Origin of the sequence: Silvimonas amylolytica (assembly GCF_014645555.1) — a bacterium.
GTDB lineage: Bacteria > Pseudomonadota > Gammaproteobacteria > Burkholderiales > Chitinibacteraceae > Silvimonas > Silvimonas amylolytica.
The window spans coordinates 339,090-427,098 of record NZ_BMLY01000002.1 but is presented as its reverse complement, the minus strand read 5'-3'; the positions used below and the strand labels follow the sequence as shown (position 1 = coordinate 427,098).

Here is an 88,009-nt window from a genome sequence, read left to right as displayed (position 1 = left end):
TTCTTTTGCTTCGCCAGCCTCGGCGGCCCCAAAGAAAGTAACCAAAGAAAAGGCGACCCTACGACAGCGCCCCTTCGGGGTTCCCTGCGCTTCTCGCAAGGCGCGGCTGGCTTCGGGAGTCCGGCCTGCGGCCTCCCCCTACCGCCGAAACCCCGCGCCTTACTGCGATGCTCGGCACTGCCGGAGGGCCTCACGTCAAACCCAACTGCAACCCCGCAAACCGTCTGTTTGCGAGACCCCCCAAGCCTCTCCTACTGTTGCTGTTGCTGTTGCTGTTGCCGTTGCTGTTGCCGTTGTTTTTGACTTTCTCCCCCGTTAAAGCCAAGCGCCGAGGAAGTGGAGGGAGACCCCAGGCTCCCGACCGACTGAGGGAAGCCCGGAGGGCCGCCAGGCTGGGGTCGCCTTTCTTTGCCTACTTTCTTTGGCGAAGCAAAGAAAGTAGGGTGCTCCCGCCACCGCGGGTATCAAATGCCTTTTAAAACCGCGCCGAAGGCGCTAACAGCGGTTAGTTAAAGAAGCACCGCGATCACAAGCCATCGCTGGCCCCCTTCCGCGCCGCATGCAACATATGCAACGTAATCTTCCTCACCTCAGACTTGCTCTCATCGATATGCGCCTTGAGCATCCGCTGCGCTTCATCCGCGCGACGCTGCAAGATCGCGCGCAGGATGGCGCCATGCTCGTGATAGGTCGTATCCACCCGGTACGGTTTGGTGAAATCCAGCCGGCGGATGGGGCGGATTTTTTCGGTCACGTCGCGGTGAATCCGCGCCATCTCCCGGTTACCCGTGGCCGCCACCAGCGTGGAGTGGAACAACTCATCAAAACCGGAGACGATCTTGCCGTCAGTCAAGCGCTCGCCCACTGGCACCAGCCACAGACTTTTCAGCTCGACCAGTTCGGCGTTGGTGTCCAGGTCCACGTGCTCACACAAACGGCGAGCGGCAGCGAGTTCCAGAATCACCCGCACGTCGTACAGGTCTTCGAAGTAGGCGAAATCAAACGGTCGCACCTGCCAGCCATTACGAAACTGCACCTCGACAAAGTGCTCGTTCTGCAAGCGGTACAGCGCCTCACGGACTGGCGTACGGCTGACATTCAGGCGTTCGGCCACTTCGCTTTCGGTGAAGCGATCACCGGGCAGCAGGCGGAATTCCATGATGTCCGCCTTGATGCTGGCGTAGATGCCATTGGCCAGATTGTCTTTGGAGCCACGCCGTTTGCCGGGCGCGGCATCCTCGTTAGCTAAAGACGCGACCGGTTCGGGTTTCATGCATGTGGCTCCAGCACCAGCAAGCGCTCACCCGGCGTAACCGCTTTGCCCGGCATGGCGCGGATCGAGCGCACGGTGCCGGATACCGGGGCGTTGACCGCCAGCTCCATCTTCATGGCTTCGACCACAATCAGCGGCGAGCCGGCGTCCACTTTCTGGCCCACTTCCACCAGCACTTTCCAGATGCTGCCGCACAGGTCAGCGCTGATGATGTGGTGTCCATCGTCCACGGCGTCTTCGGCCTCTTCCTCGACCACAACGGCGTGGTGATGCGCGCTGTCATCGGCGGCCCACAACGCCACTTCGGCATCGAACGCCACTTTCTGGCGGGCCTGGAAGTCGGCAATGCTGGCGCTGTTGTCCGCAAGGAATTGCTCGTAGGCGGCGAAGTCGAACACTTCTTCTTCGATCCGCACACCGGCGCGGCCATGACGGAAATCTTCGCGCAGCACGTCCAGTTCAGCTTCAGACACCGGGTAGAAACGCACCTGGTCAAAGAAGCGCAGCAGCCATGGCTCGCCCGGCGCAAACACGGCGTTCTTGAGGAACTTGTTCCAGATCGGCAGCGTGCGACCCACCAGTTGGTAGCCACCGGGCGAATCCATGCCGTAGATGCACATGTACACGCCGCCAATACCCACCGTGCCTTCAGCGGTGAACGTGCGGGCCGGGTTGTACTTACTGGTCATGAGCCGATGGCGTGGGTCGACCGGTACGGCGCACGGCGCGCCCAGATACACGTCCCCCAGCCCCATCACCATGTAGCTGGCGTCAAAAATGATGTCGCTGACTTGCTCGCGGCTTTCCAGGCCATTGATGCGCTGGATAAAGTCGACGTTGTTGGGCAACCACGGCGCCTGATGGCGTACGGTTTCCTGATAGCGTTGTACGGCGCCCAGCGTGGCGGAGTCTTCAAACGCCAGCGGCATGTAGACCACGCGCGTCGGCAGCTTGAGGGTCGAGACATCCGGCAGTTCAGCATCGGCCGCCAGCAAGGTGGCCAGCAGGCGTTGCTGGCTGATCTCGTAACCGTTGAAGCGGATTTGCAGCGAGCGCACGCCCGGCGAGAGTTCCAGAATGCCCGGCACGTTCAACTGCTTGAGCTTTTGCATCATCAGATAGATGCGCAGGCGCAGTTTCAGATCGAGCACATTGGGGCCGTACTCCATCAGGATGTACGTATCGCCAGCCTGGCGGTAAGTCACGGCCGGCCGCACGCCGTTTTCTGGCAGCTCGGCCAGGATGGCGGGTGACGAGGTGGCGGGCAGTTCCACATCGGCCACGTTGGCGACGGGCACCAAAGAGAGTGCCGCCAGTTGTGCGTCTTGTGCGCGCTCCAGCGCCACGGCCTCTTTGTAGCTGATGCACTTGAAGCGGATCTTGTCGCCCGGTTTCACCTGACCGACCTTCCACAACTCGGCTTTGGCGATGGTGGCCGGACAAACAAAGCCGCCCAGGCTGGGGCCGTCACGGGTCAGAATCACCGGTGAATCGCCCGTGAAATTGATGCTGCCAATGGCGTATTCGCAATCGTGGATGTTGGACGGATGCAGCCCGGCCTCACCACCATCGCTCCGGGCCCAGGTCGGTTTGGGGCCGATCAGCCGCACACCGAGGCGGTTGGAGTTGTAATGCACTTCCCAATCACTGGCGAAGAACGCCTCAATGGCTTCGGGCTGGAAGAAATCCGGTGCGCCGTGCGGGCCATAGAGCACGCCAATTTCCCAGTTCGTGCCGTATTCCGGCACCAATGCAACCGGTGCGGCGGCAGGTTCGGTGACTGGTGCAGGCGTGGTGCACGCAGGCAGATCAGGCTGGCTGACCGGCAGCATATCGGCTGCACGCAGGGTGCGGCCGGCGTGGCCGCCAAACTGGCCCAGCGCAAAGGCAGAGCGGCTACCCAGGTAAACCGGTACATCAATTCCGTTGCGGATAGCCACATAGGTGCGGCAACCGCTGGTAGCGCGGCCTACCGCCAGAACCTGACCCGCCTTGATAGACAGCGGCTGGTTCATGGCCACGCTTTGGCCATCGAGCGTCACCGGGCACACCGCGCCAGTCAGGGCGATGGTGGCATCGGTATGGAATTTGAGCGTCGGGCCTTGCAGCGTGCATTCCAGTGCAGCGGCAGACACGTCATTACCGACAATGCGATTGGCGAGGCGGAAGGCGTAATCATCCATCGGGCCGGATGGCGGCACGCCGATGTCCCAGTAGCCAACGCGACCTGGATAATCCTGCACGCTGGTGTAGGTGCCCGGTTCAAGAACCTCGACCACCGACGGTTGATAGACAAAGCTATCGAGAAAACGCGTCGAAACCTGGCCCGCCTCAAATGCGGCACTGGCAATGATCTGGCGCAGATAATCCAGGTTGGTGGCAATGCCATGCAGTGCGGTGTTATCCAGTGCGGTTTGCAGGTTGGCCAGCGCCTCGGCACGGTTTTCGCCGCGCACAATCAGCTTGGCCAGCAGCGGGTCGTAGAACGAGGGCACCTCGGTACCGGTGCTGACCCAACCATCCACCCGCAGCGGCACAATGGCGCTGTCCGGGTAGCTGACATTGGTCAGCACGCCCGGCGAAGGCTGGAACTGCTTGACCGGGTCTTCCGCGTACAAGCGCACTTCAATCGCCGCACCTTGCGGAGCGCGCACCATGGCGGCTTCGTCCAGCGCATCGCCAGCGGCCACGCGCAGCATGCATTCGACCAGATCCAGCCCGGTGACGGATTCAGTGACCGGGTGCTCGACTTGCAAGCGGGTGTTCACTTCCAGGAAGTAGAACTCATCACGCTTGCTGTCGTAGACATATTCCACCGTGCCGGCGGAGCGATAATTCACCGATTCGCCCAGGCGCTGGGCAGATGCCAACAGCGCGGCGCGGGTGGCGGCCGGCAGATTGGGCGCCGGGGTTTCTTCAATCACTTTCTGGTTACGGCGCTGGATGGAACAGTCGCGTTCCCCCAAAGCAAACACCTTGCCGTTGCCGTCACCAAAAATCTGCACTTCGATGTGACGAGCCTGGTCGACAAAGCGTTCGATAAACGAGCCACCATCGCGGAAAAACTGTTCGCCCAGCCGTTGCACACGCTCGAAAGCCGAGGCCAGTTGCTGCGCGTCGTCACAACGGGTCAGACCAATACCACCGCCACCTGCCGTGCTTTTGAGCATGACCGGGTAGCCGATCTTTTCGGCCTCTGCGAGCGCATGGTCGGCAGAATCCAGCAAGCCGCTGCCCGGTGTGGTCGGTACGCCAGCGGCGGCAGCCAGTTCACGCGCACGGTGTTTGAGGCCGAATTCTTCCATCTGCAAGGCAGTCGGGCCGACAAACACAATGTCATTGGCCGCGCAGGCCGCGCCAAATTCGGCGCTTTCTGACAAAAAGCCGTATCCGGGGAACACCGCCTCAGCGCCGGTTTCTTTACAGGCGTCGATGATCTTTTCAATGCACAGATAACTGTCTGCCGGCTTGTCACCGCCCAGCGCAATGGCCACATCAGCTTCAGTCACGTGCGCGCTGTTGCGGTCGGCGTCGGAATACACCGCAACGCTTTTCACACCCAGGCGCTTGAGGGTACGAATCGCTCTGCACGCGATCTCGCCGCGATTGGCAATCAAAACGGTCTTGAACATGGCGAATCCTCAAGCTTGAGCGGTTTGCAGGCTGGCGATATACGCGCGCCAGCCGCCGAAATGGGTGATGTCCGTGGCATCGCTAATGGCCCACGGTTCGCAGATAAAACCTTTCACGCTGCGGCCATCTGCGGTTTCCAGCGTGCCAATACCCAGCGGCGCGGGGATGAGCGCCACAAAGCTGCCGAAGGCGGCCATGGGCACATCCCACAGTTCGATCTCGATGGACGAACCGGCCTCGCCCTTCACGAGGCCCGGCTTGGGCGGCGTCGTGTTGGCCAGGGCATAGAGGTGGTATTTGGGTGCGGTGTGGGTGCGCTCGACCAGGATGGCATTGCGCTCTTGCAACTGCACGTTGAGCGGCATACCGGTGAGGTGTGCGCCAACCACCGCCACGCGCACGTGATGTGCAGCAGGGGCGGCCGGCGCGACGGCGGGTAGCGCCGGCAAGCTGCGGCCAGTCGCACCCATGGGCAGCGGGTGGCTTTGCTGCCAGGTGCGGCCAAAGGCAGCCAGTTTGTCGTCTTGCCAGGCCGGCGCCAGCAGGGTGATGCCAAAAGGCAGGCCATCGTTACGGAACCCGGCAGGCAGAGAGAGCGCGCACAGGTCAGAGAAATTGGCGAAGTTGGTGTACGTACCGAAGCGCGAGTTGAGCGTGATCGGGTCGTCCAGCATGTCGTCAATCGTGTAGATACTGGGGGAGGTCGGCACGACCAGCGCGTCGTAACCCGCCATGGTCTGATTGATGATGCGCGACAACTCAGCGCGACGATACTCGGCACGGAAGCTATCGACGGCGCTGTACTGCGCTGCGCCCTGCATGATCCCGCGCACGACCGGGTTGATCTCGTACGGCTTGCTGGTCAGGAGGTTCTGCGCGGCAAATACGCGCTCCGCCACGAATGCCCCTTGGTACAAGAGTTCAGCCAGTTCCAGGAAGGGCGCAAAATCCACCGGTTCGACTTCAACGCCCGCTTCTTTCAGTTGCGCCAATGCAGTGGTAAAGAGACGCGCCGACTCATGATCGCCGAACCATTGCAGTTGATCCGGCATGCAAAAACGCGGCTTGGCGTTCATGAGTGGCGAAGTGACTTGCGGCTCTCGCGAGTACGGATCAGCCGCATCGAAACCGCCAGCCAGATGCGCGACAGCCTGCGCGTCATCCACCGTGAGCGCAAACACCGAGACGCAATCGAGCGTGCGGCAAGCGGGCACGACGCCGGTATTGCTCAACCAGCCCTTGGTAGGCTTGAGCCCGACGATATTGTTGAACCCGGCCGGGATGCGCCCCGAACCGGCGGTATCCGTCCCGAAAGCGAACGGCACGAGGCCGCGCGCAACCACAGATGCCGAGCCCGAACTGGAACCGCCGCTGACATAGCGTTCATCAAAGGTATTGGATACCGGGCCGTAGGGAGAGCGCGTGCCGTTCAGACCGGTCGCGAATTGATCCAGGTTGGTTTTGCCGATCAGTACCGCGCCGGCATCAAGCATGCGCTGCACGACGGTGGCATTGGCCGCAGGCTCATAACCGAACGCCGGACATGCGGCGGTGGTTTCCCAGCCGGCAGCGTCGATATTGTCTTTGGCGGCAAACGGTATGCCAAACAACGGGAAGCGCGAAAGATCGCCACCTGCGGCATCGAGCCGCGCGTTCAGGGCAGCGAGCTGCTGCGCAATTTGCGAACGCGTGGCGCGGGAAATCCAGGCATTGTCATCTGCTGGCAATTGCGCCAGCACATGTTCAATCGCATCGGCTGGCTGCATGCCATTGATGTAAGCACTGCGCCACTCCGGTAAGGTCCAGCCCGCTTGCGGAACGATCTTTGCACCCATGTTTGTATCCCGTCTTGTATACATCGCATTGAGATGGGTACAGCAAGGGGTGTGCCAGACAATCTAAATGTTTGTTTTTATGTGGTTTGTTGGTTTTATTGCGGGGAGTTGTGCGGCGAAGACGAAGGTGAGCCGCACCAGATGTTTACAGTGGGGGCAGGTTTTGCACCGCAATAATGCAAGGTGCATAAAAGGGAATGACAGAGGGGCCAATCTGGCCTCGTGCTTTCACAAGGACCACCCCGATCCCACCTCAAGGCAACACGTTTGGCTCCGGCAACGTATGCCCGTTCTCCGCCAGCGCCTCATGCACCATCCGCAAAAAAGCCACGGCCGCTGGTGTCGGGTCCAGACTCCACACCGCCCACACCCGCCGCTGCGGGCCATCTGATACGGGCACCATCTTCAGCCGATCGCACGTGTAGCCTTCAAACCGGGGCACGAGGCCGATCGCCAGGCCGCGCCGGACAATGCGTTCCAGCAAATCAATATGGCTGACCTCAAAACTGACCCGGTGCTCAATCCCGGCGCGGGCAAAAGCCTGTTCGGTCTGCCGCCGCGCGCCGCTGTTGGCGTAAAAATCAACGAGGCGTGATCCCACCAGGTCCAGCAGCGAGATCTGGTCGCGCTGCGCCAGCGGGTGTGCCTGCGGAATGATGGCGATCAGTTCTTCATCTGCAATGGTTTGCTTGCTGACCCCCTCTACCGGCTCGCCCGGCCAAAGCCCGACCAGCGCCACATCGGTGCGTTCGGCGCGGACATCCACCAGCAGGTTCTCGCTCATGCCCTGATAAAAACGGATGTCCACATGCGGGTAGCGCTCATGAAACCGCGCCAGCACATCCACCAGATCAGCATGGTTGAAGGTGGAGATCGTCCCGACCGTGAGCGTGCCGCGCACAGTACCCGCAGCAGCCGCAACTTCATCGCGGATGCGTGACTCGGCCCCCAGCATCTGGCGCGCCACGGGCAAGAAAGCCTGGCCGGCGACGGTCAGTTTGACGTTGCGGCTACTGCGCTCAAACAGTTTGGCCCCCAGTTCGTCTTCGAGTTTGGCGATCTGATGACTCAGCGCGGACTGCACCGTGTGGCAACGCTCGGCAGCGCGGGTAAAGCTGTGTTCCTCCGCCACCGCAACGGCGAATTCAATCTGGCGCAGGTTCATGCTATGTATCTCGAAACAAGATTGATTTGATGAAAAGTATACATTTGTGTGATGCATGACGTCGTCAGATACTTCGCAGCACAAACGGATCACAAGGAGATACCCATGGACGGCTCTGCACATCGTCTCAGCCCCGCGCAAGTGGCGCTGATGTCGTTCTCCACCGGCCTCGTGGTGGCCAGCAACTACTACGCCCAACCCTTGCTGCACACGCTGGCCGGCGAATTTGGCCTGACCGCTGCGGGCGCGGGCATCATCATTACTGTGGCGCAACTGAGTTACGCAGTGGGCTTGCTGCTATTGGTGCCACTGGGCGACTTGCTCGAACGCCGGAGCATGATCGTCGGCATGACACTCTTGTGCGCAGTTGGCCTATTGATCACGGCCGCCGCGCCGAGCCTTGCACTGGTGTTGCTGGGTACGGCCATTGCCGCATTGTTCGCAGTGGTATCGCAAGTACTGGTGCCACTGGGTGCCACGCTGGCTGCGCCGGAACAGCGCGGCAAGGTCGTCGGTACCTTGATGAGCGGCTTGCTGCTGGGCATTTTGCTGGCGCGGACCGTCGCCGGTGGGTTATCCAGCCTGGGCGACTGGCGCACGGTGTACTGGGTGGCCGCCGGGGTGATGATTGTCACCGCCATCGCGCTGGCCCGCGTACTGCCACATCATCACGAACACGCTGGTCTGCCGTATCACAAGTTGCTGGCATCGGTATTCACCTTGTTTGCCCATGAACCCGTGTTGCGGCTGCGGGCAGTGCTGGGTGCGATCGCGTTTGCTATTTTCAGCGTGCTCTGGACGTCCATGGCGTTCTTGTTGGCCACCGATCCATATCATTTCAGTGATGGCACCATCGGCCTGTTTGGCCTCGTGGGGGCTGCCGGTGCGCTGGCTGCCAATATGGCCGGACGCATGGCGGACAAGGGCAAAACAGACACCACCACCTGGCTGGGCCTGATTCTGCTGCTCCTGTCCTGGGTGCCGATTGCCCTGGCCAAAGAATCGATCATCGCACTGTTGATCGGCATTCTGGTGCTGGACCTGGCCGTACAGGGGGTGCACGTCACCAATCAGAATGTGATCTACAAACTGTTCCCGCATGCCCGGAATCGCGTTACGGCCGGGTATATGACAAGCTACTTTATTGGCGGGTCTGCCGGTTCGATGTTATCCGCGACAGCGTATGCGCACTGGGGCTGGAATGGGGTGTCGGCGGTCGGGGCGCTGTTGAGCCTGGGTGGGTTGCTGGCGTGGGTGTTGTGGCGACAGGTTGGCCAGGTGCCGGCAGGGGCGGCTACAGCGCGCGGCTAAGCGATGCATGATGCGCAATCAAACAAAAAGGCAGGTCATCCCTGCCTTTTTGTTTTGGTACGTCGCCAGACTCAAACGCTGCGGCCATCAAACTCTTTCACCGGCACGGCAGCCAGATCAATCCCCTCAATACAGCGGATATTGACGACCGCCATCGGATTGCCCTGCTTGTCGTTCGCTTCGCCATACACATGGATTCCGCACTTTGGGCAGAACCGGTGCTTGATACGATGCGCGTTAAAGGTATACGTGCTGGCGTTCTCTTCGGGCGTAGTCAGTTTGAAACTGGCCTTCGGGACAAACCACATCAGGATGCCTTTGCGCTGACAGATCGAGCAATTGCACGATATGGCGCCTTCAATGGTCCCTTCGGCTTCAAACGCGACATGGCCACAGTGACAACTTCCACGGTATTGCATCACGCACCTCCCAAAGAAAAACGGGCGCTGTGATCAGCGCCCGTTTATTTGATTACGCAGCCTGGCCGCGTTTTTTCAACTCGTTTTCGGCGACGCCGACCAGCGTCGCGAGAGCAATACCCTCAGCGGCCAGTTTCACACCATCCAGTGCCGGGAACGTCGGGGCAATACGGATGTTGGTGTCTTTCGGGTCGTTACCGTTCGGGAAGGTGTTACCCGCCGGCACCATGGCAACACCGGCTTCTTCTGCCAGTTGCACCACGCGCTTGGCGCAGCCTTCACGCACGTCAAAGCTAATGAAGTAACCGCCGTCCGGGTTGGTCCAGGTGGCCACGCCACGACCGTTCAGTTCCTGCGCCAGCACGTCCAGCACCGCGTTCATTTTCGGGACGATCAGGGCGCGGTGTTTTTCCATCAGCGCTTGCAGGCCGGCGAAGTCTTTCAGGAACTTCACGTGGCGCAGCTGGTTGATCTTGTCCGGACCAATCGAGCGGAAGCCCATGTTTTTGGTCATCCAGGCCACGTTGGCCGGGGAGGCAGCAAACAGCGCCAGACCCGCACCCGCCAGGGTGATCTTGGAGGTGGATGCAAACACAAAGGCGCGATCCGCATTACCGGCAGCCGCGCAGGCTTCCAGAATGTTGGCGATCTCGTGCTTCTTGTCGGTCAGATGGTGAACGGCGTAGGCGTTGTCCCAGAAAATGCGGAAGTCGGCAGCGGCAGTTTTCATCTTCGCCAGGCGTTCTACCACTTCGTCGGAGTACACATCGCCAGTCGGGTTGGCGTACTTGGGCACGCACCACATGCCCTTGATCGACGCATCTTCGGCAACCAGCTTTTCCACCACATCCATATCCGGACCGGTCCCGGTCAGCGGCACGGCGATCATCTTGATGCCGTATTGGGCACAGATGGCAAAGTGACGGTCGTAACCGGGAGCCGGGCACAGGAATGTAACGGGTTCGGTCGACCAGCCAGCCTTGCTGCCCGGCACGCCCTTGAGCAGCGCGTACACGATGCTGTCGTGCATCAGCGCCAGCGAGGAGTTCTCTGCCACGACCACTTGTGCGGCCGGTGCGCCCAGCATGGGGGCGAACAGTTCACGCGCTTGCGGCAGGCCGTTCACGCCGCCACCGTAGTTACGCAGATCGCCACCACCACGGGCTTCGGCCTCATCGACAGCAGCCAGGAGGCCGTTGGAGAGATCCAGTTGATCTGCGGACGGTTTGCCGCGGGTAGAGTCGAGCTTGAGGCCACGAGCTTTGAACGCCTGATAGCGCTCATTCGCGGCGGTATAAAAGCGTTGCAGGTCGTCGTTGCTCAGGCTTGCCAGGTCGCCTGCCGGCAGGGCGCTGTTTACTTCTTGCATTGCATCCTCGCTAATCGGGTGTCTGTGTCGAACAGCCCGACATCTTGCGCCATCTGCGCCGAAGTGGCTAGGGCAGACTGTCGTTTGCAATGACTTTTTTAGCGGACAACACACACCGGCACGGTGACCCATGCCGGTCTTGCACCCGGATCAGCGCGCACCGCGGCGTTCGACCTGCAGGCACGCCGAAGCCGGTACGTCAGCCTTGCGCTGGCGGAAGGCAAACAGCGCCAGCAACGCAGCCAGACTGCCCATCAACCACACGGCCGGCCAGCCCGATACCGCATTCAATACCGGGATCACCATCGGTGTCACAAAGAAGGCCACGAACACCGCAGCGTTACCCATACCCAGCGCGGTACCAGCCCGGTGGGCGCCCGCTTGCGTCGCCAGTTCGGTATAGGCCACCCCATGCCAGGCCGAGACGCACAAACCCGCCAGGATCAGCGCTGGAATCATCGCCAGGCGCAAAGCCGGGGCCAGCGGCGCAATCAACATCTGCGCCAGCACCACAGCTGCCAATATGGCAAACGCCAGCACGCTCAGCGAAGCGCAAGCGGCAATGTAGCGCTGACGATTGCGGTGGCGATCGGTCCAGTAGCCGCTCCACACCCGCAACGCGCCGCCACCCAGCTGGATGCTGACGAGGCTCACCGCCGCCACGACGGCACCAAAGTGGCCAAAGTCATGCAAGAACACGGGGGTAAACGTCAGCACCGCCACCTGGGGCACGCACAACAAGCCAATGGCCAGCGTCATGCGTTGCAGCACCGGGTCTTGCACCGGCGGGATGCCCGATCCGGCCACCTGATTGACGATCTGACCGTGATGCGGCGGTTCATGCAGCCAGCGCCAGGCCAGCACGCCGTTCACCATGCAGAACAGCGCCAACGCACCATATACGGTGCCAAAACCACCCCAGCGGGCCAGTGGCGGCAGAACCAGGGCACCCAATGCGCCACCGACCGGGACGGCGGTCTGCCGGATGCTCATGGCCAGGCCGCGCTCTTTGTCGGTGAACCACGCCATGATGGCGCGGCCGCTGGAGCCATTGACACTGCCACCCAGCAAGCCGACCAGCAGCAGCCCTGGCATCAAGGCCGACATCGTCGGCACATAGCCACCGGATGGCGACACGCGCAGCATCATGAACAGCAACCAGGCGGCAATGCTGAAGAGGCCCAGCAACAAAACGCGGCGATCACCCCAGCGGTCGGTCAGCATGCCCCAGGGCAGTTCGCTGACCGCCACCCCAAGACCCATCATGCCCAGTACCAGCCCTAGCTGGTGGGTATCCAGATGGTAATCGGCGCGCAAGAGCACGGCAGTGGCCGGGATGCCGGCAAACGTGGCGGAGAACGCTGCATTGGCAGCAACGCCCAGACCAAGGATTTTCCAGCGGTGATTGGGAGGTAGCGAGTGAGGATCAAGGTGCGGCGTAGACATGACGCGCTCCATTCAATAGGAAGATAAGAAGACGGGCCCATCGTCGCACTGGCTTGCCATAACAAACAGATATGGTTCAATATTTCAGTGATGAGTATTTGAAATGGTATTACCGATGAATACACTGGATCTGGATGCCGTGCAGGCCTTTGTCCTGGTGGCAGACATGCAAAGCTTTACCCGCGCGGCTGAGGCGCTGGACACCACGCAGTCTGCCGTCAGCCTGAAACTGAAGCGGCTGGAGACCCATCTGGACCGCCGCCTGCTGGAGCGCACTCCGCGCCAGGTGCGGTTGTCGATGGAAGGTCAGGCCTTTCTCACCGCCGCGCGGGAACTGCTTGCCGCGCACGACCGCGCATGGTCGGTTCTACACGCGCCGCCGCGCCGCTTGCGGGTAGGCTTCAGCGGGCATATTGCTGGCGCCTCCCTGCCCGCCTTGCTGGCACGCGTCGCGGCACATGATCCGGCGCTGGTCATTGAAGTGCGGGTCGCAACCTCTGCTGAAGTACTGGCTTGTTACGACGCAGGCCAGCTTGATGCTGCCTACGTGCTGCATCACACCGATCGCCAGTTTGAACGGCAAGATGGCGAGGTGCTGTTTGAAGATGACATGGACTGGTTTGGCCTGCCCGAAACCAGCTGGGCGCCCGATGAGCCCTTGCGGCTGGCCATGCTGGCCCCGCCCTGCGGTCTGCGCACCAATGTGATTGAAGCGCTGGACCAGGCCGGCATCAGTTGGCTGGAAGTGTTCGTGGGTGACGGGGTCAGCGCGCTCTCTGCCGCAGTGACGGCCGGCCTGGCAGTGGGTGCAATGGGGCGTCGCGCTGCGCCCTCCGGCCTTGTTTGCGTGCGGGACAAACTGAACCTGCCCGCACTGCAGCCGACCAATGTGGTGCTTTACCGCAGCGTCCATGATGAGCGTTCACGCAGCGCTCTGCGGGTCATGAGTGCGACCTTGCGCGCGTTCTGATCGCTCTCCCGCATAAAAAAAGCCAACCTCCAAAAGGTTGGCTTTTTCACTGGTCCGGGACACTCGCGCTCAGTTCACCGTCACGCTGGCAAAGTCCTGGCGGCCAAACGGGCTGACTTTATAGCCAGAGACATTGGCACGGGTCAGCGCATAGGCGGTCGGGTAGGCCAGCGGTACCCACAGGGCCTGATCAAAAATCACCTTCTGTGCACTGCGATAGAGCTTGGTACGCTGAGCAACGTCACTCACCTTTTTGCCATCCGCAATCAGCTTGTCCAGTTGCGGGTCGCAATAACGGGCAAAGTTGGTACCCGACTGCACGGCCGCGCAACTAAATTGCGGCGTGAAGAAGTTGTCCGGATCACCATTGTCGCCAGCCCAACCCATGAACAAGAGATCGTGCTCACCAGCCTTGCCGCGCTTGATCAACTCGCCCCATTCAATGGTCTTGATGGTGGCCTTGATGCCCACCTTGGCCAGATCAGATTGCAGCAGTTCTGCACCCGCTTTCGGATTGGGGTTAAGCACGCTGCCGGTCGCGCGCGTCCAGATCGTGGTCTCGAAACCATTGGGAAACCCGGCCTTCTTCAACAGTTCTTTGGCCTTGGCCGGGTCGTAGTTGTAATCGCCCAGGTCTTTGTCAAAGCTCCAGGTGTTGGGCGGGAACGGCCGGCTGGCATCTTGCGCAGTGCCGTCAAATACGGTTTTCAAATACGTTTTGGCATCAAATGCGTAATTGATGGCCTGGCGCACCAGTGCGTTATCCAGTGGCTTGTGCTGGCTGTTGATGGCGACAAACGCGGTCATGAAGGCGGCGTTATCCACCACCTTGAGATTCTTGTCGGCCTTGGCCGATTGCACATCCAGCGGCTTGGGTGCCAAAGCAATCTGGCACTCGCCCGCCTTCAGCCGTTGCAAGCGCACCGTTGCATCCGGCGTGATGGCAAAGATCAGCTTTTCCGCCTTGGGCTTGCCGCCAAACCAGTTCGGGTTGGCGTCGTAACGGATCACGGCGTCCTTCTGGTAGCTCTTGAGCACAAACGGCCCGCTGCCGATGGGCCTGATGTTGAAATCCCCCGCCTTGGCCACGCCCAGTTTGTTGGCGTATTCCGCCGAATAAATCGAGGCCCAACCCATCGTCAATGTAGGCAAGAAAGTAGCGTCCGGGTAGTTGAGTTCAAACTGGACGGTGTGGTCATCGACCTTCTTGACCGCTTTGACCAGCTTGTTCAACTGCAGTGATTGCACGCTGGGGTAACCGCTGGGTGAGGTCTTGAACCAAGGATGCTGCGGGTTGAACACGCGCTCAAACGAGAACACCACGTCATCAGCATTGAGCGGCCGGGTCGGCTTGAACCAGTCTGCTGCGCCAAACTGGACATCGCTGCGCAGTTTGAATGTCCAGGTCAGACCATCTTCACTGGCCGTCCACGACTGCGCCACCGACGGCACCACCTTGCCGGCCTGAGCATCGTATTCGACCAGCCGGCTGAACAAGACATCTGCCGAGGCGTTGGTGGTGACCAGCGCGTTGTACTGCACCACATCAAACCCGTCCGGGTTGGCATCGGTACATACGGCAAGCGGTTTGGCCCATGCCAGCGCCGGCACGGCGGTCACAATGGCTGCGAGCATCCTCAGATTCATGTTTTTCTCCTGCGGGATATTCTGGTTTTTTACACGACGGCGCGGGGGGATTGCGCCGGTGGCAACGTTGTCAGCTTAACTGCTGACACGGCCCGATGCCAAAGAACGGTTGGTTTGGCGGTTAGGGGATTTTGGTGTGCGTGAGATGGACTGGAAGGCACTGCGCAGGTTTGACGACAATGTATTTGCCCGCCTCACTACGGGATACCGGCATTCGCCGGAATAACGAGGTCGTGGGACGCAATCACCAGCGAGTCTGCACCCCTCGCCGCATGCCGCAACACATCACGACCATGGCCAAACCCAAACTGTTATCCCATTTCCTTCACCACCACTTGCAAACTCCCCTTATCACTAGAGAGCCACATCTCGCCATCCTGAATCGTGCATTGCAACTGCATGGTCCGCTCAATCAACCCGGCCAGACCCGACATGATCTCCGGGCTTACCGACACCACATGCAGGTTATCAAACCGGCGAATCTCAGACTGGTTCTTGCCAAACCAGATGTCTGCCGCGCTGCCACCGTAGGCGTAAATCCACGCCTCATTGGCACGCTGGGCGGCGCGCTTGATGCGTTTTTCGTCTGGCAGACCCAGATCAATCCACAGTTCGATCTCTTCCGTGAGCGAGCGTTGCCACAGCGAGGGGTCTTCTTCATCGCTGATGCCGCGACCAAATTCCAGTGTCTCGCTGGCATGACGGGCAAAGGCAACAAGACGCAGCATCATGCGCTCGTCAGTTTCTGACGGATGCTGGGCGATGGTCAGCGCGTGCGTGGCGTAATAGCCGCGATCCATATCTGCAATGGAGAGTTCGGCTTTGAAAATGGTGGATTTGAGCGCCACGGCACAGGCCTGAATAAGTGAAAGACGCGGCAGTGTACCCAATCACCCGCCCGCGCTCCACCGGCCTGACCTGTACAATGATGGTTTGTGCCACCGCTTTGCCTGGAACCCTTATGCCCGCCCGCCGTATATCCCCTTCTGTTGCACCTGTTGTTGCCGTGATTGGCGGGGGGCCGGCTGGTTTGATGGCGGCAGAAGTACTGTCTGCTGGCGGTGCAAAGGTCACCGTGTTTGATGCCATGCCTTCTATCGGCCGCAAATTCTTGCTGGCTGGCGTGGGTGGCATGAACATCACCCACTCCGAGCCGATCGGTCCGTTTCTGGGGCGCTATGGCAATCGGGCAGAGACACTGACGCCACTGGTCAATGCGTTCACACCAGACCAGCTACGCAACTGGATTCACGATCTGGGCATCGAAACGTTTGTCGGAACCTCCGGCCGCGTTTTCCCCAAAGAGATGAAAGCAGCCCCGCTGCTGCGGGCCTGGTTGCACCGGCTGAAAAACGCAGGGGTCAGCGTGGAGGTCCGCCATCGCTGGCTGGGCTGGGGTGATGCGCCCGGTACATTGCGCCTGGCCACGCCCACGGGCGAGACGACCTTCAAGGCCGATGCAGTGGTCCTGGCACTGGGTGGTGGCAGCTGGTCGCGACTGGGTTCAGATGGCGCGTGGGTGCCGCTGCTGGCTGAAAAAGGCGTAGACATCGCCCCGCTGCAACCCAGCAACTGCGGCTTTGATCTGCCATGGACGGACTTCTTTGCCGAGAAACACGCTGGCGCGCCGCTCAAGTCGGTCGCGGTGTCGTATACCGATGCGCGCGGCGCCACCATTGTGAAACCGGGCGAGTTTGTCGTAACCCGCACTGGTGTGGAGGGCAGCCTGATCTATGCCTTCTCGGCAGCGATTCGTGATCGCATCACCGCCCAGGGCAGCGCGACCATCTATGTCGACCTGTTACCCGGCCGCAGCCTTGAACGCGTGCTGACCGAAGTCGCCATCCCGCGGGGTTCACGCTCTATGGCCAGCCATTTGCAAAGCAAACTGGGCCTGACGGGTGTCAAAGCCGGACTGCTAAGGGAGGTCCTCTCCAAAGAAGAAATGGCCGACCCGACCCGCCTGGCGCGCACCATCAAGGCATTGCCGCTCAAACTGATTAGACCGCGACCGCTGGATGAAGCCATCAGCAGCGCTGGTGGTGTGCGTTTTGATGCGCTGGACGCCAATTTAATGCTGCGCGCCCTACCCGGCGTGTTCTGCGCCGGTGAAATGCTGGACTGGGAAGCCCCCACTGGTGGTTATCTGTTGACCGCCTGCTTTGCCAGCGGCCGCGCGGCGGGTGAAGGGGTCTTGCATTGGCTGGAAGCTGGCCGCACCTGAGAGGCATCGTTTTTCTCTCGCCGGTGCCCCCATGTCTGATCACGCCCCTATTGAAGTCGACCTCGCCAAATCCTACCGGCTGCTGAACCACGGCCCTACCGTGCTGGTCAGCAGTGCGCACGGTGGTCGCCAGAACGTGATGGCTGCTGCCTGGTCCATGCCGCTGGACTTCGCCCCGCCCAAGATGCTGGTCATCATCGACAAATCCACGCTGACACGAGAACTGATTGAAGCATCGGGCGAGTTCGTCCTGAACGTGCCCAGTCGCGCACTGGCGCAGGCCACCCTGGCGGCCGGCTCCAGCTCTGGTCGTGATGGTGACAAATTCTCAACCACCGGGCTGAAGCATTTCCCCGCCACCAAAGTCGGTGCCCCTTTGGTAGAAGGCTGCCTGGCATGGCTTGAGTGCAAAGTGATCCCGGAGCCGCACAACCAGCAGACTTTCGACATGTTCATCGGCGAAGTCGTGGCCGCGCATGCCGACCCGCGTGTCTTCCAGGACGGTCACTGGCAGTTTGATGATGAGCCACTGAATCGCTCCATTCACTACATTGCGGGCGGAACGTTCTTTGCCACGGGTGAGGCGTTTGAGGTGCAAAAGAAGTAAGTGCAATGCGCACCCGGTTGCTGCATCGTTCAGGGTGACGGTGCAGCTACCAGCCCCTTCACCCCAGTCTCACTGATCTCGGCATCGGCAGCATCTGCCGTCAGCCACTCCGCCACAAAATCCACCAGCCTGAACGAGGCATCCTTGCGCGTGGCACGCACGGCGCATTCCCAGACCACCAGCACACGCCATCCCAGCGCTTTAAGCTCAGCATACTCTCGCCGGTCTCGCGCCCGGTTGCTGTTGATCTTGCCCATCCAGAACTCGGTCCGGGTCTGCGGGACCTTGAAATAACGACAGTCATGGCCATGCCAGAAACAGCCATGAACAAGAATCACCGCGTGATAACGCGGTAAGACCAGATCAGGCTTGCCCGGCAAACCCGGCACGTGGATGCGATAACGGAAACCCCGCGCAAACAGTGCCTTGCGCAGAGTGATTTCTGGCGACGTGTTCTTGCCACGAATGCCCGACATCATGCGGCTACGGGTGGCGGCATCGACGACGTCGGTCATGGCAGATCAGCCTTTTACCGGCTCCGGCACAATCCATGGCTTGATCATGCGGGCTACTTCGCGGAACACCGGGACGACGACCGAGTTGCCAAATTGTTTGTAGGCGCGGGTGTCGGAAACCGGAATACGGAAATCATCCGGATAGCCCATCAAGCGCGCACATTCCCGCGGGGTAAGCCGACGCGGGTTCAGGCCAGGACCGCGGTTGACCAGAATCTCCGAGCCATCCTTGTAATAGCGGGCCGATAGCGTCCGCGAAACGCTGTTGGCATCGACCAGCCCGAAGCCAAAGCCATTGCCCTTGGCGCGATGTTTCTCTGCGTAGTTCTGCAAATATGCCCACAGCTTGTCGGTCAGGATGTACTTGGGGTTGACCTCGCCTTTGGCGTGATCAAAGAACTTGTCACCATCGTGCTCCAGCACCGGTTCTTTGCCATCAGTGCGATGCAGCACCTGCGCCATGCGGGTGGGCAGCTTGTGGTCAGGCCGTTGCAGCAGATCCCAGCTGAAGTCGGTGGGCTCGCGGAAACCGACAATCACCACGCGTTCGCGGTGTTGCGGTACCCAATGCTGGCCATCAATGACCCGGTAATGGACCTCATAACCCAGTTCTTCTCGCAGGGTATGAAGAATCACGGCGAAGGTACGGCCCTGATCGTGCGAGTGCAGGTTCTTGACGTTTTCCAGTACAAACGCGCGTGGACGATGCGCCGCGATGATCCGGGCGACATCAAAGAACAACGTGCCCTGGGTGGCATCGGCAAAACCGTGGGCGCGACCCAGCGCATTCTTTTTGGAGACACCAGCAATGGAGAACGGCTGGCACGGAAAACCGGCCAGCAAGACATCATGCGCCGGAATATCAGCCTCAGCGACCTGGGTGATGTCCCCGGCAATGCGTTGCCCGTCCGGGTTGTTGGCGTGGTAAGTCTTTTGCGCGTAGGTATCCCACTCGCTGGTGAACACACATTGCCCACCTTCAGTTTCAAATGCCCGGCGAATACCACCGATGCCGGCAAAGAGGTCGATGAAGGTAAAGTCGGCCGGTTGGGTACGGGCGGGCACCGAGGGCTGCAGCAATTGTTGCAGCGCCTGGGCGACATAGGCGCGCGGTTCAGACTGGCCATTGATCCAGCGGGCAATGGTGGCCGGATTGACGTCCAGATACCGGGCGAGTTCGGCGCGGGAATAGCTGTTCAGGGTTGCTTCAAGCAAGGAGCGGACAAGGTCGGCCGGTGCATTCATAAAGTCAGGTGGGCGGTTTGAGGTGAGTCACTGGGAATTTTTGTTGCATTATGCGGGCTAACTGTCCCATTCACCACTCTACCCCACGCCCGGCTTAACGTTTGTGCGGTTTTTTACGGACGTAGACGGTTTTATCAACCGTCGCGACGAGCTTGTCGGCTTGATCCCGGATCTGGACCTTGAACTCGGCCAGATGCTTTTCGCCCTCTTCAGTCGCAGCCCGGATGGCCGTGATCTGGGCATCATCCAGCGTAAAAACAGCAGTGACGGTGCCGTAGCCGGGGCTGATAAAGTCGATTTCAGCGCGGCGATCCCAGACGTAGTAATCCGGCCCCAGAATCTGCATAAGCATGGCCATATACCAGGGGTCGGTCATGGCATACAGGCTGCCGCCAAAGTGCGAGCGCATGATGTTGAGGTTGATCTTGTACGAACGCAGCTGGATAACAATACGTTTGAAATCCGGCGCGACATGTTTGACGCGGATACCGGCAAACAACAAGGGAGGCCAGACATTGATCAACCAGCGCCAGAACATGATCTTCATGGCAGAACGACACCGTGGAAATAAAGCAGGCAAGACTGCCTGCGCAATCAACTTGCGGTCAATGCGCAAAGCCCTGCAGGGCGTGTTTGAAACATGAGCCTGCAAGGCTGCTGCCAGGTTTACAGAGTCTCTAGAAGCCCACGGCGTGCCGCACACTGTAGATCAGCACACCCACCGCGCCGCCCACCAGCGTGCCGTTGACCCGGATAAACTGCAGGTCCACGCCAACGTTGAGTTCCAGCCGGGCGACCAGCACGCGGTTATCCCAGGCTTTGAACTGGTCTGCGATGAAGCGCCCGATCTCGCTGCGATAACGAATGATGGAGCGCGCAGCAAAATCCCGTATTTGCTGGTTCAGCCACTCTGCAAACGCCTGGTCTTCATGCAGCCGCAGCCCCAGTTGTTTGATGGCGGCCCCCACACGGCTACGAATCTGCGAGTTCTCACTGGTCAGATCGCTCTGCAGGCCGTCGAGCACGGTACGCCAGAGTCCATCCAGTTTGTCGTGCAACAACGGCGAGGCGATCAGCATGTCGCGCCAGCTATCTACTTTGCTACGCAGCGCCGGATCCTTGCCCAGATCGGCAGCGAGTTGCCGCAACTGATCATCAAACGCGTGGCGCAACATGTGATCAGGCTGTACCAGCGCGTGATCCAGTTCCAGCATGGCCGCAGTGACAAGCTTGCGCGCCAGGTAACGGCCGCCCGCTTCATCCAGCGCCACCCAACGCAACACGTCGAATTCTTTGGCCAGTAACCCGGAGAGCCAGCTCTGGGTTTTGGGGTCTTCCAGTTTGGTCAGCAATACGCGCAGCACGCCATCCAGTACTTGCTGGTGACGGCCGTCTTCCCGCAGGACCTGAATCAGAGTGGCAGCGCTGCCGGCAAAGTCCGCGTTACTCATGGCCTTGAGCACCAGATCACGCGCGATATTGGCAAAGCGCGGGTCATCCAGCGTGCCCAGCACAAAGTTAAGGAAGTGCGCGGCCTGTTCGGTCAACTCTCGCTTGGCCCCTGGCCGAGCCAGCCAGATCGATAAACGCCGCGCCGGGTCGAACGCGTCAATACGGGCCAGGAGCTGCTCTGGCTGCAAGAAGTGCGTTTCGATGAAGGTACCCAGATTGTCTGCAATCCGGTTTTTGTTACGCGGGATAATGGCGGTATGCGGGATTGGCACGCCCATGGGGTAGCGGAACAATGCGACCACCGCAAACCAGTCCGCCAGAGCGCCGATCATGGCGGCTTCAGAAAACGCAGCTACGTAGCCAAATGCCGGGTGGATGTGCTCAAACCGCAAGGTGATGAGATACATCACCGTGACCAGGATGAGTAGCGAGGTCGCAAACGTGCGGGCGCGACGCAAGCGAGCTACCTTCGCGGGGTCAGCCTGAAGAATGGATTCGACGGAAGAGGGACCTGGAAGCATGCGTCTGTCGGGGCCGGCCTTCCCATTGGGCAAGCCAGGCAGATTTTGTTCTGTCCTGGCCACTATAGCTCGAAGCAGCGCGCTTTACCCGCCCAGGTGATCTGGTCCGGCTGGGGTTATGGTTTCCGGACTTCCTCGGAGAACGCCTGTATACGCACCGCTGCCAACCCGATCATCAGGCCCATCAGGCAGGAGTAGAACGCAATATTGGCCTGGTGCGCCATGGTGACCTGGCTAAACCCACAGATCAACGAGGCCATCACCGCGCCGCAGCCCGCCTTGCCCAGATAGGGCGCAATCTCATCGCGACCACAGGTTTTGCGCAATACACGCCAGAAGAAATAACCGGGCACCAGCAACAGGCTGAGAAATGCCGCCAGGCCAGGCCAGCCAGTGGTCGCGGCGGCATCCAGCAAGTCATTGTGTGCATGCTTGAGGGTGCAGATTTCCTTGTTGTCCGCAGGACAACCCGGCAGGGCGTCAGTCAGTGAACCAAACTCGCCAGAACCAACCCCTGTCCAGGGATGCTGCCGCACCGCATTGGTGGCCAACTGGAAAATCACCAGCCGCTCACCCAATGAGGTATCGGTATTGCCTTTGCGAAATTCCGCGATGTCGTGGCGCGCTTGTTCCAGACGCGCTTTGACCGGGCTACCCGGCAAGGTCCAGGCCGCAGTACCGATCAGTACCAACGAGCACACCGAGATGATGGCGACCTTGAGGTTGAATCTTTGATAACGGAAATAGATCGAACCCACCACAGTCAACACAAGCGCTAGCCAGGCTCCGCGTGAACCGTTGAGGATCAATATCAGCATGGCCAGCGCCGGGCACAGCCACGCCGCAACATGGTCACGATGCGTCTGGCCAGGGCGGAAAAACCCCACCACGCCCAATGTCGCCACCATATTGGCAAACGCAATGATGAAGGTCCAGGCACCCGGTCGGTTGTCCTTATCGACAAAAAACTGGTACGTCACGATCAATAGCGCCAGCAACAGCCCTGGTGGAATGCCTTTCCACAGCAAGACCGGATCAGGCCGGTAACGCAAAACCACCAGACAGGTGAGCGGAATGGCAAGGACGCGTGACGGGTTGTCGAGCACATCCCAGGGCAAGCCAAACGTGTATTTAGAGACCAGTTGCACTGCCAGCACGGCGCCAACACTGAGCCAGACCGGCAGCATGACCGAGCGATATTGCCGATGCAGCGTACCAAGATGACCGGCGTTCATGATCAGCAATATCAAGATACCGATCAGAAAAATGCCACTTCCGCGCGGCACAGCCAGCAACAAGAGCGGAAAAGCAAACAACAAAATGCTGGCCAGGCGTGAAGCAACAGGTCCAGGTGGAGACATTAACCGCTGCGGTTTCACGATTTCCTTGCGGGGCATGTCCGGCTCCTTGCCGACCTCTACGCTGTAAGCATCGGTCAAGACCGCTGTTTGTGCATAATCTTTCATGGATGCGCTTTAATAACGGTTTCTATGCAGCTGGCAAATGCTGCGGTGGTGGGACCAAAGCCCATTTGTTCGATATGTTGCGCGGCATAATTCAGCAGCGCAGCCCGGGTGGTTTCATCCTGCAAACCTTGTTTCATGGCGCGGGCTAACCCCTCAACGTCACCGACGGGCACCAACATGCCGGCTTTACCGTCGGCCAGAATTTCACGCGGGCCGACCGGGCAATCGGTACTGATCACCAACTGCCCCAGTGCCATGGCCTCGAGCAGCACATTCGGCAGCCCTTCCATTTTCGAGCTGAAAACCATCAGCCGGGCGTGCTGCATCCAGACATACGGGTTGGTCTGAAAACCGGCAAACACCACACGGTCTGCAATGCCCAGTGTCGCGGCCAGAGATTCCAGTTCAGCCCGGGATTTACCCTCACCCACGATGACGAGTTTCTCGGTGATGCCCTCTTTCACCAGGTGCGCGTAAGCGCGCAAGAGTGAGGTGAAATCTTTTTGTGTTTCCTGCAAACGCCCCACCGAAACCATGTAGGGTTCTGCCAGCGGTGCTGGCCCTGCCTGACCCTGCGCGCGGATACGCGCCAGATCGATGGAGTTATACAGGCGGACAAACTTGTCAGCTTCTTCAGGGATAAGAGCCCGGATATCGGCCAGCATGGTGTCGTTAAGCAGCACCACGCGGTCATAGTGCTCACGCGCCTGTTTACGCAGCTTGCGCAATTTGCGCGGGTTCTGGCTGGGTAGATGCGCGACGCTGAAATGCGAATAACCCAACATGGGAATAGCCAGGCGGCCGGTCAGACGCGACAGGGACATGTCGTAATCGACCACTGCATCATAGCCAGCGGCAATTTTGCGAAAACGCCGACTGACAATGGGCCGCCGTACCAGCGGCAACAGACCTTCTTCATAAATCTTGCCCAGAAGGCCCAATTTGCCCTGGGTTTTCTTCTGGCGGAAATACGACAGCCAACGCTCTGGTGCGAGCACATGCACGGCGACATCAGCAGGAATCTGCGCCCGGTAGAGGGTTTCGAGCGCCTCCGTCGGGTAAGTAATGGTCAGGCCGATTTCAAACTGTTGGCGATCCAGCGCCCGCAACAGCGAAATCAGCGAGGTTTCAATACCACCCCGCAAAAAGTGGGTCTGGTGAAAAAGAATGCGTCGTTTAACCATATATTTGTTTGTATGTTGAGCTTCAATGCGGCGCTTTACGACGCTGCACCAACCGCTCGAAAAGACGCAAATAACCGTTTGCCATCGCTTCTACGCTATGGACCCGCCCGACATATTCATACGCACGCTCGACCATGCCGACCACTTGGGATGACGCATCCAGCAAGGTATCGACATGTGCAGCCAGGCCAGCACTATCGCCCACCGGACTTAGCAAACCCCGGCCATCGGCCAGTAACTCTTTCAAACCACCGGCGTCGGTCGACGCCACCGGCACACGCGCACTGAAAGCATCCAGCACACTACTGCCCAAACCTTCTTCGCGCGAACTCATTACAAACACGTCGAACAGACCGAACAGGGCTTCGACGTTCTGTTGATATCCCGCGAACAGGAAAACGCGCTCAAGCCCCTGTTCGATGACGCGTTCCTTTACCACTTCGGCCATATTGCCTGCACCGAAATGTACGAATACAAAGTCGTTACGTCTTGCATGCAAAGCCGCCACCGCATCAACCAGCATGAGCGGGTCTTTGTCTGCAGTCAGTGCGGAGGTCGTTGCGACCACACGGCGGCCGGCAACCCCCAATTGCGCGGCCAGTGCGTCAGTACGCGCGGTGTCGGGTCGTACCGGCAAGACGGCCGAGGGAATGATCTCGATATCGGTCACACCCAGCGCACGTACGCTATCCGCGCAGGCCTGGCTAATGGCCACGACCTGGTCAACGTGATGGTACTTGTAGCGGGTAAATGTGCCACGCAGGGCAAACGCCACGCGTCGTGAATACACCACCGGGCGGCGGTGAAACATGCGGGTCAACACAGCCCAACTCAACATGTGCCCCGTTTGCGGGTGTAGGACGTCATACCCACTGCCGTGCAGCGCCAGAAAGGCCAGCACACCGGCGACGTTGGCATACGCATGTACGACAAAACCGTCGGCCCGTGCCCGCTCGGCCATCTTGCCGCCGCTCCGGCACAGGATATGAACCTCGTGCCCGGCCGCCCGAAATTGCTGCATGGATAAAAAGGTCTGGCGTTCGCCACCGCGCCAACCTGCTTCGAAATCCAGTTCGAGGATTTTCATGCGCGGGTTTGCCGATTCAGTTGTGCCAGTTTGGCGTAGCGATAAAAGTTGCCCACGCCCGCGGTTATCGCGAGCAAAAAGCCTTCCCGGCCATCCAGAAAGCCGCGTCGCAAGAGATAAATGCGCACAAACGTCCAGAATCCGCGTAAAAGCGCGCCGATCAGCGTGCTTTTTTTGCCGCGTGCGTGCATGGCTTGTGCGGCATCTGTGGAATAACGGTTCATCTTAACCAGGGCGCTATCCAGGTCTGGATAGGTGTAATGCTCAAACCATGCCTGCAAGCGCCCTTTCGGCCCGGCGAACTCGACACGCTCATGCACCGGGACATCGGTAAAGCGTGCAACGCCCCGCTTGAAAAGTCGCAGCACGGGATCAGGCCACCAGCCACTGTGGCGAATAAAACGCCCGCAATAACTGGAGAGGCGCGGAATCTCATACGCGTCAAACCGGGGTGCGTTGAGGGTTTGCTGGATTTCCGCAGCCAGTGCCGGCGTAACACGCTCATCGGCATCAATCGACAACACCCAGTCGCCGTCTGCCAGATCCAGCGCACGGTTTTTCTGGCGGCCAAAGCCAGGCCAGTCGGTTTCCAGCACGGTAGCACCCAGTTCATGGGCAAGCTCGACCGTACCATCTGTACTACCGGAGTCGACGACGACGATCTGATCCGCAAACGCGACAGATGCAACGCAGGCCCGCAAGTTGGCGGCCTCATTCTTGGTGATCAGGATGACCGAAAGACGCATGGATCAAAGCTCAGTGACAGTGATGATTGCCGGCACAGGAGAATGCACCTGCAGCGCCAATCAGAGAAAGTGGGTCACTTAACGCCTGCTTGGGCAAAAAGTCATACCGTTGTGAGCCCAACACGTCAGCAGTGTGAGGGCCATGACACGGTTGCACGGCGATCAGGCCGGCACAAGGCAAGCGGTTGTACATGGTTGAGCTTTCAATTCCTGAAAATACCAGGTTGCGGCAAATACTGGACGCCGATTCTAACAGGTCTGGCCTTGCCACCCATATTGACAGGCGCGGAATGTAAAAAGCCCCGTCCGGCGGGGCTTTTTGTGAGTCAGAGGTGTGTCATTTGCGTTTGAGTGCATCAAAGCAGTGCGTGACAACCGGATGGCTCAGGGCGTGACATCCGCCCTTGTCCAGCCTTCGCCCGGGTTAAAACTGCGGGTTGCCCGCGCGATGCGGTCCGTGCCCGGGCCCAGATTAGCCTGATACACCACGCCGTCCTGATTAACCATGAAGCTCATGACGCCGGTCTTGCCATAACTGGCGGGCCAGGCAATCAGCGCATAACCGCCATCCATGCGGCCATTCTTGAGATAGCTTTTGGCACCCCCTTGCGCGGCATCACCTTGTGCAGTGAGGATGCGGTACATGTAACCGTGATACGGCTCACCGGGACGGGCTTCGGCAAAACGGGCACCCAACGGGCTGGGATCGTCACCCGGTTGTGTAGACCAGAACAATCCGTCCTTCTTGCCCGGGGTCGATAACAGCCGTGCAGCATAGGCAGGTGTGCCCTGGCCTTGGGTCCATTGCCAGTATTCCTGCTGGGCATCGGTATAAGCCAGCACGGACTGGATCGCCGCCAGTTCATTGCGGCCAATATAACGGTGACGCATTTCCTCACCGCCGGCTTGTGTATCAAACGTCCAGCCTTCCTTGCGCGCCACAATGGGTACGGGCAGTGTCCAACCCGCTGTACCTGCTGATAACAAAGCGGTGTGATCGTCCACCTTCACGATTTCATGGGCTTTTGCCCACGCAGCCAGAAAGCGTGTGATGTCCTCAGGCGCAACACCCCCTGACGGGATGAAACTGCGGTAGTTGCTACCCAGAATGATTTTGAGTGTGTCGTCGTCATGGGTCGCAATACTGTCGACCAGCGCGTCTGCGGCGGCCTCCGGTGTCTCGAAGCTGCGCGGCCCGTTGGCCGCACCTGCAACAATGGATGCGCACAAGGTCACGAGCGCCAGCATCATTTTCATATATACGTTTGCCTGCATGATCAGCCCTCGTTAATCAGCGACCACGGCCGCCGCTGCGGGCTGGACGCTGGTGGGTGCTGCTGCGCGCTGCACCACCACCCCGGTTACCGCTTGCAGCACGATTGGCACCCTGGACATGTTGTGACGACATGCTCTCACGCCCGCGTGCGGACTCTCTGCCGGACTGGCGGTCGTTCACGCCGGTCAATGCATTGTCGCGTGCCGGTTGCTGGCGTGCACCGGTATCACCCCGAGCCCGATTGCTGTTATCAAAACCACCCTGAGTACCCCGGTTGCGATCCATCTGGCCAGCCTGAGTACCACCACCGCGGCGATCCGGGCTGCTGATGCCCCGGTTTTCCATCGCTTGCTCGGCCTGACGTCGACTGTTGTCCCGACTGCTGTTACCGCGGTTGCCGTTGTCCCGGATGCCGTTATCACCGCGATTATTGTTATCGCGAGTCCCTGCGGTATCACGCCCGCGAAATTGCTCGCGCTGATTGGTGTTGAAGTCTTGCTGGCGGCGGTTACGTTCGGTAGACCCACCCCGGTAGTCTGAAGTACGGTGGCCCGGATCATGTTTCCATGAACTGCGGTTGCCACTTCCTTGAATCTGGCGGTTCGTGTTGATGTTGTTGTACTTGTTCACATTGATATTGACGTCGTGCGAGCCCCAGTTACAACCACCCCAGAGTGCATTACCCACGGCAATCCCCACACCCCAGGCCACGCCGGTCATCACCGCAGTAGAGAACCAGTATCCAGGCGGCGGCGGATAGTAATACGGCGGGTAAGTCGGATAAGCCCAGGCGCCGTACACAACGGTCGGGTTATAGGTGGGGACGTACACCACGTCCGGCTTGGCTGGCTCAACGACGATCACTTGCTGGCTGCTGCTGGTCGTCGCCGGCTGGCTCGAGACAGTGACTTGTTCATTTGATTTGAGATTGCCCGCTTTTTGGGCCTGCGCCCGCAGGCGCTGGATCGCGTCCATCACGCCGGACGTCTGGCCAAGGAAAGCATCCCCCATGTCCTTGACCCACTTGGGCTGGCCACCCAGCGTGATCAACACTTCCGGGAAAGCCACCATAGAGGCCACTGACGGGTCCCAGTTCTGGGATTCCACCTGCTTCACCGCATCATCACCTTTGGCATCCGGATGTGCTTTGGACCATTCATAGGCCTTGGCGAACTCATCCGGATAGGTCGTGGCCATCAACAATTGTGACAACAGCGAATCCGGGTACAGCGCAATAGGCGCCACCAGTTGATCCAGTTGCGCATTGGACAATGACTGATCATCTGCGGCCTGACCCGACACGCTGGTCAGCATGAAAAATACCGGCAAGATCAGCAGTCGCGCCGTGTTCCTGCACAACGCCTTGAACATCGCCATCATTGCAGAGCCTCCCTGGCCGAATGTGGCAATTCATTCGTGCCGGCTGGAACTATGGGTCGAGTCCGCCACGGCATCGCCACCGACGAACGTTCTGAGTCAGATTAGTCCGACTATCGGCAAAGATCAGGCTTTTTTTACCATGGTGTTTTCCGACCAATAAAAAAGCCCCGGAATGCTATATCCGGGGCTTTTCTGGCAGCCGGCGCAAAGCCGGACATGTTTGAAACTCAGACGTTAAACAAGAAGTTCATCACATCGCCATCTTTAACGATGTATTCCTTGCCTTCGGCGCGCATCTTGCCGGCTTCCTTGGCGCCTTGCTCACCCTTGTAGCTGATGAAGTCGTCAAAGCCGATGGTCTGTGCGCGAATAAAACCACGTTCAAAGTCGGTATGGATTACGCCGGCCGCTTGCGGGGCGGTGTCGCCCTTGTGGATGGTCCAGGCACGCACTTCCTTCACACCGGCGGTGAAGTAGGTTTGCAGGCCCAGCAAATCAAAACCGGCGCGAATCAGGCGGTTCAGGCCCGGCTCTTGCAAGCCCAGCTCGGCCAGGAATTCAGCCTTGTCTTCATCCGGCAGTTCGGCAATTTCAGATTCGATGGCTGCGCAAACGGCCACAACCGGAGCACCTTCGGCCTTGGCGTATTCGCTTACCTTGTCCAGCAGCGGGTTGTTGGTGAAACCGTCCTCCGCCACGTTGGCTACATACATCGCTGGCTTGATGGTCAAAAGGCACAAAGGCTTGATCGCCAGCTTGTCTTCTTCAGACAAACCCGCCGCGCGCGCAGGGCGGCCTTCGTTCAGGATCGGAACCAGTTTTTCCAGCACAGCCACCAGCTTTTGTGCTTCCTTGTCGCCACTCTTGGCTTTCTTGCCATCACGCTGGATGGACTTTTCAACCGTCGCCAGGTCTGCCAGCGCCAGTTCGGTGCCAATGACGGCGATGTCATCGATCGGATCGACCTTGCCTGCAACGTGCACGATGTTGTCATCGTTGAAACAACGCACCACATTCACGATGGCATCGGTTTCGCGGATGTTGGCCAGGAACTGGTTACCCAGACCTTCGCCCTTGCTGGCGCCGGCCACGAGGCCTGCGATATCCACAAATTCGACAATCGCCGGGACAATCTTTTGCGGATTGATGATGTCAGCCAGTTGCTGCAGACGGGCGTCCGGGACTTCGACGATGCCGACATTGGGCTCGATGGTGCAGAACGGGTAATTGGCCGCTTCGATACCGGCTTTGGTCAGGGCGTTGAAAAGCGTGGACTTGCCCACATTGGGCAGGCCGACGATGCCGCATTTAAGACTCATTGGAGCTTTCCTTGTGTTCAAACTGGCACACGGCAAAACCACACTGGTTTTGCCGCGTCTTATTCATGGTCGGCAGGCATTTGTAACTGCTTGCCGGGGCCAGCGCGTCACGGTGGCCCCAATCAGGCGCGATTGTACCACTGACCACAGCAAATTCTCTTGGAACTCAAGGCTTTCCCGCTGGCCCATCGCCGTTTGTCCTGGTCAGTCCTGCAATAAAACCGGACAACACACGATGATTTGTTGGCAATTGGGTGCCAGGCTGAAAGGCACAAAGCAAGGAGACCTGGAGCGTGCGACACCAAATCACCGTGCTATGGCAACTGGCCCGACACGTCGTCAACAAAACCATCGCTGGTTTTTTTGATGATGAATTGATGACCCGCGCCGCTGCGCTGGCGTTTTATTCGGCGCTGTCTTTTGCACCCTTGCTGGTACTGCTGCTGTGGGTGGTCGCCTCACTCTCGCCCGATTACCAGACCCAACTGGTTGACGGCTTGAATCGCATGGTCGGGCCACGCGCTGCGGACGCGGTGGAGCTGGTTATCCGGAATGCTTCCAGCAAACCCAGCGTCGGCAATCTGGCCGGGATGATCGGGTTGGGTATTACGCTGGTCGGTGCCTCGGCCGTGTTTGCGCAATTGCAGGGGGCGATCAACCGCGTTTGGGGGCTGCGTTCTCGCCCCGGTCAGGCCGTCATGGGCTGGCTGCGTTCACGCATGAATGCACTGGGGTTGCTGCTGGCAGTTGCGTTCTTGCTGGTGATCTCGTTCTCGGCCAGCACCGTGATCGGCTTCTTTGTACCCGGCCATACCCTGGCCTGGCGCTGGGTGGAAGCAGGCGTCTCTACCGCGATCTTTGTGTTTGTGTTCGCCGCCATCTTCAAGGTATTGCCCGACGCCATCATTGCCTGGCGAGATGCGCTGGCGGGTGCGGTGCTGACCGATATCCTGTTCATTCTGGGGAAAGTGGGTATCAGCCTGTATATCCAGAACTCGAACGTCGGCGGCGCATATGGACCAGCGGGGAGTGTGGTGGTGCTACTGGTGTGGGTGTATTACTCGGCGCTGATTCTGCTATTGGGCGCAGAACTGACCGAAGCCGTGGCAGAAGCGCGCGGCGCGCCAATCCGTCCGACTGCGCACGCGGTCCGCATCCTCGTCACCACGCGCGAGGATGCGTCCGCCTGAGCCCGGTCGGCCCGATTACTTGCTGTGCTTGACCGGGCGTTTCCAGCCCGCAATGGTGACCTGGCGTGCCCGGCCAATGGTCAACTCACCCGCCGGCGCGTTCTTGCTGATCACAGAACCGGCACCCGTGGTTGCGCCATCACCAATCGTCACCGGTGCGACCAGGCAATTGTTGGAACCAATGAATACATTGTCGCCAATGGTGGTCAGCGCCTTGTTCACCCCATCGTAATTGCAGGTAATACTGCCCGCGCCAATGTTGGTGCCGCTGCCAATCTGGGCATCGCCAATATAGGAAAGATGGTTGATTTTGGTCCCCTTCCCGACGGTCGACTTTTTCACTTCAACAAAGTTGCCGATGTGCACGCCTTCTTCGAGCACTGCACCAGGGCGCAGTCGGGCATACGGACCAATCAAAGAACCAGCGCCGACCTCGGCGTTTTCCAGGTGGCTGAACGGGTGAACCACCGTACCGTCAGCTATCCAGACATTCTTGAGTACGCAGTTGGCGCCAATCTGGACACCTTCGCCCAGCGAAACATCACCTTCCAGCACGCAGTTCACATCAATGAATACGTCTTTGCCGTGCACAACACGGCCACGAATATCCAGACGGCCCGGGTCCGCCAGCGTCACGCCTGCGGTCAGCAAAGCTGTGGCGAGATTACGCTGATGAATACGTTCCAGTTGGGCCAGCTGAACCTTGTTGTTGATGCCTTCGGCTTCCCAGGCATCGGCGGGTTGCGTGGTCACAACCGCAACACCATCTCGTACAGCCAGTGCGATCAGATCGGTGGCGTAGTACTCGCCCTGCGCATTGTCGTTCTTCAGTTCAGACAACCATTGCGCCAGGCGCGCGGTCGGCAATGCCAGGATGCCGGTGTTGATTTCGCGGATGGCGGCTTGTTCAGGCGTAGCGTCCTTTTGTTCGACAATGGACTGCACCGCACCGGACTCATTACGCACAATGCGGCCGTAACCCGTTGGGTTGTCGAGCGTCACCGTCAGAATGCCCAGCTTGCCGCCTTCAACAGCGGCCAAGAGTGCTTTGAGCGTCTCAACCCGTGTCAGCGGCACGTCGCCGTATAACATCAGCGTCACATCACCCTTCAGGTATGGCAGGGCTTGGGCTAGTGCATGACCGGTGCCCAGTTGCTGCGCCTGCAGCGCCCAGTGCAAATCTTGATCGCCAGCAAACGCGGCTTGAACCTGATCGCCACCATGGCCATACACCACGACGGCCTGAGTGGGCGCAAGTGCGCGGGCGGTATCGATAACGTGGCCGACCAGAGGTTTACCGGCGATACGGTGCAGGACTTTGGGCAGGGAGGAGTACATGCGCTTGCCCTGACCTGCGGCAAGAATGACAACATCAAGAGAAGACATGAGAGCATCCGGTGCGTGATTTGCTGGTCATTCTAGCCGTTGCCGGCCTTTGCCGCACCGCCAAACCCTGCAGCAGCGCGCACAGCAAGCCAGATTGCAGGCAATAAAAAAGCAGCCACAAGGGCTGCTTTTTTTTGGGAGCATCCAATCAGAACGGCTTAGTGGCCGCGCTTCTTGAGCTTCTCGATCACGGCCAGCTTGGCCACCGCTTCCACCAGTTCGGCCTGCGCCATGGCGAAGTCCATCTGGGTCTTGCGGTTCTTCAATGCTTCTTCGGCCTTGGCCTTGGCTTCACGCGCCTTGGCTTCGTCGATATCCGTGCCGCGAATGGCAGTATCTGCCAACACGGTGATCGAATGCGGTTGCACTTCAAGCAAGCCACCAGACACGTACAGGATGACATCCGGTTCGTGAGTGTTAGCCAGCTTGATGCGCACCGCGCCCGGACGAATACGAGTCAGGAGAGGCGCATGGCGCGGGTAAATACCGACTTCACCGCCTTCTGCCGGTGCTGTGAAAAATTCAGCAACACCAGAGAAAATCAGCGATTCAGCACTTACCACATCAACATGAATGGTCATCGCCATCTGCCTACATCCTTATTGCAAGGTCTTGGCTTTTTCGATCGCTTCCTCGATGCCGCCAACCATGTAGAAGGCTTGCTCGGGGAGGTGGTCGTAATCACCGTTCAGAATGCCCTTGAAGCCCTTCAGGGTTTCCTTCAGCGGCACGTACTTGCCCGGCGAGCCGGTAAACACTTCAGCAACGTGGAACGGCTGCGACAGGAAACGCTGGATTTTACGGGCACGAGCCACGGCCAGCTTGTCGTCCGGAGACAATTCATCCATACCCAGAATTGCAATAATGTCTTGCAGTTCTTTGTACTTTTGCAGAGTCTGTTGAACGCCACGGGCCACGCTGTAGTGCTCGTCACCCACCACTTGCGGATCAAGCTGACGCGATGTGGAGTCAAGCGGATCAACTGCCGGGTAGATACCCAGCGAGGCGATGTCACGCGACAGAACAACGGTTGCATCCAAGTGAGCGAAGGTGGTCGCAGGCGACGGATCGGTCAAGTCATCGGCAGGCACGTAAACGGCCTGGATGGAAGTGATCGAGCCAGCCTTGGTCGAGGTAATCCGTTCTTGCAGGGCACCCATTTCTTCGGCCAGGGTCGGTTGATAACCCACAGCAGAAGGCATACGACCCAGCAGCGCGGACACTTCGGTACCGGCCAGGGTGTAGCGATAGATGTTGTCCACGAAGAACAGAATGTCACGACCTTCGTCGCGGAACTGTTCAGCGATCGTCAGACCGGTCAGCGCAACGCGCAGACGGTTGCCCGGAGGCTCGTTCATCTGACCGTAAACCATCGCCACTTTATCAAGGACGTTGGAGTCCTTCATTTCGTGGTAGAAGTCGTTACCTTCACGGGTACGCTCACCCACACCGGCAAACACGGACAAGCCGCTGTGTGCCTTGGCGATGTTGTTGATCAGTTCCATCATGTTGACGGTCTTGCCCACACCGGCGCCGCCGAACAGACCCACCTTACCGCCCTTGGCAAACGGACAAACAAGGTCAATCACCTTGATACCGGTTTCCAGCAGGTCGATAGACTGGTTCAGTTCGTCAAACTTCGGAGCAGCCTGGTGAATGGCGCGGCGGGCATCGGTTTCAACCGGACCAGCTTCGTCAATCGGGTTACCCAGCACGTCCATAATGCGGCCCAGTGTCGCCTTGCCCACCGGCACCGAGATCGGAGCGTGAGTGTTGGACACCAGAAGACCGCGCTTCAAACCATCGGTCGTACCCATGGCGATCGCGCGCACAACGCCGTCACCCAGCTGTTGCTGAACTTCCAGCGTCAGGTCGGGGTCGGCCAGTTTGAGCGCGTCATACACCTTGGGCAGGTTGTCACGCGGGAATTCCACGTCGACAACCGGACCAATGATTTGCACAATTTTGCCTTGGCTCATCGTAGGTTCCTAATATCTTGCATCAATCGGGTTAGCCGCCTGCATCAAACTGCTGCCGCGCCGGAGACGATTTCGGAGAGTTCCTTCGTAATCGCGGCCTGACGGGTCTTGTTGTACAGCAGTTGCAGGTTGCCGATCACCTTGTCGGCGTTATCGGTTGCAGCCTTCATGGCCACCATACGCGCGGCCATCTCGGATGCGATGTTCTCGGCTACAGCCTGATAAATCAGCGCTTCAACGTAGCGGTTCATCAACTCGTCAATGACGGTCTTTGCATCCGGCTCGTACAGGTATTCCCAGTTGTACTTGTGTTCAGGCTGGCCAAAGGCTTCGCCCGACAACGGCAACAACTGTTCTACCGTCGGCTCTTGCTTCATGGTGTTGACGAACTTGGTGTACACCAGATGAACTTCGTCCACTTCGCCAGCAACGAACGCATCCACCATCACCTTGATCGGACCGATCAAGGCTTCCAGGTGCGGCGTATCGCCCAGAGCGACTGCAGAAGAAATCACCTTGGCGCCGTTGCGGCTCATGAAAGCCATGCCCTTGTTACCGATTGCGGTAACAGCGGCTTCGGCGCCATTCTGGTGAAACTCTTTCATCTTGTTGACGGACAAGCGCAGTACGTTGGTATTCAAACCACCGCACAGGCCCTTGTCCGACGTAACCACGATCAGGCCAACCCGTTTAACGCTTTCGCGCTTCTGGAGGTACGGATGCGGGTAATCCACAAATGCTTGCGAAAGATTAGCCGCAACACTGCGGATCTTGTCGCCATAAGGACGGGCCGAACGCATGCGTTCTTGCGCCTTGCGCATTTTGGATGTCGCGACCATTTCCATAGCGCGGGTGATCTTCTGCGTGTTTTTCACGCTTTTGATCTTCGTACGGATTTCTTTACCGCCTGCCATGATCCAGTTCCTTTTTCAGTACTGAATCAGTACGCGCTGCTGGCTTTGAACGAAGCCACTGCCTTGAGCAGGGTTGCTTCGTCTTCGTCGGACAGCACGCCCTTGGCTTCAACGCGGCCCAGCAGATCAGCGTGGTTGGCCTTCAAGTCTGCCAGGAAGGCAGATTCGAATGCCAGAGCGCGATCAACCGGAACATCGTCGTAGCTGCCCTTGGCGATCAGTGCCAGGGTGACGCCGAGTTCTGCAACCTTCAGCGGGCTGTATTGAGCCTGCTTCATCAGTTCGGTCACCATCTTGCCGCGCTCGAGCTGCTTGCGGGTAGCTTCGTCCAGGTCGGAAGCAAACTGCGCGAACGCAGCCAGTTCACGGTACTGGGCCAGTGCCAGACGCACACCGCCGCCGAGCTTCTTGATCACCTTGGTCTGCGCTGCACCGCCAACGCGGGACACCGAGATACCGGCGTTCATCGCAGGACGGATACCGGCGTTGAACAAGTCGGTTTCCAGGAAGATCTGGCCGTCGGTGATCGAGATCACGTTGGTCGGCACGAAAGCAGACACGTCACCAGCCTGGGTTTCGATGATCGGCAAAGCGGTCAGCGAACCAGTTTTGCCCTTCACTTCGCCACCGGTCAGTTTTTCAACTTCTTCGGCGTTGATACGTGCGGCACGTTCCAGCAGACGGGAGTGCAGATAGAACACGTCACCCGGGTAGGCTTCGCGGCCCGGCGGGCGGCGCAGCAACAGGGAGATCTGACGGTAAGCTACGGCTTGCTTGGACAAGTCATCGTATACGATCAGGGCATCTTCGCCGCGATCGCGGAAGTACTCACCCATTGCGCAACCGGAGTAAGCAGCAATGTATTGCAGGGCAGCGGATTCAGAAGCAGCGGCAGCGACCACAATGGTGTGAGCCAGTGCGCCGTGTTCTTCCAGCTTGCGCACCACGTTGGCGATCGAAGAAGCCTTTTGGCCAATCGCAACATAGATACACGTAACGCCAGTGCCCTTCTGGTTGATGATCGCGTCCAGAGCGACGGCAGTCTTGCCGGTCTGACGGTCACCAATGATCAGCTCACGCTGGCCACGACCAATCGGCACCATGGTGTCGATGGCTTTCAGGCCAGTTTGCAGCGGCTGGTCAACCGATTGACGCGCAATCACGCCCGGCGCGATCTTTTCGATCGGGCTGGACAGCTTGGCGTTGATCGGGCCCTTGCCATCGATAGGCTGACCCAGCGAGTTGACCACGCGGCCAACCAGTTCCGGACCAACCGGTACTTCCAGAATACGACCGGTGCATTTGACTTCGTCGCCTTCGGAGATGTGGGTGTATTCACCCATCACCACGGCACCGACGGAATCACGCTCCAGGTTCAGTGCCAGACCAAAGGTATTACCCGGGAATTCCAGCATTTCGCCTTGCATCACATCGGACAAGCCGTGAACGCGGACGATACCGTCGGTAACCGACACAACCGTACCTACGGTGGCGGTCTGCGCACCTTCGGACAGGTTCTGGATCCGGGCCTTGATCAGTTCACTGATTTCAGACGGATTGAGTTGCATTAAAAAATCTCCTAACTCTTCAGGCTCGTCGCCAGTTCAGAGAGCTTGCCGGCTATGGATGCGTCGATCACAACATCACCTACCGTCACCTTCACGCCACCGATCAGATCGGCGTTGGTGGACGTCGTAGCGGCCACCTTGCGGTTGAAGTGCTGGGCAAGCGACGACTTGAGTGCATCGACCTGAGCTGCGTCAAGCGGGAATGCCGATTCGATTTGCGCTTCGACTTCACCTGCTTCAGCGGCCTTGTACGATTCGTACAGGTCACGGATGACAGGCAGTGCGGTGAAGCGGTCGTTCTCGAGAATCAGCGCGACAAAGTTTTTCACTTCATCGGTCACGCCTGCACCCAAAAGCTCGACCAAGAGTTGCTGAACCTGAGCAGCGGAATATCTTGGATTGGACGCGACCTGCCGGGCCGTCGCATCGTCAGCGATGAGACCCAGCTTTGCCAGCACTTCGGACCATTGGTCCAGCTTGCCGCTTTCCTTGCCAAGACGGAACACAGCCTCGGCGTACGGCCTTGCGACGGTGATGAGTTCTGCCATGACTGATTACAGTTCCGCTTTGATCGATTCCAACAGCACGGCATGTTTGCCGGCGTCGACTTCTTGCTTCAGGATTTTGGTTGCGCCTTCAAGGGCAAGTGTTGCCACTTGTTGACGCAAGACGCCCTTGGCCTGCTCGACTTGCTGCGTAATTTCGGCTTGAGCGCCCGCCAGCAGGCGTTCGCTTTCGACCTTGGCCTTGTCTTTCGCCTCGTCGATGATCTGATTGGCGCGCTTTTCAGCCTGGGCAATCAGCTCGGAAGCATGTTGCTTGGCTTCACGCAGCTTCTCGGCAGAGGCTTTTTCGGCATTGGCAAGATCTTGCTTGGCACGATCTGCAGCCGACAAACCTTCAGCGATACGCTGTGCGCGCTTTTCCATCATCCCGGTCAGCGGTGGCCACACGATTTTCATCGTGAACCACACCAGCAGGGCAAATGTAATTACCTGGCCAAAGAGGGAAGTATTGAATTCCACGTTGTAGCCCTCCAGTTGTTCGCGGTTGACGTGCTAATTAGCCTGCGAGCGCGGAGAGGAACGGGTTCGAGAAGGTGTACAGCAGAGCAACACCAACGCCGATCATGGAAATGGCGTCCAGCAGACCAGCAATAATGAACAGCTTGGTTTGCAGAACCGGGATCATTTCCGGTTGACGAGCGGAGGACTCCAGGAATTTGCCACCCAGGATAGCAAAACCGATAGCGGTGCCCAGAGCAGCCAGACCGATCATCAGTGCGGCAGCGATTGCAGTTGCGCTTTGTACGCTAGCGATAACTTCGGGTGCAGCCATTTTGTAATATCTCCTGAAAAGGAAGTTGCAAAAAGATAAGGGGGTAACTCGAACAGGACCGCGTGATGCGACCCCGTGCGATCAGGTACTACTGCGGCGGCTCATGCCGCCAACAGCTTAGTGGTCTTCCACCGCCATCGACAGATAAACGATGGTGAGAACCATGAATACGTATGCTTGCAGGGTCACAACCAGCACGTGGAAGATGGCCCACGGTGTGCCCAGAACCCAGTTGATCCACCACGGCAGCAGCGCGATCAGGATGAACAGCAATTCACCGGCGTACATGTTGCCGAACAACCGCAGTGCCAGGGAAATCGGCTTGGCGATCAGTTCGATCAACTGGAACAGGAAGTTGGGGATCAGCAGACAAATCTTGCCAACGGTGCCTTCAGCGTGGAACGGTGCGGTGAACAGTTCTTTGATCCAGCCACCCAGACCCTTGGCCTTGATGGAGAAACCAATGATGTACAACAGGACCGAGATCGACATCGCGAAGGTCTGGTTCACGTCAGCAGTCGGTACCACGCGCAGGTGGTTGATACCGAAGAGACTACCGATCCAGGGGAACAGGTCAACCGGGAAGAAGTCCATGGCGTTCATCAGGAACACCCAGCAGAAAATGGTCAGTGCCAGTGGGCCGATAACCTTGCTCTTGCCGTGGAAAGTATCCTTGATGTGGGTATCGACCATCTCAACGATGAGTTCGACAAAGTTCTGCAGCTTGCCTGGCACGCCATCGGTGGCTTTACGGGCAACGAGGCCGAAGATGCCAACGAAAATAAAGCCAAGAACCAGCGCGATCCAGAAGGTATCGAGGTGGAAATTGGCCATCGCGCCTTCAGTATGCAGACGGTTGTGCGTCAGATGGTGAAGGATATATTCGGTTGAGGTGTTTTCAGCCATGGTCTATTTCTTGTCTTTAAATTTGATCAAAAGCCCGAACCAGAAGGCGGAGGCTGCGGCGATATACCCAAAAAACAATGCCGGCCAGACCACCTTGCGGTGAAAGACGAATATTGCCGCGAACACGACCAGCGTAAACGCCATTTTCAAGGCCTCGCCCAGATAGTGCAGTTTCATCAGCACTTCTGGCGGGCCGTATGGCAACTGGTAAGCGGCTCTGACGTAGATCAGGGAACCCAGAATCGCCACAGTGCCACCCATGACACTTGCAAATCCCGCTTGCCATCCCCATACAATGGAAACAGGCACCGCTACCGCCAGGGTAATCCAGACTTTCAGCCGGATGATGCCCTGGATCTGTGCTTTGTTAACCATTTTGTTACGCCAGGCAAATATCCGGCGATTATACGGACGGCGCCTGCTGCGCGTCAATTTTACACATTGATGTTACGGGGTTTTTCGTTTCATTGGCATATTGGCCACACAATTTGCACCAATATGGTGCCTATCGGTGATTGCCGGTTGCGAACCCGCAACAATGGTTGATTTTGTGATTATTTCAAGAGCGCCAGAAGACGATCCAGATCGTCCAGGCTGGTGTACTGGATAGTCAGCTTGCCATTGCCCCGTTTGCCGTGACGAATGCCTACGGTTGAACCCAGACGGGATGACACCTCTTCCTCCAGACGTTTGATGTCCGGATCAGCTTTTTTCTCAGCCTTGGCTGGCGTGTCTTGCAACAGACGCTGCACCAGCGCTTCCGTTTCCCGAACCGACAACCCTTTCAATGCGACTGTACGCGCAGTATCAACCTGTTTGAGCGCCGGCAACGCCAGCAACGCGCGCGCGTGACCCATGTCAAACTGGCCGGCAGACAAAAGCTCTCGCACTGGTTCAGCCAGGTTCAGCAGACGCAAAAGGTTGGTCACAGTAGCGCGAGATTTACCCACCGCATGCGCAACGGCTTCATGGGTCATGCCAAATTCGTCAATCAGACGCGACAAGCCCTGCGCTTCTTCCAGCGCGTTGAGGTCCTCGCGCTGGATGTTCTCAATCAGCGACATCGCCGCAACAGCTTCGTCTGGCACTTCCCGCACCAGCGCTGCGATCTCGGTCAGGCCAGCGAGTTGGCAGGCACGCCAGCGGCGCTCACCGGCGATGATCTCATAGCGGTCTTCCAGGCCACCCGCGACGGGACGGACCAGCACCGGCTGCATCAGGCCCTGGGCACGGATGGATTCGGCCAGCTCTTGCAAAGCGGCTTCATCCATCTGGGTACGGGGCTGGTACTTGCCGGGTTGCAGGCTGGTGATGGGCAGTTGCTGCAGCGTTTCGCTGGCCGCAGCATCGCCCATCAGGGCATCCAGACCACGACCCAGGCCTTTGAATTTTTTGTTCATGTCCGATTTATTCCGGGGAGCATTGGGTGGCGCAGCGGTCAAACCGGCTGCGCTGCATCGACCGGATTATGCCGCGCCAGCAACTCTTCGGCGAGTTGCAAATACGCTTGCGCCCCTTTGGACGTTTTGTCGTAGGCCAGAATCGGGCGGCCATAACTAGGGGCCTCGGCCAGACGCACATTGCGCGGGATGACGGTGTGGTAAAGCTTGGAAGTGAAGTGCTTGACCAGTTGGTCCGACACTTGCTGCGCCAGCGTGGAGCGCGGATCAAACATGGTCCGCAACAGGCCTTCGATCTCAATGCGGCGATTGAGGTTTTGCTTGACCCGGCGCAGCGTGTTGACGAGGTCCGACAAACCTTCCAGCGCGTAGTACTCACACTGCATGGGGATCATGACCGCATCCGCCGCCACAAGGCCATTGAGCGTCAGCAAGTTCAGCGCTGGCGGGCAATCCAGAATCACGAAATCATAATTACCGGAGATCTCACCCAGCGCCGTTTTCAGACGGGATTCGCGGGCGTCGGCTTCGACGAGTTCGACCTCGGCACCCGCCAGATCGCGGTTGGCTGGCAACAAATCAAAGCCACCGTTTTCCGACTTCACGACGACATCGGCAATCGGAGCCTGACCAATCAACAGGCTGTAAACGGTGGCATCGACTTTACTTTTATCCACGCCCGCGCCCATGGTGGCATTGGCTTGGGGATCAAGATCGACCAGGAGGACGCGTTTGCCCAGGTGCACCAGGCTGGCAGCCAGATTGACCGCAGTCGTGGTTTTGCCCACACCGCCTTTCTGGTTTGCAATCGCTAGCACACGCGTCATGAAACTCACACCTCTTTGATCAATACCAGGCAGCGCTCGGCTTCAAGGCCGGGCACTTGCAATTGTTTCACGTCCGTCGCAGCCACATTCTTGGGCAGCAACGCAATTTCCTCATAAGGATACACGCCTTTGAGTGCCGCCCAGGTGCCGCCCTTCGCCAGCAGATGGCGGGTGAGCTTTACAAACTCGCTGAGTTCGGCAAATGCACGCGAGGTAATCACGTTGAATGGCGCCTCCGGATGGTAGGCCTCAACGCGTTCACTCACGACCGTGACGTTGGGCAGTTGCAGTTCCAGCAAGGCCTGACGCAGAAAGGTGGTTTTCTTGTGGTTCGAGTCCAGCAAGGTGAGTTGCCAGTCCGGGCGGGCAATCGCCAGCGGAATACCCGGTGTGCCGAAGCCGGAACCGACGTCAAGGATACGGGCGTTGGCCTCAGCCGGGAACACAGATAGCGGAGCCAGAGAATCAAGCAGATGATGTGGCACCATCCGCTCTGGTTCACGGATCGCGGTCAGGCTGTAGGTCTTGTTCCATTTCCCCAGCAAGCCTACATATTCAAGCAGCTTTTGTTTCTGTGCCTCTTGCAACTGGATACCCAGCGTGGCAAGACCGGCGTTGAGCGCATCGTTCATGAGCGGAAATCTTTTATATATTCTGTTTTGTTATCTGACTGACGGGGTACCGTTCAGGCCACTTTGTCGGTGTCGTCCCCGAGCCACTGTTTTTTCTTGAGGTGCACCAGCAGAAGGGCAATGGCCGCCGGGGTAACGCCGGATATGCGCCCTGCCTGGCCCACAGTTTCGGGCCGGTGCTTGTTGAGCTTTTGCTGCACCTCAATCGACAAGCCGACCACGTCACGGTAGTCCAGGCTGTCTGGTAAACGGAAGTCTTCCAGTGTATCGCGCTTGGCGACTTCCGATTGTTGCCGTTCGATATAGCCCTGATATTTAACCTGGATTTCGACCTGCTCCGCCACCAGCGGATCGGTCACGGCGGCTTCGCCCTCTTTGGGCTGAGCCGCAGCCATACTCAATAGGTCAGCATAGGTAACTTGTGGGCGGCGCAGCAGTTCAGCCAGCGTGTATTCGCGTTCAATCGCTTTGCCCAGCACGCGTTCGGCGTCATGCGCATCCAGCACGCGCGGATTTACCCACGTGCTATTCAAACGGCTCAGTTCGACCTCGATCGCATCGCGCTTACGGCTAAACAGCGCCCATTGTTCGTCGCCAACGAGGCCCATTTTGCGGCCAGCTTCGGTCAAACGCAGATCAGCATTGTCTTCGCGCAGTTGCAGCCGGTATTCAGCCCGGCTGGTAAACATGCGATACGGCTCGGTCACACCACGGGTGACGAGGTCATCAACCAGCACACCCAGGTAAGCGGTATCTCGACCCGGCAGCCACGGCGCTTCGTCACGGACAAACAAGGCGGCGTTCAGGCCGGCAAACAAACCCTGTGCAGCAGCTTCTTCGTAGCCAGTGGTGCCGTTAATCTGGCCAGCAAAGAAGAGGCCGGTGATCGCTTTGCTTTCGAAGCTGGACTTCAAGCCGCGCGGATCAAAGTAGTCATATTCAATGGCGTAACCCGGACGCAAAATGCGCGCGTTTTCCAAACCCTTGATCGATTGCACAGCGGCAATCTGAATATCAAACGGCAAGCTGGTCGAGATACCGTTCGGATAGTACTCGTTGGTATCCAGGCCTTCCGGCTCCAGGAAAACCTGGTGACTGTCTTTGTCTGCAAAACGATTGATCTTGTCTTCAATCGACGGACAATAACGCGGACCGACACCTTCAATCTTGCCGGTGAACATCGGGCTGCGATCAAAACCGGACCGGATGATCTCATGCGTTTGCAGGTTGGTATGGGCAATCCAGCATGGCAGCTGCTTCGGGTGCATGCCTACATTGCCACGTACGGAGAACACGGGTTCCGGGGTATCACCCGGTTGTGCTTCCAGCACCGAAAAATTGATAGTGCGGCCGTCAATCCGTGGCGGCGTGCCGGTTTTCAGACGACCAACCGGCAGGTTCAATTCACGCAGTTTGTGCGACAGCGTCACCGATGCCGGATCGCCCGCGCGGCCACCGGTATGGTTTTCCAGGCCAACGTGGATCTTGCCGTTCAGGAACGTGCCCGCAGTCAGTACGACTGCGCTAGCCTCAAAACGAATGCCGATCTGCGTGATCACGCCGGTGACGCGCTCACCATCCAGGGTCAGGTCATCCACGGCTTGCTGGAACAAATCCAGATTGGGCTGGTTTTCCAGCATGTCGCGGATCGCCGCTTTGTAGCGGATGCGGTCGGCCTGGGCGCGGGTAGCCCGTACGGCCGGGCCTTTGGATGAGTTCAGTGTGCGGAACTGAATCCCGCCCATATCCGTCGCCAGTGCCATGGCACCGCCCAGTGCATCAACCTCACGCACAAGGTGGCCTTTGCCAATACCGCCAATCGACGGGTTGCAGCTCATCTGGCCCAGTGTCTCGATATTGTGAGAGAGCAGCAGTGTCTTGCGCCCCATGCGCGCAGCCGCCAGCGCAGCCTCCGTTCCGGCATGGCCGCCGCCGACAACGATAACGTCATAACGAGTTGGGTAAAGCATGGGGGGTTCTCTGCTGCTGGTTTATTCCACAAGGGCCATTATTCTACGGCAAAACAGGGACTTGTGCGAAGACACCTTCTCATGACAGGAGGCGCAGTTCAATTGCGGGGGCCCATAAAAACAAAAACCTGCGCCATGAGTAGCACAGGTTTTTGTATGAAGCCGACCCAAAAGTCGGCGCAAACAGACTTACAGCACGCCGTAGGTGTAGGCGGCTTCCAGCGCAGCACCCACAATACCGGCGTCGTTTTGCAGGGTCGCGGCGACCACTTCAAAGCGGATGCCGGTCATTTCCGGAATAAACTTCTCATGCTTTTTGCTGATGCCGCCGCCGATAATGACCAGATCCGGCGAGAGCAACAGATCCAGGTGCTTCAGGTAGCCATTCAGGCGCGGGTTGAAGTCTTTCCACTTCAGATCCTCGTCATCCTTCACTTTGCCGGAGCAATACTTCTCGGCAATGTTGTCTTTCGGGTAGATCAGGTGACCAAATTCGGTGTTGGTGATCAGCTTGCCATCCACGATCAGCGCCGTACCGATACCGGTACCCAGCGTGACCACCAAAACTTTGCCCTGACGACCCTTGGCAGCACCAAATACTTGCTCGGCCAGGCCAGCTGCATCGGCGTCGTTCAAAAGCTTGAGCGGTTGACCCACGCCATCAGTCAGGATTTGTTCTGCTGGCGCATTGAGCCAGGATTTGTCGACGTTAGCCGCAGACAGCGTTACCCCATTGCGCACGATTGCCGGGAAGGTACAGCCGATCGGGCCTTTCCAGTTGAAATGTTCGACCATCTGGCGCACGACGGCAGCCACGTTTTCCGGAGTGGACGGCTGCGGTGTGTCATAACGGGCGCGTTCTGCGACCAGTTCACCCGTCTCAACATTGACCGGTGCACCTTTGATGCCGGTACCGCCGATATCAATCCCCAAAACAATTTTGGGCCCGTTTGCTGCATTGGCCATGTTGACTCCGTTGTGTTGCCAAACCAGTAAAAATAATCAAAAACGTGCGCGACATCATATCGCCAGTTGGCACCATCAGGCACCACTGCCAGCCCCTCCAGCCGGGCGCGCAAGCAACACGGAATTTAACGTCTGGGCGATCAAAGTCAAGCCGGGTAAACACCCTGGCTTGGTAAATACAACGCTTTGAAAGGGCAGGCTTAGTGCGCCAGCAGTTCAGTCAGCCGCTTTTTATCCTCGTCCGCGCGCTGGCGGATTGCCTGGATGACGGCCTGTTTGGACTGGGTATCTGCGTTGATGTCGGCGATCTCTTTTTGCGCGCCAGCCACATCGCCGTACAAGTCGGCCGGGGCCTCCTTGTTGCGCCGTTTGAACGAATCAATTTGCCGGTTCAGGCGATCCAGCCGCGCCTCGGCAGACTGCCGACGCAAATTGTTGGTCTGAATACCGGCCTGGACAGATTCGATCTGTCGGTCACGCAATAGATCAATTTCGTGGGTATTCGAGAAAGACTGCAACAGCGCTTTGTCTCTGCGCTCACGGTCGATGGCCTGAGTACGATCGGCATCCTGCTTTGCTTTTTCTTCAGGCGACAGTGGCTGCACCGGCGTTTTGCGCACGATGCCTTGCGAATCAAGTTCAGATACGCCCTTCCTGGGGCCCGTCACAGGCGGTTTGTCGCTGTATTGCACCTGACCGTTATCGTCTACCCAGCGGTAAAGCTGGGCCTGCGCCGATACGGCCACCAGCAAGAACGCCAGCGCGACCGGCAAACCGGAATACTTCATTGTTTTCCTCAAAATATCCGGGTTGCCGGCCGGCGGACTTCACGCCGTATCAGTGCCGGTCAATCCCGTACTGTGCCCGGTAGGCTGCTGCCTTGTTCAGGTTTTCAGCCATACCTGGCGTGTTTTCCAGATAACCCATCAAATCATCCAGCGTGGCAATCGGTACAACCGGAATGCCATATTGCTGTTCCACTTCTTGTACCGCTGACAAGGCGCCTGTACCGCGTTCCATGCGATCAAGTGCAATCAACACGCCTGCCGGCTCAGCGCCATGTGCCCGAATCATGGAGACCGACTCACGCACGGATGTACCTGCGGAGATCACGTCGTCGATGATCAGTACGCGACCTTTCAGTGGTGCGCCAACCAGAACACCGCCTTCACCGTGATCCTTGGCTTCCTTGCGATTGTAAGCAAACGGGGTGTCTCGGCCAGCCTGAGCGAGTGCGACCGCTGTTCCGGCAGCCAGCACAATACCCTTGTAGGCTGGTCCAAACAGCACATCAAATTCAATCCCTGCAGCGATAGCCGCTTTGGCATAAAAGCCGGCCAGTTTGCCCAGCGAAGCACCGTTATTGAACAGCCCGGCATTAAAAAAGTACGGCGAGGCACGCCCGGCTTTGGTGATAAACTCGCCAAAACCCAGCACATTCTGTGCCACAGCAAATTCGATGAATTCCCGGCGGAAATCGGACATATTAAAACTGCCTCCTTATAACGATAGAAAGCGCTCCCGGACTGGTAAAAGAGAACTTTCATCTATTTCTGGCGGTACGGCGGTGTACGGGCACTTTTATGCCGATGTACTGCCGCTTTTCGTAACCCCCGGTGACAAAAAACAGCATATTATGCCCGGCCAGTACCGGGTGACGCGACCCCGTATCATTCCGAACCCGACGAGGAAACGATCTTGCGCATCATCTCTGCCAACCTCAATGGTATCCGCTCCGCCGCCAACAAAGGCTTTTTCGATTGGCTGCCCGGCCAGAACGCCGACGTCATCGGACTACAGGAACTCAAAGCACAGGACGGTGACCTGACCGATACCATGCGCGCTCCGGATGGCATGTACGGCTATTTTCATTGCGCCGAGAAAAAGGGCTACAGCGGCGTCGGCTTGTATTGCCGCAAAAAGCCGGACAACGTCGTCATCGGTCTGGGTATTGAGGATATCGACGCTGAGGGCCGTTATATTCAGGCTGATTTCGGCAATCTGTCAGTGATATCGGTCTACCTGCCCTCCGGCTCCAGCGGTGAAGAACGCCAGACAGTGAAATTCGCGTTCATGGAACGTTTCTGGCACCACCTTGCGGCGCTGGCCAGGAACGGTCGCGATATCGTGCTGGTTGGCGACTGGAACATTGCCCACCGCGAACTGGATCTGAAAAACTGGAAGGGCAATCTGAAGAACTCTGGTTTTCTGCCTGAAGAGCGCGCCTGGATTGGCAAGCTGTTCGAAGAACAAGGCTGGGTAGATGCCTGGCGCATGCTGTATCCGGAAGCACCGGGCTATACCTGGTGGTCCAACCGTGGCCAGGCCTATGCCAAGGATGTCGGTTGGCGTATTGATTACCACATCGTGTCGGCTTCGCTGTCCGGCAAACTCCAGTCTGCGAGCATCTTCAAGGACATCAAGTTCTCTGACCATGCGCCGCTGCTGGTCGATTATGACTACACGATCTGAATCCGGACCTGAGCATGAGTGATGAGCTGACTCCGCGCGCCAAAGCGGTTCCCGCATTCGTGGTCGGTGCCGGTTTTGCAGGTGTCGCCATGTGGGACTGGCTCAACCGCCACAGTTGCACGGACACCAGCAACGGGGCCTGCGCGTACTTCACCCGGCTGGGGAACGCCTGGATGGGTGAAGGTTATGCCTGGCAACTCTGGGCCATGGGTGAGGCGCTGATCGGGCTGCTCTGTGTTGCGTATGGCTTGGCGCAATGGCGTAAACAGCCCTGACTGTCGGGTTTTCTTTTGGTCAGAAAGAAAAAGCCACCCCAAGGGTGGCTTTTTTCATGCCGGTTTCGCGGGTTGGCTCGATTCAGGCATCGGCGCATTCCAGGGCGCCACCTTGAACAACAGCAACATACCCGGGATGGCCAGCAAGGCGCAGGCGCAGAAAAACGTTTGCCAGCCCAGGTGTTCGACCATCACCCCGGTGAAAGCATTGAACACCGTACGCGGCACCGCAGCCAGACTGGTAAACAGGGCATATTGCGTGGCGGTATAACGCGGATGAGTAGTACGGGCAATAAACGCAGTAAACGCCGCAGTGCCCAAGCCCACACCCAGCGCCTCAAAACTGATCACCAGTGCGAGAGCCAATGGATCCGCGCCCCGGCCAGCTAACCACGCAAAACCCAGGATCGACGCGAGCTGGACCACGCCGAACAACCACAGTGCCCGGTTAATACCCAGTTTGATCATCCAGATCCCGCCCAGCAACGCACCAATGACACTCGGCCACAAGCCCGCATTTTTGGCAATCAAGCCAATCTGGCTCTTGGTAAACCCGAGGTCCAGATAAAACGGCGTGGCCAGCGCGGTGGCCATGCTGTCTCCCAGCTTGTACAAGAAGATGAATGCCAGGATCAGCAAAGCCGCTTGCCAGCCGTGGCGCGTCATGAATTCATGGAATGGCTCAACTACAGCCTCACGCAGCGTCGCGGGGGGGCGCGACAAATGGGGTTCCTTAACCAGTAACGTCAGGATCAGCCCTGGCAACATGAACAGCGCTGTACAGGCAAACACCTGGGACCACGCCATATGGTCAGCGAGGATTAAAGAAAGCGCACCAGGAACAAGACCCGCAATGCGGTAAGCGTTGACGAAGACTGAATTGCCAAGGCCCAGCTCGGCTTCACTCAGGATTTCGCGCCGATATGCATCCAGCACAATGTCCTGGCTGGCACTGAAAAACGCCAACGCAAATGCCATAGGCGCAATGAGGGTCATTTCCAGCGTCGGGTTGAACCAGCCTATACCGGCGATCACAGCCAGCAGCACGCACTGCGTGAAGAGCATCCAGCCCCGGCGCCGACCCAGGCCAGGCAGGGCAAAGCGGTCCATCAGCGGAGACCAGACAAACTTCCAGGTATATGGAAACTGAATCAGCGCAAAGAAGCCGATCAGCTTGAGATCAATATGCTCGCTCTTGAGCCAGGCCGGCACCAGGTTGATCAGGATGTAGAGCGGTAGACCCGAACTGAAGCCGGAAACAAGGCAGATCGCCATGCGGCGGGTGAACAACAGTTGTTTCCAGTCGGGGGGCGTACTCATGAGATGCGCGGGCGTCGGATGAAAGGGTGCGATACCTTACCGCAACACGCCAGCCCGCGCATCAGCAAGGCTCAGGCCCGCGCCGCCAACACGCCACCCTTACTCCGGATAAACGCGCGTAGATTTTCCGCATAACCGGGTTTGACGGCGTTGATCACTGAAGGGTGCGTCAACAATGCTTTGCTCCAGGCGGCAATGCGCGGTGTCGCGGCAAACCAGCCTTGCTCGGCCAAGGCTTCCAGTACAGGAAAATACCGGAATACCGGGCCAAATGCGGCATCGACCAGAGAGAACCTGTCCCCGGCAAAATACGGTCCGCTTTCACTGACCGCAGACTCTAGCCAGGCCAGGCGATTTTCAATATCGGCACGGGCTTTATCCAGAGACTCGTTATCCGCCGCCGTATAAAACTGCCACAAAGCACCCAGCATGCCGGAAGCGTATTCGATCCACGCCCGGTGACGTGCCCGGGTCAAAGGGTCTGCCGGCTGCAATTGCGGCGGATAGACTTCATCCAGATATTCTGCAATCACCGCCGATTCAAACAACACGTCGTCATCGACTTGCAGAACGGGCACTTTGCCGGTGGGAGAGAGTTTGAGGAACCACTCTGGCTTGTTGGCCAGATCAATATACGTGCGCTCGAACGGCACACCTTTTTCCAGCAAAGTAATGATGGCCCGCTGCACAAACGGGCACAGGTCAAAGCTGATCAAATGTAGATGGGGTTGAGACATGGCCGGCTCCTTTCAGACGTATCTGTCTATCGGGGAGTTGGCGACGCCATGTCTCTTGTGCAAGGGCTGACTGCAAAAACGATTTACTCTTCGGTCGGCATCAGGAACCACAAGATCAGGTACAGGATCAGGCCTGGAAAACCAGCCACGCAGATCGAGAGCAAAATAAAGACGATCCGCAGTTTGTCGGCGCTGATGTTCAGGTAATCACCCATGCCACCAATGACGCCGGCAACCCACTTGTTATGGCGGCTTCGCCGCATGCGTTTTTCTTCCATCGGGTCTCCACAAAAATAAAAACGGGCGTGGATCACACGCCCGTTCCGGTTTGTCTGGATTACGTGCGACTAGCGCACTTTACCCGATTTGTTGCCGCCAGCAAGAATCAGCGGCCACCCTTCTTCAAGTATTCATCCATGTCTGTCTTGAAGTTGTCGGATTTGGTGCCGAACACAGCCTGTACACCATTCCCGACCATCATCACGCCTGCAGCGCCCAGCGTCTTCAGGCTGGCTTGATCCACCTTGGCCGGATCATCCACCGCGATACGCAGACGGGTGATACATGCATCCAGACCCTTGATGTTTTCCGGGCCGCCAAATGCGGTAACAAGCTTCGAAGCAAAGGCAAAACGCGGTTCCGCTGCGATCAGTTTTTCGCTGGTCGCATCAACCGTGGCGGCAGCAGCAGCAACGGCAACGCCTGCCGGTACTGCACCAGCAACCGGCGCAGCTTGAGCGGTGGCAACAGCAGCAACCGGTTCGTCATCTTCACGACCTGGGGTCTTCAGGTTCAGCTTCACGATGGCAAAACGGAACACCACGTAGTAGATCGCGGCATAGATCGGGCCCAGGATCAACACGTAGGCCCAGTGTTGGGCAGCCGGGTTGTTCGCGAACACGTTGAACAGCAAGAAGTCGATGCCACCTTGCGAGAAGGTGAAGCCCATGTGCATGCCCAGAGTGTTAGCTACAAACTGGGTCGAAGCAGCCAGCACGGCATGGATACCGTACAACACCGGTGCGACGAACAGGAACGAGAACTCGATCGGTTCCGTAATACCGGTCAGGAACGAGGTCAGGGCGGCGGAGATCATGATACCGCCCACCATGGCACGCTTTTCCGGCTTGGCAGTGTGCCAGATCGCAAATGCAGCGGCCGGCAGACCGAACATCTTGAACAGGAAAGCACCCGACAGAATACCGGCGGTGGTATCGCCCGCGAAGAAGCGGTTGATATCGCCGTGAACAGCCTGACCAGCGGAGTTGGTGAAGTTACCGATTTCGAAGAAGAACGGCACGTTCCAGATGTGATGCAGACCAAACGGAATCAGCAGACGTTCTACAAAACCATACACGGTGGCTGCCGTGCGCGGATCGCTGGCTGCGGCCCAGTGGGAGAACACGTCAATACCGTGCTGGATCGGAGGCCAGATGATGGACAGGATCACGCCCACAAAAATGGCAGCAATACCGGTCACGATCGGCACGAAACGCTTACCGGCAAAGAAGCCCAGGTATTGCGGCAACTGGATGCGGTAGTACTTGTTGAACAGCGTCGCGGCCACGGCACCGATGATGATACCGCCGAACACACCGGTTTCCATCGACTTCATACCCAGCACGGTAGCCGGTTCGATGCCGAAGAACTGGGCCATGACGCCCATGGTGGCAACCATGACGACAAAACCGACCACAGCGGCAATGGCGGCTACGCCGTCATTTTCCGCCAGACCCAACGCAACGCCGACAGCAAAGATGATCGGCAAGTTGCCGAAGATCGCGCCGCCGCCCTGGGCCATAACGTGGTTAACCACGTCCGGGATGAACGAGAAGTTTGAACTGCCAATACCAAGCAGCAAACCTGCAACCGGCAGCACAGCAACCGGCAACATCAATGCCTTGCCGATCTTTTGCAGAACGGCGAATGCTTGTTTGAACATGATGACTTTCCTTGCCCTAGGACGACACCCGCACAGCACCAAAAAGTACGGTGCAAACGGCACTCGTCACTGTTTATGAAAATGCTTTATTTTTTCCAGCGGGCGCATTCTGCTCTTGGCGGCAGGCTGTACCAAATACAGCGTCCCCCCTATCAACAGGGTAAGGGGACAGCTTTGTGACTTATTCACACCAGAAAGCAACCAAGACTGGTTGTTTCCCTGTTTTCTGATGTGCGCTTTTATCAACTACTCCACAACGAACGAACCTGCCCGAAGGCAGGTTCGCAAATACATCAATCGACCAGGCTGGACAAACGGGCGCGAACTTCGGCCACTGTACCCATTTGCAAAACCTCGGTTGCCAGCTTTTGACAATCGGCCTTGTTCAGTTTGCGCACCATGGCCTTGATCGCAGGGATAGCCGGCACGCTGACCGACAGTTCATCCACCCCGATCCCCAACAGCACCGGTACAGCCAGCGGGTCAGAAGCAATACCGCCACACACGCCCACCCATTTACCATGCGCATGTGCACCCTTCACCGTCATGGCGATCAGGCGCAGCACGCCTGGGTGCAACGCGTCGGCCTGCTTGGCCAGTTTCGGGTGACCCCGGTCCATGGCCAGCGTGTACTGGGTCAGATCGTTGGTGCCGATCGAGAAGAAATCCACTTCACGGGCAAAGATTTCAGACATCACTGCGGTGGAGGGTACCTCGACCATGATGCCGACCTTCACATCGGCGGTAACGCCCAGTGCAGCCTTTTCTTCAGCCACAATTTTCCTGGCATCACGCACTTCTTCCAGCGAGGCGATCATCGGGAACATGATATGCAGCTTGCTGAACGGTGCTGCACGCAAAATGCCACGCACCTGGGTACGCAGGATTTCCGGTGCGGCAAGGCACAGACGGATACCGCGCACACCCAGGAACGGGTTTTCTTCTGCCGGCATTGGCAGATACGGCAGCGGCTTGTCACCACCGACGTCCAGGGTACGGATCACCAGAGTGCGCTCCGTGCCCAGTGCTTTGGCGATATCGCCGTAAATTTTGGTTTGTTCTTCTTCGGTCGGTGCGTCAGTGCGTTCCAGATAAAGGAATTCCGAACGCAGCAGACCAACACCCTCACCACCGAGGGCTACGGATTGTTGCGCATCTTCCAGGCCGCCGATATTGGCAACGACTTCGATATGCACGCCATCTTTGGTCACCGCAGGCTGACCGGCTGCAGCGAGTTCTTCTTCGCGCTTTTTGGCCAGCATGGCCTGGCGGGTACGGATGTCCAGGATTTCAGCCTCAGAAGGATTCTTGCGCAGGCTACCCTTGGTGCCATCCAGAATCACGTTGGTCCCGTTGGCCAGTTCCAGCACGGCTTCTTCAATACCGCAAATCGCCGGAATGTTGAGCGAACGAGCCAGAATGGCAACGTGGCTGGTCGCGCCACCGCCCGTCGTCGCAAAACCCAGGACTTTGTTGCGATCAAGGCTAGCGGTGTCGGACGGGGTCAGTTCTTCGGCGATCAGGATCGCGTTGTCCGGTACTTCCAGCGCAGCTTCTTTTACGCCCGTCAGCAAGCGCAACACACGGCGGCCCACGTCGCGGATATCGTTGGCACGGCCAGCCAGCAGTTCGTTCTTCAGTTTGGAGAGTTTGTCAGCGTATGCAGTGAACGCTTGCTTCCAGGCAAATGGCGCACTCTTGCCCGCAGAGATCGCCGACAGAGCCAGATCCAGCAACTCCGGATCAGCCAGTAACTCCTGGTGAGCCGAGAAAATTTCAGCCTTGGAGGCGTCGCTGATTTCAGACTTCAAGCCTTCCAGTTGCTGACGCGCTTCCTTGAGGGCCTCTTCCAGGCGGCGGCGTTCCAGTTGCGGGTTATCGCCGGCTTCACGGACTTCAATGACTTCCTGGCGTACCTGGAAAATCTGGCCAACCGCCAGACCCGGCGAGGCTGAGACACCCAGCAATGTGTTTGGATCATCCGAATGGGCTTTGGGCGCCGGGCGCGGGACCGCGACGGGCTTGGGTGCCGTGGCCGGCGCAGCGGCAGCGCCACAGTCTTCGCCAGAACCGGAACGAATCAGATCAACCAGCGCTTTGATAGCCCCAGCGGCATCAACACCAGTGGCTTTGACGCGAATTTCATCGTTGTTCTGGACTTCCAGACCCATGATGCCAACCACGGATTTGGCATTGGCTTCTTCCGAACCACGAACCAGCTTCACATCTGAATTGAAGGTCTTGGCCAGATTGGCTACAACGGCAGCCGGGCGGGCATGCAAACCAGTCGGGTTCGGTACGCGAATCGGGTCAGACAGATTGCCCGATGGTGCGGCGGCGGGTTCAGCAGCAGCGCTGGCAACAGCCAGCGTGACAGTCAGCGCAACGGTCTTGCCCGCATGAGCAAAACCACGCGCGGCTTGCAGGTTGGTAACGATGTCGCCATTGGCGATCACAATTTCCGTCATCGAACTCTTGCCGGCGGCAGTGATGACGGCTTCATCAAATTCAATCAGAGGCTGACCCAGCGCGACCGTATCGCCTTCCTTGACCAGCGGACGGAAACCTTGGCCCTTGAGCATGACGGTATCAAGGCCGATGTGCAGTAGCACTTGCAAGCCATCGGCGGTGGTCAGGGTCAAAGCGTGGAATGTCGAGGCCAGCTGGGTGATCTTGCCTGCGGCGGGCGCCAGCAGCACGTTGGACGTCGGATCGATTGATACGCCGTCGCCCACCATTTTTTGCGAGAACACAGGATCTGGCACGGCTTCAATAGGTACAAACAAGCCGGACAAGGGAGCAATCAATTCCACGGTTTTATTCGACATCTTGGCAACCTCTGGTTTTTTCTGACTTTTTTCGACAATCCGGATGCAGTAAAGCCGGCAAGGCAGAAGCCAGGCCGGCGTGTTTTCCCATGTTCCGGAGTTCGACACTGCTGGTAGTGTAGAGCTTCGCGCGCGCCGTATCAGTGAAATTTTTCCCATTGTCATGTTGTGAATAATTCACGACAACGTCATGAATTGTCAGGCATGACAACGCGAACAATGCCTCAAATAACCTGGCTAACGCGCAAGTGGCGGGTTTCTGTCACGATTTCGTCGAGCTGTAAATCCCACGGTGCCACCGGTAATTGCGTTACCTGCTGGCAATCATAGGCAAGCCCGATCAGACGTGGTTTTCTCCATTTCTGGCGCAAGCGACGGAAGCGAAACGTCGTGTCGTAATAACCGCCGCCCTGGCCCAAACGGGCCAGTCTTCCATCGAAACCCAAAAGGGGGACGAAGGCTACATCCAGATCCTGCGGCCGGCAAGTCTCTTCGTGCACCGGAAAGGGAATGCCGTAGTGGTCGCGTGCCCAGCGACTGGTGTGATCGTAGCGGACAAAATGCATTCCACGTCCGCGGCGAGGCACAACCGGCAAAAAAACCTGGCAGCCTGCCTGCAATGCTTTGAGGATCAATGGCCACGTGGAGATTTCACTTGCCATCGAGACATAAACCGCCACGCGCTGCCCACGACGCAGCAGCTTGCCCAGGCAGGCACGTTGCATAATCGACAAGCTGGCTTCACGCCGGTATGAAATGGTCAGCGCAGAACGGCGCTGACGCAGTGTTTGCCGCAGCGCGGCTTTTTCTTGATCCATGATGGATAGAGATGCGCTGGGCAAGAGAAGGGGGCTTCCCGCGAGTGCCGGTCGGTTCGTATCCTGAACCCGGAGGTTCAAGTGGCCACCGGCCTTGCGCCATCAGGTGCGTTCGACTAAGGAACGCTCACAACAGGCGCGTCGTGGCTGGCGACCGAGGTTTAAGCTAGGTTCAAGGAAATTAGAACCGTAGTCGAACACCGCAGGAAAGCAATCGTAGCAGGTGGCGCGGCATGCGCCCGGTTAGCTAGAACAGCTCTGACTGTCCCTTGAGCACCACATCCACCGTTGCATTCATGTTGGTGATTCTACGCCGATATGCGCCAATGTCAAAACCGCCTGCCTTCACATGCAGATATTCGTGGGCGATATTGAGCGCGGCCATGATCGCGATTTTTTCCAGGCCAATGACTTTACCGCCTTCGCGGATCTCGTTCATTTTCCCGTTCAACACGTCCACAGCCTGGAGCAGGGTTTCTTCCTCGTCATCCGGACAGGCGATGCGAAAATCACGGCCCATGATCGATACGTCGAGCTGCTTGATCTGGCTCATGCTTCTTCCTCAGGCAAACGCTCGATCAGCGCGGCAACGCGCGTTTTGGTCTCATCAAGCTTGCTAACGAGCTGCTGGTTTTCACGACCAGAGGCCAGAATTTCCTGGCGCAACTGGTGATTTTCACTGCGCAGCGCAGCAACGATGCGCACCAGCATGTTGATTTTTTCTTCGAGTGTGGCGAGTTCGGCGTCCATGTCGACCCAACGCAGTTTTTGTTCTACCGGATTTTATGATAACTCGGGCCTGCTTGCTGCCCGGATTGCGTGTCTGACCCGCGCAAGTGTGCAATTTGGCACATTGTTGGTCGGTATTCCTTTGGCATGAATCGTACCACGGCGATATTTCAGTGCCGGATAACATCGACTTGTTCGCACACTTTTTGCATGCCGTCGATCAGCCGCGGCCCAGGCCTGACAAACTGGTCCCCCGTGAGCGCCACCAACCGGTTGTTCTTGACTGCAGGGATCTGCGGCCAGGCTTTCCAGATATCCAGCGTACTTTTCAGGCCGGTGGTCAACATTAATTCCGGCGCAAAAGCCAGTACCGCTTCGGTACTGACCTGCGGCGCTTCCCCCCGCGCATTGGCATACGGGCTGGTTGCCCCGCAATCTGCGAGCATTTGCCCCAGAAAACTGCGCCGCGACAAGCTCAACAACGGGTTTTCGCTCACCTGCAAATAAACCCGCACCGGCCTTGCACGTTGATATTGGCTAAGCAGCTGTTGGTATCGCAGCGCCTGGGCATTCGCTAGTTCATCCGCTTTCGCATCCCGTCCAAGCAAACTTCCGAGACGCCGCAAACTGGATCCAACATCAGCAGGCGTCTGGGGCCGGCTCACAAACACCGGAATGTGCTGGCGTTGCAGTTGCGCGATGGACTGGTTGACCGCCTGACTATCCCACACGATGACCAGATCTGGCCGCGCGGCCAGAATGGCTTCCACATTCAGACTTTGAAAGTCTGCCACCTTGGGTAGTTTTTTTACCAGGTCCGGGTAATCACTGGCGGTGTCCACCGCGACGATGGTTTCTGGCGCCAGCGCCGCAACCAGTTCCGTAGCGTGCGGCGCGAGCGTGATGACCCGGTGTGCCGGTTGCGGCAACTCTATGACGGTGCCATTGTCGTCTTTAGCCCGAACTGCCGACCAGGCAAGAGTCGGCAGCAGATAAGCCAGCAACACAACATGACGCATCACGCTTCGACGTCCTCGTCATCAGCGTCTTTTTTGCCACCGGTGTAATCCGTCTGGCGCACAGCTTTGGGCGCCTCAATGAAATCGGCCGGCGTTTCAAGCGTGATCCGGCCAATATTGCCACTGCGATATTCAGTCAAGATCAGCTCAGCCGTTTTCTGCTCATCGAGCGCGCCACCAGGCAGGATCGCGCCACGTTTACGGCCAATTTTTTCAAATATCTGCTCAAAACCGCCGTCCAGATCAGACAGCTTGAAACGCGCCTTCAGCAATTCCGGGTAACGCTCGATAAAAGTCTGGATGCCAAACCAGGCGACTTCCGTCTCATGGTAGGCGTTGCGACCCACAGAACCTGCCAGCGCCAGGCGCAAACCGGATTCTTCACGCTCAATACGCGGCCACAACAAGCCCGGCGTGTCGTAGAGGATCACGCCATCTGGCGTCTCCACTCGCTGTTGATGCTTGGTCACACCCGGAGTGTCCGCCACTTTGGCAACCTTGCGGTTCATCAGCGTGTTGATCATGGTGGATTTACCCACATTGGGAATCCCCACGATCAGCGCCCGCAACGGTTTTTCCATGCCAGTGCGATTGGGCACCAGTTTGCGACACAGTTGGCCGATCTTTTTCACGCCTGCCGCACGCGTGTCCTCACCCAACAACAAAGAGGCTGTCTGCGGCTGCTGGCTGAACCACTCCAGCCAGACCTTGTTCTGGGCCGGGTCAGCCAGATCCGCCTTGTTCAAAATCTTGAGTGCAGCGCGCTGCCGACTTTTGCGCAGCAGTTCGAGCATCGGATTGCTGCTGGACAAAGGTAAACGGGCGTCGACGATCTCGATCACCATGTCGACCTTGGCGATGGTCTCTTCAACCGCTTTACGGGCCGCGTTCATGTGCCCGGGGTACCACTGGATCGCCATCGTCTGTCCTTTATTCCAAAGCAAAAAGTGCCGGATTATACATTTGTTCACAAAGGCCCAATGAAATCAGCAACATGGCCTGTGGAAAACCTGGACGAACCAGGGGATAAGCTTGACTCTGCGGTGAGCGGCCTGGTTCACCCCCAAATTATCCACAGTAGAAACGCAACTTGAATACAGACTTGAAAGCGTAATAACATGATGATCAATAAGGGAAAAACCAGTTATCCACAGAAAACCTTGACCCTTATTATCTATTTTTATATTTTCTTATCCAACATTGTTACTTAAGTGGAAACCCTGCACGGAAGGTTTCACTCAACACACCGGATCTGCAAAAAAGCCCATGAAACGCGTTTACTGGATACTTCCATTCATCGCTGTAGCACTGATCACCTTGTTTCTGATGACCAGTAACAGTAGAAAACCCGCACCCCAAGTCTCTTACACCACGCTACAGGGACAAACGGGCTCAACTGCATCGCTCAAGGGCAACGTCGTGCTAGTCAACTTCTGGGCTACCACCTGTCCAGGTTGTGTCGAAGAAATGGGTAATCTGGCAAAGCTGCAAGACCAGTATGGCAAACAAGGCTACAAAACGCTGTCCGTTGCCATGGACTACGATCCTGCCGTGTACATCAATAATTTCGTCAAACAACAACGCATGCCCTTCATTATTGTTCACGATATCTCTGGTTCTGTTGCCAGGTCTTTCGACAATGTTGAATTGACACCTACAAGTTTTCTGATTGACAAAAATGGTAATATTGTCAAAAAATATGTGGGGTCTATCAATGAACAAGATGTCGAAAAAGAAATCAGGAAACTGATGTAATCTTTTAAAGATATATACACAAAGGGCTGTAAAAGCCCTTTTATTTTTTATGTAATCTGAAATGGCAAAATTCCCTGAAGTATGAATAAACCAAACCCGGTATCCAGAAAAACAAAACCCTGGAACAGGCTGGTATTCCCTTTTGTTTTTTCTTTTTCTATCCATTTGATTTTATTGTGTTTTTTCAAGATATCCAGTCATGGTAACCACCATCAGATACACTTGGGTAGCGATGCGCTACGCGTCCAGCTGGTTATCGGAAAACAAAAATTGCAACAGCATATTGCGTCCTCGGACAAGGTACTGACAAATACTGGAAAATTGGTTGATAAGAAAAAATCAATTGTGCCAAGCAATAAAGTTTTACACGATTTACGCGCCTCTCAACCAGTAATAAAAGAAATAACCAGCCAGCCAGAAGTTAATCCTTCGGTAATGGATACACCGGTTTTTTTCACTTATGACCAGGTGATGGTACCTGCCGTTATTCTGGATTATCCAGATATGAATATTCCTGGCCAGGCGCTGGCCAATACAGATTCGTCACAAGAATTAATCGCGGATCTGTATATCAATGATCAGGGAGTGATTACGCGCGTTGAACTGGTTTCCAGTAGCTTTGACACGACAGCGAGTGATTACCTGCTCAGGCAGTTACAGCAGATACACCTGCGTGCGGCACAGAAGGACGGTGCTGCTGTGGATTACCGGATGCGGGTGAGCTACGGAGCAGGCGTACTGGGAGAAGTGCCCCTGCGCGCGCCGGAGAAGCCACAGGATCCGCTATCAGACTAGTCGCTCAGGAAGAGTGCGCTGAGGCTCAAGGCGCATTGCAGCGTTGCTGTGTGGTTGTGACCCACCCCATGAGTTGCCTGTTCAAAGCGCTAACGGGTAGCAAGGCATAAAAAAAGGCTTTCCCGCAGAGGAAAGCCTTTTTTGTATCACGCGATGCGCTTATCGCGTGATTTCACGCCACAGTACTTGCTTGAGTGAGCCACTACCCGTGATGTTCAGGATGTTGTTCTGAGTCGAGCCGTCCGAACCCTTGGTCGTCAATCGCAGTGTCCCGTTTGGCATAACGGTGAGGGAAACCGTAGAAGACAGGTTCGCACCCAAAACAATACCGCTCCACGGCGTTGTGCCTGACGGGAAGGCACTGGCCGGCAACTGGCCACCATCCGTAGCACTCACCGCATACTCATAGCTTCTGGACGAACACGCGACACTGGATGGCTGGTTGGTGGTGAAGATCAATGCGCCAAACGCCAATTGTGGATCTGTCGAAACACGTTCTCCAGTACCTGGCAAATCAAAGAACCAACCCTTCTTGGTGGTGTAATCCACAGCGTCCGAATTAATGGTACGGGTGCCGGTGCTGGTGTTTACCGTCACGGTTTTCTTCGTCAGCGATGTTCTCGGTGTAGTAATAGTCGGGTTTGTCGACAAATCATCAACCAGTGCATACATGCTCTGAGATGTAGTGGTGCTGAGGTCCGACGTTTCCAGTAGCTTGCCGGTACCGACATACACAATGTGTTTGCCGTTAGCGAGTACGGAGGTCACCGGCGCACTGGTAACAGGTTGCGCATTGCCGGACGCATCAACCAGGGCTGCCAGTTTCTTCACTGTCCAGCTGGTGTCTGCAGTGGTGCTCAAGTCAAAACGCCAGACATTGCCCAGCAAGTCCCCACCATAAACGTAATCGATCGTTGCATCGGTTTGCGCATTGGCGGCAAAAGCAGAAATTTGAGCCAGACCAGACGGTGAACTGGCGCTACCCGCACCCGTGGCAATGTCCTTGATCACGGCACCGGTGGTTGCATTGAGTACAAACAGGTGGCCCTGACCGTCGCCCGCTGTGTTGTTATAACCAGATGTGACCAGGACGACCCAGCCATCAGCGCGTGTCTTGACCAGCAGCGGCTGACCATAGCTCAGGCCAATATTGTTTTTCTGGGCCGCGGTTGTGTTGGTACCAGGGAACTCCCAGAGTACTTTGCTGACAACGTCAGCATCACTGGTTGCTGCCGGCGCTGTGATGTCCAGTGCGTAAAAGCCCTTGCCACCTGCCCGCAAACCGCCAACCAGCATGGTTTTCCATGCGCTGCCGTTATAAAAATCGCCTGTGGTGGGCGTACCATCAACAAAGAACTGGTGCGTGTAGGTGGTACTGGTCAGAGAATGCAAGTTCGCCAGTACCTGGCCCGGCACATAAGCCCATACCTCCGCGCCTGTCGTAGCATTAAATGCGTGCACCATCCCGTCGTTAGCGGCTTGATACACCATCGCAGTACGGTTCAACGAAGACATATCCGAGTAGCCTGCGTCAGTGTACGCAGCGTACGGACCAAGTACATACACAGGTTCGGCCGTTACGATGTCGCCCAGCAGACCCGCGCGAACCCGATAACCAGTGGCTGATTCCAGGCTGCGGTCGCCACGGATGTAATTCACCACGTTGGCGCCGTCGTTGGCATTGGTATTGGCCATGCCGGCCAAAGTGGTCGAGGAAATACCGGCCGATGTAAACGCGACTGCTGTGTTGTTACCCGGATCCCATGTCGCGATATGACGTGTGCTGGGGGTCAACGCGGTCAATTGCGACTGGGCTGTCCACAACGGCGTTGTGTTGGTTGCGCCGGTAGTGAGGTTGATCGAGTACGCCGCCAGTTCACCTGTCCAGTTTTGCGCGTTGTAGGTCGAGCTGAACTGGGTATTGTTGCTGGAAGTAATATTGGGCGAAGTGGTTGTTACAGCCGCATCGGAACCCACCGTAGCCAGCAGACTCTGGATCACCTGCTTGAAGTATGAGGTTGCCTCGCTTACGTTTGTGGCTCTGAACATCTGGCCACGGCCAACAATGGTGGCATGCCACAAGTCGTCCACACCGGTCGGGTTACGGTTTTGTGTGGGGATAGGCCAGGTCCACGTCGTGCCGGACGGCGGGTGGAAAGGATCGACGAAGTTGGCTGCGGTTGGGTCGTAGACCGTACCTTTGGCACCCAGTGTCATCCCGAATGTAGTGACGTGCAGGTTGGTATTGTTATCCGGATTTTCGGCATTGGTGGTGTCTGCTTTCAACAACCCTGTTGGCAGATCCGAGCGCGGATTATTGGTGTAGTAGGACGCTGCCAGGTCAGCGAGGGTGTTCGTTGTAATAACGGTGTACGGCGAGCCGGTCACATAGGTGTTGGCGTAGCTCGGCGCCGTTACTGCAGTGGCATTGGCAAAACCGTCAGTCAAAATAAACGCAGTGTTGCGCTGGCAACCGTTCTGGATCGGCGCTGAAGAATCCGTCCGTGCGAATTGGCCACCGATATATTTCAGCGTTTCGCGGGTGGGTGTACCGCCGCTGGCCGCGTTGGTGTAAATGGCACCCAGCAACGGCTTCACGTTGGCAGAATCGCTGGTTGCCGCAAAATCGTACATGGTGACGGTAGTCTGATTGTTGAACGCAACCGTGCCCCCGCGCAGGCCAGATACGCTGCTCAGCACCGAACCCATGGCCGCGCCCAGCATCAGCTTTCTTTTACGGTAGTACTGAAACCAGTTGGCGAAATTCTGCATCTCATCGGCATAGCTACGACCCGATGGGAAAGTTTTTCCAGACTTGATTTCGTATTTGCGCAGATAAGTACCATCGGGCGCTTTAGCGCACGCTGAATCTGCCCAGAGTATGGACGTAGTACTTACGTCACTGGCTTTGCAAGTCGAGTCCGTAACGAAGAAGGTGGCCGGGTAATAAGCGATGTCAGCTTCATAGTAATCAGTACCGGATACGGTGACATTACTGGTCTGCTGTGTATATGCGGCACCCTTTTTCGATGTGTAGGCACCATTGGGTATGACCATGCCGGGCAGCATGTGGAAAGTCCAGTTGGACTTGGTGCCAGTGTAGGCAGAACCCACTTTGGTGGTACCTGCCGTGACTACATTGGTCAGATCCAGCGTAACCGGCGTAGCGCCACCCAACTGCGGATGGCTGCGGGCTGCAGTTGCGGTTGCGTTGGAATAGTTGACCGTGCCGTTGTTGATGTACGCCGGATACCAGGCCGTATAGGTGGTATTGGTGTTGTAGTAGAGCGTGTTCCAGTCCGAACTGCGCAAGAACGCGTAATCTTGCGTAGGCGGGATGGCAAAGTGATCGTATGTGGCGTCTGTGTTTTTGCGGGCATCGGTGGTGCTGCCATCCGGGAACAGATAGGCGTATTTATACCAGGTGTTGCTATTGACGCCATCGTCTGTTTTTTGACTGGCTGCCGCATTACCTACAGAGTTGTACCAGGGTTGGCCAACCGGCACAGACACGTTAGTCAAACCGGAAACGGTGACGGACGTGCTCGTGTTATTGGTAAAACTCTTATTGTATGAGTCCCACCACAAGGCGCCGTCGTTGGTGGTCAGCATGACTTCGAAGTCCATCGAACCCGAATCGTCGATGCCCATGATCAGGTTGGGCGAAGACTGGGTTTGCGAAGTCAACGGTGTTTGCGATGGCGAAATGGTTGCGGCATAGCTCACCGGAATGGCTTGCGTGGCCGTCAACAGCAGGAAAATGATTTTGTTCAGGATGGAGCGTCTGGTTGTCATGGCATCCTCGCTTCACTTCAGAAACATGGCCTGAATGAAACTTTCACTTGAATGAGGGCCGGTTACATGAACCGTGACCCGATAGAAAACGGCGGTTGAAACCTGATAATTACCCGCATTGCTGTTGTTGTTGATTGGCAAACCAGCTTGGGATTGCTGTGAGACAGAGCAATAAGTCACGAAGTCAGACACCGGTGTCGTACCGGTACACATACGCTCGATCACGTACTGATACTGGTAGAGCCCCTTGGTGACCGTAGACATATTCGACCACGTGATACTTGGCAGCCCTGCCGAATCAGTCGACTGCTGCAGGGCGTAATACGCGTAGGTAGCACTGGATGATGGCGCAACGTTGGTATCCGGTGCGGTCATGCTGCCCAGGATACCTTTTGCATCGCTCACGCCCAGTTCAGCCAGTTGTGTGGCAGCTTGTTTGAACGCAACGTTACCCGCGATCAAATTTGCGGTATCCGAAGACCGCATCAACGCCACTGTAGCGATCAGCAGTACGACCAGGACGATCAGACCCAGTAATAACGAAGCGCCGGTTTGCTTGGGGAGCCGGATCATGTCGACGTTCCACTGAAAATGAAGTTTTTAAGCGGGATGGTCAGCGTCAACGTGCGATATTTGTAGCACTGCCAGTTGGTCAGGCCGCTGATATCCATGGTCTGAGTACCACTCCAGACCTTGGGTGAGGTGGTTGTGGCGTCGCATGAACCGCCTGAGACCGATGGTTTGAGTTTGGCCGGAATACGCACGACCATCGCGATCCGGACAGCACGAATCTGGCTGATCTGTGTTGCATTCAGGGGGGCTGCCCAGGAGCCGCTACCTGCAACCCAGGAACTGACAGTGCTGGTGCTGCCTGTGCCAACGCCATACTGGGCTTTCATAAGCACCACGTTGTCGGCCAGCAAAGTGGTGGTCTGGGCAATCTTGTCGACCATGTTCAAGGACTGGTTACTCACCTGATAGCTAACCCAGTTCAGCCCGCCGATCTTGCTGATAGAGCTCTTGGCACCATAAGCCGGTGAATTGGTATACGTGCCGCCATTCCATGTGCTACCGGTACCACTCGTGCTATGGGTGATAGTGGCACCCAGCGAGTTGGTGGTAAGCGCGGTGATGCTGCCAACCGTACATGGTGAACCTGTGCCTGACGACAACATGTAAACGTCGCCGACACTCCAGTCTTTGGACGAGTAAATGTTGATACTCGCAGTGGCGGAGGACATTGCATCACGGGTGAGCCCGGGTGAGGCAGCCAGGAAAGAAGCCGCTGACAACGTGGTGACGGTGTCCGAGGTATTGTTGGCGCCGCTGCCCGTGATGACCACGGGTGCAACAGAGGCACCATCAGCCAGCGTGGTCGTACCGTTGGCCGCATTCAGCGAGGTACATGTCACGTTGTTACTACCGGCGAAGCCTGCGCCGGAGTTTTTCACATCGCGCTGAAAATCCATCAGCGCAAACATGGCATTTTCCTGGACCGAGTTTTCCCCGGTGATGCCGCGGCGGTTGTTGTCAAAGAAGGTAGCGCTACTCATGATGGCCAGAGAAGCGAGTAACCATATGACAATGGCAACCATTAATTCGACGATATTCATTCTGTCACCTGCCGACGCTCAGAGAGACGCTGGGTTCTGATTCGCGTTTAGGGTTTGATCACGGTCGTTGAGACGTACTGATGCCAGTCCTGCTCATCCGTTCTTTTCCAGTTCAGGGTCACCACAAACTGGCCGGTACTCGAGTCATATGTCACAGAGGGGTTGCGCCCCGTCATGCTGGCATTCGGCAATTGAGCCGTTGCACGTGTGTTCCAGTCACTGGCATCGGATTGCGCGGTGGTGTTGGAACACGAACTTGCAGACCCCGTCACATAGCAGCCGGCGTTATTGGGATCGACCGTGGCAAGCCCAATGATTTCCTCAGCAAAGTAGCTGGCCTGGGCACGCATGCCACTTTGCTGGTTTGCCTTCATGATCGCGCCTTGCATGCTGACGAGGCCGATAATGCCGATGGAAAAAATGAGCACGGTGATCAAACCCTCAAGCAGGGCAAAACCACCTTGTTGTCGCATATGCATGTTCAGCACCCCGCCGGCGTGGAACTGGACAACGCCGGATCACAGATTTTTGCGTTACCCAATGTGGTGACGACGACGTTCAGGCACCGGTTGCCGGTACCTGGATTGGTTTGCGTCGCACATGTACCCGAGTTCACCGTAACCGTGTAATTGGTGATGCCATTGGCAAAGCGACCGTTACCGCTGAATGCCGGTTGCAAACTGGAAGGGGTTGTCGAACCCGATGCAGTCAGCGCGGCTTCTCCGCTTTCGGCAGGTCTGGTGTAAATTGCCGACGACGCGCCTGGCAGCCCAATAGACCAACCAGTGCCTGCGCTGCCGAGATTGCCACTGTTATCGGTCTGGCTGAAATTCACCGGGGTATTGCGCCGGATCGCTTCAAGTCGGGCTTTCTGGATCCCGTCGCGCATTTGTTCGGCAACGCTGCGGATGCGGTTATTGATCATGTATTGCTGCAAGGCTGGCGCGCTCAATGCGATCAGGATCGCAGTAATGGCCAGCACAATGATCAACTCGATCAGCGTGACGCCCTGTTGGCGAAAAGATCGGGTCAGAGCAAACGCGTTCAGCACGATGATCCTGCCTTGGACAACCAGCAAGACAGTGGCAAATTGGAAGCACCAGGAAAAGCAGTGGTCTTGTGATTGCCCGAACTATCCAGGGTGAATATATAACCCGACATGCCGCTCTTGCCGGTTGCGGTTGCGGTATAGGTGTCGCCCGTCGAACTTGAGGTACAACTGAAGTCAAAGTTCGAAGTGCTCGTAGGTACGCTTACCGTGCATGTTGACGACCCATAGTTACCATTGTCGTTGTAACTGGATTCAAGCCGGGTGCCATAAGCGCTCAGATTGTCGAATGCTTCGGGCAGCTTCCCGCGTTTGAGGTAATTGCTATAAGCAGGCAGGGCAATCGCGGCAAGAATGCCAATGATTGCAACGGTGATCATCACTTCGATCAGCGTAAAGCCTTGCATGCGGCGTATTTTTTTCAACGACATTTGCATTTGCTCATTCCTCGCGCAAAACGGCCAAGCGGTAGTGGATCAGGTCTTCTCTGGCACACGCCGGTTTATTGATTGTGACCTGTGTGCCAGGACGCGCAAAATCCGGCATGGGGTTTACAAAACACCTCAAACCGGATCTTGTGGTTGCCTGATATATACCGACTATTTTCTATCGTTAAGAAAACACATGTCATAAGCAAATACTACTATTTTCAGACTCAAGTCGAAGTCCAGCTTACAGCCGGTTGGTTTTGTTTTTTCTTTGCGACACCAAGTCAAAAAAAAAGCCTGTTTCCGTAAGTTTCAAACGAAACGAACGCGATGGTCTTTGATTGTGACCAGACAAAATGACATGGGAAAAACCCTTGAATCAGGGCTGTTTTCTCTTTCTTGACACTAAAAAATTACTAGTATTGTCAACTAGTAAGATATCAAGAATGTTACCAGTTATCCCCTGACCAATTTCCTTTCCTTGCAGCGTTGTTGTAAAAAAAGCAGGTTTGTAAGCAAAAAAAAGCCCCTGGGCAGTGCCAGAGGCCTTGATGCTGAAATTGAACGGGTTTAACGCAGTTTCTCGAACGCACGCGCGGCCGCTGCTGCTGTCTGATGCAGATCATCCTCATCATGGGCGGCAGAGACAAAACCAGCTTCAAATGCAGACGGAGCCAGGTAGACGCCTTCATCGAGCAATGCATGGAAGAAGGCGTTGAAACGCGCTTTGTCGGATGCCATGACTTCGCTGAAGGACTGTGGCGCGCTTTTGCTGAAATACACACCAAACATGCCGCCCACGCTTTGGGCACTGAAGGTTTCGCCGGCGGCGTTGGCTGCTGCTTGCAAACCATTGACCAGCTGAGTGGTTTTGGCGGTGAGTTGCTCAAAAAATCCGGGCTGGCGGATTAGTTGCAAGGTGGCGAGACCGGCAGCAACGGCAACCGGATTACCAGAGAGCGTGCCGGCCTGGTAGACCGGCCCCAGCGGCGCCAGCTTGGCCATGATGTCGGCGCGGCCACCGAAAGCCGCCAGGGGCATGCCACCGCCGACCACTTTACCCAGGGTGACCAGGTCAGGCGTAATGCCGTGAAGGCCTTGGGCGCAATGCAAGCCAACGCGGAATCCGGTCATGACTTCGTCGTAAATCAGGATTGCGCCATCGTTCTCTGTCAGCGTACGCATGGCTTTGACGAAGGCCGTGGACGGCTTCACCAGATTCATGTTTCCCGCAATGGGTTCAACGATGATGGCCGCAATCTTGCCCGGGTTTTCTGCGAATGCCGCTTCCAGAGCAGGGACATCGTTATAAGGCAGCACAATGGTGTCTGCTGCAACCGCCGCAGGCACGCCAGCGGAAGAGGGGTTGCCAAAGGTCAGCAAACCGGAGCCCGCTTTGACCAGCAAGCTGTCTGCATGACCGTGATAACAGCCTTCAAATTTGATCAGTTTGTCGCGTCCGGTGAAACCCCGGGCGAGGCGAATAGCAGTCATGGTGGCTTCGGTACCGCTGGAAACCAGACGTACCTGATCCAGCGCTGGCAGCATGTCACACAGTAAATCGGCCAGATCGATTTCCGCAGCGGTTGGTGCACCAAAGCTCAGCCCGTTGGCGGCAGCACGTTGCACGGCTTCAATCACTTGCGGATGTGCGTGCCCCAGAATCAGCGGTCCCCAGGAACCTACGTAATCGATATAGCGCTTGTCATCGGCATCCCAGACATACGCGCCTGCACCGCGCTGGATGAAGGGCGGGGTGCCACCCACCGAGCCAAACGCGCGGACAGGAGAATTAACGCCACCGGGGATATGTTTGCAGGCGGCTTCAAACAGGGTTTGATTGCGGGACATGTCTTGGTCTCCGGTTCATCGTGGCCAGCGGGTGTAGGGGTGAGTGGAGAGGGCGCTGTTGTAATAGCGCGCATCGCCAGAAACCTCGTCGCCTAGCCAGTCGGGTTTGGTAAATTCGGTATCCACGGCGGGGAGTTCAATTTCAGCGACAATCAGCCCGGCGTTGTCGCCGGCGAATTCGTCGATCTCCCACACAAACCCGTCACGGTGGATTTCATGACGGGTTTTATCCAGTACCGCCGGGCACAATTTGAGCAGTTCTGCTGCATCAGCCAGTGGAATTTCGTATTCAAATTCGGCACGGGCAATGCCTTCGTTTTTGCCTTTGATGGTCAAAAAGCCTTTCTCACCCTTGATGCGAACGCGCACGGTCCGGGCGGGTTCGTCATTCAGATAACCCTGCGCAATACGGACAGAGCGGGTTATTTCATTGCGCCAATGCGTAGCCGCAAGCAGATATTTACGTTCAATTTCCTGAGCCATGGCGATCATCCTGGGGGTTGCTGTGTTATCGCTTCAGAATGGTTTCACGGTCACAAGAATGACTACGCCGGCGAGTAATAAAACCGGGATTTCGTTAAACCAGCGATACCAGACGTGACTGCGTGTATTGCGATGCGCGCTAAAGCGGGCATATAAGTGAATGCACACGCCGTGATACACAATCAGCAGGAATACCAGCAGCAGCTTGGCGTGCATCCAGCGCCAGCCGGGGCCGGCAAAAAAATTGTAGTAAGACCAGGTCCACAACCCAAACGCGACGGCCAATACAGCAATTGGCGTCATGAAGCGCAGCAATTTGCCTGTCATGAGCATGAGCCGATCGCGGGCAGGGCCGTCTTCAACCATGGCCAGATTCACAAATAAGCGGGGAAGATAAAACAGACCTGCAAACCAGCTGACAACGAAAATGATGTGGAATGCCTTGACCCAAAGCATGTGTGTCTTCCTTGATGGCACAAATGAAAACGGCGCGGACAGGGCCGCGCCGTCTGCGTACGCCTGAATCAGATTTCGATCATTTCGAAATCTTCTTTGCGCGCGCCACAATCAGGGCAAGTCCAGTTGATGGGCACGTCTTCCCACTTCGTCCCCGGGGCAATACCGTCGTTGGGACAGCCCTCGGCTTCGTCGTAAATGAATCCACAAATCAGGCACATATATTTTTTCATGCGGTCCACTTGATGGCTTGGTTTAGAATCAGGATTCTACCCGATAAATCATACCTGCCCGCCCATGATTGCTACTCCTCCGCTGGTTCTCGTCTTTGGTGCAAACGATCCCTCTGGCGGCGCCGGGCTGACAGCCGATATTTTGACATTGGCCTCGCTGGGTTGCCATCCCTTGCCCGTTGTAACGGCCCTGACGGTGCAAGACACCGCCGGGGTGCAAGAGTTTCAAGCTGTTGAGTCTGACTGGCTGCAGGATCAGGCCCGTTACATTCTTGAAGACATGCAGATCGATGCCATCAAGGTGGGTATGGTCGGCAGTGTAGAAAATCTGGCGGTGATTGCAGAGATTGCTGCTGATTATCCTGATATTCCACTCGTGTTTGATCCGGTGCTGGGCCCGCTGCATAGCGATGAGATTTCAGCTGAAGAGATGCAAAACGCCATGCGTGAATTGCTGATGCCGCATGCCTTGCTGATCACGCCCAACAGTATTGAAGCACGACGTCTGGCATCTGATGATCCGGACGAGCAGGAAGAACTCGCGTTGGATGCGGCCGCTAGCCGGTTGCTGGATTGTGGCTGCGAATATGTGTTGATCACCGGGACACACGAACATACCCCCAAGGTGACCAACACGTTGTTTTCGCGCGCGGGCCGCACCCGTAGTGATGCATGGGAACGTTTGCCCGGTAGTTACCACGGTGCCGGCTGTACATTGGCTTCCGCCATTGCTGGCGCGTTAGCCAGTGGCGCTGAGTTGGCAACAGCAGTGCGGGATGCACAAGAATATACCTGGCAGACGTTGAGTCGAGCTTTCCGGCCTGGCATGGGCCAGTTCATTCCTGATCGTCTGTTCTGGGCCCGCCCCGGCGAAGACGAAGAAGCAGCCAAGGGCGAGACACCTGCCGCGTGATCCCTGACCGGGTTGTTCCACGTGGAACAATCCGTTCAGAGTCGCTGGAATGGTTGACCGGCAAACACGTAAGGCATTGGCGCTGATAAAATAGCTGCAGTTGGTATTGTCTAGCCGGGGACGAATACAGGATGTCTACGCCTTGCCTGAGATTGGAACGCGCAATCAATAAAATGGTGCGCGATCTTGCTACGCCGTTGACGCTCGCTGATCTAGCGGAAGCGGCGCATTATTCTCCCTGGTATCTGGTCCGCCGGTTCCATTCCCGTTACGCAACGACACCGCAAGCGTTTTTGTGGCGCCTTCGGCTCGAAACAGCGGCGTCTATTTTGCAGTGGCAACCCGGCATGCCCATCGGCCGTGTTGCTTTGATGGTCGGTTTTTCCTCCGCCGCGACGTTCAGCCGCGCATTTCACCGTGAGTTCGGTTTTACACCTAGCGAATGGCGCAAGGGTGCTCCGGCTGCGGATGCCTGGCGTGATCGTAATCTGGGTGAACATTCCTATAAGCCCGGTGCAGCTATCGTTGGTACGCCCGCTGATTACCATTGGAGTTTTGCTGAAGTTGATGCGCGCATCACTTATGAGCAGTGGGATACCGAACGCGTTGTGTTTATCCGCGAAGTAGGGGAGTACGGCTGTAATCTGGATTTGCTGTGGAAGCGTTTCCGCAAGACCTGCACCATGTATGGCATTGCGCCAACGCGGCGTTACGGTTTGATCTGGAGCGATCCTGCCACGACACCTTCTGGTCGGCGCCGCTATGATGCGGCACAGCTGATTTCCCCAAATGTGCGTATCCCGCGTGGGCTGGGTGAATACAAACTGCAGGGCGGACGCTGGGCGGTGTTCCGACATCACGGGCCGACAGATGATATTGGCCCGCGGTGGCGCGATTTGATGTTGACCTGGGTTGCTGGGGCAAAAGTAGTGCTTGATCCTTCGCGCCCGCGCGTAGAGCGTTATGCGGAGGACCAATATCTTGTTGGTCATTACGAACTTTGCCTGCCGTTGCTGCCGGAGTAACCGTGTCGCAACTTGAGGGGCTGCCGCAAGTGATTGTGCTTAACGGCACCAGTTCGTCAGGCAAAACCAGCATCGCTCGCGCATTGCAGGACATGCTGCCGCTGCAGTACGTTAATTTCTCGATCGACTCCGTACTTGATGCCTTACCACCCACAGATCTGGCACGACTGCAGCGTGGCGATATCATTACTCGTAACGGTCATGACTGGCAGAAACTGGTGCGAGGTTATCACTTTGCCTTGCCAGGTTTGTTGCAAGCCGGGCTGCGGCTGATTGTGGATAACGCCTGGTGTCATGCGGACGAGACACGTGAGTTACTTACCGAACTGGCTGGTTATCGGGTAATTCTGGTTGGCGTTCAATGTGACCTCGAGCAGGTTGAGCAACGTGAACATGCAAGAGGCGATCGTCCCGCCGGATTGGCACGCTGGGAGTTCGAACGCGTACATCAGCATATGCAATATGACGTGTTGCTGGATACCTCGCAGACCAGTGCGCAAGCCAGTGCCGAAATTCTGGCTGGACGTTTGCAGGCCGTTCCCGGCGCGTATTGGGCCGGCGCGAGCAGTACGCTGGAGACACTCAGCGTGTTTGGCTAAACAGGTTTAACCGTTGTAGCGTCAAAAAAAAGCCCGTAGTGCGGGCTTTTTTTATTGCGGGCGATAACACCAATGCCAAGGCTCGTAGGTGAAGCCATGGGGGTTATCCCGGGGGAACGACAACACAAAACCAAACCTGCCCGCATGCAACTGCAGCCACGCGTATGCCTGGGTCTCGGCAAAGGAGGCATCAAGCGTCACCGTGCCCGGCGTGGCAATGTCGATCGCCCGACCCGTATGGTGCTCACTGCAGCCGGGTGGTGCCAACCGTTCCAGTACAGTTGCGATGACATCGCCTTCAGCCAACCGCGCTCGTATCAGCTCAACCTGCCGATCAATGCTGCGCCATGCTGAAATCATCAACAGCGCAATACCATCGGCTGACGCCGCGCTGGCCATTGCAATCCAGGCCTTTGCAGCGTCAGGCCTGAGCTGGAAAACACGCTGCGTGGGGTATCCTGGCGCGACAACGACCAGGTCGTCTGCATCGTCAAACAGGGGCAAACCCCGCTGGGTGATCCAGTCAGGATTGATCCCCAGACTGGACCACAGCGCCAACAATTCGGGCGAGGGTAGTACATGACCCATTTTCAGAAACCGGGGAATTTCAGTCCAGCGTTGATAGGCTTGCCTTTGCGTGCGCGCTTGCCGATATACGGTGCCATCTCATTCTGATCCAGAACCAGTTCAACCTGCTTACCACCGCGACCAGTACCGGTGAGCTTCAGAGTGATGCCGTCTGAGACCGTGATAGCGGCAAGTGTGTCCTTGTCATCAAGCGCCATGGTGATCACGCCACGGCCGCCACCAGTAAGCTGTTTGAACTCGGCGAGCGGGAACAGGTGCAGTTTTCCGCCCTTGGAAAGACAAGCCACCAGCGATGTTTCACGTGGAACAAACGTGGACACGCGCAGCACGGTTTCGCCTTTTTCCAGCGAGAGGAACGCTTTGCCTGCCTTTTGGCGCGACAACAGATTCTCAAACTGGCAGGTGAAACCATAACCACCGGAATTAGCGATCACGAGCCAGTCTTGCGGTTTGGCGACGACCATCTGCGTGACCTTGGTTTGCGCTGTCAACTCAACCAATGTGGTCACCGGCACGCCATCACCGCGACCACCCGGAACGGTCGAAGCGGCGATGGTGTAGATCCGGCCATCGGTTCCAAACAATGCAACCTGGTCGACGGTGCGGCATTCAATCGCTGCGAGCAGCGAATCGCCATCCTTGAAGGTGAGGTTTTGCGTATCAATGCCGTGGCCCTGGCGTGCGCGCAACCAGCCTTTTTCAGAGAGGATGAGCGTAGTAGGCTCATCAACGACGGTCGCTTCCAGCGAGGCGCGTTCGGCTTCCTGGATCAAGGTACGGCGGGCGTCGCCAAATTTCTTGCGATCGGCTTCGATTTCCTTGATAACCAGCTTCTGAAGTGCGCCGCTGTTGGCCAGCAAGTGTTCCAGCTCATCTTTTTCTGCGCGCAGCGCGGCAAGCTCCTGCTCAATCTTGATGCCTTCCAGTCGGGCCAATTGGCGCAAACGGATTTCAAGAATGTCTTCGGCTTGGCGGTCAGACAGATTGAACGCCTCGATGAGCGCCGGTTTGGGCTCATCGCTGTGACGGATGATCCGGATTACTTCGTCGATATTGAGGAAGACAATCAAACGGCCTTCCAGAATATGGATTCGGTCACTCACCTGGCCCAGCCGATGATTCAAACGGCGGGTCACGGTTTCAAAACGGTAGTCGATCCACTCTTCCAGCAGCGCTTTGAGGGACTTCTGGCCCGGCCGGCCATCACGGCCAATACTGACAATGTTGAGCGATAGCGACATCTCCAGCGATGTATGCGCCAGCAGAACATTCATCAATTCGTCCGGGTTTTGGCGGGATGATTTGGGCTCCAGCACCAGTCGTACCGGGTGATCCCGGCCAGATTCATCCCGCACGCGATCAAGCAACGAGAGGATCAGTTGCTTGGTTTGTATTTGCTCTTGCGTGAGTGCTTTCTTGCCTTTCTTGACCTTGGGATTGGTCAACTCTTCGATTTCTTCAGCGACGCGCTTTGAAGAAGTACCCTGAGGCAGCTCGGTCACCACCATCTGCCACTGGCCACGGGCCATGTCTTCTTTTTCCCAACGGGCGCGAATCTTGAGCGAGCCTCGGCCCATTTCGTAGGCCGAAAGGACATCACGCTGGCTGGAAATAATCTGGCCACCGCCTGGCAAATCAGGGCCCTGCACGTACTGCATCAGCTCGGCAACATTGAGTTGGCGGTTACGGATCAGTGCAATTGCAGCGTCTGCAACTTCGCCCAGATTGTGAGACGGGATTTCAGTCGCCATGCCCACCGCAATCCCCGATGCACCATTGAGCAACAGCATGGGCAAACGGGCGGGCAACAGAACAGGCTCGTCAAAAGCGCCGTCGTAGTTGGGAATGAAATCTGTGGTGCCTTGATTGAGTTCGCTCAGCAGCAATTCTGCAATAGGGGTGAGGCGGGCTTCGGTGTAACGCATCGCGGCGGCGTCATCGCCGTCCCGCGAGCCAAAGTTGCCCTGGCCGTCAATCAACGGGTACCGCAGTGAGAAATCCTGAGCGATACGCACCAGTGCATCGTAAGCGGACTGATCGCCGTGAGGGTGATACTTACCCAGCACTTCACCGACAATACGGGCCGATTTGACCGGTTTGGTCGTGGCAGTAAGACCCATCTCATGCATGGCGTACAGGACGCGGCGCTGCACCGGTTTCTGGCCGTCTTCTACCTGGGGCAGGGCGCGGCTCTTGACCACGCTCATTGCGTATTCAAGATAGCTGCGTTCAGCATACAGGCCCAGTTGTACGGACTCGCCATCATCCGGCATGGCGGTCGATACTTGTGCCGCAACAAAACGGCGATTGCCGCCGCCTTGGCCGGTGTCAGCCTCTAGTTCCAACTCGGCGGGGGTTTCGGTGGTTTCGGCCAGAATCTCGTTCTGTTCGTCGATTTCAGACATGGCGCACAATCCAGAAAACAGGTCAGACGGCATTGTAGCCGCGAGCCGCACTCTGTGGGCAGGGCGTACGCAGATTGTCTGTAACACGTGTGTTCCACGTGGAACATCTGTATGCAGACGGCGTTGTAGCGGCTGTATAAGCCGGTGCTAATTCTGGCTTGGAGGGGCGAGGATAGTAGCCGTGTTATCGCAATAACGGTAATCGCGCACGTCGCACCAGTTGGGCAACCGCATCTTCAGGCGTAGTTTCACAGATGATGCCGGCAGCCGCTTGCCACAGCATCAGATTAAGGGGCACGCCAAAGTCTTCAATCGCCTGGCCGGTTTTATCTACCCATCGATCCTGCGGTTTTGCGGCACCGGACACGCGGGTATACATGGGCGTATCGGCATTGGCATCGGGGACCCAAACCCAGACGGGCTTGCCTAGCGCGTAGGCAAAACCAACTTCAAAGGCGGTGCCTGAATCAGGTTCGCTCGTGCTGCGAAAGGCGCGTAAATCAGCCAACACCAGATTACAGCGGCTGATCAACGTACAGTTTTGCTGGAAAATCCATTGGCGTTTAGCCGTGCGGTCCGGCAAGGGGGGCAGGCTGGCATCGAGAGGAAACAATCCCTGCAGGCCGTACATTTCGCAGGCCGACTTCAGCCGGGCGCCCCAGACCGCCGCGTCGGGCCGGAAAACGCCCGGGCCAGCAAGATAAACAGAGATTTGGGAAGCCATAACACCGCAATTGCAAGGATTGTGCCAAAGCTGGCAAATACTGAAAGCTTGTCATTATGACCGTTTGAATAGCAAAAGGGGCGCTATTGCGCCCCTTGTGTCGCCCACAGACGTCAGTTGCGGGCAAATGAAATGATTACCAATGCAGCTTAGATATCGGCTTCCACTTCATTACCGCGTGCTTCCAGCCACGCCCGGCGGCTAGAGGCCTCACTTTTGCCCATCAGCATATGCATCATGTCACGCGTATTCTCGCTGACATCTTCCGGGATGCCGACGCGCAATACACGGCGCGTATCGGGGTTCATGGTCGTTTCGAACAATTGTTCGGCGTTCATTTCACCCAGACCCTTGAAGCGCGAAATATCCCATGCACCTTCGCGGACTTTTTCTGCGCGCAGTTTATCCAGAATGGCGTTGAGCTCGCCTTCGTCCAGGGCGTAGAACTTGCGCGGCGGTTTGTTCTTGCCCGCGCCAGCCACATCCACCCGGTACAGCGGCGGTTGGGCCACGCAGACATGACCACGGGCCATCAGCGCCGGGAAATGGCGGTAGAACAACGTCAACAGCAATACCTGGATGTGCGAGCCATCCACATCGGCATCAGACATGATGATGATCTTGCCGTAACGCAAGCCAGATAGATCCGGGGTGTCGTTAAGCGTATGGGCATCAACGCCAATGGCCACGGCGATATCGTGCACTTCGTTATTGGCGAAGATCTGGTCACGATCGACTTCCCAGGTGTTGAGCACCTTGCCACGCAGCGGCAGGATCGCCTGGAAGTCTTTGTCGCGCCCCTGTTTGGCGGAGCCGCCGGCAGAGTCACCCTCAACCAGGAATAACTCACAACGTTCGGTTTCTTCGCTGGCGCAATCGGTCAGTTTGCCCGGCAACACTGCCACGCCGCTGGACTTCTTTTTCTCGACCTTCTGCGCATTTTTCTGGCGGGCCTGAGCCGCACGAATACACAATTCCGCCAGCTTTTTGCCCAGTTCAACATGCTCGTTCAGCCACAATTCGAACGGCGATTTGACCATGGTCGATACCAGCTTCAAGCCATCGCGGCTGGTGAGCTTGTCTTTGGTCTGCCCCTGGAATTGCGGGTCCAGAATCTTGGCCGAGAGGACGAAAGAAGCGCGGCTGAACAAGTCTTCTGGCAACAGCTTGACGCCCTTGGGCGTGAGAGAGTGGAACTCCATAAACGTTTTGACGGCCTGGAAAACGCCATCACGCAGGCCGGACTCATGTGTACCCCCAATCAAGGTCGGGATCAGGTTCACATACGACTCACGCGAAGTCGGGCCATCCTCAGTCCAGGTCAGCGCCCAGCCGCAGCCTTCGCCGGGGGCAAAGGTTTCGTCCACGCCTTCGATGAACTTCTCGCCGCGGAAAATGGGGATCACCAGGTCATAACCAGCCAGCTGCTCGGCCAGATACCCCGGCAAGCCATCCGGGTAGTTCCAGGATTTTTCTACAAACTCACCGTTGGCTTGTTCCAGCTTCAATGTCACCACAAGGCCTGGAAGCAACACGGCCTTGGACTTCAACAAATGCTCCAGCTCGCCTTGAGGAATGGTGGCGGAATCAAAATACTTCGGGTCCGGCGCGACAAACACGGTGGTGCCGGTATCTTTTTTGGCGCAAGAACCCGTCACCACAAGCGGTTCAATGACGTTACCGTCGGCAAAAGCCAGCTTGTTGATCTGTCCATCCCGTTTGACTTCGACTTCCAGACGCGTAGCCAGTGCATTGGTGACTGACACGCCCACACCGTGCAGACCACCAGAGAACGCATAGGCGCCACCGTCTTTCTTGTCGAACTTGCCGCCGGCATGCAGCTGCGTGAAGACCACCTGTACCGTCGGGACGCCTTCTTCCGGGTGAATACCCACCGGAATACCCCGGCCGTTGTCGCTGACGCGCATGGTCTGGTTACGGAACAAAGTGACGTCGATACGCGTGGCAAACCCGCCCAGCGCCTCGTCGGCCGCGTTGTCGATCACTTCCTGGCAAATGTGCAGCGGATTATCCGTGCGCGTATACATGCCGGGGCGGTGGCGGACCGGATCGAGCCCTTTCAGGACTTTGACGGCTGATTCATCGTAGCGGGGTGTGGACATATTCTTTAACGCGTCGGGCTCTGGATGCGGCGAAGTCTAACAAACCCGGCCCTGGCGGCAAACCTCCGTACACCGGGATCAGAGAGATGTGTGATATGTACATTACGGTTTTGTTTAAACTGAACGTTTGCCGATGTAACCAGTCTGTGAATGACAGCAATTAAATAGAAGCAGACTGAATACCATGAACGCGCTCGCATCCATGATCGGCATCCCCGCCATCAAGGCGGTAGTGGACGATTTTCTCTCCCTGTTACGGCAACATCCGCGTTTTAGCGCCAGCTTTAACCAGATTGCCGACGAGGGTCGTCTTAAAACCCGCCTGGTGCACTTCTGGCACGCCGTACTGGATGGCGAAACCTGGCGCTTGTCGTTGACTCGCGGCACCGGTGGTGCGCACATGCCGGCCATTTTCGCGGACAGCCACGGTCTTGTTTTCCAGCTATTTCGTACGGCCATCAGCCATTGCATTCATAGCGAACTGGCTGATGCCTGGCTGCGCAGGGTCGATATACTTGAACAATCATTCCCGCAACTACGGGCGCCTGCGATTCTCGCAGAACCCGTTCCCATCCTCACCGTAACGCGCTGCCGCCAACTCAACTGAACATCGCGAAACACGCTAGCCCAACCCGCGCCGGTATTGAATGGCTTCCGCTACGTGTGGCGCGCTGATTGTCTCGCAGGCCGCCAGATCCGCAATGGTGCGAGCCAGTTTAAGAACCCGGTGATAGCTACGGGCCGACAGGTTGAGCTTTTGTAGCGCGGTATGCAGCATGGCGCGCGCTGCTTCATCAGGCGTACACCACGCATCAATCTCTGCGGTGGTCAGCACGCCATTCGCCTTGTTCTGCCGTGCGTGCGCACACTCCCAGGCCCTTAGAACCCGTTGGCGTACCTTTGCTGTTTCTTCACCGTCCGGGGCAGCCAACAGCGTTTGCTCGCTGACGGCGGGTACCTCAATCGCGATATCAACACGATCCAGAAACGGCCCGGACAATTTGCTCCGGTATCGGGTGATCTGGTCAGGCGTACAGCGACAGGCGCGCGTCGGGTGGCCCAGATAACCGCAGGGGCAAGGGTTCATGGCAGCAATGAACTGGAAGCGCGCGGGATAGGTTACCGCGTGATTCGCACGGCTGATGTGGACTTCACCGGTTTCAAGGGGCTCGCGTAGCACCTCAAGGACTTTGCGGTCGAACTCGGGTAATTCGTCCAGGAACAAAATACCGTGATGTGCCAGCGAGACCTCACCGGGTTGCGGCGGATTACCGCCACCGGCCAGTGCGGCGGCTGATGCAGTGTGATGCGGCGAGCGATAAGGCCGCACTCCGAATTTGCCTGGGTCCATGCCGGCCCGAGTGAGTGAACGCACCGCAGCAGCTTCCAGTGCGTCGTCCACCGATAAGGGCGGTAGCAGGCCGGGTAGACGCTGTGCCAGCATCGACTTGCCCGTTCCGGGTGGCCCGCTCATCAGCAGGCTGTGCCGGCCTGCAGCAGCGATTTCCAGCGCGCGTTTCACTTGTTGTTGCCCACGCACCTCACGCAGGTCGGGGTAGCTGATATCGGCACTGGTCGTGGGCGGCGTAGCCAGATCAAGGGGCTGGTTCTGGCTAAAGTGCCGACTGATGGCCAGCAAGTGTGGCGCGGATAAGACGCTGGCGCCTGGATACAACGCTCCCTCGGCCGCGCTCGCGGTGGGCAGAATCAGCTGTCGCTGTGCCAGTGTGGCTGCCTGGGCCAGCGCGATAGCGCCGCGCACCGGCCGTAACTCTGCAGAAAGCCCCAGTTCACCGGCGAACTCATACTTCGCTAGCGCATCGCGAGGGAGCTGACCGCTTGCCGCCAAAATCCCGACGGCAATCGGCAAATCGAAGTGACTGGAGGATTTGGGGAGGTCTGCAGGTGCTAAATTAACGGTTATACGCCGTGCCGGGAACTCGAAACCGGCGACAGTCAGCGCCGCGCGCACTCGCTCGCGGCTTTCTTTGACCTCCGCTTCGGGTAAACCAACCAGATTAAAAGCGGGTAGTCCGTTCGCAAGATGAACCTCTACCGTAACCGGTCTGGCGGCAAGCCCATCCAGTGCCCGGGTGAAAATCAGTGCCAGTGACATGACTATTGATCGCATCTGCATTGGGGTCCGTTATAGTACGGACTGTTTTTTGCCCCAACCTTGATCCGTCGTGAATCCAAACGCTTCCATCGACTCTGATTTGTTGCCCGATTTCCGCAATATGGGCGTGCTACTGCGCATTCTGGTGTTTGTACACCTGGCGCTGTTCGTCTATACATTGATCGGACTGGGGCAGTGGCAGACCTGGCCGGAAAACCTGGCGGCATCCGTACTGTGGCTGGAGTTCTCATTGTTGCCAGCGGTACTGGCGCTCGGTCTGGCCAGCCCTTTGCTGGCCCGTCTGGACTACTCACGCGGGGTGCTGGTCACTTGCGGGCTGGCGGCGCTGGCCGGTACGGTTGGCCATTGGGTATTGATGCCTGGCCCGACCAACTGGAATGCACTGGTGGCCAGCGCGGCGGTGATTGTGGCCAGCGTACTGACCTTGCTGAAATATTTTCACCTGCGCCAGCGCGCACTTTCGCCTCGTTTGTCTGAGGCCAGGCTCGCTGCACTGCAGGCGCGGATTCGTCCGCACTTTTTGTTTAACAGTCTGAACGCAGTACTGTCATTGATCCGTTATGAGCCGGCCAAAGCCGAGCAAGTGCTGGAAGATCTGGCAGATTTGTTTCGCGTGGTGATGAAAGACAATCGCCAGTTGTCCCGGCTGGACCGTGAAGTGGAACTGGCCAAGCGCTATCTGAATATTGAAATGGTTCGGCTGGGCTCGCGCCTCAAAGTACAATGGAATACAGAAAACATGCCCGGGGACGCGGCAGTGCCGCCCCTGATGTTGCAGCCACTTGTCGAAAACGCGGTCTATCATGGTGTTGAGCCCGCGCTGAATCCTGCACCAATTGAAGTACACGTTTTCCGCTTTCGCGACCAGCTACACCTGGACGTGAAAAACCCGCTGCCGCCGCCCGATGCGGTGCGTGAGCACGTAGGGAACGGCATGGCGCTCGAAAATATCCGCGAGCGCCTTTTGCTGCATTTTGATGCTGAAGCTACGCTGACAACCCAGGCAGCGAGCGACTATTATCAAGTTCATATTGTGGTGCCATACAGAGAGATCGCCCATGACGACGCCGCTTCGCCTTTTTTTGGTGGATGATGAGATGCCTGCGCTGCGCAGGCTTGAAGATGTACTGAACGACGTATCAACCGAGTGCCCGGTAGAGATTGTCGGTTCTGCCACCAACGGCGTATCGGCGTTGACCCAGCTGGCGGAAGCGGACGCAGATGCCGCCATCATTGATATCCAGATGCCGCAAATGAGCGGGATTGAACTGGCACGTGAGCTACAAGGTTTGTCGCAACCGCCAGCCATCATTTTTGCTACGGCATTTGAAGAGTATGGTGTAGCCGCGTTTGAAGTCCGCGCGATTGATTACCTGCTCAAGCCGATCCGCCGCGAGCGGTTGCTGGATGCGCTCAATCGCGTACTGGAACTGCGCCAGGCACGCAGCCAGGCCGAACCGGCATCGCATGCTCGTAGCCATTTCAGCGTGACTGAACGTGGCCGCTTGCATCTGATTCCGGTGGCTGAAGCCCGCTATCTGAAGGCAGAGCAAAAATACATCACGTTACGTACCCGTGAACGCGAGTATTTGCTGGAAGACTCGCTGACCCGCCTGGAAGAAGAATTCGGTAGCCGCTTTGTGCGTATCCACCGTAACTGTCTGGTGGCCCGTGATTCGCTGGTCGGTTTCGAAAAGATGCCTTCCAATGGTGGCGAAACGCATTGGGTAGCCGTGCTGAAAGACGTGCCTGAGCGCCTGGCCGTGAGCCGTCGTCAGCAGCACGTGATCAAGGAATTCAAACGCAACGGCTAAGCCTTGCCGCTTGTTTTGAACTGGTTTGACCCCCACAAAAAACCCCGCCATTTGATGCGGGGTTTTTTTGTGGGTCATGAACCAGAAGTCAGGCGCCGAAAATCCCCAACAGCCACATGGCTGCCAGGTTGATCAGGCAAATCAGCTGTGCCGCGCTGCCCAGATCCTTGGCCCGCTTGGCTAATACATGGCGTTCGAGCGAGGTGTGATCCACCGCAGCTTCCACGGCAGAGTTCAAAAGCTCCACAATCACCGTGAGTAGATGGCTGGCAATGACCACGGCACGCGCCCACGCGTGCAACGGTGCGATAAAGGCAATGATGATGCCGACCACGGCCAGCATCGAGACCTGGCGAAATGCCGCTTCGTTCTTCCAGCCAGCACCCAGACCATCAAGTGAATAGCCAAGTGCATTGAGTACGCGCTGGGCGCCGGTTTTGCCTTTGAACGGGCTTTCTTCAGCAGACACGATGTTTCCTTTTAGTGTTGCGGATGGTCGCCGAATACGTCGGCATAGCAGGTGTAGTTGAACAAGATCGTGACGGGCAGCAACAGAATCAAACCCAGCATCATGGGCAAACTGGCCACGATGGCCATCAACAGCAGAATGATCCCGGCCACCGTCAATGGCAGCCAATTGCGCCAGAACGCCAGATAGCTGATACGCATCGCTTCGACAGCCTTTAGATTGCGAAGAATGACGAGTTGCGGAGCAAAGAAATAAATACTGTTCATGAACAGCATGCCCACCACGAACAACGCCACAAACACAATCCCGCTGGTATCCAGTTCGGGCACCGGGCCTTTACCTGTCTGCGCAGCGTGGATCGCCTGGATTTCCTCTGGCGATACCATCAGCCGACCCAGCAAAGCCAGTACGGCCATCACAACAAATGAACCCAGCATATACAGCAGGCCCACGCTGATGAGGGTACGTGTCTTCTCTTTCAAGCCAATAAAGAGATCGGGCAAGGCTGGTGCCCGTTCCTGGCTGCGGCTTTCATGCGCGGCCCAGGCAATGCCGGCGATCAGCATGGGCGCAACAATGGGGGTCAGCATTCCTACGAAGGGAATCAACAACAAGCCGAACAAGATGACGAGCATGACGGCGCACAACAGCAGCCATTGCCACCAATGCTTGAAAAACATCCTGAAGGCGTCGGCAATCCACGTCCAGCCATGTCCGGCTGGAACGCGGCGTGGCTCCACGCTGTTGTCGATGATGATCCCGCTGTTATCCATCTGTGCTGATTCCTTGTTGTCGTGTATCACGCAGCATCGTATTGACTATGACGGGATTCTGACAAGTTCAGCAGTATCGGTAACTGCTGTGAACCCTGTGTGACGGCGGGTTGACCTGCACGGTGCCGGCTGGTTCCCGGCCCGAAAAAACAAAAAAAGGCGCAGTCTGCACTGCGCCTTTCGTCTGGTCAGCAGTGATTCAATCAGGCGCCAATGCAACGCAGGGCGTGTCGGGCGATCATCAATTCCTCATTGGTCGGGATCACATAGACCGCAACAGTACTTTGCGCGTTGGAAATGCGCCGTGGCTCCCCGCTGCGGACCTTGTTGGCGGGTTCATCCAGATGCACCCCAAGCCATTGCAACGGTGCGCAGACGAGGCGGCGCAGTTCATCGTCGTTCTCGCCGATACCCGCGGTGAATACCAGCGCATCGATACCCTGCAGCGAAGCCGCCAGTGAGCCGACTTGCTGCACGATGCGACTGGCAAAGTATTCAATGGCCAGACGTGCACGAGGCTCACTGCTGGCGTGCAGTTCACGCATGTCGCTGGACACGCCCGACAATCCCAGCAGCCCAGACTCTTTGTACAGCAGCGATTCGATCTCTGCGGCATTCATTTTCAGATGCGTCATCAAGTGCAGCACGATGGCCGGATCGATGGTGCCGGTGCGCGTGCCCATTGGCAGGCCTTCCAGCGCCGTGAAGCCCATGGTGGTCAGTACGCACAGGCCCTTGTGCAGCGCGGCCATGGAGGCGCCATTGCCCAGGTGACACACCACGGCACGGCCTGATGCGGCACGGGCATCGATATCAGGCAGCACGCTGGAGATATATTCGTACGAAAGCCCGTGGAAACCCCAGCGGCGGATGCCTTCGCGCTCGGCCAGTTCTACCGGCAATGCATAGAGCTGATTGATCTCGGGCTGGGTGCGATGGAAGGCGGTGTCAAAACACGCTACCTGTGGCACGTCCGGCAAGAGGCCGGCCAGCGTCTTCATCGGGCCGATATTGTGTGGCGCGTGCAGCGGGGCCAACGGGATGGTGGTATCGAGTTCTGCGAGCACACTTGCATCCACTTTCACCGGTTTGGTGAAGGCGGTGCCGCCGTGCACCACACGGTGACCGATCACCGCCAGTTTGCGGCCTTCGGTATGGGCCTGGACCCAGTTGAGCAGATAACGCAGTGCGTAATCATGATTGCGGGGTGCATCGGCCGGCAATTTTTCATCGGCCAGTTTATCCCCTGCAGCGTTTTTGGCAGAGAATTGCGGGTCGACGTAAATCCCCTCAACCTGACCTTTGTATAGCAATGCAGGGTCTGCGGCAGTCTGGATGAACAAGGAAAACTTGATGCTGGACGAGCCGGCATTGATGATCAGGATCAGGTCGTTCATGTGGGGCTTCTCCTTGGATCGCGCTCAGGGCGCGACCCACAACGGGCTGGTTCCACCAGGGTGGCTTGCGGGTGGGCAAGCCAGCTGGCAGCCTGAAAATAACCCAGGGGCCAATCCGGGCTGGATTACAGCGCCGATTTTCGGTCATGGGCAGGCAAACGGATATACTGCGGTACGGGCAGGCACACGATGCACCTGCAAGTACGTAGTAAAACTACGAATGCATATTTTATGACGCCATCAAAAGCAAATATTGGTACATATCAATACGCTTTGCGTAGATATTTACCAGGTTGCGCGCCGGAAAGGTTGGCAAAACCAGCTTGAAGATAATGACAAAAGAATATACGACCCACCTTATCTGTGCCCCGGAATTTGCCGGCCATGCCATCGTGACCCAGCTTCATCGGGCCGAGGGCGAAGCGGTGCTGGCCGACGCCGTGCTGGTCACTTTGCGCGCCGGTGAAACGGACATCGTTGTGCACGCACCTGCGGCAGGGTTCGTGGATCGCTTTATGGTGGAACAGGGCGATCAGGTGGAAGCCACTGGTCTGCTGCTGATGATGGAAGTCGAAGACGAAGACGGCGATATGCTGGAGATCCTGCCGCCGCCCGTGCAGGATGGCGACGATGAACCGCCACTGCTGGCGCCGGCTAACATAACCCCGCGCCGCGATTATCTGGTGGTGAGCCTGAAAGCCGCACAACTGGCTGCGCGGCTGGGCGTTGATCTGGCCGAAGTGGCGCCAGGTGGTACACATGGCGAGATCGAAGAGGCCGATGTGGAACGGCACGTTCGGGGCCTGTTGCGCCGCTGACCGGCTCAGGGTTTCCGGCGGCCACCCAACCATGCGGGTGAGTAATCGCGCACTTGTTGCACAAAATAGCCCCGGGCCTGGCGGTTGAAGGTGACCATGCCCAACAGGGCGATCACCGAACCCAGCAATACGCCATGCAGGCGAATACCAAGTATTTCGATCCCCGCCAGATGATTCCCGCTGGGGTAGAACATCAAATCGAACAACAGCAAGATCATGGCGGTCATTAAGGCGTAGTGAGCCCAGAAATTGCGGGCGAGTGCCAAAGGCCGCAGGAAGGCAAACAACACCGCCCAGCCATAGAGTGCCCAGGCTTGCGGCGTCAGGTGGCTGACCAACCAGGCCAGCGCGACGCCAATAATCGCGCCAAAAACGCTGCGAAATAACCGTGTCAGGCTATCAAGCCCATCGGGGCGGGTGACAAATAACACCACGGTTGCCACCCATGCAGGGCGTGGATAGTGCGTGTGCTGGGCAATCCATAGCGCTGCGCATGTTGTCACACTTAAGCCCAAGGCGTGCCAGATACCCGCACTGTGCCCGGCTCGTATACGCCGGAAACTGTTGCGCAGGCCGGGATGCTGCCGCGGCAACGCACGGGGCCACAAACGGTCATCCACCAGAACTGATACGACACCCACGCCAATACCCAGCGCCAGGTAAATAAAAGCCGCGGCGGGTGGCGCGGTCAGATAGGCGTAGAGCACCAGCGCGAGGGCGGCAAAGCGAAAGATGTTATCCAGCGCCACACCAAGGCCGTCATTCCAGCCGATCACAAAGGTCAGGACGGCCAGTGAGACAAACATCATGATGTGGTGCGGTCCTAACCACAGGCCGATCGCGCCGCTACCGAGAATGACAATGAGGCCGAATGCCTGTGTCATCAGGCGATGACGCGCTGTACCGCCATAATCAAGCAAAGTGGCATAGAGGCCACCAATGGCACCCAGCAAGGCACCGATGACATCGCCAGCCAGCAGTCCAACCAATGCCGGTATACCCACTGCGATACCTGAAGACACCGCTTGCCGCCAGGGCAGGGATGCATCGGCATTCAGGGCCAGCAAATGAAGGGGTACCAAGGGTTCGCGCATGACTTTAATCATGCCAGTTCAGCGCAACTTGTCCAGACCAGACTGACCTGGTTCGCGTCATGCAAAACGCCCCGTTTAACCGGGGCGTTTCTATTTGCGGCGTCTTGCAGGCAAGACTTATCGGCCAAGCTTGCTCAACGCCCGGCGTTGCGCAACGGCGTTCGCCAGTTCGGTCAGGGCTTTTTCGGTGTCATTCCAGCCAATGCAGGCATCCGTAATCGACTGGCCGTAGCAAAGTTCCTTGCCTTCAACCTGGTCCTGACGGCCCTCCACCAGATGGCTTTCAATCATCACACCAAACAACGCCTTGTTGCCTTCGGCGATCTGCGCAGAGACGTCGGTACAGACTTCCATCTGGCGACGGTAGTCCTTGCGGCTGTTGGCATGGCTGAAATCCACCATCAGTTTTTCAGGCAGACCGGCGCCCGCCAGATCAGCCATGGCAGAGCGCACGTGGTTGGCGTCGTAGTTCGGTTCTTTGCCGCCGCGCAGAATCACATGGCAGTCCGGGTTACCGGCGGTCGCGACAATGGCCGAATGACCCATCTTGGTGACAGACAGGAAATGGTGCGGGGCCGAAGCTGAACGGATGGCGTCCATGGCAATCCGCAGATTGCCATCAGTACCGTTCTTGAAACCGACCGGGCACGAAATACCCGAAGCCAGTTCGCGGTGTACTTGCGACTCGGTGGTCCGGGCGCCGATCGCGCCCCAGCTCATCAAATCAGCCATGTACTGCGGCGTGATCATATCGAGGAACTCACCGGCCGTTGGCAGGCCAGAATCGTTCAGATCAAGCAGCAGCTTGCGAGCGATGCGCAGGCCTTCGTTGATATTGAAACTGCCATCCAGGAATGGATCGTTGATCAGCCCTTTCCAGCCCACCGTGGTACGCGGCTTCTCGAAATACACGCGCATCACCACTTCCAGATGGTCTTTCAGCTCTTCACGCAGCACCTTGAGCTTGCGACCGTATTCCAGCGCGGCTTTGGGGTCGTGGATCGAACAGGGGCCGACAATGACCAGCAAACGATCATCGCGGTCATGCAGGATATCCTGAATGGCCTGGCGCGCCTGGAAAGTGGTGGCAGATGCGGTCTCGGTGACCGGATACTTTTCCAGAACGGCAACCGGAGGCAGTAACTCCTTGATTTCACGAATACGTACGTCGTCGGTCTGGTATTGCATAAACGGTCCTGGAGGTCGGCCGGTGCCCGTATGTGTTGCACCGCAAGATTTAAGGGGGAAACGCTAGAGTAGCCTGCCCGTCATTTGCGAACAAGAGCAAAGACGCCTTCTGGGGCGATCTGCCGTGAACTTGCACTAAACAGGTGCCGCAAACCCGTTAAATGTCAGGTGCGGGCCCA

Annotated in this window: 84 protein-coding genes and 1 other RNA gene; 17 read left to right on the top strand and 68 right to left on the bottom strand. The window is 57.4% G+C overall.

What is annotated here, in order from left to right; translation table 11 throughout:
- Positions 1–526: 526 nt before the first annotated feature.
- From IEX44_RS08260 to IEX44_RS08245, 4 genes are all read right to left on the bottom strand, one after another.
- Positions 527–1,273 (bottom strand): GntR family transcriptional regulator, encoded by a 747-nt coding sequence (locus IEX44_RS08260; protein WP_188691660.1) that lies wholly within the window; start codon positions 1,271–1,273, stop codon positions 527–529.
- Positions 1,270–4,905, bottom strand: coding sequence for an urea carboxylase (uca, locus tag IEX44_RS08255; protein ID WP_188691657.1), 3,636 nt, complete (start codon positions 4,903–4,905; stop codon positions 1,270–1,272). Before uca ends, IEX44_RS08260 begins: the two co-directional genes overlap by 4 nt.
- A 9-nt stretch (positions 4,906–4,914) precedes the next feature.
- Positions 4,915–6,741, bottom strand: coding sequence for an allophanate hydrolase (atzF, locus tag IEX44_RS08250; protein ID WP_188691654.1), 1,827 nt, complete (start codon positions 6,739–6,741; stop codon positions 4,915–4,917).
- 253 nt (positions 6,742–6,994) lie between these two features.
- Positions 6,995–7,906: a LysR family transcriptional regulator gene (locus IEX44_RS08245; protein ID WP_188691650.1), complete on the bottom strand. Its 912-nt coding sequence runs from the start codon at positions 7,904–7,906 to the stop codon at positions 6,995–6,997.
- 105 nt (positions 7,907–8,011) lie between these two features.
- On the opposite strand from IEX44_RS08245, the gene IEX44_RS08240 reads away from it, so the two are divergent.
- Positions 8,012–9,217: an MFS transporter gene (locus tag IEX44_RS08240; RefSeq protein WP_188691646.1), complete on the top strand. Its 1,206-nt coding sequence runs from the start codon at positions 8,012–8,014 to the stop codon at positions 9,215–9,217.
- 71 nt (positions 9,218–9,288) lie between these two features.
- On the opposite strand, the gene IEX44_RS08235 is transcribed toward IEX44_RS08240, so the two are convergent.
- From IEX44_RS08235 to IEX44_RS08225, 3 genes are all read right to left on the bottom strand, one after another.
- Entirely contained in the window at positions 9,289–9,636 is a 348-nt protein-coding gene (locus tag IEX44_RS08235) for a GFA family protein (RefSeq protein WP_188691643.1), read from the bottom strand.
- A gap of 52 nt (positions 9,637–9,688) precedes the next feature.
- Complete coding sequence (locus tag IEX44_RS08230) at positions 9,689–11,005, bottom strand: aspartate aminotransferase type Ic (RefSeq protein ID WP_188691640.1); 1,317 nt, start codon at positions 11,003–11,005, stop codon at positions 9,689–9,691.
- 150 nt (positions 11,006–11,155) lie between these two features.
- Complete coding sequence (locus IEX44_RS08225; RefSeq protein WP_188691637.1) at positions 11,156–12,451, bottom strand: MFS transporter; 1,296 nt, start codon at positions 12,449–12,451, stop codon at positions 11,156–11,158.
- 115 nt (positions 12,452–12,566) lie between these two features.
- Between IEX44_RS08225 and IEX44_RS08220 the strand changes: the two genes are divergently transcribed.
- Positions 12,567–13,421: a LysR family transcriptional regulator gene (locus tag IEX44_RS08220; RefSeq protein WP_188691633.1), complete on the top strand. Its 855-nt coding sequence runs from the start codon at positions 12,567–12,569 to the stop codon at positions 13,419–13,421.
- 69 nt (positions 13,422–13,490) lie between these two features.
- Here IEX44_RS08220 and IEX44_RS08215 read toward each other — a convergent pair whose 3' ends face one another.
- Entirely contained in the window at positions 13,491–15,068 is a 1,578-nt protein-coding gene (locus tag IEX44_RS08215; protein WP_188691629.1) for an ABC transporter substrate-binding protein, read from the bottom strand.
- A 311-nt stretch (positions 15,069–15,379) separates the two neighbouring features.
- Positions 15,380–15,916, bottom strand: a complete 537-nt coding sequence (locus IEX44_RS08210; RefSeq protein ID WP_188691625.1) for a YaeQ family protein — start codon at positions 15,914–15,916, stop codon at positions 15,380–15,382.
- A gap of 113 nt (positions 15,917–16,029) precedes the next feature.
- On the opposite strand from IEX44_RS08210, the gene IEX44_RS08205 reads away from it, so the two are divergent.
- The gene (locus IEX44_RS08205; protein ID WP_188691622.1) at positions 16,030–17,292 is read left to right on the top strand and encodes a TIGR03862 family flavoprotein; all 1,263 of its coding nucleotides are present in this window, start codon (positions 16,030–16,032) and stop codon (positions 17,290–17,292) included.
- A 31-nt stretch (positions 17,293–17,323) separates the two neighbouring features.
- Positions 17,324–17,899, top strand: a complete 576-nt coding sequence (locus IEX44_RS08200; RefSeq protein WP_188691619.1) for a flavin reductase family protein — start codon at positions 17,324–17,326, stop codon at positions 17,897–17,899.
- Positions 17,900–17,928: 29 nt separating this feature from the next.
- Here IEX44_RS08200 and IEX44_RS08195 read toward each other — a convergent pair whose 3' ends face one another.
- The 10 genes from IEX44_RS08195 to IEX44_RS08150 form a co-directional block, all read right to left on the bottom strand.
- Positions 17,929–18,414, bottom strand: coding sequence for a very short patch repair endonuclease (locus IEX44_RS08195; RefSeq protein ID WP_188691617.1), 486 nt, complete (start codon positions 18,412–18,414; stop codon positions 17,929–17,931).
- A gap of 6 nt (positions 18,415–18,420) precedes the next feature.
- Positions 18,421–19,659, bottom strand: a complete 1,239-nt coding sequence (dcm, locus tag IEX44_RS08190) for a DNA (cytosine-5-)-methyltransferase (protein ID WP_188691615.1) — start codon at positions 19,657–19,659, stop codon at positions 18,421–18,423.
- Between the two features lie 94 nt (positions 19,660–19,753).
- A complete protein-coding gene (locus tag IEX44_RS08185) occupies positions 19,754–20,206 on the bottom strand; it encodes a DUF4442 domain-containing protein (protein WP_188691613.1) in 453 nt (150 codons plus the stop codon).
- A gap of 130 nt (positions 20,207–20,336) precedes the next feature.
- Positions 20,337–21,632: a DUF445 domain-containing protein gene (locus tag IEX44_RS08180; protein ID WP_188691610.1), complete on the bottom strand. Its 1,296-nt coding sequence runs from the start codon at positions 21,630–21,632 to the stop codon at positions 20,337–20,339.
- A 116-nt stretch (positions 21,633–21,748) separates the two neighbouring features.
- Positions 21,749–23,098 carry an O-antigen ligase family protein gene (locus tag IEX44_RS08175; protein ID WP_229678828.1) on the bottom strand — a complete coding sequence of 450 codons (1,350 nt, stop codon included), beginning with the start codon at positions 23,096–23,098 and terminating at the stop codon, positions 21,749–21,751.
- Positions 23,095–24,282, bottom strand: a complete 1,188-nt coding sequence (locus tag IEX44_RS08170; RefSeq protein WP_188691602.1) for a glycosyltransferase — start codon at positions 24,280–24,282, stop codon at positions 23,095–23,097. The genes IEX44_RS08175 and IEX44_RS08170 overlap by 4 nt, the downstream gene beginning before the upstream one ends.
- A 22-nt stretch (positions 24,283–24,304) precedes the next feature.
- Entirely contained in the window at positions 24,305–25,369 is a 1,065-nt protein-coding gene (locus IEX44_RS08165) for a glycosyltransferase family 4 protein (RefSeq protein ID WP_188691599.1), read from the bottom strand.
- Positions 25,366–26,115 (bottom strand): glycosyltransferase family 2 protein, encoded by a 750-nt coding sequence (locus IEX44_RS08160; RefSeq protein WP_188691596.1) that lies wholly within the window; start codon positions 26,113–26,115, stop codon positions 25,366–25,368. Before IEX44_RS08160 ends, IEX44_RS08165 begins: the two co-directional genes overlap by 4 nt.
- 384 nt (positions 26,116–26,499) lie before the next feature.
- A complete protein-coding gene (locus tag IEX44_RS08155; protein WP_229678827.1) occupies positions 26,500–27,390 on the bottom strand; it encodes a DUF2950 domain-containing protein in 891 nt (296 codons plus the stop codon).
- Positions 27,391–27,406: 16 nt separating this feature from the next.
- Entirely contained in the window at positions 27,407–28,705 is a 1,299-nt protein-coding gene (locus IEX44_RS08150) for a DUF3300 domain-containing protein (protein ID WP_229678826.1), read from the bottom strand.
- On the opposite strand from IEX44_RS08150, the gene IEX44_RS08145 reads away from it, so the two are divergent.
- On the top strand, positions 28,704–28,931 hold the full coding sequence (locus tag IEX44_RS08145) for a hypothetical protein (RefSeq protein ID WP_188692571.1): 228 nt from the start codon (positions 28,704–28,706) through the stop codon (positions 28,929–28,931). The genes IEX44_RS08150 and IEX44_RS08145 overlap by 2 nt on opposite strands.
- A gap of 67 nt (positions 28,932–28,998) precedes the next feature.
- On the opposite strand, the gene ychF is transcribed toward IEX44_RS08145, so the two are convergent.
- Positions 28,999–30,090: a redox-regulated ATPase YchF gene (ychF, locus tag IEX44_RS08140; RefSeq protein WP_188691589.1), complete on the bottom strand. Its 1,092-nt coding sequence runs from the start codon at positions 30,088–30,090 to the stop codon at positions 28,999–29,001.
- Between the two features lie 293 nt (positions 30,091–30,383).
- Between ychF and IEX44_RS08135 the strand changes: the two genes are divergently transcribed.
- The gene (locus IEX44_RS08135; protein ID WP_229678825.1) at positions 30,384–31,280 is read left to right on the top strand and encodes a YihY/virulence factor BrkB family protein; all 897 of its coding nucleotides are present in this window, start codon (positions 30,384–30,386) and stop codon (positions 31,278–31,280) included.
- 15 nt (positions 31,281–31,295) lie between these two features.
- Here the strand turns inward: IEX44_RS08135 and glmU are convergent, their stop codons facing one another.
- The 17 genes from glmU to pyrE form a co-directional block, all read right to left on the bottom strand.
- Entirely contained in the window at positions 31,296–32,666 is a 1,371-nt protein-coding gene (glmU, locus tag IEX44_RS08130) for a bifunctional UDP-N-acetylglucosamine diphosphorylase/glucosamine-1-phosphate N-acetyltransferase GlmU (protein WP_188691586.1), read from the bottom strand.
- Between the two features lie 158 nt (positions 32,667–32,824).
- Positions 32,825–33,253, bottom strand: coding sequence for a F0F1 ATP synthase subunit epsilon (locus IEX44_RS08125; RefSeq protein ID WP_184101587.1), 429 nt, complete (start codon positions 33,251–33,253; stop codon positions 32,825–32,827).
- A 12-nt stretch (positions 33,254–33,265) separates the two neighbouring features.
- Positions 33,266–34,645, bottom strand: a complete 1,380-nt coding sequence (gene atpD / locus IEX44_RS08120) for a F0F1 ATP synthase subunit beta (RefSeq protein ID WP_188691583.1) — start codon at positions 34,643–34,645, stop codon at positions 33,266–33,268.
- 44 nt (positions 34,646–34,689) lie between these two features.
- Positions 34,690–35,559 carry a F0F1 ATP synthase subunit gamma gene (gene atpG / locus IEX44_RS08115; protein ID WP_188691579.1) on the bottom strand — a complete coding sequence of 290 codons (870 nt, stop codon included), beginning with the start codon at positions 35,557–35,559 and terminating at the stop codon, positions 34,690–34,692.
- A gap of 26 nt (positions 35,560–35,585) precedes the next feature.
- Positions 35,586–37,127, bottom strand: coding sequence for a F0F1 ATP synthase subunit alpha (gene atpA / locus IEX44_RS08110; protein ID WP_188691576.1), 1,542 nt, complete (start codon positions 37,125–37,127; stop codon positions 35,586–35,588).
- Positions 37,128–37,138: 11 nt separating this feature from the next.
- The gene (locus IEX44_RS08105; protein ID WP_188691574.1) at positions 37,139–37,675 is read right to left on the bottom strand and encodes a F0F1 ATP synthase subunit delta; all 537 of its coding nucleotides are present in this window, start codon (positions 37,673–37,675) and stop codon (positions 37,139–37,141) included.
- Between the two features lie 6 nt (positions 37,676–37,681).
- Positions 37,682–38,152 carry a F0F1 ATP synthase subunit B gene (locus tag IEX44_RS08100; RefSeq protein WP_188691571.1) on the bottom strand — a complete coding sequence of 157 codons (471 nt, stop codon included), beginning with the start codon at positions 38,150–38,152 and terminating at the stop codon, positions 37,682–37,684.
- A gap of 37 nt (positions 38,153–38,189) precedes the next feature.
- Entirely contained in the window at positions 38,190–38,465 is a 276-nt protein-coding gene (gene atpE / locus IEX44_RS08095; RefSeq protein WP_053938443.1) for a F0F1 ATP synthase subunit C, read from the bottom strand.
- Between the two features lie 117 nt (positions 38,466–38,582).
- The gene (gene atpB, locus IEX44_RS08090; RefSeq protein ID WP_188691569.1) at positions 38,583–39,371 is read right to left on the bottom strand and encodes a F0F1 ATP synthase subunit A; all 789 of its coding nucleotides are present in this window, start codon (positions 39,369–39,371) and stop codon (positions 38,583–38,585) included.
- A 3-nt stretch (positions 39,372–39,374) separates the two neighbouring features.
- Positions 39,375–39,746, bottom strand: coding sequence for an ATP synthase subunit I (locus tag IEX44_RS08085; RefSeq protein WP_188691565.1), 372 nt, complete (start codon positions 39,744–39,746; stop codon positions 39,375–39,377).
- 179 nt (positions 39,747–39,925) lie between these two features.
- Positions 39,926–40,771, bottom strand: coding sequence for a ParB/RepB/Spo0J family partition protein (locus tag IEX44_RS08080; protein WP_188691561.1), 846 nt, complete (start codon positions 40,769–40,771; stop codon positions 39,926–39,928).
- Positions 40,772–40,809: 38 nt separating this feature from the next.
- On the bottom strand, positions 40,810–41,598 hold the full coding sequence (locus tag IEX44_RS08075; RefSeq protein ID WP_188691558.1) for a ParA family protein: 789 nt from the start codon (positions 41,596–41,598) through the stop codon (positions 40,810–40,812).
- A 5-nt stretch (positions 41,599–41,603) separates the two neighbouring features.
- Positions 41,604–42,230 (bottom strand): 16S rRNA (guanine(527)-N(7))-methyltransferase RsmG, encoded by a 627-nt coding sequence (gene rsmG, locus IEX44_RS08070; protein ID WP_188691554.1) that lies wholly within the window; start codon positions 42,228–42,230, stop codon positions 41,604–41,606.
- Between the two features lie 53 nt (positions 42,231–42,283).
- Positions 42,284–44,200 carry a tRNA uridine-5-carboxymethylaminomethyl(34) synthesis enzyme MnmG gene (gene mnmG, locus IEX44_RS08065; RefSeq protein WP_188691551.1) on the bottom strand — a complete coding sequence of 639 codons (1,917 nt, stop codon included), beginning with the start codon at positions 44,198–44,200 and terminating at the stop codon, positions 42,284–42,286.
- A gap of 189 nt (positions 44,201–44,389) precedes the next feature.
- The gene (gene ppgK / locus IEX44_RS08060; protein WP_188691547.1) at positions 44,390–45,166 is read right to left on the bottom strand and encodes a polyphosphate--glucose phosphotransferase; all 777 of its coding nucleotides are present in this window, start codon (positions 45,164–45,166) and stop codon (positions 44,390–44,392) included.
- A gap of 200 nt (positions 45,167–45,366) precedes the next feature.
- Positions 45,367–45,954 (bottom strand): DUF4124 domain-containing protein, encoded by a 588-nt coding sequence (locus IEX44_RS08055; protein WP_188691543.1) that lies wholly within the window; start codon positions 45,952–45,954, stop codon positions 45,367–45,369.
- Between the two features lie 49 nt (positions 45,955–46,003).
- Positions 46,004–46,651 carry an orotate phosphoribosyltransferase gene (pyrE, locus tag IEX44_RS08050; protein WP_188691540.1) on the bottom strand — a complete coding sequence of 216 codons (648 nt, stop codon included), beginning with the start codon at positions 46,649–46,651 and terminating at the stop codon, positions 46,004–46,006.
- Between the two features lie 210 nt (positions 46,652–46,861).
- On the opposite strand from pyrE, the gene IEX44_RS08045 reads away from it, so the two are divergent.
- Both IEX44_RS08045 and IEX44_RS08040 read left to right on the top strand, forming a co-directional pair.
- Entirely contained in the window at positions 46,862–47,638 is a 777-nt protein-coding gene (locus IEX44_RS08045) for an exodeoxyribonuclease III (protein WP_188692494.1), read from the top strand.
- Between the two features lie 14 nt (positions 47,639–47,652).
- A complete protein-coding gene (locus IEX44_RS08040) occupies positions 47,653–47,913 on the top strand; it encodes a hypothetical protein (RefSeq protein WP_188691537.1) in 261 nt (86 codons plus the stop codon).
- Positions 47,914–47,967: 54 nt separating this feature from the next.
- Here IEX44_RS08040 and IEX44_RS08035 read toward each other — a convergent pair whose 3' ends face one another.
- The 11 genes from IEX44_RS08035 to ylqF all read right to left on the bottom strand — a co-directional run bounded on the left by IEX44_RS08035 (position 47,968) and on the right by ylqF (position 58,226).
- A complete protein-coding gene (locus tag IEX44_RS08035; protein WP_188691535.1) occupies positions 47,968–49,233 on the bottom strand; it encodes an AmpG family muropeptide MFS transporter in 1,266 nt (421 codons plus the stop codon).
- A 71-nt stretch (positions 49,234–49,304) separates the two neighbouring features.
- A complete protein-coding gene (locus IEX44_RS08030) occupies positions 49,305–49,970 on the bottom strand; it encodes a glutathione S-transferase family protein (protein ID WP_188691532.1) in 666 nt (221 codons plus the stop codon).
- 83 nt (positions 49,971–50,053) lie between these two features.
- Positions 50,054–50,233: a PspC domain-containing protein gene (locus IEX44_RS08025; protein WP_229678824.1), complete on the bottom strand. Its 180-nt coding sequence runs from the start codon at positions 50,231–50,233 to the stop codon at positions 50,054–50,056.
- Positions 50,234–50,355: 122 nt separating this feature from the next.
- On the bottom strand, positions 50,356–51,912 hold the full coding sequence (locus IEX44_RS08020; RefSeq protein ID WP_188691527.1) for a PTS transporter subunit EIIC: 1,557 nt from the start codon (positions 51,910–51,912) through the stop codon (positions 50,356–50,358).
- Between the two features lie 293 nt (positions 51,913–52,205).
- The gene (ptsP, locus tag IEX44_RS08015; RefSeq protein WP_188691523.1) at positions 52,206–54,740 is read right to left on the bottom strand and encodes a phosphoenolpyruvate--protein phosphotransferase; all 2,535 of its coding nucleotides are present in this window, start codon (positions 54,738–54,740) and stop codon (positions 52,206–52,208) included.
- A gap of 224 nt (positions 54,741–54,964) precedes the next feature.
- The gene (locus IEX44_RS08010; RefSeq protein ID WP_229678823.1) at positions 54,965–55,558 is read right to left on the bottom strand and encodes a 5-formyltetrahydrofolate cyclo-ligase; all 594 of its coding nucleotides are present in this window, start codon (positions 55,556–55,558) and stop codon (positions 54,965–54,967) included.
- Between the two features lie 31 nt (positions 55,559–55,589).
- Positions 55,590–55,770: non-coding RNA, 6S RNA (ssrS, locus tag IEX44_RS08005), on the bottom strand.
- 35 nt (positions 55,771–55,805) lie between these two features.
- A complete protein-coding gene (locus IEX44_RS08000) occupies positions 55,806–56,111 on the bottom strand; it encodes a cell division protein ZapA (RefSeq protein ID WP_188691517.1) in 306 nt (101 codons plus the stop codon).
- Positions 56,108–56,308 carry a hypothetical protein gene (locus IEX44_RS07995; protein ID WP_188691513.1) on the bottom strand — a complete coding sequence of 67 codons (201 nt, stop codon included), beginning with the start codon at positions 56,306–56,308 and terminating at the stop codon, positions 56,108–56,110. Before IEX44_RS07995 ends, IEX44_RS08000 begins: the two co-directional genes overlap by 4 nt.
- Positions 56,309–56,457: 149 nt before the next feature.
- A complete protein-coding gene (locus IEX44_RS07990; protein ID WP_229678822.1) occupies positions 56,458–57,306 on the bottom strand; it encodes a cobalamin-binding protein in 849 nt (282 codons plus the stop codon).
- Positions 57,306–58,226, bottom strand: coding sequence for a ribosome biogenesis GTPase YlqF (gene ylqF / locus IEX44_RS07985; protein WP_188691505.1), 921 nt, complete (start codon positions 58,224–58,226; stop codon positions 57,306–57,308). The genes IEX44_RS07990 and ylqF overlap by 1 nt, the downstream gene beginning before the upstream one ends.
- Before the next feature lie 346 nt (positions 58,227–58,572).
- On the opposite strand from ylqF, the gene IEX44_RS07980 reads away from it, so the two are divergent.
- Together IEX44_RS07980 and IEX44_RS07975 are read left to right on the top strand one after the other, a co-directional pair.
- Positions 58,573–59,061: a TlpA family protein disulfide reductase gene (locus IEX44_RS07980; protein ID WP_188691501.1), complete on the top strand. Its 489-nt coding sequence runs from the start codon at positions 58,573–58,575 to the stop codon at positions 59,059–59,061.
- Between the two features lie 81 nt (positions 59,062–59,142).
- Positions 59,143–59,856 (top strand): hypothetical protein, encoded by a 714-nt coding sequence (locus IEX44_RS07975; protein WP_188691497.1) that lies wholly within the window; start codon positions 59,143–59,145, stop codon positions 59,854–59,856.
- A gap of 159 nt (positions 59,857–60,015) precedes the next feature.
- On the opposite strand, the gene IEX44_RS07970 is transcribed toward IEX44_RS07975, so the two are convergent.
- From IEX44_RS07970 to IEX44_RS07925, 10 genes are all read right to left on the bottom strand, one after another.
- Positions 60,016–63,651, bottom strand: a complete 3,636-nt coding sequence (locus IEX44_RS07970) for a pilus assembly protein (protein WP_188691494.1) — start codon at positions 63,649–63,651, stop codon at positions 60,016–60,018.
- Between the two features lie 12 nt (positions 63,652–63,663).
- On the bottom strand, positions 63,664–64,224 hold the full coding sequence (locus tag IEX44_RS07965; RefSeq protein ID WP_188691490.1) for a pilus assembly PilX family protein: 561 nt from the start codon (positions 64,222–64,224) through the stop codon (positions 63,664–63,666).
- Positions 64,221–65,264 (bottom strand): PilW family protein, encoded by a 1,044-nt coding sequence (locus IEX44_RS07960; protein WP_188691487.1) that lies wholly within the window; start codon positions 65,262–65,264, stop codon positions 64,221–64,223. Before IEX44_RS07960 ends, IEX44_RS07965 begins: the two co-directional genes overlap by 4 nt.
- A 47-nt stretch (positions 65,265–65,311) precedes the next feature.
- The gene (locus tag IEX44_RS07955) at positions 65,312–65,743 is read right to left on the bottom strand and encodes a type IV pilus modification PilV family protein (protein WP_188691484.1); all 432 of its coding nucleotides are present in this window, start codon (positions 65,741–65,743) and stop codon (positions 65,312–65,314) included.
- Positions 65,744–65,745: 2 nt separating this feature from the next.
- Complete coding sequence (locus IEX44_RS07950; RefSeq protein ID WP_188691480.1) at positions 65,746–66,315, bottom strand: GspH/FimT family pseudopilin; 570 nt, start codon at positions 66,313–66,315, stop codon at positions 65,746–65,748.
- A complete protein-coding gene (locus tag IEX44_RS07945; protein WP_308423793.1) occupies positions 66,309–66,749 on the bottom strand; it encodes a type IV pilin protein in 441 nt (146 codons plus the stop codon). The genes IEX44_RS07950 and IEX44_RS07945 overlap by 7 nt, the downstream gene beginning before the upstream one ends.
- Before the next feature lie 561 nt (positions 66,750–67,310).
- Positions 67,311–68,591, bottom strand: coding sequence for a glutamate-1-semialdehyde 2,1-aminomutase (hemL, locus tag IEX44_RS07940; protein ID WP_188691477.1), 1,281 nt, complete (start codon positions 68,589–68,591; stop codon positions 67,311–67,313).
- A gap of 15 nt (positions 68,592–68,606) precedes the next feature.
- On the bottom strand, positions 68,607–69,074 hold the full coding sequence (locus IEX44_RS07935; protein WP_188691474.1) for a CYTH domain-containing protein: 468 nt from the start codon (positions 69,072–69,074) through the stop codon (positions 68,607–68,609).
- A gap of 33 nt (positions 69,075–69,107) precedes the next feature.
- Positions 69,108–69,530: a CopD family protein gene (locus IEX44_RS07930; RefSeq protein ID WP_188691471.1), complete on the bottom strand. Its 423-nt coding sequence runs from the start codon at positions 69,528–69,530 to the stop codon at positions 69,108–69,110.
- Positions 69,531–69,598: 68 nt separating this feature from the next.
- Entirely contained in the window at positions 69,599–69,763 is a 165-nt protein-coding gene (locus IEX44_RS07925; RefSeq protein WP_188691467.1) for a rubredoxin, read from the bottom strand.
- Between the two features lie 64 nt (positions 69,764–69,827).
- Here IEX44_RS07925 and thiD point away from each other — a divergent pair, with 64 nt between their 5' ends.
- From thiD to IEX44_RS07910, 3 genes are all read left to right on the top strand, one after another.
- Positions 69,828–70,676: a bifunctional hydroxymethylpyrimidine kinase/phosphomethylpyrimidine kinase gene (gene thiD, locus IEX44_RS07920; RefSeq protein WP_188691464.1), complete on the top strand. Its 849-nt coding sequence runs from the start codon at positions 69,828–69,830 to the stop codon at positions 70,674–70,676.
- Between the two features lie 173 nt (positions 70,677–70,849).
- The gene (locus tag IEX44_RS07915; protein ID WP_188691461.1) at positions 70,850–71,701 is read left to right on the top strand and encodes a helix-turn-helix domain-containing protein; all 852 of its coding nucleotides are present in this window, start codon (positions 70,850–70,852) and stop codon (positions 71,699–71,701) included.
- A 2-nt stretch (positions 71,702–71,703) separates the two neighbouring features.
- Positions 71,704–72,300, top strand: a complete 597-nt coding sequence (locus tag IEX44_RS07910; RefSeq protein WP_229678821.1) for a chloramphenicol phosphotransferase CPT family protein — start codon at positions 71,704–71,706, stop codon at positions 72,298–72,300.
- A 51-nt stretch (positions 72,301–72,351) separates the two neighbouring features.
- Here IEX44_RS07910 and IEX44_RS07905 read toward each other — a convergent pair whose 3' ends face one another.
- The 4 genes from IEX44_RS07905 to parE all read right to left on the bottom strand — a co-directional run bounded on the left by IEX44_RS07905 (position 72,352) and on the right by parE (position 78,140).
- Positions 72,352–72,888: a M15 family metallopeptidase gene (locus IEX44_RS07905; protein ID WP_188691458.1), complete on the bottom strand. Its 537-nt coding sequence runs from the start codon at positions 72,886–72,888 to the stop codon at positions 72,352–72,354.
- 2 nt (positions 72,889–72,890) lie between these two features.
- Positions 72,891–75,161 (bottom strand): DNA topoisomerase IV subunit A, encoded by a 2,271-nt coding sequence (gene parC, locus IEX44_RS07900; RefSeq protein WP_188692487.1) that lies wholly within the window; start codon positions 75,159–75,161, stop codon positions 72,891–72,893.
- Positions 75,162–75,477: 316 nt separating this feature from the next.
- On the bottom strand, positions 75,478–76,017 hold the full coding sequence (locus IEX44_RS07895) for a nucleoside 2-deoxyribosyltransferase (RefSeq protein WP_188691455.1): 540 nt from the start codon (positions 76,015–76,017) through the stop codon (positions 75,478–75,480).
- Between the two features lie 149 nt (positions 76,018–76,166).
- A complete protein-coding gene (gene parE / locus IEX44_RS07890) occupies positions 76,167–78,140 on the bottom strand; it encodes a DNA topoisomerase IV subunit B (RefSeq protein WP_188691452.1) in 1,974 nt (657 codons plus the stop codon).
- Between the two features lie 184 nt (positions 78,141–78,324).
- Here parE and IEX44_RS07885 point away from each other — a divergent pair, with 184 nt between their 5' ends.
- Positions 78,325–78,747, top strand: coding sequence for a globin family protein (locus IEX44_RS07885; RefSeq protein ID WP_188691449.1), 423 nt, complete (start codon positions 78,325–78,327; stop codon positions 78,745–78,747).
- Positions 78,748–78,762: 15 nt separating this feature from the next.
- On the opposite strand, the gene IEX44_RS07880 is transcribed toward IEX44_RS07885, so the two are convergent.
- The gene (locus IEX44_RS07880; protein WP_188692484.1) at positions 78,763–80,256 is read right to left on the bottom strand and encodes a YifB family Mg chelatase-like AAA ATPase; all 1,494 of its coding nucleotides are present in this window, start codon (positions 80,254–80,256) and stop codon (positions 78,763–78,765) included.
- A gap of 70 nt (positions 80,257–80,326) precedes the next feature.
- Here IEX44_RS07880 and IEX44_RS07875 point away from each other — a divergent pair, with 70 nt between their 5' ends.
- Both IEX44_RS07875 and IEX44_RS07870 read left to right on the top strand, forming a co-directional pair.
- On the top strand, positions 80,327–81,370 hold the full coding sequence (locus tag IEX44_RS07875) for a sensor histidine kinase (protein ID WP_229678820.1): 1,044 nt from the start codon (positions 80,327–80,329) through the stop codon (positions 81,368–81,370).
- The gene (locus IEX44_RS07870) at positions 81,336–82,091 is read left to right on the top strand and encodes a LytR/AlgR family response regulator transcription factor (RefSeq protein ID WP_184101489.1); all 756 of its coding nucleotides are present in this window, start codon (positions 81,336–81,338) and stop codon (positions 82,089–82,091) included. Before IEX44_RS07875 ends, IEX44_RS07870 begins: the two co-directional genes overlap by 35 nt.
- Positions 82,092–82,179: 88 nt before the next feature.
- On the opposite strand, the gene IEX44_RS07865 is transcribed toward IEX44_RS07870, so the two are convergent.
- The 3 genes from IEX44_RS07865 to IEX44_RS07855 form a co-directional block, all read right to left on the bottom strand.
- Complete coding sequence (locus IEX44_RS07865) at positions 82,180–82,560, bottom strand: diacylglycerol kinase (protein ID WP_188691446.1); 381 nt, start codon at positions 82,558–82,560, stop codon at positions 82,180–82,182.
- Positions 82,561–82,571: 11 nt separating this feature from the next.
- Positions 82,572–83,333 carry a BPSS1780 family membrane protein gene (locus tag IEX44_RS07860; protein WP_188691443.1) on the bottom strand — a complete coding sequence of 254 codons (762 nt, stop codon included), beginning with the start codon at positions 83,331–83,333 and terminating at the stop codon, positions 82,572–82,574.
- A 203-nt stretch (positions 83,334–83,536) separates the two neighbouring features.
- Positions 83,537–84,730: an acetate/propionate family kinase gene (locus IEX44_RS07855; RefSeq protein ID WP_188691440.1), complete on the bottom strand. Its 1,194-nt coding sequence runs from the start codon at positions 84,728–84,730 to the stop codon at positions 83,537–83,539.
- Between the two features lie 332 nt (positions 84,731–85,062).
- Here IEX44_RS07855 and IEX44_RS07850 point away from each other — a divergent pair, with 332 nt between their 5' ends.
- On the top strand, positions 85,063–85,548 hold the full coding sequence (locus IEX44_RS07850) for a biotin/lipoyl-containing protein (protein ID WP_188691438.1): 486 nt from the start codon (positions 85,063–85,065) through the stop codon (positions 85,546–85,548).
- Between the two features lie 5 nt (positions 85,549–85,553).
- On the opposite strand, the gene IEX44_RS07845 is transcribed toward IEX44_RS07850, so the two are convergent.
- Entirely contained in the window at positions 85,554–86,642 is a 1,089-nt protein-coding gene (locus IEX44_RS07845; RefSeq protein ID WP_188691436.1) for an FUSC family protein, read from the bottom strand.
- A gap of 117 nt (positions 86,643–86,759) precedes the next feature.
- On the bottom strand, positions 86,760–87,830 hold the full coding sequence (aroG, locus tag IEX44_RS07840) for a 3-deoxy-7-phosphoheptulonate synthase AroG (protein WP_188691434.1): 1,071 nt from the start codon (positions 87,828–87,830) through the stop codon (positions 86,760–86,762).
- Between the last annotated feature and the right edge of the window lie 179 nt (positions 87,831–88,009).

Excerpts from the sequence above, each read along its gene's own strand:
- IEX44_RS08260 (WP_188691660.1), bottom strand. The coding sequence starts at position 1,273 with ATGAAACCCGAACCGGTCGCGTCTTTAGCTAACGAGGATGCCGCGCCC.
- uca (WP_188691657.1), bottom strand. The coding sequence starts at position 4,905 with ATGTTCAAGACCGTTTTGATTGCCAATCGCGGCGAGATCGCGTGCAGA.
- atzF (WP_188691654.1), bottom strand. The coding sequence starts at position 6,741 with ATGGGTGCAAAGATCGTTCCGCAAGCGGGCTGGACCTTACCGGAGTGG.
- IEX44_RS08245 (WP_188691650.1), bottom strand. The coding sequence starts at position 7,906 with ATGAACCTGCGCCAGATTGAATTCGCCGTTGCGGTGGCGGAGGAACAC.
- IEX44_RS08240 (WP_188691646.1), top strand. The coding sequence starts at position 8,012 with ATGGACGGCTCTGCACATCGTCTCAGCCCCGCGCAAGTGGCGCTGATG.
- IEX44_RS08235 (WP_188691643.1), bottom strand. The coding sequence starts at position 9,636 with ATGCAATACCGTGGAAGTTGTCACTGTGGCCATGTCGCGTTTGAAGCC.
- IEX44_RS08230 (WP_188691640.1), bottom strand. The coding sequence starts at position 11,005 with ATGCAAGAAGTAAACAGCGCCCTGCCGGCAGGCGACCTGGCAAGCCTG.
- IEX44_RS08225 (WP_188691637.1), bottom strand. The coding sequence starts at position 12,451 with ATGTCTACGCCGCACCTTGATCCTCACTCGCTACCTCCCAATCACCGC.
- IEX44_RS08220 (WP_188691633.1), top strand. The coding sequence starts at position 12,567 with ATGAATACACTGGATCTGGATGCCGTGCAGGCCTTTGTCCTGGTGGCA.
- IEX44_RS08215 (WP_188691629.1), bottom strand. The coding sequence starts at position 15,068 with ATGAATCTGAGGATGCTCGCAGCCATTGTGACCGCCGTGCCGGCGCTG.
- IEX44_RS08205 (WP_188691622.1), top strand. The coding sequence starts at position 16,030 with ATGCCCGCCCGCCGTATATCCCCTTCTGTTGCACCTGTTGTTGCCGTG.
- IEX44_RS08200 (WP_188691619.1), top strand. The coding sequence starts at position 17,324 with ATGTCTGATCACGCCCCTATTGAAGTCGACCTCGCCAAATCCTACCGG.
- IEX44_RS08195 (WP_188691617.1), bottom strand. The coding sequence starts at position 18,414 with ATGACCGACGTCGTCGATGCCGCCACCCGTAGCCGCATGATGTCGGGC.
- dcm (WP_188691615.1), bottom strand. The coding sequence starts at position 19,659 with ATGAATGCACCGGCCGACCTTGTCCGCTCCTTGCTTGAAGCAACCCTG.
- IEX44_RS08185 (WP_188691613.1), bottom strand. The coding sequence starts at position 20,206 with ATGAAGATCATGTTCTGGCGCTGGTTGATCAATGTCTGGCCTCCCTTG.
- IEX44_RS08180 (WP_188691610.1), bottom strand. The coding sequence starts at position 21,632 with ATGCTTCCAGGTCCCTCTTCCGTCGAATCCATTCTTCAGGCTGACCCC.
- IEX44_RS08175 (WP_229678828.1), bottom strand. The coding sequence starts at position 23,098 with ATGAAAGATTATGCACAAACAGCGGTCTTGACCGATGCTTACAGCGTA.
- IEX44_RS08170 (WP_188691602.1), bottom strand. The coding sequence starts at position 24,282 with ATGGTTAAACGACGCATTCTTTTTCACCAGACCCACTTTTTGCGGGGT.
- IEX44_RS08165 (WP_188691599.1), bottom strand. The coding sequence starts at position 25,369 with ATGAAAATCCTCGAACTGGATTTCGAAGCAGGTTGGCGCGGTGGCGAA.
- IEX44_RS08160 (WP_188691596.1), bottom strand. The coding sequence starts at position 26,115 with ATGCGTCTTTCGGTCATCCTGATCACCAAGAATGAGGCCGCCAACTTG.
- IEX44_RS08155 (WP_229678827.1), bottom strand. The coding sequence starts at position 27,390 with ATGCAGGCAAACGTATATATGAAAATGATGCTGGCGCTCGTGACCTTG.
- IEX44_RS08145 (WP_188692571.1), top strand. The coding sequence starts at position 28,704 with ATGAAAAATACCGGCAAGATCAGCAGTCGCGCCGTGTTCCTGCACAAC.
- IEX44_RS08150 (WP_229678826.1), bottom strand. The coding sequence starts at position 28,705 with ATGCTGACCAGCGTGTCGGGTCAGGCCGCAGATGATCAGTCATTGTCC.
- ychF (WP_188691589.1), bottom strand. The coding sequence starts at position 30,090 with ATGAGTCTTAAATGCGGCATCGTCGGCCTGCCCAATGTGGGCAAGTCC.
- glmU (WP_188691586.1), bottom strand. The coding sequence starts at position 32,666 with ATGTCTTCTCTTGATGTTGTCATTCTTGCCGCAGGTCAGGGCAAGCGC.
- IEX44_RS08125 (WP_184101587.1), bottom strand. The coding sequence starts at position 33,253 with ATGGCGATGACCATTCATGTTGATGTGGTAAGTGCTGAATCGCTGATT.
- atpD (WP_188691583.1), bottom strand. The coding sequence starts at position 34,645 with ATGAGCCAAGGCAAAATTGTGCAAATCATTGGTCCGGTTGTCGACGTG.
- atpG (WP_188691579.1), bottom strand. The coding sequence starts at position 35,559 with ATGGCAGGCGGTAAAGAAATCCGTACGAAGATCAAAAGCGTGAAAAAC.
- atpA (WP_188691576.1), bottom strand. The coding sequence starts at position 37,127 with ATGCAACTCAATCCGTCTGAAATCAGTGAACTGATCAAGGCCCGGATC.
- IEX44_RS08105 (WP_188691574.1), bottom strand. The coding sequence starts at position 37,675 with ATGGCAGAACTCATCACCGTCGCAAGGCCGTACGCCGAGGCTGTGTTC.
- atpE (WP_053938443.1), bottom strand. The coding sequence starts at position 38,465 with ATGGCTGCACCCGAAGTTATCGCTAGCGTACAAAGCGCAACTGCAATC.
- atpB (WP_188691569.1), bottom strand. The coding sequence starts at position 39,371 with ATGGCTGAAAACACCTCAACCGAATATATCCTTCACCATCTGACGCAC.
- IEX44_RS08085 (WP_188691565.1), bottom strand. The coding sequence starts at position 39,746 with ATGGTTAACAAAGCACAGATCCAGGGCATCATCCGGCTGAAAGTCTGG.
- IEX44_RS08080 (WP_188691561.1), bottom strand. The coding sequence starts at position 40,771 with ATGAACAAAAAATTCAAAGGCCTGGGTCGTGGTCTGGATGCCCTGATG.
- IEX44_RS08075 (WP_188691558.1), bottom strand. The coding sequence starts at position 41,598 with ATGACGCGTGTGCTAGCGATTGCAAACCAGAAAGGCGGTGTGGGCAAA.
- rsmG (WP_188691554.1), bottom strand. The coding sequence starts at position 42,230 with ATGAACGATGCGCTCAACGCCGGTCTTGCCACGCTGGGTATCCAGTTG.
- mnmG (WP_188691551.1), bottom strand. The coding sequence starts at position 44,200 with ATGCTTTACCCAACTCGTTATGACGTTATCGTTGTCGGCGGCGGCCAT.
- ppgK (WP_188691547.1), bottom strand. The coding sequence starts at position 45,166 with ATGGCCAATGCAGCAAACGGGCCCAAAATTGTTTTGGGGATTGATATC.
- IEX44_RS08055 (WP_188691543.1), bottom strand. The coding sequence starts at position 45,954 with ATGAAGTATTCCGGTTTGCCGGTCGCGCTGGCGTTCTTGCTGGTGGCC.
- pyrE (WP_188691540.1), bottom strand. The coding sequence starts at position 46,651 with ATGTCCGATTTCCGCCGGGAATTCATCGAATTTGCTGTGGCACAGAAT.
- IEX44_RS08040 (WP_188691537.1), top strand. The coding sequence starts at position 47,653 with ATGAGTGATGAGCTGACTCCGCGCGCCAAAGCGGTTCCCGCATTCGTG.
- IEX44_RS08035 (WP_188691535.1), bottom strand. The coding sequence starts at position 49,233 with ATGAGTACGCCCCCCGACTGGAAACAACTGTTGTTCACCCGCCGCATG.
- IEX44_RS08030 (WP_188691532.1), bottom strand. The coding sequence starts at position 49,970 with ATGTCTCAACCCCATCTACATTTGATCAGCTTTGACCTGTGCCCGTTT.
- IEX44_RS08025 (WP_229678824.1), bottom strand. The coding sequence starts at position 50,233 with ATGCGGCGAAGCCGCCATAACAAGTGGGTTGCCGGCGTCATTGGTGGC.
- IEX44_RS08020 (WP_188691527.1), bottom strand. The coding sequence starts at position 51,912 with ATGTTCAAACAAGCATTCGCCGTTCTGCAAAAGATCGGCAAGGCATTG.
- ptsP (WP_188691523.1), bottom strand. The coding sequence starts at position 54,740 with ATGTCGAATAAAACCGTGGAATTGATTGCTCCCTTGTCCGGCTTGTTT.
- IEX44_RS08010 (WP_229678823.1), bottom strand. The coding sequence starts at position 55,558 with ATGGATCAAGAAAAAGCCGCGCTGCGGCAAACACTGCGTCAGCGCCGT.
- IEX44_RS08000 (WP_188691517.1), bottom strand. The coding sequence starts at position 56,111 with ATGAGCCAGATCAAGCAGCTCGACGTATCGATCATGGGCCGTGATTTT.
- IEX44_RS07995 (WP_188691513.1), bottom strand. The coding sequence starts at position 56,308 with ATGGACGCCGAACTCGCCACACTCGAAGAAAAAATCAACATGCTGGTG.
- IEX44_RS07990 (WP_229678822.1), bottom strand. The coding sequence starts at position 57,306 with ATGCGTCATGTTGTGTTGCTGGCTTATCTGCTGCCGACTCTTGCCTGG.
- ylqF (WP_188691505.1), bottom strand. The coding sequence starts at position 58,226 with ATGGCGATCCAGTGGTACCCCGGGCACATGAACGCGGCCCGTAAAGCG.
- IEX44_RS07980 (WP_188691501.1), top strand. The coding sequence starts at position 58,573 with ATGAAACGCGTTTACTGGATACTTCCATTCATCGCTGTAGCACTGATC.
- IEX44_RS07975 (WP_188691497.1), top strand. The coding sequence starts at position 59,143 with ATGAATAAACCAAACCCGGTATCCAGAAAAACAAAACCCTGGAACAGG.
- IEX44_RS07970 (WP_188691494.1), bottom strand. The coding sequence starts at position 63,651 with ATGACAACCAGACGCTCCATCCTGAACAAAATCATTTTCCTGCTGTTG.
- IEX44_RS07965 (WP_188691490.1), bottom strand. The coding sequence starts at position 64,224 with ATGATCCGGCTCCCCAAGCAAACCGGCGCTTCGTTATTACTGGGTCTG.
- IEX44_RS07960 (WP_188691487.1), bottom strand. The coding sequence starts at position 65,264 with ATGAATATCGTCGAATTAATGGTTGCCATTGTCATATGGTTACTCGCT.
- IEX44_RS07955 (WP_188691484.1), bottom strand. The coding sequence starts at position 65,743 with ATGCATATGCGACAACAAGGTGGTTTTGCCCTGCTTGAGGGTTTGATC.
- IEX44_RS07945 (WP_308423793.1), bottom strand. The coding sequence starts at position 66,749 with ATGCAAATGTCGTTGAAAAAAATACGCCGCATGCAAGGCTTTACGCTG.
- hemL (WP_188691477.1), bottom strand. The coding sequence starts at position 68,591 with ATGTCCCGCAATCAAACCCTGTTTGAAGCCGCCTGCAAACATATCCCC.
- IEX44_RS07935 (WP_188691474.1), bottom strand. The coding sequence starts at position 69,074 with ATGGCTCAGGAAATTGAACGTAAATATCTGCTTGCGGCTACGCATTGG.
- IEX44_RS07930 (WP_188691471.1), bottom strand. The coding sequence starts at position 69,530 with ATGCTTTGGGTCAAGGCATTCCACATCATTTTCGTTGTCAGCTGGTTT.
- IEX44_RS07925 (WP_188691467.1), bottom strand. The coding sequence starts at position 69,763 with ATGAAAAAATATATGTGCCTGATTTGTGGATTCATTTACGACGAAGCC.
- thiD (WP_188691464.1), top strand. The coding sequence starts at position 69,828 with ATGATTGCTACTCCTCCGCTGGTTCTCGTCTTTGGTGCAAACGATCCC.
- IEX44_RS07915 (WP_188691461.1), top strand. The coding sequence starts at position 70,850 with ATGGTGCGCGATCTTGCTACGCCGTTGACGCTCGCTGATCTAGCGGAA.
- IEX44_RS07905 (WP_188691458.1), bottom strand. The coding sequence starts at position 72,888 with ATGGGTCATGTACTACCCTCGCCCGAATTGTTGGCGCTGTGGTCCAGT.
- parC (WP_188692487.1), bottom strand. The coding sequence starts at position 75,161 with ATGCCGGATGATGGCGAGTCCGTACAACTGGGCCTGTATGCTGAACGC.
- IEX44_RS07895 (WP_188691455.1), bottom strand. The coding sequence starts at position 76,017 with ATGGCTTCCCAAATCTCTGTTTATCTTGCTGGCCCGGGCGTTTTCCGG.
- parE (WP_188691452.1), bottom strand. The coding sequence starts at position 78,140 with ATGTCCACACCCCGCTACGATGAATCAGCCGTCAAAGTCCTGAAAGGG.
- IEX44_RS07885 (WP_188691449.1), top strand. The coding sequence starts at position 78,325 with ATGAACGCGCTCGCATCCATGATCGGCATCCCCGCCATCAAGGCGGTA.
- IEX44_RS07880 (WP_188692484.1), bottom strand. The coding sequence starts at position 80,256 with ATGTCACTGGCACTGATTTTCACCCGGGCACTGGATGGGCTTGCCGCC.
- IEX44_RS07870 (WP_184101489.1), top strand. The coding sequence starts at position 81,336 with ATGACGACGCCGCTTCGCCTTTTTTTGGTGGATGATGAGATGCCTGCG.
- IEX44_RS07860 (WP_188691443.1), bottom strand. The coding sequence starts at position 83,333 with ATGGATAACAGCGGGATCATCATCGACAACAGCGTGGAGCCACGCCGC.
- IEX44_RS07855 (WP_188691440.1), bottom strand. The coding sequence starts at position 84,730 with ATGAACGACCTGATCCTGATCATCAATGCCGGCTCGTCCAGCATCAAG.
- IEX44_RS07850 (WP_188691438.1), top strand. The coding sequence starts at position 85,063 with ATGACAAAAGAATATACGACCCACCTTATCTGTGCCCCGGAATTTGCC.
- IEX44_RS07845 (WP_188691436.1), bottom strand. The coding sequence starts at position 86,642 with ATGCGCGAACCCTTGGTACCCCTTCATTTGCTGGCCCTGAATGCCGAT.
- aroG (WP_188691434.1), bottom strand. The coding sequence starts at position 87,830 with ATGCAATACCAGACCGACGACGTACGTATTCGTGAAATCAAGGAGTTA.